This is a genomic window from Pseudonocardia sp. EC080619-01 (assembly GCF_001420995.1).
GTDB lineage: Bacteria > Actinomycetota > Actinomycetes > Mycobacteriales > Pseudonocardiaceae > Pseudonocardia.
In genome coordinates this window covers 56,965-171,880 of record NZ_CP012186.1, presented here as the reverse complement: position 1 = coordinate 171,880, position 114,916 = coordinate 56,965, and the positions used below count along the sequence as shown (strand labels likewise).

Genomic DNA, 114,916 nt, shown 5'->3' with positions numbered 1-114,916 from the left:
CTGTCCGGAACGGAGACACGCCTCCGATGACGCGCACACAGTGTAGGACCGCGACCACCTGGGTGTCGCGCGCCGGACGGCGCGCCACCCCCGCCGCGATACGGACCAGGCGCAGCATGCGGGAGAACGCACGGGCCCGGCGCCCGGTGGCACGGACGAGCAGCACTGCCGCGAGCGCGCACGCCGCGATCGGTGCCCACGCCGGCGACAGTGGCCCGCGCACCGGGAGTGCGCCCGGCGCTTCCTGGGTGCCCCAGCTGGCCTCGGTTGCCGGGATGTCGACGATCGGCGCGGGCTCCTGGCCCGGCTGGGCCGGGTGCAGGAACCCCGCGCTCGACAGGCTCGCGGCCAGCGCCTCCGTCTCGGTGCCGGGTGCCCAGGTGCCGGTGGCATCCAGGGTGAGGAAGGCCTCGCGCTGGGCGCCGAGCAGGGCGCGCACCGTGCCGGTGCGTGCGTGCAGCAGCACGACGGTGTGCCCGAGATCCGCGGCGCGGACCTCGCCCGGACGGACGAGCGGCGTGGTCATCAGAAGACCTCCCATCGGGAGTGGGTCGAACCCGCCGGCGGCGGGTCCTCGTCGGTGGTGGTCCAGCGGGCGGCCGCGGGCCGCTGGTCGAGGGCGCGTAGCCACACCTCGGTCGCCAGGACGGGGTTGAGCTGGTGGAACCCGATACTCGGGGCGCCGGCGGCGGCGCGGGTGAGCAGCGCCCGGTAGCGGGCGGGGTCGATCAGGCCGCGGGCGGCCAGCTCGCCGTCGACGAGCCCGGTGAGGGCGTGGAGGTGGGTGCGCAGTCCCCGGTACTGGTCGGGGGTGAAGTCGCCCTTCGTCCGCCGCGCCGTCACCGTCTCGGGCAGCAGCCCGGCCATGGCCTGGCGCAGCACCGGTTTGTAGCCACCCGGCGCGGCGCGCAGCGGCCCGGGGACCGCGAGTGCGGCGTCGACCACGGTCGCGTCGGTGAACGGGTTGTGCAGGGTGATGCCGTGGAGCTGCTCGGTGATCTGTGCGTCGGCGCGGGCGGTGCGGGCCACGACCCGCATCGCGGTGCGGGTCCGTGCCGCCTCGCCCGGCTCGCCGCGGGCCGCGGCCGCGCGGGCCCCGGCGAGCAGCGGCCAGACCGCCGTGCGCCGCAGCCGGGCCCAGCCCAACGCATGACGCAGCAGCTGCGCCTGCGAGTGCAGGGTTCCCGGGGCGGCGAGGTCGGGCAGGTACCCGGGCTGCGGGCCGAGCAGGGTGTCCCCACCGTCGCCGGTCACCAGGTCCCCGACCCCACGACCGGCCAGCAGCGCGAGTTCGGCGTCGAACCGGGCGATCGCGACCGTGGACGGCGCCGGCTCATCGGTCGCCGGAACCAGCTCACCCATCCGCCCGTAGGGGACGTGACGGTCATCCAGCGGGCAGAGCAGGTGCTCCAGCGACCGGGCCCGCCCGGCCAACCCGGTGCGGGCGTAGGCGACCGCAGCGCGGGCGTAGTCGAGATCCCCACCCGCGGTGATCCCGGCCGGGTGCACCGTCACCGCCACAGCAGCGCGGCCCAGGTCCTCGGCGCGAGCGGTGCGGCACTGGGCGAGCAGCATCGCCAGCGACGTCGAGTCCATCCCGCCTGAGCAGTCCGCCGCCACTGCGTGGCCGGTCGAGCTGGCACCCGCGGCGATCTCGGCGACCGTTCCCTGCATCGCCGCCCGTAGCCGGTCAGTCGGCCGATCGGGCCCGCTGCTCGGGGCGCCGTCGGTGGCGAGCTGGCGGATCGTGGTCCCCGACGCGGAGACGGTCAGGCGGGCACCGGGCGGTACTGCGGTGACCCCGGCGAACGCCGACCGGTCGCCGGTCCCGCTGCCGGGCTCGGTGCTGTGTGCCGGGTGCAGGTGGGCGTGTAGCCATGTGTCGTCGACGTCGGCGCCGATCAGGGCGGCGAGCGCCACTGCGCTCGATCCCCACAGCGGGGCGCCGTCGGCGGTGGTCGCGGTGTAGATGGGCTGGACCCAGCCAGGATCGGTGAGCACCACCGTGGCCTCATCGGTGATCTCCACAACGGTGTAGGCCCCGGCCAACGCGGTGACCGCCGAGTCGGGAACACCGTGTCGGACCCAGTGCTCCAGCACCTCGACCTCGCAGCGGGCGCGCCCCAGGACCGCCACCGACCGGCCGGGGCCCTGCACGGTCGCGGCCTGCGAGCTGGGCCAGTCTCCGCACACCCACGCCGTCCTGACGTCCCGGCCGAGCGCGCAGGCCCCGGCCGGGTACCCGGCCCCGGTGCAGCCGGTGCCGGTGCGGGCAGGGCCAGGGGCGGTGCCGCGGCCACCGAACCATCGAACGCTCATCGTCTCGACCTCCCAGGTCGGGTTCTCCGGCGCACCCCAAGAAGTGGGGTGCTGTAACGACGAGGGCCCGGTGAACGACAGTGCGTTCACCGGGCCCTCGCGCCTACGGCCCTGGATCAGGCGTAGACGTAGCGCTTGTCCTCCGACGTGCCGGAACCACCGCCCTCGGTCAGGACCGCGGCGTCACCCAGCTCGACCATCTCGGTCTCGTTGTGCTGCGACATGCAAGATCACCTCCTCTCGGGTGTGCTCGTAGGCGCATCGACCAGGTACTGGCCGCGCGCTGCCTTCCCCAGCCGCTACCGGCCGGATCCGGGCCCACCGCCGGTCGCGGTGGGACGTGACTCGCCCGCACCGCGCGGGCCGCCGCGCCGGGGACGCGCGCTCGCCCGACCGGTGTGACACCACCCCGCCCGCACTCGGCGGGCCGAGGAACCAAGTCGGTGGTGTCACCCGCGTCGGGTGCGGCCGGCGCGGCATCGGTGGGAAAGGCGGACCGTGGGGTGCAGAGTCACCACGTCCCCACATCGACGGCGGAGGATGCTCCGCCCCGGCGCCACGGTGGTCCCGGCCGCGGTCGTGCTACCGGCACCAGGCCTCACTCACCCCGGCTCCGGGCGGCGGCGCAGCGCGTGGGCGTCGGTAGTGGTCTGACGACTATCGTTCGACGCAGCTGGAGCCGTTGTCGATCGTCACCCCCGCCGGGACCGATCGGTCCCGGCGGGCCTGGCTCTGGGCCGGTCCGGTCATGCGCTGGTGCGGGCGTCGGCCCGCCATCGATCGATGGTGCGGCGGCTGACACCGGTCTGGGCGGCGACGTCGTCGATCCGATCGCCCTGCTCGACCCGAGCGATGGCCTCAGCTCGTCGTCGGGCCCGTTCACTGCGTGGAGTCCGGTGGTCGGTGCGGCGGGGGCGGCCGGCGTCGCGGCCTCGCCGTAGGGCGCGGCGCTCGTCCTCGCTCAGCCCGCCCCATACCCCGATCTGCCCGGTGGACAGGGCCCACTCCCGGCAGGCGGCCATGGCTGGGCACCGGCGGCAAACGGCCTTGGCGGCGTCGAGCTGGTGCTCGGCGGCTGGCCCGGACCCGACGACGAAGAACAGCTCCGGGTCCTCGTCGCGACACGGCAGGGCGTTGTCCAGGAAGTTCATCGCTGCTCACCTCTTTCGGCGGTCGGGTGGGTGGAGACCGGGCGGGGCACCGCCTGAGGGGTGGCTGGGTGCCCCGCCCGGTGGCCGACCGGGGGTCAGTCGGCCGTCTGGGGAGCGGTGGTCGAACCGGTCCGCTCACGCCCGGGCTGGCGGGTCACGCTGGCCCGCGCGCGGCGCAGGTCCGCGCCGATGGTCTGGGCCCGCAGCTCGGTGCGCCGGACCGGGTAGTCGGCCCCGGCGGGGGTGAAGGAGTTGTCGGCGAGCTTGCCGATCACGATCACGGCGTCACCGGCGTGCAGCGACTCCGCGGTGTTCTCGGCCAGCTCGCGGAAGGCGACCACCTCGGTCCAGACCGGGGGGTTCTCGCGCCACTCGCCGCTGCGGCGGTCGAAGTAGCGGTCGTTCTGGGCGATCGAGAACCGCAGGACCGCGTCCCCGGTGTGCTCGCTGTAGAGCAGCTCGGGCGCCTTGCCGATGTTGCCGGCGAGGGTGATCTCGTTCATGGGGTGCCTCCAGGGGGTGTCGGGCTGGTTGGTGACGCGGCCCTGCCTCAGCGCGGCGGCGCGAGGCCCGTCAGGGGCGGCGGGGGTTCGGTGCTGGCCCGAACGGGTGGGAACCCGCGAAGCGGGTCCGAACGCAGTGAGGCGCCGTCCCACCCGCTCGGCGTCCGGGCGCCGGTTCATCGCCGCGTACCTCGCGCCGGGGTGCTGACCTTCGGGCGTCTCCATACCTGGGCACCGACATCCCCAGGAGGCATCCCGACCAGTACGGGCACTCGTTTCCCGGCCGACGCGTCGCAGCGTGGCGGGCACGGCCGCCGTCAGCAGAAAGCCACAGCGCTCAGACCTATGCTCAGACCCAGACGACGTCGCGCTGGTGGGCTAGCGCGTAGAGCGTGACCTCGCGCAGCACCGAGAGCCGGTCCTGTAGCCACCCGGCCGGGCGCCCGAAGTCGAGCACCGCGCCGTCGCGGTGCTCGGTGACGGGGACGCCGGCGTCGGCGGGCGCCGCCGCCAAGGCCAGCTCGACCCGGCCGAGCATCAGCTCCGCGGGCAGAGATCCCACCAGGGCATCCTCGGCGTCCTGCGGAGTGGACGGCGCGATCCCGGCCATGGACGCCGGGTGCAGGTCGCCGGCGCCGATCTCCGGGCACAGGCCCAGGGCACGCAGCAGCGTGCGCGCGTGGACGCTGGCCACGTCCAGGCGTGGTTCGTCGTCGGTGCTGCGGTGCTCGACGACGTAGCCCGCGCGGCCCCCGCACCACGGGTCCGTGCAGAACCGGTGGTGTTCGGCCAGGCCCGCGGCCGCGGCGGTGTAGTCGCGGAACCGGCGCCGGTCCTGGCGCGGGTCTGCGGCGCAGTGGATGGACGCGCCGAGCACGGTCGCGCCGGCGGCGGGCTTGGCGGGGAAGAAGGTGACGGTCACGGTCGGCTCCCTGCTGCTGGTGTTCGGGCGGGCAGGCCGCCGTGGTGGATGACGTAGAGGTCGGTGAGGTGCTCGCAGACGTCGCGGGACTGACCGGCGGTGATCATCGGGAGGAACTGGCGGGTGTAGATGCCGCTGCTGCCCTCGACGAAGCACATCCCGCCGGGCAGCAGGTCACACGGCTCCGGGCCCTCGCCGGGCACCTGCTCGCGCACGTCGTGGAACTCCACCCCGCCCATGTCCGGCGCATCGAGGTGAGCCCAGAGCTCGACGGCTCCGGCGGGGCCGGAGCAGATCAGCGAGTGCTTGGTGTGGAGTCCGCGGACCTGGCGCCGACCCCAGAGGGTCAGGCCGGGAACGTGGAGGATCTCGCCGTTGATGTGGGCCAGGGTGTTCATCGCGTGTGCCTCTCGTTCGGGACCGGCTCGGAGCCAGAGCCTGTGGTGATCGGTGGCCAGGGGAACGGGAGTGCCCGTCCTCGTGGCCGGAGGTGGTCAGGGGTTCGCGCGGTTCATCACGCGCCCGGCGATCAGGACGTTGTGGTAGGCGGCGAGGGCGTCGCCGCTGGTGCGGCCGTCGTCCTGGACGTTCTGCGCCGCGCGGGTGGCGTCGGAGACGAGGCCGGGCAGGACTGGTTCGATCACGAGATCGAGGACGGCGTCGGCGAGGGCGCCTTCGTGGTCGGCGAGCACGTGCAGGGGGACCCCGGCTTGGTGCAGCGCGGCGCCGATCAGACACATCGGGCGGTGGCCGTCGGCGCTGACGTAGCGGCACGAGGGCAGCCCGTGCTCGCCGCTGTTCTCGGCGAACAGCGGGTGGTGATCGTCGGGCTCGACGTAGGCCTCGGGGTCGGTGTCGATGTCGGGGTAGGTCCAGTTCAGGCCGCGGTCGGCGACCACGGCGTGCAGCGCAGCAGTGAGCTGGTCCTCGGTGATGGCGAAGGTGGGCATGATGAATGACCCCTCTGGAGAAGGTGGAATGGGAAACGACGCGGCGGGGCCCGGTCCCGGTGGGCCGGTCCCACCGGGGCTCAGCGGTTGAGCAGGTCGCGGTGGTAGCCGGCCCGGGCCACGATCACGGGTCCGAGATCGGCGGCGTCGAAGATCGGCCGGATGTCGCGGGCCAGGGCATCGTCGGCGAGCGTGTCGGGGTAGCAGATCCCGACGGTGACCTCGTCGCCGGTGAGATCGCAGTCCTCACCCAGCTCCTCGGCCCACCGCCCCGGACACAGCGGGTGGACCGAGTGCAGCGTGACCGAGAGCCCGGCCGTCCCCGCGCAGCTGGCCCACTGTGCTGCGAGCCAGCGCATCCACCGCGCCGTCGTGGTCGGAGACGACCAGCCGGATCCAGTGCGTATCCGGCGCGATGTAGACGCCCAAGCCGTCGAACCGGGTCGAGCGCTCCCGGAGCCGGTCGAGGCTCAACGCCTCGCCGACGTGGGCGCCGCTGCTGCTGCTCGTGTTGGTGATCGTCATGGTGGCCCTCCACGGGGTCGGTGAGCCTCGGTGGCTGGAACGCGGCTCTGCCTCAGCACGGCGGTGGTGGGGCCCCGCAGGGGGCGGCGGGGGTTCGGTCTGGCCCGGCCGGTGTGAGACCGCGACCGGGACCAGGACCCGGCCGGGAACAGGTGCAACCGGCCCGCTGTCGGCGACGGGCCCGGCAGGTGACCGGCGCCCTGCCCGAGCGGCACCCCGGGTTCTCGCCGCCGGCACCGGGCTGACCGGCTCCGCTACGGCCCGTCTGATCGTGGCGGTCTCACCCGGCCGGGTCGGACGGGTTCATCGCCGCGCACCCCACCGCCGGTGTGCTGACCTGCGGGCGATCCAGCCGCCGAGCCTCACCCGACGCCAGAATCTGGCCTACCATCGACATGTCGCGCCGGGCGCACAACGGGGCGGGGCACGCTGCGGCGCCCCGCCCCGAAGAGGCGGCGATCAGCCAAGGGCCGCAGCCTCGCTGTCCTCCTCACCCTCGGGTGCACCCTGCTCATTGACATCAACGGCGTCGCCGGCGCCCTGGGGGGCGTCGGTGGTGTCCTTGGTGGCGTCGTCGGTGAGGACGAGCTGCTCGACGTCGGCCAGGGCGTAGCCCCAATCGCGCAGCTGGGCGAAGTAGCGGCGCGTCGCCGGGGTCGGGTTGCGCCAGCTGTCGCGGCTGGTGCCGTCCTCGTAGGCGGCGAGCACCAGGGCGAGCGCGAGCATGGTGGCCCGGGCTGCGGAGCTGGAGCGTGCGGCCTCGGCGATGGGGCTGGGTCTGCCGCTGTAGTAGCCGTAGCCGCCGCCTGCGTCGCTGAGCCCGAGCAGTGTCGAGGCGAGGGCGTTGCCGGACTCCATCGCCCGGCGCAGGTCGTGGTCACCCTGGGCGACCTCGGCGGCGACGAAGATCGCCGCACCCTTCGGGGCAGCCTTACGGGCGAACAGCTCGCGCAGCCAGTCGCGGCGCACGACCTGCGCGGACTCCCACGCCTTGTTGTTCGCGATCACCGTGCGGCGCGCCTCGCGCGGCCTCACGCTCGCGGTCCTCCCGGGCCTGACGCTGCTCGTCGGTCTCCCCGACCGGCACCGCCGGCTTCTGGCTGCTGCTCGGGCGGTCGTAGCGTTCAGCGTGGCCGTGGGTGGCGGGGTCGGTGCACACCCACAGCGTGTGGGCGGTCTTTCCCTGGTCGAAGTCGAAGCGCACCGTGACCGTCGCGGCATGGCCCGGGCAGTCGCGGTGGGCATCCTCGGTGAGCTCGGTACCTGACGGGTCGTCCAGGCTGGGCCGCAGCCGGGCCAGGGTCATCGCGGTGTCGTGACGGGCGTCGTCACGGCCCAGGACGGTGACACCGTCCTGGCGCAGCTGGTCTTCGAGCTCGGCGCACAGGGCCCGCTCGGCGCGGGTGTCACGCAGCCGCTGCGCGGCGTGGGCGAGCTGGTGAGGCCGCTGTAGCGCGGTTTCGGTGAGCCGGGCGACGGCGTCGTCGTCGTCGCTGAACTCGGCGATCACCGACATCTGCACCAGATCGAGGTCGTAGCGGGCGCCGACCTCGATCGCGCGGGCGCTGCCGGCGACCGCGGTGGTCTGGCGGACCCGCTTGGCCGGGGTCCGCGTGGTGCGCGCGATCTGCGCCGCGGACATCCCGAGCCCGAGCAGCTGCTGGTGGGCGGTGACCTGTTCGGCATCGGAGATGTCGGCTCGGTGCTGGTTCTCCGTGAGCTGGTCGATGATCCGTTCGGCGTCGTGAGTGCGGCGAGCCCGCTCCGGTTCAGTGTCGATGTCAGCGGTGGTCGGCTGGGGTTCGATGAGGACCCTCACGCGTGCCAGGCCGGCCTTGAGCGCGGCCAGGGTGCGACGCTGGCCCTTGCGCACGACCAGCACGCCGACCCCGTCGCCGGCGCCGTCGCGGTCACCGTCTTTGCGTCGGTAGACGCTGATCGGCTCACGCACACCGCGGTCGCGGACCGAGGCGCAGAAGTGCGGGTCGAGCTGAACCTCGGTGCGGGTGTTGACCTCCAACACCAGCTCGGCGGGGTCGGCCCAGGCCAGCTCACCGAGCTGGTCGAGCGTGCTGAGGGCCGCGCTGGTGTCGAACCCCGGGCGGGTGGTGGCGAACTCGGTGTCGGGCTGGTCGTCGGTGCCGACCGTCGCTTCTGTGGTCGCTTCGGTGGTCGGTTCTGTGGTCATGGGCAGCAGGCCTTTCACTCACCGGTGATGTCCACCCGGCGTCGCTGGCCGGGTGGTGCGTCCCCGATGGCCGGGGGCGCGCTGCGCGTCTCCGGCGGCCCGACGGGTGGTTCGGTGGGGGTTCTGCCGTGGTCGCGGCGGCGTGGACCCGCCGGGCGGTGGTGGTGCGCATGCGGGTAGCTGCGGGGCGGGTTCACCCGCGGGGACCCCCGCAGCAGGTTCATCACCGAGCCACCCGTCGGGATGCCAGCGTGGGTCCGCCCCCTGCTGCGGGGCGGACCCACACTCCGACGACTCCGTCTACTGCTGTTCGACGGCGGTGTCGTGGTCGTGGCTGTGCTGGCAGCGTGGCTCGCGAGGGGGCAGGCACTGCGCTGCGAGCTCGAGCAGACTGGTGTCGTCGTCCAGCCCGATCGCGGTGAACATCTCATCGAGGTGGCCGACCAGATCAGCACCGCTAATCGACCCGCCGCCGTCGTCCTGGAGGTCCCGCCAGGCCACGAACAGCCCGAGAATCCACTGCTCGGCAGGGTCGTCGGTGCGCAGCGGGAACGGTCGGTGCGCGTCCTGCGGGGCGAGGTGAGCGAGCACTGCGGGGATCACGCGGCACGCCGGTTGGTGTGGCGGTGCAGGACCGGTAGGACGCTCTCCGCGATGGTGGAATCGGTACGGCCGTGTTCGACCAGCGCACCGTGGGCGGTGACAAGGTAGTGCCAGCCGATCCGCCAGCCGGCCCGCTCGAGCGGGGCGAACCACACCCGTGTCCCGTCCGGTGTGGTGAGCACGAACGCGGGGGTGCCGTGACTGTCGGGTGGGGTCTGGGTGAGCTGGTCGGGATCGATACCGCGCACGGAGAAGATCCGCCGGATGTCGGGAATCGTGGTCATCGCTGGAGCTCCTGTTCGCAAGGGATGGTGGTCAGACACGCCCCCGGGCCCGCCGACCGGCACCCCGCTGAGTACGAGCGGGGGTGCCGGTCGGATGGGCTGCCGAGGTGGGGAGCGGTCAGCGCGCGGCCGCGGCGAAGGTGGCCGAGAGCTGCATGGCCTCGATGCCGCGGGACTCGACCTCGTAGGCCTCGTCGACGTCGGGGATGGTCTGAGCGGCCGCGGTGACCGCGTGCAGCACTCCACCCGAGGTCGGGGCCCCGCCCCGGATGAAGTGGGTCAGGATCGAGTCCTGGGCGGCGGTGGAGAAGCGCAGCTTCTTGCTGACGTGCTCGATGGTCTGCTGCGGCTGGGTGACCTCGACCCCGGCGTCGGCCTCGATCTCGGCGATGCGGGCGGCGACCCAGACCGGGTCGAGGAACTTCCCGACCGCGTCGCGGGTCATCTTGCGCGCCAGGGCCAGGCTGGCGGCCTGGGTGTCGGAGGACCAGTCGATCTGGCCGTGCTCGAGGCGCCCGCCGGCGTGGACCTCGTCGATGGCCTGTTTGGTGAGGGTCATGCCGTTGTTGCAGATCTGGACGGTGAGCTGGGGGATGAGGCGGAACTTGCCCTGCCCGGTCTCGGAGTTGGTCAGTACGAACCCGGCGAACACCGTCGGGTTGTCGGCACCGCGCTCCCCGGAGAACGGGGATGTGTAGCCGGTGAGTAGGGCCGGGGCCATGGTCGCGACCGCGGTGGAGCGGATCTTGACGTACATGCGGGACTCGGACAGGTCCGCCGAGACAATGTCGACGGGGTGGCCGGCTTCCCGGATGCCGTTCAGGCAGGTCATCAGCACGTCGAGGTTCTCGATGGGGCGGTAGCGGTCCGAGAGCAGTGCCCGCATCACCCCGTGCCGGCCGTCGCCGTTGGCCAGGCCGCGTACCAGGAACCGGCGATCGGGCTGGTGGCTGAGCCAGCCGTTGACGTTGTCGTCGTAGAGGTCGATGTTCTGCTCACGGGTCCGCCGCAGGTAGGCGGCCGGGATGCCGAGCTTGTCGGCGATGCCGTTGTCGGCGGTCCGGGTCGGGGCGAGGGTCAGGTCACTGGTGGTGACCCCGTCGGGCGACAGCTCGATCCCGGCGCCGTGTACCAGCATCTGCCCGCCCAGAGCGGCCAGGGCGGACGCGGCGACGACGTGGTCGGTCTTGGCGGCCTGCTGGGTGCGCAGCAGCTCGACCATGTCGTTCAGGTCGGCGTTGCGGGTGGTCAGCGAGACGGCGTTTTGGTCGGTGGTCTGCTCCATGGCGGGGCTCCGTTCCTGTGGGGCGTACGCACCGGCCCCTGGGGAAGCGGGGCCGGTGCGGTCCCGACCGCTGCGGTGGGACGTGACTCGCCCGCACCCCGCGGTCCGGCGCGCCGGGGCCGCGCGCTCGCCCGACCGGCGTGACACCACCCCGACCGTCCGACCGGACGCCGACGACGCAGAAGCTGGTGGTGTCACTCGCGTCGGGTGCGGCCACGCGCGGCATCGGCGGGTAAGCCGGACCGCGGGGTGCAGAGTCACCACGGCCCACCCGGCTGCGGTCGCGACCTCACCGGAACCCTGCGCTCACCGAACGACCACGCAGACCCCCATCGTTCGAACTATTGTTCCCATCTGCGTTAGGCTGCGCGGGTCCGTCGGGGTGGGGGAAGCACCCCGACGGACCACAGAGCCGGGGTCGGCGCCGGGAGGGCTGGGATGGGCCAGAACAGTCGTTACGAGCGCTACGCCCACCGGGTCGATACCGAGACCGAGGCCGAGGCCTCTGCGCTGCGCGTCGTGGCTGGCCTGGTCGAGCAGGGTGTGCCGCCGATCCCGGATCGGGTGGTCGCCGGTCGGGTCGCGGGGATCCTGCGGGCCGCGGCCGCCGAGCTCTCGGCAGGCCGGCCAGTGCCGCTGCAGCTGCGGCGCACGGTGCGGTGGACCGCTGATGCGCTCCGCGCCCAGCTGGACCCTCGCACGCGTCGGGAGCGGTGATGCGGGCTTCCGAGGAGCGGGCAGCGGTCCAGCTTCGTGATGACCGCCTCCTGCTCGCCCAGTTCGCCCGCCAGCTGCGTCGATGCGCGGTGCAGGACACCTATGCCGGGTTGCACGGCCAGGACGTCGGGCTCGCGATGGCCGCAGTGTTCGACAGCCTGTCTGTAACCCTGGATCAGGTCCCCGGTCAGGTCCGGCGTGACGCTCTGGCCGCGGCGCGCTGCGAACACACCGGGCCAGACGGCCCCAACGATCCGCGTGGTCGCACCCGCGAGGGGCTCACCAGCGGCTTTGGCCACTAGCCCCATCCTCTGGGTTGCACCGCGGTCTTGCGGTGAGCACGTCTGTGCCGGGTGTCTGGGCATATCGCTCCACGGCTACACCCGGGTCGCTCGAGCTTCCCGGAGCTGGCGCAGATGCTCGCTGAGTGCCTCGCGCGCAGCCTGTCGCGCCCCGCGCCCGGCCGGCCGGTCGAGCAGCGCGCGGTCGAGCCCCACCACCGTTGCGGTCCGGCGATGCGGGACCGGTGTCTGGCGGTCGTCTGGAGCGTGCCCAGTGCGCATGCGTCCGATCTGGACGGCGCGGATCTCGTGCAGCCGCCCCCGCCAGGGCCGCAGCCGTGCCCCCATCACCCGCAGCGGGTCCCGGGCATCAGTGGTCACCGGTCCACGCAGATGGTCGGGCCGGTCGGGGTGATGTTCGAGGGCGTGCCGGAGCCCGGCGACGGTGGCGCCGGCCTCCCACCACGGCTTGAGCAGAGCCCGGGCACGCCAAATCTCGATCTTGCTGCTTTTCCGGCCTCCTAGGCCGAGGAGTGTGATCAACGAGAGGGTTGCTGCGTTTCTTGCACCGGGGGTGTCGGGGACGTCGTAGGGATGCGACTGGTGCTGGGAGGTGAGTTGTGGCCGTCTGCCGCCTGACAAGGGCTTAGTAGTCACGTGAGTAGTGGGGAGGTCGCCACTTTCATCCACAGTGGTCTGACCTGGGGAACCGGTATGGCTGTGGGGTTCGGTCACGAGCTGGGGGAGCGGGCTGTGGGTGACTAGAGCGTAGGTGGGGGTACGGCCGGTGTCGGTACCGAGGAACTCGGCACTCGCACCGGCTTCGACGACCACGAGCAGGCCGCAGTCGCGGGCCCAGGCCAGGACCCGGGACACTGTGCGCGAGGCGCGGCCGCCGGCGTTGGCGAGGTGCTCGAGGGTCAGTCCGGTGACTAGGCCGGTGTCCCAGTCCATGTGGCACACCAGGCGGTGCAGGATCGCCGACCAGCTGGCGCGCTTGTCCGAGCGCCAGTCCTCGTCGTCGACGAGCCGGGCGACGTGGTCGAGCGCTTCACGCTGGGCGGTCAGGACCCGGTACTCGCGGTCGATGAAGTTGCGCCATCCCGGGTGCGGGATGAACCCATCGCGGTGCCGGGCTCGGGCCCGGGCAACACCACGCGCCAGCGCCCGTCTGCTGGGCGGAAGCGCTCGACTCGCGCGGCCGGGGCCGCTGGCTGGCCCGCGGCGGCCGCGGGCGGCCCTACCGCGAGGAGTACGGCGCGGCGCGGCCGCTGTGCGGATGCCGAAGCCGTCGAGAGGTGGCCGCTCAGTGAGCGGGACCTGGTGGAGCAGGCAGAGCTGGGAGGGGCCGGAGGCCAGGGTGAACGCGCCGTGCTCGTAACACAGTGTGCAGAACCCGCTGCCGTCCGCTGACGAACGTGCAGATTCTGGGCACGACGAACTCGCCCCGTGTCTGTAGTGGTCGGCTCCCGGCCCAGGATGTATCCTGGACACGCGAAAGCGCCCCTTCTTCGCAGGTGGGGGATCGGCCCCGGTTCGCCGGGGCTACGGCGTCACCTCGGGTGCATGACCGGCTGACGCGAGAACGAACCGAGGCGGCCTCTGTGGCGGAGGCCGCCTCGTTCTCGTTTACGAGGCCTTGGTCGTCAGCAGTTGCTCCTGGGTCGTCATGTACTGCACGGGGATCTGACCCGGCAGTTCACCGGCGTGCCGAAGCCCGATTTCGATCAGCGCGCCACTGACGATCGCAAGGCTCCGGTCCAGCTGTTTCGCCAAGGCCCGGAGCTTTGCTCCTTCGGCCTCAGGGATCCGGACCGTCATGTCCTCGCTCTCAGCCGGGCTGTACCGCATAGGCAACGGCGCGGGCAGCTCCGAGAGGTTCCGGAGTCCTTCTGCGAAGAGCTCTGCTCCGATCTCGGACAAGGTCAGACCTCGCCGTGCGACCAGGTCTCTGAGCGCTCCCTCGGCTGCGAGCGGCAGTCGGGGGAAGATCACGACGCGGCGGCCCTTCGAAGGGCGTCCCTTCGCGCGGCCAGATGATCTCCTCGGCATGGGAGTCATCATGGCCCAGATTCTGAATGTTGGGTAGGCGACACGCGGGACGGTCTGCCGCGCATTGGATTGCCTCTCCTCGTCCACTGGTCCCAAGGCCTGGCCGACAGGGCAGGAGGAGGAGCTAGTGGAGTCGAGCCAGCGGAGACCATCTCAAGCGGGGGCGCTCTGAGGCTCGTGCGGGAACGCCCGCGGCCAGTTAGTCAAGTTCGAGGCCGTCCTCGAGTTCCTCGCCGTGTGAGATGGGCTCGATGCTCTGCTGGGAATGCTGTGCCACATCGTCGTGGGCGGTGGTCAGGGTCTGGTGCGCGGTCTCGAGGCCGTGGAAGCGCCAAGCGCCGAGAGCGGGGGCGGCTTCCTGCTGAATGACGCGTTCTGCGAGTACGGCCATCTCTACGGGGCCGATCCCGCCGGGCACGGGGGTGACGACGTGTGGCTGGGCGGCGGCGTCGGGGTGGAGGTCGCCGCGGGGGCCGTCGGGGTGCGGGGTGAACCCGGAGTCGACGACCAGGCGGTGCTCGGAGTGGATGTGGTCGGGGGTGAGCAGCCAGGGACTCCCGGGGGTCGAGAGGACGACGTCAGCGTCGCGGAGGCGGCGCAGGTCGTCCCCGTCCTCGAACAGGATCGGGTCGTGGCCACCCTGGCGCAGGAGCGCGACGACGCCGGAGCCGACGAAACCGCTGCTGCCGACCACAGCGATGCGGGCATCGGGCAGGTAGGGCTCGGCGATGCGCACGATGCCGTCGGCGGTCGCACACGCGGTGCGTGGCGCGAAGATGCCGAGGGAGTCGATGTCCTTCGCGGGGTCGATCTCGTTGAGCAGCGCGAGCACGGCTTGGGGCGGTGGAGCCTGGACGATGATCCCGGCGATTTGGGGGTCGTCGTTCGCGCGGTGGATGACTCGGGCGATCTCGCCGAGCTCCACGGCGTCGGGCACGACGATGTGGTCCGAGGTGGCGCCGAGTGCGGTGAAGGTGCGGACCTTCTGCTCGGCCGAGACGCGGGATGCCTCCATCCGCGCGGCCCAGACGGTGTCGTCGGAGGTCGACTCGAACCGCACGACCATCACCCGGCTGCCGCGTTCCTGCAGCGTGTGGGCGTAGGCGTCGCGGTAGGTGTCGCGTACCTCGGCCAGGATCGCGCGGCCAGGGATCTCGCGAGGATGTGGGGCGTCGGTCATCCCTGGTGCGGGCCGGTGTCGCCGCCGTCTTGTCGGGGTCGGGGGATGTCCCAGGGCATCGCGTCGAGGACCTCCTCGACCGGCCGCAGCCGTAGCTCGGCGAGCAGCTGGTAGGAGTCGTCGTAGTCGAGCCGAGCGACGTCGTCCCAGGCCGGGACGCTGTAGCGGTCGAGAGTCCAGCGCAGGTCAACGCGGGTCAGCGATTCCGGCCCGGTCGGGTCGGCGCTGGAGAACGGACCGTGGTGCACCAACCAGGTGATCGCACCCGGGTCGACGCTGCCCGGCACGAGCTGGGCGCGCGCGCTGTTCGCGGCACCGGCGACGTCGGACAGGACGTAGTGCCCGCGAGGCTGGCCACGCAGCTCGCTGAGCACGACGGTCAGCAGCAGGCGATCGGCAGTGGCCGGGTCGCGGGCACCGCGAAGCCGAGCCAGGCACGACGTGGTCGACCCATAGCGATGCGTCCAGCTCAGGATCGCGTCGCTGGCCAGCGTCAGGCCGTGGGTGTGGGCCGTAGTCATAGCGGTCATCATCGTTCACGGCTCCGGGTTCGTCATGGCCTGCTGCGGGGGGTCGCGATCGGGGCCTGCGGTACGTGGTCGTCGAGGAGTTGCAGAAGCCGCTCGTCGCCGCAGGGGCGGGCGATGATCTGCAGGCCTACTGGGCAGCCATCGGCGGTCAAGCCGGCCGGCACGCTCACCGCAGGGTGGCCGGACAGGTTGATGCCCCAGGTGAGCGCGACGCTGAGATGTTCGCCGGGTCCGTCGTGGCCATGCGCTCGTCCTGGGGTCGTGGGCGTCATCAGCAGATCGGCGCTCTGGAAGAGCTCGGTGAGGCGGCGGTTGTTGTCATGTCGCGTTCGCTGCGCGCGGCGCTGCTTCGCTGCGCTCGAGGTGTTGCTGCGCAGAGTCATCCACGCGTTCTCGGGGTCGGTGAGGTTGACCCCCGGCCGGGACAGGGCCAGGCCGGCTCGGGCGCAGAGTGCCTGGGCTGCCCGCTCGGCGATCTCGGCGACCTCGGGGTCGAGGTGCGGACCGGCATAGCCGAGGGTGGCCGACCATGCGGCGGCCGCAAGAGGTGGCTCTGGCAGTCCTGTAGGTGGCGACCAGTCGGGGAGCACGGCTGCGGCCCAGGGCTGCAGGAGAGCGGGGTCGCGGACCAGCACGCCCGGTACGGCGAGACCGGCCGGATCCGGGGTGGGGGCGCGCCCGGTGCTCGGTTTGAAGCCGATCACGTGGCACCACGCTGCTGGGATACGGACGGACCCGGCGCCATCACTGCCGCAGGACAGCGGGACGATCCCGGCCGCGACCGCCGCGGCGGCGCCGGCGGACGACCCGCCGGGGGATAGGTCTGCTCGCCACGGGTTACGCGTTAGGCCTCGATCGGTGTGGCCCCAGGTCTGGTAGCCACGCGGGCCACGGGGGACTGATGTGGTCCCGATGGGCACGGCCCCGGCTCGGAGGAGTGCTTGTACACCAGGGTGTCGGGCGCCTCGTTCGCCCTTGACCGTGATCGGGAGACCGGCCAGCGGGGATCCAGCCGGGGCGCCGGGATGAGGTGACCCGCCGGTGTCCAGACCGAGGGAGAGGAACGCACGCAGCGCCGGGTCGAGGCGCCGGGCGTGCTCGATGGCAGTTGCGGCCGATGCCTGCGTGTTCGCGGTGTGGTGGTGTGTGGTGGCTGTGTCTCCTCAGATGAGTGTCCGGCTGGGGGTGCTGCAGTTACCAGGGCGGCGGCCGCGGTGTCTAGCTTCGTTCCCGGTAATCGTGCATCAGACGTCGCAGTAGCTCGAGTGACTCGTCTTCGGACAGGGCGAGTTCGGAGAGTTCGACGTGCAGCTGCGCGTACATGGCGATGTAGTCGGGGTCCTGGATCAGGGTGCTTCCGGACTCGGTGCCGACGAGTGCCTGTGTGTCGTCATAGAGGTGGAACCCCGATACCGGTGCCGGTCGGGGCGCAACCGTGTCGAGGGCCAGCACCCGGAAACTGACGTTCGGTTGGGCGGCGATGCGTGCGATGCTTTCCAGTTGCTCGGCCTGCTGTGCGTAGCTGCCGACCGGCCACCGCAGGGCCTGCTCGTTCTGAACCATCTGCCAGGAGCGGCTGGGATCGGTGAGCAGCTGGGCCCGCTCCATGCGAGCGTCGACGGACTGAGCCGCGTCCTGCTCGTCGAGCTGCGCGTCGGGGGTGAACACCGCACCTGCGTAGCTCCGTGTCTGCAGCGGGCCGATGATCACGGACGGGTGGTAAGAGCGCACCAGGCGGGCGACTCGCTCGGCCTCGTGAATGCGCCACTGGAACCGATGCGCGCTCCCGCTCTGCAGGACGACACGGGCGTCCACGCGCTCGACCTCCAGGGCTTGTGCCTGCTCCACGAGCTCGTCGATGCGCTCGGGACTCAGCGATCCGACGCCGTGCTGTGCGTAGACCTGCAGCACCGCGCGCACCAGTCGTGGGGTCGGTCGCGATTCGCCGGCCTCGGTACGCGACAGCGAGGACTGCCCAACCCCGGCTGCCTTGCGCGCCTGGTTCTGGCTGAGGCCGGTCTGTTCACGTAGCGCGCGCAGCAACTCACCGGACAGCGGGCTTCTGTCCGGTGAGCTGCTCGACTGCGCATCTGGCAACTGAGTCAGGCTGCCTTCTGGCGCTGGTGCAGCTCGGGGTGTCGGTCCCACCACGGGCGAAACGGTTCCGCCGCCGTGTGGGCGTCGTCGCGTGCCCGCAGGTACGGCGCGATCGTCTCGGGGTCGGTGACGATGTCGGCGCTCAGGAAGCGGCCGTACTCGTCGTACTGCATCGGGATGAGCAGCGCGTCATTGACCAGCCAGAAGTCCTCCCTGATCACTGACGCTGGGGCGTCATGCTCCCCGTCTCGGAGCACGGAGATGTCCTCGCCGGCGGCGGCGTTGTGGACGTAGCACCAGTCGGCTTCATACCGCTCGTACTCGGTCATGGTGTTGGAGAACGCGCGGACGCGGTAGGAGATCAGCCCGCGGGCCTCCTCGGCCCGCAGGATGGCAAGCCACTGCTCCTTGCGTTCCATGTCGGGTCCGTCAGCGCCGGCGAGGTAGCGCTGGAAGTCGCTTTCCTCGCCCTCGCTCGCCATGTAGCGGGGGAGGCACTCCATCCGGAAAAGCTTGTCGCCCGGGCAGTGGAAGTGTTCGTCGATGGCAGCTTCGAGCTGCTGCTCGTCGATCATGCTGCTACTCCTTCCAGAAGCCGTGCCTTGACTGTGCCGAGCAGTTCAGTGACGGGGTCGAACAGCTCGGCGAAGGCGATGAGTTCGACCTCTCCGGTGACCTCGGATGAGATCACGTACACCCGATCCGCATGGACCCCAGGCCCGGTAACTCCATGGGTGCGCGCGACTGCGTCGCACGCGGCCGGGAGCAGGCCTGCGGGCATCCAGCCGAGGATCTCTCCCTCGGCGAGCAGATGCTTGAACGCCGCGTGCTCAGTCGCGGTGGTCCGCTTGGACACGACCCACAGGTGCTCGGGGGTGCCGACGACTTCGTGAACGGATGGGCAGACTCGACTCTCGCCGCACAGATTTGCGGTGGTTACGAGCGTGCGGATCTCGAGCTGGTGCGCGTGCTCGGTCATCGGCGTTCCTCCCGGTCAGGGTGTGACCAGGTCAGTGTCGGTCGAGTCCGACCAGCTAGTCAATCACCCACTGGATAGCGACCCACGCACCTTCGACTGTCAGTCGATCGCTTGTTATCCATCGTAGCACTGGATAAGCTGGGGCTGCGATTCCCCGGCATGTGCCGGTGGGCGGCCCCGGCGGATGCAGCCACATCCGCCGGGGCCTGACAGATCGCGCTCACCCAGCCGTCGAGCACGAGGAGCACGACCGTCATGTCAAGGATCCCAAACCGAGGCCACAGGCCCGAGACCACATCCGCGAGTCCTCAGCAGCGGCACGCGCATCCTGCGATGGCGGCAGTCGAAAGCCGGCCTGTTGCCCGCCTCAGTGCCGATGGCTGGTCGCCTCGTCAGAGCCAGCGCGATGACAACGCGCTGATGACGTCTGCTGGGGATGGGCTCGAGCACGAGGTTGCGGCGGAGGAACTCGCCGGCGGGCGTGTTGTCGGGCGCTACCGGGCGCTGTGTGGCCTGCTGGTCGATCCGGTGTCGTTGACCGTGCCGGCCGGTATGTCGTGCCGTGGGTGCGCCGTCGAGGCGGCGCCTGCCCCGGATCTTGCGGGTCAGGATGCGCAGAGGTCTCGGCGTGAGACGGCGAGCTGACTGCGTGGTCTGCGGGCCCGGGCGGCTCGTCTCGCGCCGTCGCCCTCTAGGCAGTCGGGTGGTTTCGATGTGGCCGCGTAAGTCCGCGCAGTCGCTGCGGGAACGGGCAACGGAGCTGGCCGCGGAGGCCGAGCACTCGGCGCAGGTGCGGGCGTTGTCGACGCACCCGGATGTGGTTGCCCTGCAAGTGGAGCGTGTCCGGAGCCAGGTGAACCGGTTGATGTGGACCGGGATCGTGCTTGGGATGGCGTTCTGCATGACCAACGTGCAGGAGTTCGGGGCCGAGGCGACCGAGGCCGAGGAGTGGTCTCCGGGCTGGTGGGCGGCATGGCTGCTCGACCCGATGGTCTCGCTGGTGTTGATCGCGGTGGTACTGGCGGAGCAGACGACGTCCCGGTGGCAGCTGGCGACGCCGGCCTGGGCTCGCCGGGCCCGATGGGCGACTCTGGGCGCGACGTATGCGATGAACACCTGGAAGGCGTGGGGAGCGCTGGATCTGGGACAGATCTTGCTGCACTCGGTGCCGCCGCTGGTCGTGTTCGTCGCGACCGAGGCCGCACCGGAGATCCGCGACCGTCTCACCGCGGCAGGCATCGCGGCCGAGCCGGCCGTGGTGGAGGCGGCTGAGCCGCGGGCTGCGGCAGCGCTCGAGGACGCCGACGAGCCGCGAGGTCTCCCGGTGGCCAGCGCGGTCGGCGGGGTGCGCTGGGAACGTGAGGAGCTCCTCAGCGCGGACCCGGCCGCCCGGGTCGAGCAGGTGAAGGACCTGATCCGCGGAGGACTCGTACCGTCGGTGGAGCTCACCGGGTCCCAGGTCGCCGCGATCTTCGGCCAGTCGCCACGCACTGGGCGCCGCGATATCGAGGAAGCCCAGCGCCAGCTCGGCATGGGACAGAGTGAGGGCGCCGACGATCAGCACCGGTCCGCAGGCATGTCTACCGACCCGGAGCACGACGGCTCGTCTGGTGGTTCCGGTGCTCTGGTCCTCGTCGGGCCTGATCGTGGCGCGACGCTGGGGGTGGGCGCATGAACCCCACCGAGTTGCACAGCGTGGCCCCCGACCCTGAGGACACAGCAACGGTCGAATCTGAACAAGACCGAGCGGGAACGGCCGAGGACCAGCGCCGCGACTCAGCATCGGGCCACTCCCCGGAGCGTTCGAGCCAGGGCGCTGCTGCGTTGGTCTCGATGCGGCGGGCTGTGAGCCATGTGTGGTGGTGGGGTCTGCTACCGCTGGTCCGGTCGATCGTGGCCTCTGCGGTGTGGGCCGGACTCAGCGAGCGGTCGGCGAGGATCCTGTCCCGAGGGCTGGCCCAGGTGGGCGCTGCCTGTTGGCTGTTGCTGGGCCTGGTGTTGCTGTGTGGTCCGGCGGTCTCGGCGACCGTGGTCGGCGCGGTCATCGCGGGCACGGCGGCGCTGCTGCTGTGGCGCCAGACCGTGCCGGTTGTGGTGTCGGCGATGGCGCTGATTCTGGGAGTGGGCCTGCTGGTTCTTCCCGAGGTGATGGTTGTGGTCACCGGCGCCGTCCTGGCGGTAGTCGGTGTGGCGGTCCTGGCGATCCCGCCCGGCCGGGCGGCGTATGCCCACACCGAGCGGGCCCGGGTGCGGACCGGCTACGGCGTCGAGGGGTGGGCCGGGTGGTGGGACCTGCATCGGCACCTGTCGGCGCACGCGGTGTGAACCGTCCTGGGTCTGCGAGAGGCTGAGGTTCAGGCCACCGCACCCTGTTGGGCGATGGATGTAGCGTACACCATTTCTCGTTCGATCGGCGACATATAGTCAATGGAGGAGTGGAGCCTCACACTGTTGTACCAGTGAACCCACTCCGCGGTCTCTCGCTCCACCTCACGAAGACCGATCCAGTTCCGAGAATGAGCATACGGAACGATGAGCTCTGACTTGTACAGGCCGATCGTGGACTCCATCAGCGCGTTGTCCAGCGCGTCACCGACGGTGCCGATCGAGCCGGCGATACCAGCCTCGGCGAGTTGCTCGGTGAACGCCAGAGACGTATATTGAGACCCGGCATCCGAATGATGAATAAGACCCTCGGAGGTGAACTCGCTGATCGCCCGTTGGCGAGTGGACAACGCCTGCGCCAAGGCCCCGGAGACGAGATCGGTGGTCTTACTCATCGACGCCTTCCATCCGAGGATTCTGCGGGAGTAGACGTCGGTCACGAACGACACGTAGCAGAACCCGGAGGCGGTCCACACATACGTGAAATCCACGACCCACAGCGCATCCGGTCGAGTCGGCGCCGCCCACGCCCGCTTGACCAGGTCAGGATGGCGGGCTGCGCGCTGATCACGGGTCGTCGTGGCCGTGTGGTGGACCCCGCGGCGCACGCCCTGGATCCCGGCGACACGCATCAATCGGCCCATCTGGTCCCGCCCGACCCGGAGCCCTTCCCGCCGCGCCGCACGCCACATCTTCCGCACCCCGTACACACACCTGTTCTTCCGATAGATATCCACAATCCGATTCACCAGATACGCCTCATCCAACTGGCGATCGGTCACCGGCCGGGACCGCCAGCGATAATACGTCTGCGGGGCGACCTGCACACCGTGTTCGGACAAAACGGCACAGATCGGCTCGACCCCGAAACGGCTTCGATGTTCGTGAACGAACAGAAGTCTTACCTGAGTCGACGGTCCAGCTCCGCCTGCGCGAAAAACGCCGAAGCAGTCTTCAGAATCTCATTCGCCCGCCGCAGCTCGGCATTTTCTGCACGAAGCCGTCGCAACTCGGCCGCTGCGTCATCGCCACCCGCCGCCGAGCCAACCCCGGAACCGGAATCGCGCTCTTCGGCCTCGACCCAATTGCGGATCGTCGCCGGGTTCACATCCAACAGCTCACCGACGTGCCGGCGCGCGGCCAGCTTCGACTCCCCGTGATCACGCAGACGGTCAAGATAGAGGCGGACCGCGCGGGCACGGGTCTCCTCATCGAACTTCCGAGGTGCTCCCACAGCTCCAGTCTCCTTGCTGGATCAGGAGCCTCTCCACCACCCAGGACGGTTCAGCCCGCCCTGCTGGGGTTGCCGGCGCGGGCGTTCGAGCTCGCGACCTGGTCGCGCCCGAAGGTCGGCCCGGACATCCACGTCACCGTTGTGGGTAAGACCCTCTACTCGGTGCCCTGGCGGCTGATCGGCCAGCACGTCGACGCCCGCGCTACCGCGCACACGGTGCAGATCTTCCACGACGGCGCGCTGGTCAAGATCCACATCACCAAGCCTCGGGGCAAGCAGACCGACTACGCCGACTACCCGCCGGAGAAGATCGCCTTCCACATGCGCACCCCGACCTGGTGCCGCGAACGCGCCGCTCAGATCGGCGAGTCCGTCACCGCCGTGGTCGGCGAGTTGCTGGAGGTCAACGCCCTGTTCCGGCTGCGCGCCGCACAAGGCGTGCTCGGGCTGGCCGACCGCTACACCCCGGACCGGCTCGAGGCGGCCTGCGCCCGCGCGCTCGAGGTCGGCGACCCGACCTATCGCACCATCAAGGGCATCCTGGTCGCGGGCACCGAGCACCACGCAGTGGCCCGCGCCGCCGGTGACGGCGGCGCCGCCGCGCACCTGCACGGACCAGAAGCACTGTTCGCCGAGCCAGCACCAGCCCGCAGAACCAGCACCCCGAACGTCGTCCCGCCCACGACGCACGTCGTCCCGGCGGCCGACACGCCCACGAACGTCGTCCCCATGCCCACCACGTCCATTACCTCCGGGAAGGGGCGCCGGCGATGAGCGCCGACAACGGCCTGCGCGCGGCCCTGCGCACGCTCAAGCTCTCCGGGATGCTCGACACCCTCGACGCGCGCCTGGCCCAGGCCCGCGCCGGGGAACTCGGGCACCTGGAGTTCCTCCAAGTGCTCTGCCAGGACGTGCTCTGCCAGGACGAGGTCGCCCGCCGTGATCAGGCCGCGTTCGCCCGCCGGCTGCGCCGGGCCCGCTTCGAGCAACAGGTCACCCTCGAAGGCTTCGACTTCCACGCCAACCCGAAGCTGCCCGCCGCCCAGATCCGCGACCTGGCCGCGCTGCGCTGGCTGGCCGCCGGCGAGTCGGTGATCCTCACCGGACCGGTCGGGGTCGGCAAAACCCACATCGCCCAAGCCCTCGGCCACCAGGCCATCCGGCACGGCGCGGACGTCCGCTTCGCCAAGACCAGCCGGATCCTCGCCGAACTCGCCGGCGGACACGCCGACCACAGCTGGGCCCGAAGGCTGCGCGAGCTCGCCCGACCTGCACTGCTGATCCTCGACGACTTCGGGATGCGCGAGCTGACCGCCGCCCAGGCCGACGACCTCTACGAGCTGATCAACGAACGCGCCGGCCGATCGCTGCTGCTGACCTCCAACCGCTCCGCGGTCGACTGGTATCCGCTGTTCCCCAACCCCGTCGTCGCCGAGTCCCTGCTCGACCGACTGATCAACACCAGCCACCACATCCACATGAACGGCGCCAGCTACCGACCCAACAAGCGCCCCGGCCGCGCCCCCTGGCCCCCGAAGAGCAAGCCGGGTAGAACCACCACCACGGACCGGGCCCCAGGGAATAACTTGATCATAACCCCAGGGAATTGCCTGATCGTCCACAATCTATGGCGCTTCGATATCCAAGGAGACGGTCTCACGGATCACCGACTCGGTGATCGCCGAGATGCAGGACTGGGTGTCGCGGCCACTCGATGCGGTGTACGTCGCAGTGTTCGTGGACGCGATTATGGTGAAGGTCCGGGCTCTGGCGCACTCCGTGTGATCCGGGGCCGGCCGGCCGGCACGCGGCCGTTGAAGAAGGACCGCTTCGTCCGCATCAACTCCAGCGGCACCGAGGTCGACTGGAGCCTGGTCGAACACGCCCGCCAACTGGCCGGGTTGAAGGGCTACGTCACCAACCTGCCCGAGTCCACCATGGACGGGCTCGCCGTGGTGGCCGCCTACCACGACCTGTGGCAGGTCGAGCACAGCTTCCGCATGGCCAAGTCCGACCTACGGGCCCGACCGATCTTCCACCGCGAACGCGACGCCATCGAAGCCCACCTCACCGTCGTCTTCGCCGCCCTCGCGGTCTCCCGACACCACCTCCAAGACGCGGCAGGCGTGACCATCAAGAAGCTGGTCAAGGCCCTGCGTCCGCTACGCACCGTCCGTGTCGATGTCGGCGGGCACCCCATCACCGCGGCCCCGCAGATCACCAGCAAGGCCCGCGCCATCCTCGACCAGCTACCCGCCATCACCGCGCCGGGGCACTAAACCTGTGCAACTCAGGCCAGACCCGAGTGGCCGAAGTCGGGTCAAGGACTCGAGCGTATACTCCTTCGCGACAGCGAAGGGAGCAATCGCGGTGACGAAGAAGCCCAGGCGCTCCAAGCAGCTCCGCTTCGAGGAGATTATCGAGGCCGCGGCTAAAGTGTTTGCGGCCAACGGGTTCGCGGAGGCCACCATCTCGCAGATCGCTGCCGAGATGGACATGACCGGAGCAGCCCTCTACTACTACGTCAAAAGTAAGGACGAACTTCTCTATCTGGTCTGGCAGCGGGCTGGTGCCCGACTCCAGAAAATGATTAATGCGGTTATGAGAACCTCACAGTCACCTGAGGAGAAGCTTCGCCAGGCCTTCCGGGAGCATTTGACGGTCATCACCTCTGATAAGGCCATCTACGAAGTACTGATTCTACATCGGAATCGACTACCTGAGTATGGGCGCGACAAGATGCTCGAAGAAGAGCGTCTCTACGTGCACACGTGGGCCGACCTGCTCCAGCAGGTGCCGGACGCTCCTTTGACCATCGAGCACCCCCGGATGGCCGCGATCGCCATCAATAGCACGCTCAATGCAGTGATCCGTTGGTACGACCCTGCTCGGAGCCCCACACTGGACGAGATTGCCGACTTTTATTGCTCGTTGTTCGTTCAGGGGATCAAAGAGACGCGCTATCAGTAGCACGCCTCCCGGCCTTTCCGTCGCGCGCACCGGAGATTCCGATGACCACCACCAAGAGCCTCCCCGGTGCTCAAGTACTTTGACTTCCTCGAGAACACGTGACTGGTCATCCCTGAAGGAACGGGGCCGGTCAACTCTCGGATCGGGGACCCCTTGCGGGTGGCGGGGCGCTTGTTCCCCCGCTGCCCGTAAGGGCGTCCCGGCACGGCCGGCGAGGCTCGCGGTCAAGGGCCGGCCGCAGAACGGTCGCGCAGCGACGCGCAGCGCCCTTGACCGGGAGACCGGCCGTGCTAAGCGCCGAACCGGGCGTCACCACTGGAGCGGTTCGACGGCAGCGGAAGACACCTCGACCAGGCCCGCCGATGGCCCAGCTTCTTCCGGGCATGCCTGCGCCTCCGACACCGTCGAGACGGGCCAGTCATTGACGATGCTCGAGCCCGATCTCCGACGCGGTCAGTGGTGGCCCAGCCGCAGCCGCCCTGCACACCGGTCCTGATCGATAGCCGCGCCGACGGGGAGTCCGAGAGAGCGGGTGTCTACTGAGTACTCGGCGGGCTCGGGTTCCTTGACGTGCGGTCACCCCATCCCAGCGCTCTTGGCGCTCCTGTCGATCACGCAGAAGATGCTGCCGTCCGGGTCGACCAGGACGACGAAGTCGGGGGCCGGCGAGTAGTGGGGACAGTCGACCCGGGCGCCGCCAGTTGCTCCAGGTGGGTGATCTCGGCGTGCGGTTGGTCGGTGTAGAGGTCGAGGTGTACCGGGCCGATCCGGCGCGCCCTCCTCGGTGCTGGTGATCGAGATGTTGAGGCGGTCGCCTTCCGTGGGGGTGAGCACGGCCCAGTCGGGTTCGGGTTCCTCGCGTAGCCGGTAGTCCCGGGATGTGCTCCAGAACCGGACCGCGCGCCCGACATCGTGGGCGCCGAGCACGACCGAAACGATGTTCAAGGGGCATGTCATGCAGGCTGGAGCGCTGCGCCCGGTCTGTCGAATCGGTCCGCGACCGGACGGGCCAGGCGGGTGCGTGCATGTGCGACAGCGCCCGACGGGCCACCGGCACCGCGATGAGTGGCGCCTCGGCGGCGGCGCTCTCCCAGAACACCCGTTCTCGGCAGGAGTCGCAGCTCAGAGCCCCTATCGGTGCTCCGCCGCCATCCGCCTGGTCTCCTCCGGGAGTCCCGGCGAGGACGCTTCCTGGTCGCTTCCGCCCCGTGGATTGAGACCTACGATAATCTCCCGTTATCTGACCTAACGTGCGGCAGTGGGCCGCGCTCACGGCCACGAGAGGGGCTTCGATGGGCACGGACCCGGCTTCAGGGGAGGCCACGATGCGTCTCACTGGACACCCGTGGCAGCCGTGAACGAGCCCAGCGACGTCGCAGACCCGACCTTCGCGGGGGAGCGGAGCATCGCGGCGCAGCGGGCGGCCTCTCTGGAGGCTCTGGCCGCCCGGGCCGACGACCACGCCACGGCGTCGCGGGCGCCACGGACCCGTGCCGCCTACGCCGGTGACTGGTCGCACTTCGACCGGTGGTGCGCCGCCGCCGGCATCCATGCGCTTCCTGCCGGGGTGGACACGGTGCGGCTGTACCTCGCGGACATGGAGGCCACCCGCACCGCTGAAGGCGAACATGTGTTCTCGCCCGCGACGATGGCCCGCCGCCTGGCCGCGATCGCCGCGATCCACCGCGACGCCGGGTACTCCTCGCCGACCCGGGACCCGGCGGTGGGCGCGGTGCTGACCGGGATCAAACGAGCCCGCGCGCACACGACGCGCCAGATGCGCCCGCTGCTGCTCGACGACCTCCGCACGCTCCTGGCTGGCCTTGAGTTCGGGACGTGGCCAGCAGGGCTCACTGCTGCCCGCGACGCGGCGGTTCTGCTCATGGGCTTCGCCGGAGCGCTGCGCCGCGGCGAGCTCGCCGCGCTGACCGTCGAGGATCTGACCTTCCACCCCACCGACGGGCTCCACGTACGGATCCGGCGTTCCAAGACCGACCAGGTCGCCCGTAGTGCGGTCGTCGTACTTCCCTACGGGGCACACGCCGGAACGTGTCCGCCGTGCGCGGTGCTGCGCTGGCTGCACCTCCTCGCCGCCGCCCGCGAGGGCCGGGCCGCGCTGATGCGTGCGGTCCTGACCACCCCACGCTGGGCCGAGCACGAGCACCTCTATCCGCACCCCCAATCGGCCACCGAGCCCCCCGACCCGCCGGCCGGCTTCGGCCGAGGCATCCGGGCACCGGAGCCAGCGCTGCCGGGGGAGACGCCGCTGCTGCGCGCGATCCGCCGCGGCGGGGCCCTGACCGACGCCCCGGTCACCGGGGACGCGCTACACGCCCTGGTCCGCCGACGCGCCCAATCTGGGGGGCTCCCTGGCCCGGTAGGATTCCACTCGCTGCGTGTCGGATTCGTCACCACTGCCCGCCGCGCTGGCGCGGATCACCGCGCGGTGCGCCGTCAGACCCGTCACACCAGCGACGCCATGATCGAAACCTACGACCGCGACCACGCCCCCCTACTGGGCAACGCCGTGACCCGGCTCGGCCTGTGAGCAAAAATCCGCCCACCTCGACGTCGACCAGCGACGCGACCCAGGCGATGACGGTGGAGGTCGCGTCCGCGCCTCGGGACGGCGCCGGGCCCGGCTATGTGGGGGAGTGGGCGCTGTTTTGTGACTACGCCACCGCCACCGACCAACCCGCGTTGCCGACCACCGTGGCCGCCCTGACGGGGTTCCTCACCGCGCTGCCTGCTCGGTCTGACACGCTGGCCCGGCGTGTGCGGGCGATCGCGACCGCCCACCGCCGCGCCGGCTACCTGCTTTCTCGCCCGGATGACGGGTCCGCCGCGCCCACGCCCCCGCGACCAACCCGACACTGGGGCGATGCGGGCGCGATGATCGCCGCGTGCCCCACTCGGGGCTGGCCCCACGGCCTGCACGGCCGCCGCGACGCCTTCCTCATCGTGCTCACCGTCAGCCTCGCCCACCCCTACCCCGTCGCCAGGACTCTGACGCCAACCGAGATCACCACCGACGCACCGCCTGACCCGTCGGCGGGCAGCACCGCCACCGCCGACGGCGGTGCGGTGACCGTCGCCGGGCAGACGGTTCCCACAGATCCGGACCCACAGGTGTGCTCGGCGTGCGCGGTGGCGCGCTGGCTCGACATCCTCGGCACCCTCGATGGCCTCGGCCGCGGCTCGGCCCGCATGGACCTCGTCGCCGCCGACGCCGTCACCCCGGACGACCCCCACCGACACCACCCCCGCGCCCCGCACCGCTGGCCCGGCGCCGCGGTCCTGCTGCCGGCCATCGACCAGCACGGCTGGCACGATGACTACCGTCCCATCACCATCCGCACCATCCGTACCCGTCTAGCCCTCGCCGCCAGCCGAACAGCCCTGACCGCCCCGGCGAACCGGCTACTACCGCACTCGCCCGACGGACCACCGGACTCGGCGGGGCCATGGCCTGCCGGAGCACCGCCTGCGCGCACCTCGCCAAGCCTGAACGACGTGCTGACGCTCCTCGACAATGTCGCCGACCACGCCGACGCCCTCAACGACCGGATCCAGGCCCTACTCGACGGCCGCCACTGACCTCGACATCCGGATCGAAGCGACCGCCGGCGGTGCGCTCGAGGAGTCGGCAACCGGCGCGCTGGGTGTCGGACGCGGTCCTGGTGACCTACGGCCGCCGACGCCCTCAAGACCTCACCGTGCAGCGCGAGGACCCCTGACGGGTCGAACCGGGTCTGGCGCCGATCCAGATAGCGGCTTCACACACGACGGGTCGTCCACCCCGAGCTGGGCGACGGCTTAATCGAGAACGGCGGTCGGTACATCCAGCGTGTCGATCAGGAACGTACCCAACGCCCGAACGGCCACCAGCTTCAGCAGCCGCCCGCCGACCCGCTTCCCTCGACGAGCCTCACGGGTCCCCTTAGCCTGCGGACGCCAGTCCACGCCCGGGCCACCTCGATGAACTGATTCTCCCCCGAGACCTCGACTATGTGCTGAAGGTCCTCGACTCCGGGAGCCGACGACGCGGACATCCCCAACGATGGTATGCCAGAACTTGCTCTCCCGACATCGTTCGCTGTAGTTGTTAAACACAGCGTCGACGTCGTGACCCGAAACACCCGATGAACAGGAGGCACCGGAGGAGCTGTTCATTCCGATCGATACCAGATCCCAATACCGACAGGAACTGATGCGAATCGGAGCGGCATGTTTATGGCTAAGTCCCTCCGGCAACTACTCGAAGCGCCGATATCAACGCCACGGGAGCCCTTCGTACCGTTCTGCTACCGCACCACCAATAACCCGCATAACGGTACTTGATCGACCTCTTATCGCTAGCACTCGAAACGAAACCCCATACGGGGATTGTCCGGCATGCAGACGCAGGAGTCGAAGATGTTTCGAACACTAGGCGCGAGCGAACTCAACTTCGCTAACGCCCCATCGTCACCAATTATCGCTTGCGTGACCATGCGCGGTAGGCTAGACCACCGTAGACTCCTCTCCGCATTCAGAAGATTGTGTGAAGAATGCCCTCTGTTGAAATCGAGGCTCACGCACAACGGCGCGGACTGGCACTTCACGCTGGATGATAAATGCGTCGAACCAGCCATGTCGGTTGCATCCTCCCGAAGCGACGCACTGAATAAATTAGGCCAAGCGCGCTTCGATCGTAATTCCACTCTATCCACCTTGACCGTATTTGAAGCTGACAGCGAGACAACTGTCGCGCTCTCAATCGACCACATCATCGGTGACGGGAAATCGCTTATAGCACTGCTAGAACGATTGGCTGTCTACTACTCCTGCAATAACAACACCGAAAGCCACCCATACGACCGCTATGAGCCTCACCTCCCTGAGTCCGTCGACGTGCTCTTAGAGCACGCGTGGACCAGCGAGCAGGTTCTTCACTACATTAATACAGTAACCGATGAACTCGCAGGAAAACCAGTACTGAGAATCACGTCTTCGAACGAAGTCAGGTCAGCTACACCTGATTTCACGATGTTTTCCTCCACGTTCGACGCGGTTCAGTCTGACCGCCTCAGAACTATCGCGAAAGCCTGGGGGGTCAGGTTCAGTGCACTTGCGCTAAGCGCAATTGCTAAGGCCATAAAAGTCGCTGCAGCGCACGATCGCGATGACGACCGGCCCGTTGTACTGTTTGTACCGGTCGATCTACGGAACAGAGTTCACCCTACTGTCGAGGCTCTGCACATGACGAACTTTGCAGGAGCTATTGGATTCCGTAGCATACCGCGCTTCAGCAGGTCCGACAGCATCCGCCATATTGCAGATCAATACGATTTCCAGCTGCGGCAAAGCTTGATGGATCACGACGCAGAGCGAGGCATCCTCGCAATGGCGCGGCCAGACTGTCCAGATATCGAGAGCCCCACCTGCGTTGTCTCCATTCTCGGCGATCTCGATTATCCGATAGTATTTGACGAGAATCGGATCGAGAGCATCGATGTTTGCGGTCTAGCACCGGGCCGCGCACCAATAATTTTAGTAACGCGTTACGCGCAGGAGCTGACATTCAGGTTTTGCTTGGACGGCACACTCTTCCCCTCGAGCGATATGGAACGAGTAGTCGAGCAGTTCAATTGCCTACTCGAGCAGTTGCTGTCCGAGGAAGTGTCGCTCTGACAAGCGACAGTCGACGACACGGCGAGAGACGTGGGTTGGGTGGCGAATTCGAAGGACGTTGGCCGGGGCAGACAGACGCACCGAAGCTCGAAGTCTCCAAACGTGCAGTTCGTCGGCCCACTTGGTCGGCGAGGAGCTGGTGGTTCGCTCCGGCCGGCCGAACTCGACGTGATTGGGCCGCCGGTACGTTTCGGTGCCGCGGCCTTCTGCCGCCATGCGTGGCCTCGAACCCCCACGACGAGGCCCGCGCCCCAGACTCCACGTACGGATCCAGGAAGGGCATCGCATGCGCAAAGCACGACGCAATGACAGAAGATTCACCCGGCCACGGTGCGCCGATTGTGGGGAGCAAGAATGAGCGTGCTTGCCCTAGATATCGGCGGATCCAAGGTCGCGGTCCGCGCCGACGGCCGTGAGCCGTACGCCGCGGTGGTCCGCTGGGCCGAGGGGGCCGACTTGGCCCAGGATCTCTCATTGCTGCGTACGACGCTACTTGCCGCGGTCTGGGCGACTGGTCGGCCAGAGGCGCTCGGTGTCGCGTTTCCAGCCACAGTGAACCGTCGCGGAACGGTCACCAGCTGGCCGAACCGGCCGCACTGGGTGGGCATGGACTGGCGGGCGTTCCTCGATGAACTGCTTCCGCCGGATGTGCCCGCCCGTTCCGCGGACGACGGAGATCTCGCCGCGCTAGCGGAGGCTGAGCATGCCGGTCTCGCCGACATCGTCTACCTCGGCGTCGGGACGGGAATAGGCGGCGGCATCGTCCTGGACGGGCGTCCTGTCCCCGGTGCGGGAAGAGGCTCCTGCGAGATCGGCCACATGATCGTCGACACCGCGGGCGACAAGTGTGAATGTGGACGGCACGGCTGTCTGCAGGCCACCGCGTCGGGAAGCGCGGTGCTGCGACGAGCGGGCGTCCTGCGCGGCGGCCCCGTCGATTTTGCCTGCCTAGAACGGGGTTGGGTGGACGGGGAGAACTGGGCGGTCACCGCGGTCCGGGCGGGATGCGTCGCCCTCGCAGCCGGCGCGGTCAGCATAGCCGAGATGGTATGTAGCGACGTCACCGTGATCGGCGGTGGCTTCGCCCAGCTCCCCGGCTTCGTCGAGGTGGTCGCCGAGCATGTGGAGTTACTCCAGCGGGACGGTCACGCTCTGCCCGAGGTTCAACGCTCCACACTGAACGGAGCTTCCTCGCTGCAGGGTGCGCTGCTCCTGGCAGGCGAAGCCCGCACCGCAACTACCGCACCGCGGTGGAGCTGACCCGACGATGCTCTTACCTGGCGACGATCAGCCACCCAACAGCACGCTGTCCACGCCCGAGGCCCCCTCAGCCGCCAAGCGGTCGCGCTCCACCCGTCGCATCGTTCGCCGATACATATCGCGGGTTCGGCTCTGCGGACACGTCTTCTGCCACGGCTTATTCCGACCGCTGAAGTGCAGAATAGACGCCACCTCCTCGGCTCGCAGCAGCGATTCGAGGCTGACCACATCCTCCGCGGAATGGACGTAGTCATTTCTGCCGACAATAATCGACATTGCAAACGTGTTCCATTCCGGGGCTAGACGCAGCCACTCATCGTCCGCTGCCCAGTTTAATGCGTCCTGATCGGGAAAGCGAACCTCGTCGCGCCGATCGGCAAGAATCGAGCACGCCCGGTCGAGAACACCGCTGGCACGGCATTCGTCCAAATCTAGCAGAAGAACGCCGGAGTTGAAGTACTCGCGGTCGGCGGCGAATTCGCGCGAGGTCGGGAGCGCCCCGCCGCAGCCCCAGCGTCGGTCGCACCGAGTCTCGGACGGCCCCAATCGCGTGACCCTCCATCGGCAAGATCAGCAGCTCCCGCAAGTCGCCCCTGACGAGCACGTCCGAGTCCAAATACAGCACCCTGCTCTCGTCGGCAAGTACCTCGTGAACGTTCAATCTCAGATAGATCGCGGTTGTGAATCTATTCAACACCGGGTAGCGTCGGTCCACTGGCGGACTCCGGACAAGCTCCACTGTCAACCCCAGCCGCTTGCCGTGCTCGACGATCCGAGTATTCGAGGTACGGCCTAGCTGATCATAGAGTATTATGACGCGGATATCCTCCCGACAATGCCCGTGAGCCCAGGCCAAAGATTCGAGCAGTACCCGGACAGGCAGCTCGAAGTTGTCGTCCACGGCGCATACGATCGGCGGGAGCGAATTCAAACTCTGAACCCTTCTCTTTGAGATGTCATCACTATGCAATGAACCATGCGGCAGAGACGGACTCTACGGCGCTTAACCCATATGCCAATCAATCGTCTGCTTCGGATCGCGCGATGACGAAACTTCGATAGCAGCCAACTGCTACAGCCATCTCACGGTCAATCTGCCAATGACATGAATGGCCGGGGTTACGCAAGACTCCCTGCGTTGTCCGGACTCCTGCTCCGGGGGCTCTCGGCTGTCGCCCCTGACGGGCCGACCGTCTCCGGCGGCAGCTTGAACACGCCGTAGGAGAAGCCGCTGGCGTGCACATGTCCTCTAGATACCTGGACCCCGTGCACAGCCAGGGGGCAGGCGCCGTCGGCGCCGACCGGTGCGCTCGCAGGTTCCCTACGGCCGTTTACGACAACAAGGAGGCGCTCCCGCCCACCTCGGGTGTAGACGAACGGGTAGTCGCCATGCAGTACCTCCACCGGTGAGTCGCCCCTTAAAGCGGACGTGTTCCGGCGCAGGTGAACGAGCCGCCGGACGTGGTGCAGCAGCGACGATTTATCCGCCAGCGCGCCGGCTACGGTCGGCCGCTGCGGGTCAGCATCAACGGGCAGGTAAAGGGCCTGGGCTGGCGCTGTCGAAAACCCGGCGTTCGGGCCGTCGTCCCATTGCATCGGAGTGCGCGAGCCCTGCCGGGCCTGGGTTCCACACTGGCTGCCCTCCTTATCCGGCAGACCATGCACGAATCTCATACCTATCTCGTCGCCGTAGTAGACGACCGGCAGCAACGGCCAGGTTAGCTGGAACGCAAACGCCGGAACCACCATATCGCGAGTTCGCGGGCCGCAAACTAGGCGGGAGAAGTCGTGGCTGGCAGTTGGTAACGCGACCAGCCCGGAACCGCCGGCGGCCGAGTTGGCCGCCTCCCACCAAGCGTCGAGGAATGCCCCCATCGAGCCGCGTCCGGCGGCGTCGAAGTAGCAAGAAGCGTCATCGCTCCACGGGCCGCGCGTGCCGGTGTTGTTGTCCCATAGCGACCGCAGGGCCGGGCCAGCGAAATGCAGAAAGAAGTCGGCGTGGAAGCCAGCCCGAAGGGAAACGGTTGGCTCGCCCCACTCCGCGAGCAGTGCACGATCGGGATACGCGGCGTCGACCCACTCGCGCATCTGTCTCCACAGCCTGGCCGTCTCAACGTGGCCGGGATCGTCCTTGACCAGGGAGGAGGCCATGTCGACACGAAAACCGGAGACGCCGCGATCGAACCAGAAGCTCATGATCTCTCGCAAAGCGGCCCGGTTGGCCAGCGGAGCGGCGGCGTCGACGGGCTGGCGCCAGGGTTCGCTCGGGTCGGGGCGCGCGTAGCCGAAGTTCAGCGCCGGCTGGATGGGATAGAAATTGGCACGATAGAATCCGCCCTTCTTCCCCCGGTTGGCTACCCACTCGTGCGAGGGCGGGACCGCGTTGTCTGACCAGATGTACCTGTGGTCGCCGGGCGTGTCGGCCGACTCCTGGAACCACGGGTGGCAGTGCGAGGTGTGCCCCGCCACCAGGTCGAGGATCACGCGGATCCCCCGGTGGCGGGCCGCGTCGATCAGCGCCGTCGCGTCCTCGTTCGTCCCGTAGCGGGGCGCAATCGTCAGGAAGTCCACAACGTCGTACCCGCCGTCCCCGAACTCCGATGTGAAACACGGGCTCAGCCAGATGGCGCCGACCCCCAGCCACTTGAGGTAGTCCAGATGTTCGCCGATGCCGCGTAGGTCACCAATGCCGTCACCGTCGGAGTCGGCAAACGACGGTGGGTACACGTGGTAGAGCACGGTGTCCGCCAGCCACGACGGAACCGGGCGGGTCTGCGCGGTCACAGAGGATCAACTCCCCTCTCGGAGGCGTTGGCCAGGCTTTGGTCAGGGCAGCTGGACGGACATGGCGTGCCGGAAGAAGTTGAGGGGATCCCACCGCGCCTTGGCCTGCCGGAGATGCGCGTAGTTATCCCTGTAGTACAGGTCGTGCCACGCCGACGTGGACCTGTTGAACGTCGGGTTTGCGATGTCGGTATCAACGTCGTTGACATAGCAGCCACCGGTAACGCCATCCGGGACCGGAACGCCGCCGGTGTCCGCGTGCACGGATCCGTAGAACTCCCGATTCCAGGTGATGTTCTTGACGTCGTCAGCAGGATCCTCCCATTCGACCGACCACAGCAGGTTCAGCGAGCAATCGCGGTGTGCGAACGCTGTGGCGTTCCTGTCGACCGCGTTGATTCGCCCACCGTACCCAGAGATCGACACGCCGATCTTTGGGTTCTCGATATCCGGCCGCGTGAGGAACCGGTAGAACGCCTCGACCTGGCGGTCTGTAAAGTTTGCTCGCATATAGGAGGACTTATAGTCCCCTCGTATTGTCGGGTGGTTCGACGCGCCACCGTTGAACGCCACTGACTGCAGCCACGACAGCCGCTGTGCGGTGGACCGTTGGACCGGGCCGAGACCATCGAGGGCCTCCGCCAAGTAGCGGTCGAGCAGCCGCTGGGCACCGGGCGGGCTGCCGTGTACCTGGGTTCCCAAGGTCAGCTGACCGCCGGAACAGTGCGGCATGATCATCCCACCGGTCACCGCCAGGTAGGGCGACGTCGGGTCCTTGTTCTTCTCATGGAAGGCCCCGACGTTCTTCAGCAGCCTGCTGAACCGCTCCTGGGTCATCTCGCTCCACGGCAACGAGACGGTGCTGTAGAGCACCTCCGCCGGGGGCTGGGGAAGGATCTTGCGAGGGTCGTTCCCCAGCGCCCCCGGGGAACGGAACAGGTAGCGGGTGACGACGCCGAAGTTCCCGCCACCGCCGCCGCTGTGGGCCCACCAAAGGTCACGATTGGGATCGTCGGGATCTCGCGTCGCGACCACGGCACGTACTGTGCGTTCGGCGTCGACTACGACCACCTCCACCGCGTAGAGATGGTCCACGGCCATCCCATGGAGTCGCGCGAGATGCCCGTGCCCTCCGCCCGCGAAATGCCCGCCGGCACCGACTGAGTGGAAGATTCCCGCCGGGATGGTGACGCCCCATGTCTTGTACAGCCGCTCGTACATGTCTGCGACGACGGCGCCTGGCTCTACGGCGATTGCCCCGAGCTGGGCGTCGAAGTAGACGCGGCTCATCTGGGAGAGGTCCAGTACGACCTGGGTCTCCGGGTTGTATACGAAACCCTCGAGGCAGTGGCCACCGCTGCGCACCGTGAGCCGCTTGTCTCCGAGGACAGCCCGCCTGACGACATCGGCGACCTGGTCCGGCGAGTCCACCATGTACACAGCTTCAGGTTGGCCGACGTAGCGGGGATTGACGCCCTGAACCACGTCGTCGTAGCGCCCGTCTGCCGGCGTCACGACGACGGGCGCGGTGCCCGTGCCCGTCGGCGGCGCCGCCTGCGCGGGCGCAAGCACGGACGGGCCTAGCACCGTGGCTGCGGCGCCCGCCGCGGTCGTTCCCATGAGGAAACCCCGCCGCCCAATCCGAGCGTTACCGTTCACGTCCGTTCCTTCCGATCACGATCGTGATGCGCATCGACGGCCGAGAGCGGACCGCGGCACGGTGCCACAGCCCGGGGCACGGCACCGCTGGCTCGGCGCCCGGGGACTGGCGGGGCGCGCAAGACAAGGTGAGCCACGCTAGGCACCGTTTGAGTCCGCGCGAGCGTCTTGGCGTCGCTCGACCTCAACAGCGAAGGTCTGCCACGCATAGGCGCAGTTTCGCGCGAGGTCCGCGAGGACGGGCCTGCAATGCGATGGAAGAAGGTTTACCAAGCTGTCTAGGTTGTCTGATATGAACTGGGTTACGGCGACTATGAACTGGGTTACGGCGACGACATGCAGTAGCTTCCGGCCCGCCAAACTCAGCCGCAACGATGGGTCGCGCTGCAGCATCTGCACGGCACCCGTCGGCTCGAACGTCTTACCCGCCTCCCTCGGAGGGGCGCTTTCCGTAGTCGCAGGGATCGGCCGATCGGCTTCGCTCGAGGCGTTCTTGCGGCGGGACTGGGGAACGGGATCTTCACCCCGCCGTAGCTTCTCTCGCACGTCGCGCACCGTTCCCACAGCGATGCCGGACGACCGGGCGATAGCGCTCAGGGAGGCGTCCGGCTGCGCGGTGATCAGCTTGGCTGCCCGTAGGCGCCCGGCCGAGCTGTCCAGGGGCCGCGCCCGGCCGTCCTTCCCAATCCGCACGGCGTCCACCCGTGTAGCATCGCCCCGGAGGGAGCTGATCTTCTTCGCGGAGAGACCGGTGACCTTCGCGATCGCCCGGTCCGACCACTGCGGAAAGAATTTGATGATCTTTCGCGCGGCCGCCTCACGGTCGGCTTTTGACAGCGGCAGGCCGTGCGTGGTGTTCGCTTCGACCGCCTCGACGAAGGCAGACTCGTAGGCCCCGTCGTAAAACGTAACCTCGATCGACGAGTCACCCCGCATGGCCGCCGCCCGCAAGCGGTGCGCCCCGTCGATGACCTTCCTTGTTTGTCGATGGACCAGGATTGGCGGCAGCTTGTGGTCGAGATCGGCGAGCATGCGGACGTACTCGAGGTCCTCACCGAATCTCCGTGGCGAGTCCCCCAGAACCAGAGATCTAACCTCGAGCAGAGTCGATCCGGATTCGCTCGCATCAGCCTGCGGCAGTTGCGATCCACACATCAAACATGACCCCTTGCTTGATTGTTTCACAGTTTCCCAATTACTTCCGCTGCCCGCCTCTACTATTCGCGGTGGATGGCCGAGAAGTCGTCGAACAAATACGGAATTCGGCAAGGCGGAGGTAGCCGAAGTTCATGTCGAGTTCATCGACGCCAGTATCGAAACGCGGACGGACGAGCACCGAGCCACGGAGGTCCTCCGCCCGGCGGAGGACCGAGGTGGCTAGCCGCGTGGCCACAACGCGGTGTCGCCGAAACAAGTTCCACCCCCCGGGTCGGGACGCAGGTGCGGAGATAGACTCACGCTAATCCCAAAAATTGTCTACACGCAGTCACTGCCCGTGTCCAGCCGGTTCCGGTGGGGAGCCAGGCTGGACACAGGCGGCATTCTCGCTGCCCCTACTCGTCACGATCTTGAGTGGTTGAGCGGGCCCCGAACGCAGAAGCTGCCTCGTGACCAGGTAGGACAGAGCTTGCTAAGGTCTATCTGCGCCGGGTCGAGGGGTGCGTCCAGGCGCAGTCTCCATCCAACGTCTGAAGATCGGCATCTCCGTTGAACGGGATGGTGGCGAGATGTCGGGTCGCGGCTGCCGGCGCGAATCCGACTGAGCGCCGAGTTCTCCAAAGGGCTGGCGGTCTTTGGCCGTCACGCTGCGGCGCGGCAACGTCGGCGCTGATACCACCGCCGAACACATCAGCGTCCTTGACCAGGCACTCGTCCAGGTCCCCGACGGCGCCCGCCACGGGCGCCGGATTCTCGTCCGTGCCGACACCGCGGGCTGCACTCGCGCGTTCCTCGCGCAGCTGGGTGACCGGGCGCAAGCCGGCGCTAGACCTGCAGTTCTCGTTCGGCTGAGCGATCACCGACCGCGACCGCTGCGCCATTACCGCGCTCGGCGACCGGATCTGTAACCGTGGTCCACGCTCAAGATTGACCTGCTCTACTGGCCGGCACCACGTTCGCCACCCGCACCGAGGCCGAGCACGCCCCGATCCACTACCTCGACGGCTGGTACAACCCGCGCCGGATCCAGGCGAAGCTCGGCGGGCTCTCGCCCGACGAGTACGAGGACACCTACCATCGCGCGCAGCGCGACACCGACAGATACCCCGTACTCCGGCGAACCGGGGAAGCTCATTCCACCAACCGGCAACTGCAGACAGGCCGCAGTTGCTGGGCAGAACCCATGCGCCGTCCGACCGACGGGAACTCCGCTTGGCGGTTGCGACCTGTCCTCCCCGGCGACCGTCCAGCTGGCCTCGTAGCGAGCGAATGGACGCGGGGGGTCATCTGTGACGATCATCGCCGTCGATGCCAGCCCCCGAGGAACTAACCACAGCATTAACGTGCACCAGCGAACGGAGTTGCCACTCGTCGGTCCTGCGAATAGACAGCGCAGGATCGGGTCGCCAAGAGCAACCCGACTCGGCCTTCGCCGGACAGGCTCGCCCTACCGAGGCCACGAGTGCTATGAGGTGATAGTGGAGCTGCTTCTTCTAAACGGGCCCAACCTGGGCATCCTGGGCCGACGACAACCAGAGATCTATGGCACCGATACGCTGGCCGATATCAACGCCGCGGTCGGACAGGAGGTAGCCGAGCGCGGCTGGACTGTGACCGAAGTCCAGCGCGAAGGCGAGGGCGAGCTAGTCACGGCCGTACAGGACGCCTACGACACGGTGGGCGCCATCGTGAACCCTGGTGCGCTGATGATCGCGGGATGGAGCCTTCGAGACGCGCTGGCCAACTACCCGCGGCCATGGATCGAAGTGCACCTGTCGAATGTGTGGGCCCGAGAGCAGTTCCGGCACGAGTCGGTGCTAGCCCCAATTGCCACCGGGGTAATCGCCGGCCTCGGCGCTCTCGGTTACCGGCTGGCGGCCCGCGCCCTCATGGAGGCCATTCCCGCGGAGTGAGAGTGCACAGCACTCACAGACAAGTTCGCGCCCACCGACCAGGTGTGCGACCGTACGATTCGAGAACGGCCCACGACGACTTCAGCGGTCGCCGGAACCGCCACAGTCCGAGTGAAGCCGTCGCAGGAGAATTAGTTTGATCCGATCAGGGATTGTATGATCCACAGATGCTAGATCAGCTGCAGCCGCCCAAGACCCGTCGCAGAAGAGGCTCCAATGCTCGATGTAGTGGTGTCTACGGATGCCCCCTCGAATATCCGTAGGGAAATACTTGGAGTCGTCGAGTTCAGCAGCGAGGCCCGACCGCCCACTATCGAGGGGGGCCACCCGGTAGTCGGGGTCGCCACGTACCGGAATCCACGACAAGCGGTCCGCGAAGTGTGGACTACCAGTTGCGAGGTCACGACGGGCCGCCGAGGCGATATCGTCTACAGCCAAGACGGCAGGCACCTGTTTGGAGTACTCGCACTACCTGATTCCAGTCGGTACCGCGATGCGGCTAGGACAGCTTATCGACAGCTCGTCGACTTGATCCGCGAGCTCGACTACCCGCACTTGGTCCGCATGTGGAACTACATTTCCGGCATCAACCAGCCGAACGCGGACGGCTTGGAGGTCTACCAAGACTTCTGCCAGGGACGAGCCGAGGGCTTCGAGGCCGCCTACACGGATGTGACCGGCAGCCTGCCAGCCGCCACTGGAATCGGAGCGCACAGCGGTGGCGTGGTGGTGTACTTCGTCGCCGAGAGGTCGGGCAGCTGCGTTCATTTCGAGAATCCCCGACAGGTGCCTGCGCACCAGTATCCACGGACCTACGGACCCCGTTCACCGAGCTTTGCCAGGGCCACGCTATTGCGCGACTCCAATAGGCTCTTCCTGTCCGGTACGGCTAGCATCATCGGTCACCGTTCTGTCGAGCTGGGGCGTCTCGAAGGACAGTACAATACGACGCTCGACAACATTCGCCTTCTTCTCGCAGATATCGAGCGGAAATGTGGCGGCACGATCAGTCTCGGGTCCTTCAGTCTGTTAAAGGTTTACGTCCGACACGCGGCCGACGCACCGTACGTCCGGCAGAGGTTGCGTGAGGTAATCGGCCCCCGCGTTCCTATTGAGGTCTTCACCGTCGACATCTGTCGAAGCGAGCTACTGCTCGAGATCGAGGGGGTGCTCCATGTCGAGCTCGCCGATGCCGCCGATCCGCATGATCATCTCGGCGCTGGAAAGTGGATCGGAGCGGGTGGGCAGAGAGCGCATCCGTAGGGGCCGCGCCACAAAAGAGCTTGTCGAAGAAGAGGAGCACAATGATTGCACCGCATGACACCACGGGTAGTCGCGTACGAGTTGCTATCGCCGGCGTCGGCAACTGCGCCTCATCACTGGTCCAGGGCGTCCACTACTATCGGGACGCTGACTCCCTCGCCCGGGTGCCCGGTCTGATGCATGTCGACTTCGGCGGTTACCACATCCGCGACCTCTAGTTCGTCGCCGCGTTCGACGTTGACGCTAAGAAGGTCGACCGCGATCTATCCGAGGCGATTCTCGCTTCGGCGAATAACGCGGTCCAGATCGCTGAGGTACCGCCGCTAGGAGTCACAGTCCAGCGCGGTCCTACCCACGACGGACTCGGCCGCTTCTACCAAGAGACTATTGAGGAGTCCGATCAGAGTCCGGTCGATGTCGTCGCCGTCCTGCGTGAGGTGCAAGCCGACGTGCTGGTGTCGTACCTGCCGGTGGGGTCAGAGGTAGGCGCCAAATTCTACGCGCAGTGCGCGATCGACGCCGGCGTGGCCTTCGTCAATGCACTGCCGGTGTTTATCGCCTCCGAGCCGGAGTGGGCCGAGCGTTTTCGGGCGGCCGGTGTGCCGATCGTGGGCGACGATATCAAGTCGCAGGTCGGCGCCACAATCACGCACCGGATACTGGCCCGGCTGTTCGAGGACCGTGGGGTGGAGCTCGACCGCACAATGCAGCTCAACGTAGGCGGCAATATGGACTTTCTGAACATGAAAGAGCCGGAGCGTCTAGAGTCTAAGCGGATTTCCAAGACTCAGTCCGTCACGTCCCAAGTGGGCCGGGAGTTTTGCAAGGGTGACGTTCACATCGGCCCATCAGACTACGTTTCCTGGCTCGACGACCGCAAGTGGGCCTACGTCCGATTAGAGGGCCGGGCATTCGGCGACGCCCCGCTGAACCTGGAATACAAGCTAGAGGTATGGGACTCCCCAAATTCGGCCGGCATCGTCATCGATGCCATCCGCGCTGCCAAGATCGCCAAGGACCGCGGCACCGGCGGGCCGATCGTGTCCGCGTCGAGCTACTTCATGAAGTCGCCGCCCGAGCAGTGCGACGACACCACCGCCCGCGACCGCGTCGAGAGATTCATCCGCGACGAGGATCACTGACGGCCGCTCTCACCGGTACCTACCACAGCGGCCACCGGGACGAGACGGAGCCGGAGGATGACCATGACCGCCACACCAGATCTCATGGGCGCGCACCAACCCGCCTGGCCGGATGCTGGCGCTCTGCGAGCAACAACCGGCACACTACGGTGGCTCCCACCGCTGGTCGAGCCGGAGGAGTGCGCCCAACTGCTAGACGACCTCGCGGCGGTCACACGCGGAGAGCGAGTTGTGCTGCAGGCTGGCGAATGCGCTGAGCTGTTTACAGATTCCTCACCGGTCCGGATCCGAGCGAAGGCCGACCAGCTGTATGAGCTCGGGACGCGGTTGCGCCGCACCGGACGCGCACCGATCCTTGTAGGTCGGCTGGCTGGGCAGTACGCCAAGCCGCGCTCCCGGCCGGTAGAGACCCGCGACGACGGCGTCGAGATCCCCGTCTACCTTGGCGACGCGGTCAATGGCCGGACGCCAACGGTGCAGGCCCGGCGACCCGACCCACAGCGGCTGCTGAACGCCTATGCACACGCTGCGCGGGGCCTGCGCACGCTGGCGACCGGACCGGCCACGTACACCAGCCACGAGGCGCTCCTGCTGGACTACGAGCGTGCGCTGCTGCGTCCGGACCCGTTCCGGGGCGGACGGTTCGCGTCCTCGGCTCACACGATCTGGATCGGTGAGCGCACCCGCGCTGTCGACGGCCCCCACATCGAGTTCGCCGCCGGCGTCACGAACCCGGTGGGAGTGAAAATCGGGCCGGGCGCTGCCCCGTCCGAAGTGTCGACACTCGTCGCCCGGTTGTCGCGGGGGCACCCACCGGGCCGGCTTAGCCTGATCGTGCGGATGGGCCCCCGGCATGTCGATGAGCAACTGCCGTCGATCGTCCGGGCGCTGGGGGAGGACGCGCCACGCGTCGTCTGGTTGTCCGACGCGATGCACGGCAACACTATCCGCTCGGCGACAGGGCTAAAGACCCAAGTGCTGAGTAAGATGATCGACGAGGTCGAACAGTTCTGTGCGGTGTTGCGGGCCCACGGGCTGCACCCCGGCGGCCTGCATCTGGAAATCACGCCGGACGACGTATGCGAATGCGTGAACGGCGACGCAGACTTAGCGACGGGACCAACAAGATATCGCTCAGCCTGCGATCCGCGATTAAACCCGAAGCAAGCGGATATACTTGTAGATCGATTTTCAGAGCTACTTTCTGACTGAGCCAGACTCTCGATCGACTGTGGTTAATGGCCCTCTGTCGGAACCCTAACAGTCGCAAGAGGTCGCCGCACAAGGAGGAAGATCCGCCATGAGTGCCCCGTCCGCCAAATCCGAGGTTGTGCGATTCGTCGGCGAGACCGTAGCTATTGCGCCGATGACATGGTCGCAGTTCGGAATGTGGGACGCGATCAAGAAATTCCGCCCCTACGACACATATTTGAACGTCAGTTTCCGGGTCAAGGTGCCGGATGGGCGCACGCTGGACGAAGTCATGACAGCCGTCCGCGACATGGTGGTGCGGCATGAAGGGTTACGGACACTCTACTACGACTCGCCGAATGGGACCGCAACGCAGGAGGTTGTCGGCGCGGGAGAGGTCGAGGTGCGGTTCGAGTACCCCACCGAGACGACGGCCGGATCGTTGGACGAGATGGTCATGCACCTGGCCGACCGCTCGTTTGATGTCGCTTCCGAACTGCCGTGCCGGTTCGCTGTCGTCCACGTCGAAGGGCGTCCATGCTGGTTGCTGGCCGTAGTTTCACACCTATCGATCGACGGGCTGGCTCGCAACCGGCTGGTTGAAGAGTTCACGGCACAATTGGCTGGTGACGACCACCGCGATGGCGAGCGGGAGGTCCTGACACCGGTGGAGCGGGCGCTGAGCGAGACGAGCCCGGACGGCGTCCGCAAGAACGATAGAGCAATCGCGCGGTGGCGGCGATTCGTCGAAACGAATGAGGTTACGAACTTCTCGAGGCAGTTGCATGGCGAGCGTGAACCGAGATGGCTACGTGCGGTAATGTTCTCTCCTGCCCTCGGCTTCGCCTTCGACAGGGTCGCCGCACGCAATAATGTTACGTCTCCGGCAGTCTACGTAGCATTATCGGCAGTCATGGTTTCGACATTGTCCGAGCGTTCCACGACTGTGCTTCGATGCATGGTTTCCAATCGATACACGGACGCCGAGAAGCGTTACATCGGCAATCTCTCGCAGGCCTGCGCGTTCGATGTGGAAGTAGCTGGCTCTGACTTCGACACGATCGTCCAACGCGCCATGTCGGCGAGCATCCGCGGATATTCGATGGGCTGCTACCGAGTCGACGAAATGGAACAGCTCGTCGACCCGTCCCTGTTCGACGCAATGCACAACGACTTCCGCGACGCCGCTGCCGCGTCGCGACCTGAGGAACTGCTGTCCGAGCCGGAGATCTACGCACTCACCTCGCGGACGGTCGTCGATCCACCACAGAGCCTGCGGTACTACGACGATAAATTCCACGTCGAGGTGCGCGGCGGTTTGGGCGGGCCGGCCCCAGCCGTCATGATCGATCGCTGCTTCCTTCCCTTCTCCGAGCCACGCAAGATCCTCCTCGCTATGGAGGCGTTCGCGCTGTCCGTGATCTCGGACAGCGGGCACCGCTCAGCCGTCGACCTGTTTCGTGCGGCCCTGGCCGACCCGGCTGGCCCCACCGACCGCAAGGAATCCGAATGACCGTGTCAAGCCGCGATAGCGGGTTGTGGTGCGGTGATGGTGAACATCCTCCGGTCACGCAGCAGGGCCCACAGGACGTCGACCAGGCGTCTGGCCAAGGCGAGCAGAGCCTGGGTATGAAGCATTCTTTCGCTGCGTTTGCGCTGGTAGAAGGCCCGGGACGGGCCATTGACCTTGAGGCTGGACAGTGCGGCCATGTAGAACACTCGCCGCAGGCGGCGGTTGTAGCGTCGTGGGCGACGCAGGTTCCCGCTGATCCGGCCGGAGTCCTGGGGCACCGGGACGAGTCCGGCGTAGGAGGCCAGCCGCCCTGGAGAGGTGAATCCGCCCAGTTCAGGGCCGACACCGCCGTGGGTGGCGGTGAGGAACTCCGCGCCCAGGATGGGTCCGAGACCGGGCAGCGACTCGATGATCGCCGCGTCCGGGTGGGAGCGGAACACGGTGGTGATCAGCTTGTCGGTGTCCTTGATCTCCCGGTCGAGTTCCAGCAGTCGTCGGGCCAGGCCGGCAACAAGGATCGCGGTCCGCGTCTCGCTGGGCAGTGCCACGGTCTGGGCGTGGGCGACCTCGACCGCGGTGGCGGCCATCGCAGCAATACCCGGTGCCCACGCCCGATGGGCACGCAGGTACTCGATCACCCCTGCCTCGCCGGCGTCCCGGAGGGCCTGGGGTGTCTGGAACCCGGTGACCAGCACCAGAGCGCTGCGGGTGGAATAGTCGAATGCCGCCTCGAGACCGGGAAAGATCGACCCGAGCAGGTCACGCAGCCGGTTGACCCCGCGCACCCAGTCGGCCATCAGGTCCTCGCGATGGGCCACGAGCCGGGCCAGTTCGGCAGTGGTCTCATCAGTGGCGGTGACCGTGGTGAGGTCGGCGCCGCGCATGCGGGCGGTCTCGGCGATGACCTTCGCGTCACGGGCGTCGGTCTTGGCCTCGCCCCGGAACACGCCGCTCATCCGGTCGACGACCCGACCGGGGACATAGACCACCTGCTGGTCGGCCGCGGTGAGGACCACCTGCAGCAGCGCCGCATAGCTGCAGGTCAGGTCGATGGCCCACCGCACGTCCTGGGCCGCTTCCGCAGCGCGGGCCAGCAACGCCTCGATCGCGGCCTGGTCGTTGCTGACCTTGCGGGAGAACACCACCTTGCCGTCGGTATCGATCGCGCACGCATGGTGCGTCCTCTTCCCGACGTCGATCCCGATCCAGATCACTGGCCGTTGCGCCACGCGCAGGCTCCTGTCGTTGCAGGTCACGCCCGTGGACAACCCGCCATCAGGTCCCTAATCAGCGACGGTCCGCACAGATCCGAATCAGTGGCCAGGCCTGTCCAGCACGACGGGGCGGCCATTCCTTCCGAGCCACCGAAGCGACAACACCTCATCAGCCACACCCCGTCGTCCCGGGCATCCGGGGCACCAACCCCGAACACCTACGACCTTAGGGACCTCTCATGACGAAAGACGCCGCGGCCGACCGGTCGGTGATTGCACTCAGGCTGACCGACTGACGAACCGTTTGCGCCACTTGCCCACCGTGGGCAGCGAGACCTTCAACTCGCGCGACACCTCACTGTTGGACAGACCCTGCTCGCACGCCAGCACGATCCGCGCTCGAGTCGCCAACGCCTGCGCGGTCTTGCCGCGTCGCGCCCATCCCTGCAACGCGTCCCGCTCAGGCTGTGTCAGCTCCAGCGCCGCCAATTTCGGTCCGCGGCCATCACCCATGCCGCACCCTAACAAACTGACAAACAATCAACGACTCAGGACAGCAGCTTCAGTGTTGCCACATGCAGGGTCTCCCGGTTGTGGGGCCGCCGGAAAGCAACTGCGGAACTGACGCAGTTGCTGATCCCCCTCGAGGTTCCGAACCCTGAGGTCCTTTCTCAGATCAAGTTCTATAAGGTGCGAGGATGGACCAACAGCCGGTAGCACAGTCGATCATGGCGCTAGCCGACCTCGCCACGCCTATGTCGGTACGCGTGGCTGCGACACTCGGCCTAGTGGAACACGCGGGAGACGAGGGAGCGACGGCCGAGCAACTCGCCGCCGAGACCGGCTCCTTCACCCCAGCCATTCGCTGCCTGCTCGACCACCTCGTGAGCGTCGGGGTGTTCGACCATGATCCAGAGACGGGCCTCTATTGGCCAACCAGCCTCGGCGCGCAAATGGGCGAAGATTCCTCAGCCGGGTTCAAGATCCTCCTGGATATCAACACCGCCGGTGGGCGTGGCGAGCTCGCCTTCGTCGATCTCCTGAAAACAGTTACCACGGGCGAGTCCGCCTACGTCAGCCGGTACGGACGCGAGTTCTGGGACGACTTGGCTGCCCACCCGCACCTGCGGCGCACCTTCGACGCCCAGATGAACTGGCGATTCCGGAAACAGGCGCCGCAGATTGCCGAACGCTTCGACTGGAGCCGCTTCTCCAAAATTCTAGACGTGGGAGGAGGAGATGGCATCGTGCTCGACGCAATCCTGCGCGCCCACCCCGGAGTGCGCGGCCAGGTCCTGGATCTCAAGCCGACCGCCGACGCAGCGGCCCGAAGGTTCGCGGCGGCTGGCCTTGAGGGCCGGGCGAGCGCCGTTCCGGGCAGCTTCTTCAATCCGCTACCCACGGGCGCAGACGTTTACCTGCTATCCGACATTGTGCACGACTGGGACGACGACCACGCCCGGCAAATCCTCGTCCGCTGCCGAGACGCCGCCGCGGACGACGCAGCGATCGTGCTGATCGAGCCGGTGCGAGGGCACGGTGCCAGCACCGGGATCGACCTGTTCATGTTGCTGTGCTTCGGTGGCCGGGAGAGAACTGTGGACGAGTTGACCCGACTCGCCGCCGAGGCCGGGCTGGAGACGCTCAACGTCGCACCAGTCGCGGACGGTCGGATGGCGCTGGAGTTCGCCATTGCGCCCGACGGCCATCGTTTCAGCTGACTCCCTGTCTGAGTAGCCGACTGGGTGATGATCGACCTACCACCCGACGAGGGGTTACCGTTCGCTCATGCACTACCGCCGGTTGGGACGCACCGGAATGCACGTCAGCCCTCTGTGTCTTGGGGCAATGATGTTTGGGTCTTGGGGTGAGCCTGATCATAAGACGTCGGTCAGGATTATCCATCGTGCGCTCGACGCGGGGATCAACTTCATCGATACGGCCGATTCCTACTCGCTGGGCGAGTCGGAAGCCATCGTTGGCAAGGCGCTGATCGCTGGTCGCCGCGACGACGTTGTGCTGGCGACGAAGTTCCATAACCCGATGGACGTGCCGATGGGTTGGCCCGGCGGCGACCCGAATAAGCGTGGCAACTCCCGCCGCTGGATCATTACCGCGGTCGAGAACAGCCTGCGCCGGCTGCGGACCGACTGGATCGACCTGTACCAGGTGCATAGACCCGACCACACAACCGAAATCGAGGAAACACTGTCCGCGCTGAGCGACCTGCAGCGCGCGGGCAAGATCCGCTCGTTCGGCTCCTCGACGTTCCCCGCTCACCAGACCGTCGAGGCCCAGTGGGTCGCGGAGCGGCGACAGCTGGGCCGGTTCGTCACCGAACAGCCACCGTATTCGATGCTCGCCCGCGAGGCCGAGGCCGACCTGCTTCCCACCGCGCAGCGTTACGATCTCGGTGTTCTGTCCTGGAGCCCGCTGGCCGGCGGCTGGCTCACTGGCGCGTACCGCAAGAACCAGGAGCGACCAGCCTCCCGCCAGCAGCAGTTGCTCCCCCGCCGCTACGATATGAACGATCCCGCCAACCAGCGCAAACTCGAGGCCGCCCACGCACTCGGCGAGCTGGCGGATGAGGCCGGGATCTCGCTGATTCACATGGCGCTGGCGTTCGTGCTCGCCCACCCGGCCATTACTGCACCAATCATTGGGCCGCGCACGATGTCGCACCTGGAGTCGCAGCTGGGGGCCGAGCACGTTACGTTGACCTCGGACATGCTCGACGCCATCGACAAGATCGTGCCCCCGGGCGTCACGTTCAACGGTTTCGACTCTGGATACGTGGCCCCCGAACTCACCGATGCGAGCCTCCGGCGTCGCTGACGATCTCGGCCGGACAGCGCGATATAGAACGGGCGACGGAACAGCCGAATCGGACTCTCGCCCCCCCCGGGGGGGCAGGAGAAATTCGATCTGTATTTTGCGTCAGCTGTCTGGAATCGCGTTCGTAGCAGCAGAATGGTACTCGACTTCAAGCTAAGGGAAGCACGGGCCGGTTTGACCGAGAGTGTGAGGTGAATCGTGGAACAGCCCCTGTCGTGCGTGAGTCCCGACGACACGAGATACGAGCAGCTAGCACGCCGGGGCTTTTCCCGGCGGGTAGGCGCGCCAGAGCACTTCTATCTTCCGGACACCGCGGAGCAGGTGTCGGAGGTGGTCGGCCGATCGTTTCGAGGTCAGAGACGACTGGCCATCCGAGGGGGCGGCCACTGTGCTGAGGGATTCGTTGACGTCCCCGAGATCGGGGTCGTTGTCGACCTCGCCAGAATGAGATCGGTTGCGTTCGACAGCGAACTGAGTGCGTTCTCGGTCGATGGTGGAGCGACCCTCGAGGACGTGAATCGCGAACTCTTCTTGGGGTGGGGAGTCACGCTCCCGGCCGGCTGGTGCCCGACCGTGGGCGTCGGCGGGCACGTCACCGCGGGCGGGTACGGCGTTCTCTCCAGGAGCCTGGGGCTCGTCGTCGATTACCTGTACGCGGTCGAGGTCGTCACGGTCAACGCAGACGGTCATCCCGAGATCATCTTGGCCACATCCGAACTGTTCGACCCAAACCGCGATCTGTGGTGGGCGCTCACCGGCGGCGGCAGCTCGTTCGGCGTCGTCACCCGCTACCTGTTCCGGGACAGGAATGCCACGGGCACGAGCCCAGAGCAGCTCCTGCCGCAAGCCCCGAGCCGAATGCTGCAATTCTCCTGCGAGTGGCCATGGGACGGGATCGACGAACCCCGCTTTATCCGGCTCGTCCGCAATCACGCCGAGTGGTGCTCCCGAAACGCGATCTCTACTCACTCGAACAGTCGGGTCTATTCCGATCTCATACTGAACACTCGCAACTTAGGATGCCACCGGATGATCGGGCAGATTCACGGCCCGGATGCCGGATCGTTACTAGAATCACTAATTGCCGAGATGAGTAACGGCATAGGAGCGCCCGCGCATGTCCACCGAAACTGGCTACCGTTCCTGACATCAACTCGCGGCGGCCAGGACAGTGGAGGGAACCACAGCCGCTTCAAGCTGAAGTCCGGGTACCGGAGTGAGGCTCTGGACGACCACCAGGTGCGAATCATATATCGCTATCTCGCGCGGTCTCCATACTCAGGATTCCACGGCTCGGTGAGCCAGAAGTCATATGGGGGGCGGATCAACGACACGCCCCCGCACGCCACGGCGACCGCGACACGGGACGCCACAATGCTAATTACGTACGTTGCGGAGTGGGACGAGGCGTCCGATGATGAGGCGAACGACGGGTGGGTCCGTCGGCTCTACGGTGACGTATACCGCCATAGCGGAGGCGTGCCGAGGGCGTCCGATGGAGCGTACATCGGATATGCCGACAAGGATCTCGCAGATCCGTCGCTCAACCACGGGGCGCCGTGGCATCAGCTCTACTTCAAGCACAACTTTCCCCGGCTGCAGGACGTCAAACGACGATACGATCTTCACGACTTCTTCAGGCACGGCCTGTCAGTCCCGCGGCTCGCCTAGTGAGCCGCTCCCGGCCGAGCGACGGACCGCGGGCCGCGAAGCACCGAGCCTGGACGAGGTCCTCCTCGATGGCGTCGCCGACGATGCCGACGCGCTCAACGACCGGATCACCGCGCTGCTCGGTGGGAGCATGTGACCACCGAGGGCCAGCTCCGTATCCAGCCCCCGCACCGCAGCAACCAGACCGGGCTTGCCGTTCTGCGGGGTCGACCTCGCCGCAGCCGACGACACCCTGCTGCTGTTGGCCCGCCTGCACACCGCCGACACTGCCGACCTGGTCCTCGACACTGAGCTCTTGCCAACCTGGTGTTCGGGCAGGTCAGCGGGCGGGTTGTCGATGGGAAACCCCTGTAGGTCGTTGGGCTGTGCAGAGCACCTCGGGAATCTGTGCAGACAACTTCAGAGAGTGACATCTCCGAACGTCTTTCCGGGTCGTGCTGTTCAAGAAATCGTCCAGTAAGTCGGTCTGCCCACTTATGCGGGTGGGAGCCGATTGCTGTACAGCCGGGGGATGAGCTACCGCTCGAAGAGCTCTCCCGCGAGGTACAGGTCCCAGTCGGTCTCCTCGAGGCCGTGGCTGCCCGAGCGAAGGTGGTAGCTCATCCCCGGGCCTCGAAATCCCTTGTTCTCGGTCGGCGGCCAGCTCCTAGACGTCAGCCCGGTGTCGCCAAGGCCATACAGCTCGTAGACCGGTTCTGCGCCGAGGTAGGACAGGAACTCGCCCTCGGGGTCGGCGTTGCCGTCGTCGGAGGCGCTACCGACCACGACCCGGCCGGGTGCGATGAGGGCCAGGAGCTGGTTCTGCTCGACCGGGAGTGAGGCGGCGTTGCCTGCGTAGCGGCGGTAGGTTTCGGGGAACCAGTGAGGGAACTGCTCGGTGATCGCGGAGATGGACTCGCCGCTGTCGTCGCGTCGGGCCAGTTTGGCGCCGGTGGAGCCGGAGTTGTTGGAGATGACCACGGGGAAGCGGGTGTCCTGGGCACCGGCCCAGAGGGCGGCCTTGCCGCCGCGTGAGTGCCCGATGACTGCGACCTTGCTGGGGTCGATGTCGGGGTCGGTCTCGAGGTAGTCCATGGCTCGCCTGGCGCCCCAGGCCCAGGCGCTGATCGTGCGCCCGGCGTCGGAGGGCAGGTCCTGACCGGCGGGGTAGAAGGCATTGATCACGCCCTCGCGGTAGCTTCCGGCGTCGTCGGGGGCGACCTCCTCGGCGTTGAGGGCAGCGAAGGCGTAGCCGGCCTCGAGGATCTTCGCGGTCGGTGCGTAGCCGGACGATGATCCGGGGTCGTCGCCGACTGAACCTCGATGATCGATCAGTAGGAAGGTGCCCTTCGGGGTGCCGCTGTCGGGCACGAACAGCCTCAGGGTGAAGCTCGCCGATCCCGTGGGACCGGTGACGGTGATGGTGACCGTCTTCGCGGATGCCCCGCTGTCACCACCATCGAAAGTGACCGTCTCCGGGGCGGGCAGGCTCTGGCCGTAGACGTGTTCCCGGAATGCCTCCAACAGCTCGGGACGTCGTTGCTGCTCCCAGCTCTGCACGTCGTCGACCTGGTCGCCGCCGTCGAGGACTAGCGGGTTCGGGGCTTGTGTGTCGCTGGCCGGGGAATCGTCGTCCTGTGAGTCGTTGTCTTGGCTCGGTGCGGTGGGGACCTTCCAGCCCGCGGCGCGCTCGAGTGCCACAGGGGACCCGGTAGCGAGGGTGATGGAGGGAGTGCAGAGCACTGCCGCGGCCAGTAGCGCCGCACTGCACGCCCGCCCCACGACCACGCTGCGACGGCCCAGGGCTGCCGCGGGTTGCTGCTGTGGGCTGGCCATGGCTTTAGGTCCTTCGCTCGCTGTGCGGGGATCCGGTGCGGTAGCCGCGGTCGTCGATCGGGATCGCGGTGCCGTCGCGCAGCGTGGCGACGTCGGCATCGATCTGGGTGCTGTCGGGCCGCTGGGTGACGTCGACGGCGTGGGCGACGAAGCAGCGGACGCCTCGGTGGATTGCCAGTACCTGCCCGGAGGGCAGCTCGCGGATCTGTCCGGGGCGCATCACCGGGACGGTTTCGGTGCTGTAGCTGTGGCGTTCCCGGCTAAACAGCCCGTCGGCGTGGCTCTGGCGGCGGGTGCGTTCGTAGGTTCCGCAGATGTCGGACAGCCACTGCAGGGTGCGGTCGTCTTTGATCCCGCCCCAGGCGGTGAGGGTGGTGGTGTTGTCGCGCACCTCGCGCTCGCCGACGGAGCCGAAGAGCCGTTCGAGCTGGGCGAGGGACTGCGCGGCCCAGGTGGATCACGACTCCTCGTCCCGCGGCGTCGGAGATGACCTCAGCCAACCGTGGGACCGGGGTGCCGTTGGCCAGCTCGTCGAACACCACGGTGACTGGCGGGTCGACCCGCCGCGCCGGTAGTCATTGGCCATGTCCTGCGCGGTGCGCAGGAAGTGTTCGGCCAGCGCGGTCAAGACCGGCACGGCCTCCGCGGCTTGCTGTTGGTCGGCGATGAGGAACAGCGAGCCGCCCTGGCCGATGAACCTGCGTACATCGAGACCACGTCCGCGGGCCGGGCTCAGCAGCTCCCGCACTCGCGGGTCGGTCCAGGCTCCGACGACGCGGCGCACCGACATCCACACCGCCGACGCGGTGTTGCGCGACGTTCGTCGTGTCCATGTCGGTGACGTCCGCGATGTTCACCGTGCGACATGAGTAGCCCCGCCGGGCTGGGTGCCGGGCGGGGCTGGTGGTCAGGTTGTCGCGGTGGTGGTCATTCTGTCGTCACCTCCGTCACGGCGGTGCGTGCGCTGGACTCGTCGACGATGGTCTTGTCGGCGGCGTAGGCGGCCAGCAGCGACTGCAGCGCGAGGTTGTTGACCGCCCTTGGCGCGCCGCGGCTGGTGGTGTGGATCAGTGAGACGGCGTCGTCGGAGAACAGTGTGTCCGAGCGGCCGACCAGTGTGAGGTGGTGGCGAAGGTAGCTGACCGTTTCGTCGCCGGTCATGCCGCCGAGGTGGTAGCGCACTGCGATGCGCTGGTCGAGCGCGGCGAGCATCCCGAGCTTGATCTTGCGGCGGAGGGTGGGTTGGCCGACGAGCAGGCAGGCCAGCGGGCTGCTGGAGTCCATGTCGTGGTTCGTGAGCATCCGCACCCCCTCGAGTTGCTCGTGGGAGAGCTGGTGGGCTTCGTCGAGGACCACGACGGGGACACGGCCCCGCTCGGCGTACTCGGTGGCCAGCGCGTCGAGGGCTTGCGGGATCAGGGTGGCCCGGTGCGGGCGGGGAACCCCGCCGAGGGCGGTGACGATGGCGTGCTGGATCCCGCGGGTGCCGACGTCGGGGTTGCCGAGGTAGATGACGATGTGGCGGGCGGGGTCGATGCCGGCCAGCGCGGCGCGGACCGCGACGGTCTTGCCGACCCCGACCTCGCCGGTGATCACTCCGAGGGCGTGTTCGCCGATGCACCACTGGATGCGGGCGACCGCTTCGCCGTGGGCGTGGTGACGATGCAGCATTCCCGGCGCGAGGTCACGGCCGAATGGGGTGCGGGAAAATCCGAAGTAGCCGCTGAGCTGGTCAATCATCCTGAGTCTCCTGCGCCTGAAGTTCCGGGATGGTGAGTTCGACTGATTCTGGTTCGACCGGCGTATTGGAGTGGTGGCGCTCGAGCAGAGCGCTGTAGTTGATACGACCTTCGAGCCGTTCGGTGTGGGTGGTGTCGATCAGCCGTAGGTAGTCGATCCCGGTCGGTTCCAGGGTGGTGTCGGGGATTTCGGGGCGGGCCTTGGGGTGGGCGTGGCGCCCGATGTGGTGGGCGACCGCGGTCCCGAACTCGCGCCCGGAATAGCGCACCACCAGTTCGGTGAGATCGAACGGGTCGAACACCAGCTCGACCTTGCGCCCGACCAACAGTTCGTCGACCTGGTAGGTGTTGCCGTGCAGCGAGACCGTGGCCGTCTTGGCCACGGTGCGGTGCTCGGACCACAGGAACGCCTCGCGCAGCTGCGCGGGGGTGGGCCGCGGCAACGGGGAAGCCAGCCCGTCGAGCCAGCGCGCCATCGGCGCGACCCCGCGGTCTCGGAGTGGGTGCGGGGGTGGTACTCAGTCTCGACCCAGGCGGTGAACAAGCGGTTGAGCTCGGCCAGATCGGCGATCTCGGCGGCCCGATCGGGAGTGATCTCGACGAGGAACTGCTCCCGGACGGTGCGGAAGAAGCGCTCGATTTTTCCCCTGCCTTGGGGTCGGCCCGGGGTGGAATGGACCAGCTTGATGCCGAGGCTGGCACAGCCGCGCAGCAGCCACGAGTCGACAAACGCTGAACCATTATCGACATAAATGCTTTCGGGGACTCCGCGCGAGGCCAGCGCCGGGCGTAGCGCCGCCGCGAGCCGCACGGTGTCCTCGGAGAACCCGAACCGGGCGGCCATCACCGCCCGGCTCCGGTCGTCCAGGAACGCGAACAGGTAGACCTTGTGCCCGGCGATCTGCGGGCCGTGCAGTGCGTCGCCGACCCAGAGCTCGTCGGGACGGTCAGCCTCGAAGCGCCCGAAGGCCGCCGGGGCCGCGGTGAGCCGCTGCTCGTGGCCGGCCTCGTCGACGATCAGTCCCAGCTCGAGGCGTTCGAAGTGGCGCTGCAGGGTGCGTTCGTTGGGGGCCCAACCGGACTGGGCGCGCAGGATCCGGGTGATCTGTGCGGCGGTGCGGCCCGGGTTCTCCCGCTTGAGCGCCGCCGCCGTCGCGAGCACCTCGGGCGGGGTCCGGGCAGTGACCTTGGCCGGCTGGGGCACCAGCGCTTCGAACCCGCCGACCCGCCAGGCCCGGACCCACCGGTCGATGGTGTGCCGGGTGACCTGCACCGGCTCGGCGAACGGGCCCGGATGCGCCCGTTCGGCCAGCTCGCGCACCAGCTTCCCGCGCTGGCGCGCGGTCAGCGTCGGGTCGATCACCTCCTGGATCAACTCGTAGCGAAACAGCGCCACCCGCCGGGCCCGCTCGGCTCGGCGGCGTGCGTCGTTGTCGGTTTGGCTCACCGATCACTCCTCTGTCGCGGTCGAAGATCGTCCGCGCGGAGCGTCGTGGCCGGAGTGATCACCTCACCAGGGGCATCTGGTGTTGATCGACTCCGTCGAGCTCGGCGGGGCCAGCAGCCGCCCGGACGTCACCGCGCCGGCCAGCTCCCACGGCGACAACCCGTCCACCGTCGCGGCCCAGCGCCGGGTCACCGCTGCCGCCGCGGCCAGCAGCGCCGCGACCGCATCCCCCGTCCCGGACGAGGCCGGATCGGGCATCGCGGCCAACGGATCCAGCGCCGCCGCCAGCGCGGTGAACTCCACGCGCAGCCCCTCGGCCCGGGCCCGCCACCGGCGCAGCCAGCCGCGCACCGTTCCCGCCGCCCGACCTACCCGCTCGGCGACCCGTCGGTGCCCCCACCCGGTCGCGGCCAGCGCCAACGCCGCGCCGATCACCGCCACCAGATCCGCGCGCCGGGCCAGCACCCCCACCGGCAACAGCACGTGCGTGGTGCCGCAGCCCGAACACCGCGCCCGACGCGGCCGCAGCCGCCACCCGAGCGCACCCGTCCCGCGCAGCACCCGCGCCCGGGCATGCCCCCACGGCCGCAGCCGACCCCCACACCGGCACTCCAGCCGACCGGCCACCAGCCGGGCTTCAACCTCTACGACGTTCTTGCCTACCGTGACCACGGGCGCCTCCCGCGCGCCTGAGGTGGCCCTCCCGGGACTGGCTGGTACCCCGACCGGGAGGGCCCACCGCCTCCACCGACGGCCCGACATGATCACGCTGTCGTCGCACACCAACGCCATCGGGCCCCGCACCCGCCCCCACCGCGTCGTCACCGCGAACGACGGACCCCGCTCAACTCGTGGTCACGAGGAGCGTCGGCGAACAACCCGGTTGCGCATCACTGCCACCCTTCTCGCGGCAGGCGAGGTCGAGTTCGGCTTCGTCCGCGATCGGGTGGGACTGACCGACTCGGCCCTATCCAAACAGCTCAAGGCGCTCGCCACCGCTGGCCTGACCACCTCGCGGCGGGAACCGAGCGGCGCGGTCCGCCGAACGTGGGTCCGCCTCACCACCGAAGGCCGCCAGCAAACCAGCGCCCGCATACGGTGAGGTGTCCATGTGCGGGACCAGTTCCTTGATCTTGTCCGGACTGATCACATCGGAGTCGACGCCCTGCATCTTGTTGACCTCGGCCCGCCACCGCATCGTCCGCAACGAAGAGTCGTTGTGCGCCAACGTCATATGCCCGCGCTGGGAGAACATCACGTTGAAGTTCAGCTCCGCGGCCAGATGCTCGTAGAGCTTCACCGACCGGTCGTAGAACCGCACACCCTCCGGGGTCAGGTAGTTCGACCGCAAGATCGCGGTGTTCCGCCCCGACCCGCCGCTGCCGATATAGGACTTCTCCAGCACGGCGACGTTGGTGATGCCGTGGTTGACCGCCAGGTAGTACGCGGTCGCCAAGCCGTGCACACCACCACCGACGATCACCACGTCGTAGCTGTCGGCCAGCTCGTGCTCACGCCAGACCCGCGGCCACTCCCCACCCAAGAGCCCCTTCTGGAACAGGCTCCACGCGGAGTAGCCGCGCAGCTTGCCAGCTCCATCGGCGTGGGACGAGACGTGGCCGTTGCTGGAGATGGCCATGGAACTTCCTCCTGAGGAAACGGCCGGTCGGATGAGGTCGCCGTAGTCGTACCGAGTTGCAGCCGGGCCCGCGTGGGGCCTCCCGTGCAACTCGGGCAACAGCCACCCGCTCATCAAGGTGCGATCTTAGAACCATTAACGAGGCAACACCCAAAGCAGCTCGATGTCAACCCCGTCACACCCGCCGGTCCCGTGGTGCTCGAACACCGTAAGAGCTCGCGCGGAATGATCACGGGTTGGTAGCTGAGGTGTGTCCGGTGACATGGACGGGCACGGGGCCTCCGATCATGAAGGTGCTTACGCTTCGTGATCATCTGGAGGCTCCGTGCCCGCCCTGCCATCATGGCTGACCGAGCCCTTGTGGGACCAGTTCGCCGCACTGCTGCCTAGCCGGGAGGAATTCGTGCCCACTCATCCGTGGGGGTGTCACCGCCGCCGGATCGCCGATCGGATCGTGTTCGACAAGCTCCTGCAGGTGCTGCGGTTCGGCTGCTCGTATCAGGGCGTCGCCGACAGAACCTGCTCAGCGAGCACCCTGCGGGCGCGGCGCGACGAGTGGATCCGGCTCGGGGTCTTCGCCCAGCTGCGCCGGATCGCCCTGGACGCCTACGACCGCATCGTCGGTCTGCTGCTTCACGACGTTGCCGTCGACGGCGCCATCACCAAGGCCCCCGGCGGTGGTGAGGTCGCCGGTCCGTCGCCGGTTGACCGGCGCAAACTGGGCATGAAGCGCTCAGTGCTCGTCGAGGGCCATGGCATCCCGCTGGGCCGAGTTCTGGCCGGGGCCAACCGGCACGACTCCCCACTGCTGGGCCCCACCCTCGACCACCTCGGTGCTCTCGGACCGCTGCCCGACGAGATCACCGTGCATCTCGACGCCGGCTACGATTCGGGCAAGACCCGCGACAAGCTGGCCGAACGAGGTCTGCGCGGCGAGATCGCGCACAAGGGTAAGAAGGCGCCGGTCCAGGCCACCCGCCGCTGGCACATCGAGCGCACGAACGCCTGGCACAACGGCTTCAACCGGCTGCAGCGCTGCTACGAACGCCGCGAAACCGTCCTCGACGCATTCTTCGACCTCGCCGACACGATCATCACACTCCGTAGCCTGATCCGGCAGAGGCCTGGATCACCCACCGCTGGGACACCCGACCTACCCGACGCCCGTGACCACCAACCAATCCGCGCGAGCTCTAAACTCGGCGGCCATCGCCTCGGCGATGGTGCCGTCTGCGAGCCCCTCCGCCCGGTCACCCACGATCTCCCCCGTGGGTCCAGTGGCGAGTCGGGTCTGTAGGTAGGCGGCGAGGTGGGGCTGTGCCCTCGCCGTGTCGAAGACGACGAGGGCGGCCCGAAGTGCTCGACGAACTGCTGATGGGCCCTGGTCGCCAGCTCGACCGCGCGTTCACGCAGCACCGAGTTACGGTAGACCCTCTCGGGACACTGCGCGACCCGGTCGGCCGCGACGGCCAGGGCCTGGTCGCGTTCGTCCGGGCGATACACCATCATGCTTGCGTTAGCGGGCCGATCATGTCCGGGATCCCGGCTAGCGTGGGTTCGAGCAGCGGCGAGTCGATGACAGGGCCGAGGTCGGGCACGGTCATGTACCAGGGCGGCGATCACATGATCGAATACGACCCGGTCCGGGACCCTTGCGACGGTGGCACCCCCAGGGATGGGTCGGGGAGAACTCGGGCCGCTCGGGGACTTGTCCCGGTTCCGGCACGAGTTCTACACGTCGTTCACGGCGCGGGCCGATGCGCTGGTGGAGCTGACCGAGGCGGTGCTCTGCGCTGATGGGCCGGTCACGACGCTGGTCGAGCTGACGCTGGTGGCCGAGCACCGGCGCGGGCACGGGGCGGTGTACGACGCGCTCAACCGTGGCCGGGTCGAACCCGAGCGGATCTGTAGGCCGCTGGCGTCGTTGCCGCTGCCGTGGGCCACCGAGGGGTGGATCGTGCTCGCCGTGGATGTCAGGATTATTTGTCACGATGTCGGGCGGCTGTCACTGTTCGTTCCGCCGCTTGACGCATCGGCCCTCTGAGGTGACCTGGTCTCCCCATCACTCGAAAGAGGGGCCATGTCTGCACAGCAGGAACCGGGCACGTTGTCCCGCCGCTCGATGCTGCGCGCGACCGCGCTAGCCGGACTCGGCATCGGTGTTGTCGGAACCGTCGGCACGGTCGCCACTTCAGCCGCGTTCGCCCAGTCGCTGCGCCCCGGCGTCGGCTACGGCTCGGTCCTCGCCGACCCGCGCAAGGTGCTCGCGCTACCGCGCGGGTTCCGCTACACTGTGGTTGCCGAGGCGGGTATTACGAGACTGACCGACGGCGGCGAGCCCACTCCCAGCGACACCGACGGCACCGCCGCTTTTCCCCGGGGTAGCGGCTACACCCTGATCAACAACCACGAGATCAGCGGCAAGGAGCCTCACCGGGTCCCGAACCGGGACGGTCTTACCTACGACGCGGCGGCTGGCGGCGGCACCACGAATATCGAGGTCAGCCAGAACGGCGAGCGCGTCGGCGAGTACGTGTCCGTCGCTGGCACCCACAACAACTGCGCCGGCGGTGTCACGCCCTGGGGCACCTGGCTGACCTGTGAGGAGACCGAGGTCAAAGCCGGTACGAACGGCTTGACCAAGGACCACGGCTTCTGCTTCGAGGTCAGTCCGGTCGGCCCGGAGAACAAGGGCAACAGCCCCAGCCCGCTCAGGTTCCTGGGTCGATTCGCGCACGAGGCCGTCGCTGTGGATCCGCGCACCCGGATGATCTACCTGACCGAGGACGCAGCGCGGCCGAACGGCCTGCTCTACCGCTGGGTCCCGCCGGATGGGTTCCGCGGCACGAAGTGGGAGCTGCAGGGGCTAAGCGACACCGCCGGACGGTTCCAGGCCATGCGCGCGCTGGACGGCGACAGGCACGTCGGCGACCTGTCCGAGGCCACACGGCCCGGCACCACCTACAAGGTCGAGTGGACCGACGTCCCGGACCGGCTCGCCGCCTCGGTATCCACCCGCAACCAGCTGTCGGCCGACTGGATCACCCGCAGCCGCAAGTTCGAGGGCGCGTGGTGGGGTGTGACCGGCGTCTACATCGTCGCTAGCTATGCCCGCCACGCAGACAGTAGCGTCAACGAGCACGACGGCCAGATCTGGTTCCACGACCCAGTCTGCCAGACGCTCACCCTCAAAGCGCTGTTTCCGGTCAACAGCACACCGGCCGAGGACGGCACGAACTATGATGGCCCGGACAACATCACCGTGTCGCCGCACGGCGGGGTGATTATTGCCGAGGACGGCATGGGTGTCCAGCATCTGGTCGGTGTGGATGCGTTCGGCGCGGCGTACACGCTGGCCCGCAACGACCTCAACAACAGCGAGTTCGCTGGGCCGACGTTCAGCCCAGACCGGCGGTGGCTGTTCGCCGGCATCCAGACTCCCGGCCTGGTGCTGGCGATCACCGGGCCGTGGCACCCGACTGGCCCACCCGGGATCATCCGGCCGTAGGCTCGATGCCGGACAAGCCCATGGGAACCAAGACTCGTCCCCGATCAACCCTGCTCGACAGCGCCCGCGTCTTCCCGCCCGACCTCGTCGCGATGCGCCGCCTGGGACTGTTCCAAGGTTGGTGTTTTCGGCCCGACACGCCGGGCTGAGGTCCGGCGAGATGGGCACGGACAGTGATGACATCGGACCTTGTGGATCCAAGCGAGGGTGACCCGAAGCTTGCTCGGCAGGCGTCGGCGGAGTGTGCCGCTGCGGCGGCGATGGTGGCCGAGGCGAAGGCGCGCGGGCTGGCGTTGACCGGCCCGGACGGCCTGTTGAAGCTGTTCGCCAAGAATGTTTGGGAAACGGCGCTGAACGAGGAGATGACCGAGCACCTCGGGCACGACAAGAACCGGGCCGCCCCCGGCCGGGAATCTACCAACGTGCGGAACGGGTCCCGCTCGAAGACGGTTCTCTCGGATGCCGCGGGTGACGTGGAGATCGACGTTCCGAGAGACAGGGCCAGCACTTTCGAGCCGCAGATCGTGAAGAAGCGTCAGCGGCGCCTCACGGATGTCGACGAGGTCGTGTTGTCGCTGTATGCGAAAGGAATGACGACCGGGGAGATTTCCGCACATTTCGCTGACTTCTATGGGGCGGCGGTGTCGAAGGAGACGGTCTCGCGGATCACCGACAAGGTCGTCGCCGAGATGAATGACTGGGTCGGCCGGCCGTTGGATTCGGTGTACGCCGCGGTGTTCATCGACGCTGTCCACGTCAAGGTCCGGGACGGTCAGGTGGCCAACCGGCCGGTCTACGCCGCTATCGGCGTCACCGTGGACGGCTGCAAGGATGTGCTGGGGCTGTGGACGGGCGTCGGCGGTGAGGGCGCGAAGTTCTGGATGAGCGTGCTGGTCGACCTGAAGAACCGCGGCGTGCGTGACGTGCTCTTCCTGGTCTGCGACGGCCTCAAAGGGCCCGGCAGGCGGTGCGAACACGCTGCAGCCCGCCCGGTGATCGCCCCGGAAACCATCGTCGACTCGTCGGCGCAACCGGGCCACGGTCCCGGTCGAGCGGTCGGTCTCCTCGTCGATGGCCTGGCGGGTGGCCTCCACGACCCGCCTGTCGAGCCGGGCCCCGGGCGCCGCCGACGCTCGGGCCACACGCTGATCCACCAGGCCCCACAGCCCGTCACGCTCGTAGCGGTGCCGCATCGAGCAATCGTCAAGATCTGTGGGTGAAGATCTTTAGGCGGCTTCCGGTTGGTGGTGGTCGTCGGGTCGTTCGACGAGCTGGCCGCCGGTGAACGTGGCGCCGGCGCGGACGAGTGCCACCAGGTACGGGCCGTTCACCGCGCGCCAGCGGTCCTGGGCGGCCTCGATCAGCTTGAACGCCATCGCCAGCCTGGCCGCCCGGGATCCCGGCCCCTTCGGGATCTTCGTGCGGTGCCGGACGGTGGCGAAGGTGGACTCGATCGGGTTGGTGGTGCGTAGGTGCTGCTAGTGCTCGGCCGGGTAGTCGTAGAATTCCAGCAGCTGGTCGAGGTCATCGGTGATCTTGGAGACCGCCTTGGCGAACTTCGCCCCGTAGGCGGCCTCGAAGGACTTCACGGCGTCGAGGGCGTAACGGCGGTCCTCGGCGTTCCAGATCTCGGCCAGCGCCTTCTTCGCCCCAGGGTGGGCGGAGCGCGGCATGGCGCCGAGCACGTTGGCGATCTTGTGAAACCAACACCTCTGCTCCCGCGTGGCCGGGAAGACCTCGCGCAGCGCGCCCCAGAACCCGAGCGCCCCGTCGCCGATCGCGAGTACCGGGGCCCGCATGCCGCGCCGTGCGCAGTCGCGCAGCAGGTCTGCCCACGACTCGGTCGACTCGCGGTAGCCGTCAGCGAGAGCGACGAGTTCCTTGCGACCGTCGGCGCGGACCCCGATCAGCACGAGCAGACACAGTTTGTGTTCTTCGAGGCGGATGTTGACGTGGATCCCGTCGGCCCACTGGTAGACGTAGTCCACTCCGGACAGGTCGCGGGCGGCGAAAGCGCGTTGCTCGGCCTTCCAGGTCTCGGTCAGCTTGGTGACTGTGGCCGCGGAGAGCCCGGCCGTGGAGCCGAGGAACTGCCCCAGCGCGGGTACGACGTCCCCCGAAGACAGGCCGTGCAGGTAGAGCAGCGGAAGCACCTCGGTGATCTTCGGGGTGCGCCGGCACCACGGCGGCAGGATCGCCGAGGAGAACCGGCGTCGCTGCCCGGTGTCGGGATCGATGCGCCGATCGTTCACCCGGGGTGCGCTCACCTCGACCGCTCCGGCCGAGGTGAGCACGTCGCGGGGCTGGTGGGAACCGTTGCGTACCACCAGCCGGCGACCGTGCTCGTCGCGCTCCCCGGCGTGGCGGGCGATGTAGCCGTCGACCTCAGCCTGCAACGCCTCGGCCAACATCCGGCGGGCGCCCTCGCGGACCAGTTCGTCGATCACGGCCGGGCGGTGCTCACGGCGGGACTCGTCGCCGCCATCGGGTTCGGGAACTACTGTGAGCACGGGTCGTACCCTTCCGGCCGGCGTTTGCGCGCCGGCCTTGCTTAAGGACCGTCAAGATCACCGGGAGGGTACGACCCCTCCCCGGCCATCCACAGGTCTCAAGCATTGCTCGCCGGTGAACCGCGATACGAAGTCGCCGAGTCGTTGTTCTGGCGGCGCCGTCGGTCCGTCGAGTTGACCAGCGTCGTCTTCGTCCGCGATGGTGCGCTGGCTTGACGGGTGGGGCGACTCGGGCCGCTGCCGCCGCTACGCGACAGCAGCTCTGGTCCAGTGCATCCTACTTCGGCTGCTCGGCGTCTACAGACGACGCCTCAGCCGTCGCTTCAGTGGTCGGAGTGGGGGCCTTGGTGAATTTCAGACCGACGATGCAGCTGATCAGGATGGTCAGCACGACGGCCTTGGCCGCGGTGAACTGCTCGCCGCCAGTCACCATGGCGTAGGCGACGGTGAGCACGGCGCCGATCCCGATCCAGACCGAGTACGCGACGCTGACCGGGATACGACTCATCGCAAGCGCCAATCCGATCATGCTCAGGGCCAGGAAGACCACGAAGACCACCGTCGGGGCCGGCCTGCTGAACCCATCGGACTGTCCGAGTGCGGTCGCCCAGACTGCCTCGAACACTGCGCTGACGACCAGGATGATCCAGCTCATCACGACACGACCTTGAGCGCGACGACGCTGCCGACCAGCCCGGCGAGCAGGATCGCCTTCATTGGTGTGGCCGTCTCCTTGCCGCGGAAGATCGCCCATCCGGCGGTCAACACGGCGCCGACGCCGACCCAGACCGCGTACGACGTACCGGTGGGCAGGCTCTGCATTGCCACGGCAAGACCGATCATGCTGAACACGAGCGCGACAGCGAAGACGATCGTCGGTTTGCGACGCTTGAATCCGTCCGAGGCCGACAGTGCTGTCGCCCATACCGCCTCGAGGACGCCGGACGCGATTAAGATGCCCCAAGCCATCATGAACTCCCTGAACCAGTCTTGTCGCTGCGCGGGTACTGGTTCACCTCGTCCGCAAGACTTCTCCAGCCTTCGCGGTAAAACGTAGCAAGTCAGAGTCGAGTAAGCGCTCCGTGGTGACCGAAGCCTCCAGCGTGTTCATGCGGCTGTGGCTGCGGCGGCGCTCGAGTTCGCCCGCGTCTGGCCCATGCGAGGCGCTGGATTCCGGCCGGAGCCGTAAGCGGACCGCTGCGAGGGTCGCCGTAACCGCAGTCACACCCGGGCGGTCCCGCGCGACGGGTTCCGGCCGACCGGCTAGTACTCCAGCCGTAGATCGTTGTGGATGTTCGGAGTCGTTCTGACGCTGGTAGTGGCTGGATCGGGAGTGCTGTTGGTGTCGTCGCCGCCATCGCGACCAGGCCCACGGGCAGGTCAGCTGGCGGGCTGGTTCGATGACGAGCCGGACGAGCAGGTGCCGGATCTCGTTGCAGGTCAACGTGATCAGACCTGGAGGACGTGGGTTGTAGCCGGTGTCAGCGGCGATGACGGCGAGCAGGGCATGAGCGAGCATGACCAGCAGCGTCCAGCGCTGCCAGGAGGTCCAGCGGCGCACCTGGTGCTCGTCGAGGCCGGTAAGTCCCTTGCCGGTCTGGAAGGCTTCCTCGATGACCCAGCGGCGTCCGGCGACGCGGACCAGTTCGCGCAGCGGCACCATCTCCGGGCTGTAGCAGCGGTAGAACGCCAGCTCCCCGGTGCGCCGGTGGCGGCGGATCAGCAGCGACCAACGCCGAGAGTCGAGGGGGTCGTCGCGCAGTGCGGGGTCGGTGTGGTCGATCCATGCCCACTCGTAGTGGCGCTCACCCTTGGCCCCCGCGCCGGCGGAGAGACGTTGCCAGGCTTGCCGGGGCTGCTCGGCGGCCAACCGGTCGGCGCGGATCGGGCCGGCCGCGGTCGGGATCCGGCGGTCACAACCGATGGCCAGCACGTAGCCGATCCCAGCGAGTTCGCACTCGGCGCGTAGGTCGGGGTCAGCGCCGTAGACCTCGTCCCCGGCGACCCAGCGGGCCGCGACACCGGCGCGCAGAGCCCGGGTCAGCATCCCGGCCGCGAGTGCGGGCTTGGTCGCGAACTCGATCTCGTCCGGCACCCCGGCCTGCTCGAGCCGCTCGGGATCCTCGGTCCAGCAGCGTGGCAGGTAGAGTTCGCGGTCGATCATGGCGTGGCCACGGGTGGCGGCGTAGACGAGGTAGACCGCGACCTGGGCGTTCTCGATCCGTCCGGCCGTGCCGGTGTACTGGCGCTGGACCCCGACCGTGGCTTTGCCCTTCTTCAGGTCGCCGGTCTCGTCGACCACCAGCACCGCGTCGGTGTCGGCGAGCCGTCCGGTGACGTAGTCGCGCAGGTCATCGCGGACGCCGTCGGTGTCCCACTTCGCTCGGCCCAGGAAGTACTGCATGCCGTGTGGATCGGTGTCGCCGGCGTGTTCGGCGATGCTCCAGCAGTTCTTGCGCGGCAGCTCCGCGAGCAGCCCGAACAAGAACCCGCGGGCCCGGCGGCGGGTCTCTACCCGAGGAAACCGCCCCGCGACCCGATCGAGGAGCCGGTCGGCCTCCGCAGACCACCAGTCGGGCTCTACCCTGTGGCTCACGGCCACCGCTTGATCTTCAGATGTCGACACAACGGACGAGGATCACGCGGTGGCCGTCCCACGTCTGGGACCGCCACGCCGCAAGATCACGACTTACGGCTGGAGTACTAGCCACCTGCCTGCTTGGCGTAACGATCGAGGATGGGCCGGGATTCTCAACTGAGGTTCCCCCGCTTTGGCGGAGTGTCTGAAGACTGGTTCGATCTTGAGGGCCAGGAAGGAAGGCACTGGTGGCTGCACCGAAGAAGTACCCCGATGAGCTGCGGGAACGCGCGGTTCGGCTGTATCGGGAGTCCGACCCTCGCCCGACGTTCCGTGGGCTCGCCGAGCAGCTCGGGGTGCATCACGAGGCCCTGTGCAACTGGGTGCGGCAGGCCGAGGCCGACGACGGCGAACGTGACGACCGGCCGAGCACCGACATGGTCGGTGAGAACCGCCGGCTCGCGCGCGAGAACGCCGAGCTGCGGCGGGTCAACGAGGTCCTGCGCGCGGCGAGCGCCTATTTCGCCAGCGAGATCGGCCTGACCCGGAGGTGGTCATGAGCTTCGTCGACGCCCATGACTTCCCCGCCGGTCTCGTACTGCGGGTCCTCGGCGTGCCGGTCTCGACCTACTACGACTGGCGCGCCCGCCGCGCCGCCCCGCCGCAGCGTGAGCTCGACGACGCCGTGCTGCTCGAGCAGATCGTGAAGATCCGCTCGGTCAACGAGTTCGCCACCACCTACGGCTCCCCGCGGGTGTGGCTGGAGCTACGCCGCCAGGGCGTGCACGTGGGCCGCAAGCGGGTCGAGCGGATCATGCGCACCCACGGGCTGCAGGGCGCGCACCTGCGCCGCGGCTGGAGACACGGCTCCACCCGCCAGAACCCGTCACATCGCCCGGCGCCGGACCTGCTCGAACGCGACTTCACCGCGACCGCGCCGAACCGCGTCTGGGTCGCCGATCTGACCCGGATCGTCACCGGTGAGGGAGTGCTGTGGCTGGCCAGCGTGCGGGATGCCTTCTCCAACCGGGTCGTGGGCTGGGCCACCGACCCGCGAGCCACCACCGCGCTGGTGCTCACCGCGCTCAACCACGCCCTGCGCTCACGGGACCTACGACCCGGGCAGTTGATCTTCCACAGCGACAAGGGAGCCCAGTACACGGCGCTGCGGTTCACCCAACGCCTGGTCGACGCCGGGGTCGCACCCTCAACCGGATCCACAGGGGACAGCTACGACTGTGAGACTGGTGTTCGTCGCCTGGTCGGTCTGATCCGTGCTTACGACTGGCCCTCTCGGTGCCCTGGCGTTGATCTGTCGGCCGACTGGGCGACACCGCCACTGGTGGCGCACCGAGCGGGCAGTGACCTCATAGGAGCCTGATCTCAGCAGGTCCCATCACAGTCCTGTCCCGCCCGCCCGGCGCGCTGTCGACCACGCCCCCGGGAAGAGGACACGCAGTCACCGATGAGGATCCCGCACGACACCCGCCCGCGCATCGTCGTCGGCGTCGACACTCACAAACACCTCCACGTCGCCGTCGCCCTCGACCAGCTCGGGGCCCTGCTGGGCTCGACCACGATCACCGTCAACCGCGGGGGCTACACCGAGTTACGCGACTGGGCCCACGGGCTCGCCGGCGACAAGGACGACGTGCCGGTGGTGTTCGGCATCGAGGGCACCGGCTCCTACGGCGCCGGGCTCGCCTCGTTCCTGCGCCGAACGGGCCACCAGGTCATCGAGGTCAACCGGGGTGACCGCAGCGTGCGGCGCCAGGCCAACGCCGCCCTGCACCGGATCCTCGTCGTCCGCATGCGCTTCCACGAGCCCACGATCGCCTACGTCGAGCGCCGCACCCGCGAAGGCCGGACGACGAAGGAGATCCTGCGCTGTCTCAAGCGCCACCTCGTCCGAGAGATATACCGGACCCTCGTGGCACCCCACAAAGAGACGAAACAATTGTCTCTCGTCGCTTGACAACTATAGGAGCATCAACGCCGCGGCGGAGGCGTTCTTCTCCAGCCTGGAGTGGGAAGTGCTCTCGCGCAACGACTTCGACACCACCAGCAGGGCGCGGGCTGTGGTCATCGACTGGTGCTACGGCTTCTACAACCACCGGCGACGACACAGCGCCGCGGGTGGGCTCTCACCAATCAACTACGAGAACGCCGCGCCCTCACCCGAGACGCGGCATAGGGAACCCCTCCACGACCTCGGGGAACCGCAGCCCACGTAGCGACGACCATGGTGCGTCAAACACGTGACACCGCACGAGCCGAGACCGCCGCAGCACGCCGCGACATCGAACGTCTCCAGACCGACCGGGACCAGGCCGTCGGTCGCGCGGTCACCCGAGGAACACCGCGGCGGAGGGCGGGCCGGCGACCGAGATCGCCAGCGGCAGACCGCCGTCGACGAGCGGGAAGTCGAGCAGCGAGCCCACCGGCAGCGGTTAGAGCATCGGGTCGACGATCACCGAACGTTCCCGTCGGGTGTCGCGGTCGGCGACGGTCCGCTCGTCCTGCGGCGCGGCCGGGGTGGTCCCGGCGAGCGCGGCCAGGTCGGCGCGCAACGTCGCGAACGGGAGTACCCCCCGTTCGAACGCGGCGCTCACTGGGCCCGGGCCCAGGACCCGGTCCACGAACCCGGCGTCAGTGCGCCCGGAGGCGCCCTCCGCCACGTCACGACCCTCGACGACGATCCGCCAGGCGTCGGCCGACCCGGTGGACCGCGCGCGTGGCCGGGCGAGCGGCACGGCCGTCACCGGCAGCCCGTCCTCGACCACCGCGGTCCGCCCCGGCACGGGGTCCGCCGGCAGGTCCGCGAGGACTGTGTCGAGGATCCCGCGGGCCGTGGTCGCGTCCGCCGGAGCCACGCGCAGATGCAGGACCGGGCCCGACGCGGATCGCTCCAGGTGGTAGACCCGTTCCGGGGCGCCGTCGAATCCCGGACCCAGGGCACCCGGGAGGGCCGGGTGGGTCGGGGGCACGGCGACCTCGGAGAACCCGGCGGTGAGCAGCGCACCCTCCGCCGCGTCGGCGAGCGGATCGGCCTGAACCGGCCGGGCCGGTGCGGCCAGCACCTGCCAGTCGCCGAGCAACACCGACAGCTCCCCGGACCGCGAGGTGACGACCTCACCACTGACCAGCACCAGGTCGTCTGGCTCGACGCCGTCCTTCCACCGGGCGAGCGCCTCGGGGCCGACGGTGGCGGCCTCGACTATCACCTGGATCCGGGCGGGGCCGGAGCGCAGGGTGGCGAAGGCGAGTGCGCCGAACGTCCGCTGCGCGCGGACCCGGCCCACGACGGTCGCCGGCTCGCCAGTCCGCACGTCGCGGTCCAGCCCGGCGTGGCGGCGCTGCAGTGCGGCGACGTCGTCGACCGGTCGGGCCGGCCGGGCCAGGGGGGTCAGGGCGAGGGAGCGGGCGCGCTCCGCGGACCGCCCGGCGGCGTTACCCGGTGCTCCGATGCCGTCCACCCGGGCGCGGAACCGGTCGTCGCGCGGGCGGGCGGCGGCACGCCTGCCGACGCCGCTCGGGCGCAGGAAGCCCTCCGCGACACCGGCGGCGACCACGGCCCGGACGATACCGCCGGACCAGCAAAGCAGACGCGGAACCCAATCAGGCTCGAAGGTGCGGCTGAAGCGGTGCAGCGACTCGATCTGTACGAACGACGACACGCCGCGCAGCACCGTGCGCCGGGCCCGCTGGCCCGGTCCGGCACCCAGCCGCGCGCCGGACTCGAGCGTCTCCCGGAACACGACGAAGTTCAGTGACGCCCGGCGCACACCCAACGCGGGGGCGACCGCGGCCAGCCTGCCGATCATGAACTCGGTCAGCCCTGCCGGGGCGTGCGACCCCCGGCGCATGACGTCGAGCGAGAGCCCGTCGGAGCCCCACGGCACGAAAGTCAGCAGCCCGCAGGCGACGTCGTCCGGACCGAACGCCTCGACCAGCAGGACGTCGAGATCCGACGGGTCGGCCACCCGTCCCGAGGCCATCGAGAAGCCGCGTTCGATCGCGCTATCGCGCCACCGCTCGGCGCGACGGTCGATCGCGTCGAGGTCGGCCGCGGGCACGTCGCGGACCCGCCGGACCGTCACCCGGAAGCCTTCCCCGTCCAGCCGCCGGACCGCGCGCCGGACCCGGCCCTCGCGGCCGCCGGAGCGGACCAGCTGGGCGAGGTCCACGACGGCCTCGTCACCGATCCGGCGCACCCGCAGACCGTGCCGGCCGTACACCGCGGCGCCCCGCTCGCCCGCGCCGAGGACGACCGGCTGCCACCCGAACCGGTGGGCCTCGGCCAGCCAGGCGGACACCGCCGCGGGCCAGTCGTCGACCGGACCTACCGGGTCGCCCGCCGCGACCGACGCGCCCGCGACGACCCGGTACGCGACGGCCGCGCGCCCGCCCGGCGCGAACACCACGCGCTTGTCCCGCCGGGTGGCGAACCAGGCCAGCGAGTCCGGCCCGCCATGGGCAGCGACGAGCGCACGCACCCGCAGCTCGTCGTCCGCCGTCGCGGTGCCGTGCGCCCGAACGTCGCGCAGGAAGACCGCGAGCGCACCCACTAGCACCATACCGCCGACGACGTCCAACGCGGGGGTCAGCCAGCCACCGGCCGGGCTGCCCGCGACCAGCTCGAAGGTGCCCCCGGTCAACCGGTCGAGCACCCACACCAGGCGGGGCCCGGCGGCCGTGGGAGCCCCTACGACCGACGGGGCCACCAGCCAGCCCAGCCCGACCGCCCCGCCGAGGCCCGAGGTCAGGACGGCGGCCGCCCGACGGTGCGCCCCGGGGGCGACGTGCGCGGCGAACTCGCCCCGTCGCGCCACGAGGACGGCCGCCCACGCGGCCGGGACGATCAGCTCGACCGGCTCGGCCTCCCCGGCGAGGACCAGGACCAGCTCCCCGGCCGCGGCGAGGGCGAGGAACGAGACCAGGGCCAGCCACGCCGCCCGTTTGCCGGCGCGCAGGGCCGCGGCCAGCAGGGCCAGTGCGAGGCCGACCACGACGCTCGGTCCGGTGGGGATGCCCACGAACCAGAACCACCGGTCCACGACGGTCCCGGCGTCGGCGAACGCCGCGCTGAACTCCACCAGGCACGCCACCGCGGCCAGCGCGACCACGAGGGCGGACAGGGTCCGGACGGGCGTGTGGCGGGGACGCTCGCCACCGGCTGCATAGTCGGACGCCGGCGTCGTGGCCTCACCGTCGTCCTCGTATACTGGGTCTACTGGTCCGCCAGCCACCTGCAGTGCGAGCTTCGTCCGCATCCCGCCCTCGCGTCCTCGTCACCTCAAGCTGCTCCCGCCCCGATGCTGGCCGGGTCCCGAGAGCGGTGCCAGGGAGAGCCGGGTGCCAGGGAGGGCCGTTAGTATAGCGACGACCGCCGGTCGGCCGGGAACACGAGTCTCCACCACGGCACATCGTCGCGGCCGGGTCCGCCGCAGTCGGCGCCGTCGCGGTCGGCGATCACCCCTCTCCCCGACCTAGCCGAAGACACTGCTCCCGGAGGATCTGGCCGCCGTCCTCATCCTGCGCCCGACACCTTAGACCCGAGTCTAGCGATGCTATTGTCCCCGGGGGAGGAACAATGGTCAAGACTTGTGGATGAAGATCTTTTAGGCGGCTGTCGGCTGCTGGTTGGTGTGGTTGTCGGGTCGTTCGATGAGTTCGCAGGCCTCGAACACCGCGCCGCCGGGGACGAGTGCGACCAGGTGTGGGGCGTTGACCGCGCGCCAGCGGTCCTGGACCGCCTCGATGAGCTTGAACACCATCGTCAGTCCAGCGACGCGTGAACCAGGGCCGCGGGTGACGCGGGTTAGAGCGTGTCCCGCGGATCTTGATCAGTGGATGCGGTAGACCGGGTGGGTGCTTGATCGTCATGACCTGACCGACGCTGAGTGGGCTCGGTTGGAGCCGTTGCTGCCCGCCTAGGCCGGGCGCCGGGGCGGGCGGTGGGCCGATCACCGCAGCGCGGTCAACGGTGTGCTCTGGCGGACCCGGTGCGGCCTGCCCTGGCGTGACCTGCCACCGGTCTACGGGAACTGGAAGACTGTCTACAACCGGCATCGCCGCTGGTCAGGGGATGGAATGTGGGTGCGGATCCTCGGCGAGCTGCGCCGTGACGCCGATCTGGCCGAGGGCCCGGAGTGGACGGTCGGGATCGACGCTGGGGTGGTCCGCGCCCATCAACACGCTGCCGGGGCCCGTCACGCACCGCCCGTCGACATCGCTGCGGAGGTCGCCGCGACCACCGAGCTGGACACAGGGGCACGGTCGAATGACAAGAAGTCGGCGGCGGAGAAGAAGCCGGCGGCCAAGCCCAGCCGTGAGTCGCTCGGGCGCTCACGTGGCGGACTGACCTGCAAGATCCACCTCACGGCCGACACCCGCTGCCGCCCGATCTCCCGGGTCACCAGCGCCGGGCACCGCCACGACTCGTTGGCGTTCGAGCCGGTGATGGCCGGGATCCGGATCCGTCGCCGCGGCCCGGGCCGGCCACGGACCCGCCCGGGCCAGGTGCTGAGCGACAAGGCCTACTCGAGCCGGGTGATCCGTTCTCACCTGCGGCGACGCCGGATCATGGCGACCATCCCCGAACCCGCCGACCAGCAGAAGAACAGGTTCAAACGCGGCAGCAGAGGTGGGCGACCGCCTGGGTTCGACGCCGAGAGCTACAAGCAGCGCAACGTCGTTGAGCGCGCCATCAACAAGCTCAAGAGCCACCGGGCGGTCGCCACCCGCTACGACAGACCCGACTTCGTCTTCCGCGGAACCGTCGACGTCGCCTCGATCAGGATCTGGCTACGCGACCCCGTCCCATGATCCACGGGACAGGCTCTAGACGCCGCGCCACGGTGGGCTATGGCGCTACCGGCTCACCTCAGGAGTCGCTGCGGGTGCCCGGTCCTCGGCCTCGCGCAGGACGACCGGCAGGGGCCTGTGTGGCGGTTTCCCCTTCGGGGGTGCCGGTCGAGTCGCCTCCGTCGCCGAAGACGATGTGCCGAAGCTGCGCTCGGGTGCGGTTCAAGTGCGCGCGCATGATGCAGGCTGCGCTGTCGCCGTCCCGTTCCGCCACCGCGTCGAGGATCTGCTGGTGGTCACGCAGTGTCTCCTCGATCGGTTCCACGAAGGGCAGCAGATCGTGCGGGCTGAAGAGTTCGCCGCGCGAGGTCTCGATCGCCTCCGCGAGCCGGTCACTGCGGGCCGCGCGGGCCAGCGCCAGGTGGAACTGGGAGTCGGCCTGGCGGAATGCTGCGCGCCCGTCGATGGCGTGCAGCGCGTCGACCGCCTTCTGGAGGACGACGAGGTCCTCGGTGTCGTGCCGGCGAGCGGCGAGGGCGGCGGTGTCGGTCTCGAGAGCGATCCGAAAATCCAGGATGTCGTCGATCTCGCCGTCCTGAGTGCGCATCCGGGCGCGCCATGCGGCCGCCGGCTGACTGAGCTCGGTGACGTAGGTCCCGCCCGTCGCCCCGCGCCGGACCTCGACGTAGCCCTCGTCGCGAAGCTGCTTGATCGCTTCCCGGAGGCTGATGCGTGCCACGCCCAGTTGCTCGGCCAGCTCACGCTCGGGCGGCAGCCGTTCGGCGGGGCCGACCTCGCCCCGGTGGATCAACGTGCGCAGGTGATCAGCCACGGCCTCCGTCAGCTTCGTGGATGTCACCTGCCGTCGTGCCATGGTCCGACTCTACCCCGCGCCTGCACTGCGACTTAGAGGTCGCACGGATTGGCCGGTGTTCATGGCCTCCGTACGGGTCGTGTGTCCCAGCGGTGGCTGGTCCATGCGCGACGGATCAAGCTACGGACGGTGATGATCGTGTCGGCGAGGTCGAAGAACGCGTCGACGACGACTTCTCCCCGTTCATAGCAGCGCTGTAAGCGGTTGAAGCTGTTGTGCCAGGCGTTGGTCCGCTCGACGTGCCAGCGCTGCGTGGCCTGGATCGGTGCCTTCTCCCCTTTGTGTGCGATCTCGCCGTGCAGGCCTCGTTCGGCCAGCTTGTCGCGGGTCTTGCCGGAGTCGTAGCCGGCGTCGAGGTGCACGGTGATGTCGTCGGGCAACGGGCCGAGAGCATCGAGTCAGTCCAGGGTAGGGCCCAGCAGTGGGGAGTCGTGGCGGTGAGCTCCGGCCAGTACCCGGCCGAGTGGGATGCCGTATCCCTCGACGAGCACCGAGCGTTTCATGCCCTGCTTACGCCGGTCGACCGGCGACGGGCCGGCGACCTCGCCGCCACCGGGTGCCTTGGTGATGACGCCGTCGACGGCGATGTCGTCGAGCAACAGGCCGACGATGCGGTCGTAGGCGTCCAGAGTGATCTGTCGCAGCTGGGCGAAGACACCGAGCCTGATCCACTCGTCGCGGCGCACGCGGATGGTGGTGGCCGAGCAGGTGCTGTCGGCGATGCCCTGGTAGGAGCAGCCAAACCGCAGCACCTGCAGCAGCTTGTCGAACACGATCCGATCCGCGATCCGGCGGCGATGGCAGCCCAGCGGATGGGTGGGATCGAACTCGTCTCGATGAGGCAGTAGTGCGGCGAACTGATCCCACAGCGGGTTGGTCAGCCATGATGGCAGGGCGGGCACGGGTCTCCCAGTGATCACGAAGCGTCAGGAACTTCATGATCGCCAGACCCGTGCCCGCGTCCCTGTCGCGACACTCATCTCGCTACGGCATCGTGACCAACCCGCGCGACCTCTTAGAGCTCGCGCGGATTGGTTGGTGGTCACGGGCGTCGGGTAGGTCGGGTGTCCCAGCGGTGGGTGATCCAGGCCTCTGCCGGATCAGGCTACGGAGTGTGATGATCGTGTCGGCGAGGTCGAAGAATGCGTCGAGGACGGTTTCGCGGCGTTCGTAGCAGCGCTGCAGCCGGTTGAAGCCGTTGTGCCAGGCGTTCGTGCGCTCGATGTGCCAGCGGCGGGTGGCCTGGACCGGCGCCTTCTTACCCTTGTGCGCGATCTCGCCGCGCAGACCTCGTTCGGCCAGCTTGTCGCGGGTCTTGCCCGAATCGTAGCCGGCGTCGAGATGCACGGTGATCTCGTCGGGCAGCGGTCCGAGAGCACCGAGGTGGTCGAGGGTGGGGCCCAGCAGTGGGGAGTCGTGCCGGTTGGCCCCGGCCAGAACTCGGCCCAGCGGGATGCCATGGCCCTCGACGAGCACTGAGCGCTTCATGCCCAGTTTGCGCCGGTCAACCGGCGACGGACCGGCGACCTCACCACCGCCGGGGGCCTTGGTGATGGCGCCGTCGACGGCAACGTCGTGAAGCAGCAGACCGACGATGCGGTCGTAGGCGTCCAGGGCGATCCGGCGCAGCTGGGCGAAGACCCCGAGCCGGATCCACTCGTCGCGCCGCGCCCGCAGGGTGCTCGCTGAGCAGGTTCTGTCGGCGACGCCCTGATACGAGCAGCCGAACCGCAGCACCTGCAGGAGCTTGTCGAACACGATCCGATCGGCGATCCGGCGGCGGTGACACCCCCACGGATGAGTGGGCACGAATTCCTCCCGGCTAGTGTCATGAGTCGCGAGTTCGCGACATATTTGTAAGGTGGTCTGGTGGCACGGACCGGACGACCCAAGGCCGAGCTGATCCTGTCCGACGATGAGCGGTCAGCGTTGGAGGAATGGATTCGCCGCGGGTCGACTCCGCAGGCGTGGGCGCTGCGGTGTCGGATCATCCTGGCGTGCGCTTCGGGCGCGACGAACAAGGAAGTCGCGGCGCAGACGGGGTCGGCTGCGCACACGGTGGGCCGGTGGCGTGCCCGGTTCGTTGCTCACCGGATCGCCGGGCTGGGGGACCTGCCCCGTCCGGGCGGTCCGCGCACGGTCACCGACGCTCAGGTCGCCGAGGTGATCACCACGACGTTGGAGTCCAAACCGGCTGATGCGACGCACTGGTCGACCCGCGGGATGGCCGAGCATTCGGGGTTGTCCCAATCGACGATCTCGCGGATCTGGCGCACCTTCGGGTTGGCCCCGCACCGAGCCGAGACGTTCAAGCTGTCCACCGATCCGTACTTCATCGAGAAACTCCACGACGTCGTCGGTCTCTACCTTGACCCGCCCGAGCGGGCGCTGGTGTTCTGCGTGGACGAGAAATCCCAGATCCAGGCCTTGAACCGGTCCCAACCAGTGCTGCCGATGATGCCCGGCATCCCGCAGCGACTGACCCACGACTACGTGCGGGCAGGAACCACGACGTTGTTCGCCGCGCTCGAGGTCACGACCGGGAAGGTGATCGGGTCGCTGCATCGCCGCCATCGCGCGAGCGAGTTCCGCACGTTCTTGACCAGGCTCGACCGCGAGGTCCCCGCCGAGCTGGACGTGCACCTGGTGCTGGACAACTACGCCACCCACAAGACCCCGGCTATCAAGACCTGGCTGGTGGCTCACCCGAGGTTCCACCTGCATTTCACCCCGACCGGATCGTCGTGGCTCAACCTGGTCGAGCGTTGGTTCGCCGAGCTGACCACCAAGAAGATCCGCCGCGGCGTGCACACCTCGGTCCCCGCCCTCGAAGCCGACATCCGCGACTGGATCGCCGGCTGGAACAACAACCCCAAGCCCTTCGCGTGGACCAAGACCGCGGACGAGATTCTCGAACGACTCACCCGATATCTGAAGCGAATCCCTGACTCAGGACACTAGTACTCCAGCCGTAAGTCGTGATCTTGCGGCGTGGCGGTCCCAGACGTGGGACGGCCACCGCGTGATCCTCGTCCGTTGTGTCGACATCTGAAGATCAAGCGGTGGCCGTGAGCCACAGGGTAGAGCCCGACTGGTGGTCTGCGGAGGCCGACCGGCTCCTCGATCGGGTCGCGGGGCGGTTTCCTCGGGTAGAGACCCGCCGCCGGGCCCGCGGGTTCTTGTTCGGGCTGCTCGCGGAGCTGCCGCGCAAGAACTGCTGGAGCATCGCCGAACACGCCGGCGACACCGATCCACACGGCATGCAGTACTTCCTGGGCCGAGCGAAGTGGGACACCGACGGCGTCCGCGATGACCTGCGCGACTACGTCACCGGACGGCTCGCCGACACCGACGCGGTGCTGGTGGTCGACGAGACCGGCGACCTGAAGAAGGGCAAAGCCACGGTCGGGGTCCAGCGCCAGTACACCGGCACGGCCGGACGGATCGAGAACGCCCAGGTCGCGGTCTACCTCGTCTACGCCGCCACCCGTGGCCACGCCATGATCGACCGCGAACTCTACCTGCCACGCTGCTGGACCGAGGATCCCGAGCGGCTCGAGCAGGCCGGGGTGCCGGACGAGATCGAGTTCGCGACCAAGCCCGCACTCGCGGCCGGGATGCTGACCCGGGCTCTGCGCGCCGGTGTCGCGGCCCGCTGGGTCGCCGGGGACGAGGTCTACGGCGCTGACCCCGACCTACGCGCCGAGTGCGAACTCGCTGGGATCGGCTACGTGCTGGCCATCGGTCTCGACGAGCACCAGGTGCGCCGCTGGACCTCCTGGCAGCGCTGGACGCTGCTGGTCATGCTCGCTCATGCCCTGCTCGCCGTCATCGCCGCTGACACCGGCTACAACCCACGTCCTCCAGGTCTGATCACGTTGACCTGCAACGAGATCCGGCACCTGCTCGTCCGGCTCGTCATCGAACCAGCCCGCCAGCTGACCTGCCCGTGGGCCTGGTCGCGATGGCGGCGACGACACCAACAGCACTCCCGATCCAGCCACTACCAGCGTCAGAACGACTCCGAACATCCACAACGATCTACGGCTGGAGTACTAGGTGGGCTGCCATCGAGCGGGTCGACCAGTGAGTCGCATCCGCCGGTGTCGTCTCCAAGGTCTGCACGACCAGGCGCTCGACCTGCTCGTCGGTGACCGTGCGCGGACGCCCCGACCGCGGCTCGTCGACCAACCCGTCGAGACGGCGCTCAGCAAAACGGGACCGCCACGTCGTCACCGTCGGGCGCGACACCCCCAACCAGGCCGCGACCTCGGTGTTCGACCCACCCTCGGCAGCAGCCAGCACGATCTTGCTCCGCGTGGCCAACCCGGCCGCGCTGGTTCGTCGCCGCGCCCACGACTCAAGCTGGGACCGCTCGTCGTCGGTCAGAATGATCTGCGCCGGCTTCGGTCCCCGAGTCGCCATACCGCAGCCTAACAACCGACAGCGATTTAACGACTCAGGACACTAGCCGAGCCCTTTCTACTACGCACGTACCCGCGCGGCCGAGGCAGCCTTGCGCGTCGAGCAGAGGCCCATGGAGTCGCCGGTCCGAGTATGGCCGGCGGCGTGCTGCGCGCCGGGTTGCTGCGGGCCGGTTCGCGGTGCACCCCGGATGGCGCGGCCGTGTGCCGGCGGGTCAGGTGGTCGTCGTCGATCAGGTCTGTGCTCGTGAACTCATCGACCGGGCGGTGGACGCCGAGCTGTGGCGCGCCGATCGTCGCCGTATCGCTACAGCGGTTCTGCGAACGCTGGTCGAGGCGATGGACTGGCGCAGTGGACTGATCACCGGGACGACCCGTGCGACAGCGGCTGAGCGGGCCGGGGCGAGCCTGCGGACAGTCAGTCGGGTGATCGCGTGGGCGACCCGAGTCGGGGTCCTGGTCTGTGTCGAGCGCGGCGCTACGGCGCAGTTCCTCGGTACTCGCGTCAACAGGGCTCCGGCGTACGTCGTGACGACCGTGGTCGGGATGCCGCTGCCGCGTGTCACATCGACACCAGCATCGTCGCCCGGATTGGCCCCACCGTGACGTCCGTCGAGGCGCAGGATGGGATCTCAGCGAGCGAGTGCGGTGCACTGTCCAGGGCCATCGCAGCAGTGTGGTCGAACATCGAGACGGGATCGTCGCCGAGCAGGTCGCTGTCGAAGCGGTCACCGACGCTGTCGATGGTGGCGCCAGCGAACAGCTCGGGTGTCCAGCGCTGCTCGTTGACCAGGTGATTCACCACAGCGCGCACATCCCACCCTGGCAACCCCGAGGGCGCCGTCCACCGGGTACCGACAAGGTGGACCTGGACAGCGAAAGCAGCGGTGCACCAGGCATAGATTTCAGGAACATCCACAGCAACAGCATCCGCCACGACCCGCGGATAGTCTGCAGATCAGCGTGGTGGGTTTTCTGGGTTGTCATCGCCCCGCTGGCCGATGAGTGTAGTCAACAGTCCGGTGATGCCCTCCAGGCTGGCGGCCGTGCCGTCCAGCTGGCCTCGTATCTGAGCGAACCCCCCGTCAACCTTGTTCTCCAGCTGATCGAACCGCTCGCGGGTCTGCTCGCCGAGCGCGTTGATCGCCGAGCGGTTCGCGTCAATCTTCACCATCAAGTCCGCGATGTCGCGGTCCCGCGCCGCTGCGAGGTGTCGGGCCGCAGTAGCGTCCTCGCGTGCGGCCTGTGCGTCGGCGGCCAGCTCACTGATGCGCGTCTCCAAGGCGGCCACACGGGCTTCGAGATTGGGCGGCTGGATCATGCACAAGAGCTTACCCTGGATCCACCGCTGATCCTTTTGAGCGTCGGCTCGCCGGAAAGATCAAATGCCTCCTGAACAGGGACGCTGAACCGCCCCGGCGTGTCCGGAGACTTTAGGGCGCCCCGGGTGAACCGTCCCCGGGTTCGGTGGAGGCTGGGTTCTCACGGCCGGGGGTTTCGGCCGATCAGGTTGTGATGGTGGTAGGCGGTTTCGTACTCGATCGGTGGGACGTGGCCGATGGACGAGTGCAGTCGGTGGTGGTTGAACCAGGCGACCCAGGATGCGGTGGCGAGCTCGAGGTCGTCGACCCCGCGCCACGGGCCCTCCGGGCGGACGCACTCGGTCTTGTAGAGCCCGATCACGCTCTCGGCCTGGCTGTTGTCATAGCTGTCGTCCACGGTGCCGATCGAGGCCAACGCGCCGGCCTGGGCGAGCCGGGCGGCGTAGCGCACAGCCGTATATTGCGCCCCCGCATCGCTATGATGGACGAGGCCGTCGAGGCGGCCCTGGTCGGTCTGACCAGCGGTTTCGCGGGTCCACAGCGCCATCTCCAGCGCGTCGAGGGGCAGCTCGGTGGGCATCGACGCCGCGGTGCGCCAGCCGAACACGTCGGAGACGAACGCGGTGAACGCCATCCCGGCCCAGGTGGGCACGTAGGTGAAGTCCACGATCCACAGCGCGTTCGGGCGCTCGGCGGTGAAGTCCCGGTTGACCAGGTCCGGTGGCCGCGCCGCGGCCGGGTCGGCCGTTGTGGTGGTCATGTACTGATGCCCGCGTCGGGCGCCTTCGAGCCCGTCAGCGGCCATGAGCCGTTCCACAGTGCAACGGGCCACCGGCGCCCCGTCGACGCCGCCCTCGCGGCGCAGCTGGTGATACACCTTCCGTGCCCCGTACAGGCCGCGGCCCAGCTCGGGGTGGGCATGCACCCGCCGGATCTCGCCCAGCACCCGCTCGTCTCGCTCCGCCCGAGCCGAGCGCGGCCGAGTGCGGGCCGCGTAGTAGCTGCTCGGGGCGATCGACACGCCCTGCACGCGCAGGACGCGACAGATCGGCTCGACCCCGAACTGCTGCCGGTGGCCGTCGATGTAGTCCACGATCACCGCAGTCGGCGGTCGAGTTCCGCCGAGGCGAAAAACGCCGATGCCGTCTGCAGGATCCCATGAGCCCGGCGCAGCTCCCGCACCTCGCGCTCGAGCTCCTTGATCCGCGCGGCCTCCACCGACGTGGCCCCGGGCGCCCGGCCGGCATCGACGTCAGCCTGCTTGCACCAGTTACGCAGGGTGTCGGACTTGATCCCCAACTGCGGACCGATCCGCTTGGTCGCCGCGTTGATCGACAACCGCGGGTCCTGCTCGCGGGCCTCGGCGACCATGCGCTTGGCCCGCTCCCGGATCTCCTCAGGGTACTTCCTCGGTGCTGGCACTGATCCACTCTCCCGCGGGTTCAGAGCCTCCACCCAACCCGGGGCGGACTCCCGATACAGCCGAACCGCGCGTTCCCGCAGCTCATCGGGGTACTTCTTCGGTGCAGCCACCAGTGCCTTCCTTCCTGGCCCTCAAGATCGAACCAGTCTTCAGACACTCCGCCAAAGCGGGGGAACCTCAGCCGTGTCCCCACACCTACCTCGACCGCGTGTCACCGCAGCTCAACACCCACCCACCGCGACTTTGCCGACCCCCTGACCCGAAATCCCACACAGGGCATCGACAGACCTCTGCCACCACCAAAAGTACGCCAGAGCCGTTCCTGTTACAGGCCCGGTAGCTGCCTAGTGAGCACGTCGGCCCGGTACACACCGGTGGTTTGCTGACAGCAGCCACCGGTTGTCGACGACTCGACGGTGCGCCGATATCATGATATCATGGATGCGGAGGTGGTGGCTATGACGAACGTGCTCATCAGAGGGCTCAGCGACGCGGCGGTGGAGCGCATCGACGCGGCGGCGTCCGAGCTTGGCTTGTCCCGCAACGAGTTCCTGCGCCGCAAGCTCGAAGCCGGTACGCCTCCGAGTGCCGAGAGCGAGCTCACGGCCGAGGACTGGGCCCGCTCGGCAGAGGTGTTCGGAGACCTGTCCGATCCCGAGGTGATGGACGCCGCGTGGCGGTGACGAGCTGGCTCGTTGACAAGTCCGCCTACGAGCGGATGCAGTCGGACCGGGCCGCTGGCATGGACGAGTGGAGCGCGCGCGTCGAGCGTGGCCTACTGCGGCTGTCGACGATCACGCGGCTTGAGCTGGGCTTCTCCGCGCGGTCGGGTAGGTCGGGACGCGAGGCGTTCCTCAGGACGCCCCTGTCGCTTATGCCCATCGAACGCCTCACTCCGGCGATGGAGGACCGGGCATTTGAGGTCCAGATGCTGCTCGCCGACCGAGGTCAGCATCGCGCCCCGTCGATCCCGGACCTGCTTATCGCGGCGACAGCCGAGAAAGCAGGGCTCACGGTGCTCGCCATTGATAAGGACTTCGACCTCATTGCAAAGGTCACGGGGCAACCGGTGGAGACACTCGCTGCAGTGTAAGGACACATGACGAGAGTTCCCGGCGGCCCCCTCCCCACTCGCCACGGATCCACGCCGTTTCACGCTCCTCACGGCATTCCTCGTCATTGTCGGCGTTCTCGGTCTCGCCCCTCTCGCGCTCCTCGAGGGTCTCGGTGATCAGCCGTTCCACATCGGCGTCGGACACCGTGCGGGGCCGGCCCGGTCGGGGCTCGTCGACCAACCTGTCCCGGGCGGTTCTCGGCGAACCGGTGGCGCCACAATCGCACTGTCAACCGCGGCACCTCCAGGCGCCGGGGCGAGAGCGACGTTCGAGCCGCCCTCGGCAGCGGCGAGCACGATCCGACTGCGCAATGCCAACCCCGCCGCGGTCGTCCGCCGCCGCGCCCAGGCCTCCAACTGGGCCCGCTCCTCGTCGGACAACTCGATGGCCTGCGGACTCGGCGTCGGCATGTCCGCACCCTAACCACTGGCCAGCAACTTCCGACTCAGGACACTAGTGTCATGAGTCGCGAGTTCGCGACATATTTGTAAGGTGGTCTGGTGGCACGGACCGGACGACCCAAGGCCGAGCTGATCCTGTCCGACGATGAGCGGTCAGCGTTGGAGGAATGGATTCGCCGCGGGTCGACTCCGCAGGCGTGGGCGCTGCGGTGTCGGATCATCCTGGCGTGCGCTTCGGGCGCGACGAACAAGGAAGTCGCGGCGCAGACGGGGTCGGCTGCGCACACGGTGGGCCGGTGGCGTGCCCGGTTCGTTGCTCACCGGATCGCCGGGCTGGGGGACCTGCCCCGTCCGGGCGGTCCGCGCACGGTCACCGACGCTCAGGTCGCCGAGGTGATCACCACGACGTTGGAGTCCAAACCGGCTGATGCGACGCACTGGTCGACCCGCGGGATGGCCGAGCATTCGGGGTTGTCCCAATCGACGATCTCGCGGATCTGGCGCACCTTCGGGTTGGCCCCGCACCGAGCCGAGACGTTCAAGCTGTCCACCGATCCGTACTTCATCGAGAAACTCCACGACGTCGTCGGTCTCTACCTTGACCCGCCCGAGCGGGCGCTGGTGTTCTGCGTGGACGAGAAATCCCAGATCCAGGCCTTGAACCGGTCCCAACCAGTGCTGCCGATGATGCCCGGCATCCCGCAGCGACTGACCCACGACTACGTGCGGGCAGGAACCACGACGTTGTTCGCCGCGCTCGAGGTCACGACCGGGAAGGTGATCGGGTCGCTGCATCGCCGCCATCGCGCGAGCGAGTTCCGCACGTTCTTGACCAGGCTCGACCGCGAGGTCCCCGCCGAGCTGGACGTGCACCTGGTGCTGGACAACTACGCCACCCACAAGACCCCGGCTATCAAGACCTGGCTGGTGGCTCACCCGAGGTTCCACCTGCATTTCACCCCGACCGGATCGTCGTGGCTCAACCTGGTCGAGCGTTGGTTCGCCGAGCTGACCACCAAGAAGATCCGCCGCGGCGTGCACACCTCGGTCCCCGCCCTCGAAGCCGACATCCGCGACTGGATCGCCGGCTGGAACAACAACCCCAAGCCCTTCGCGTGGACCAAGACCGCGGACGAGATTCTCGAACGACTCACCCGATATCTGAAGCGAATCCCTGACTCAGGACACTAGAAGACGATAGTCGTGTTGTTGTCGAGCAGCACCCGGTCATCGCAGTGCGCCTCCACCGCGCGCGCCAGCACCACCCGCTCGATGTCGGCACCCCGGCGGGCGATTTCACGCACCGACTGGCGGTGCGAGATCCGGGCGACATCCTGCTCGATGATCGGCCCCTCGTCCAGATCCTCGGTCACGTAGTGCGCCGTCGCCCCCACCAGCTTCACCCCCCCCCGCCTCTTGGCCTGGTCGTACGGACCCGCCCCGACGAACGCCGGCAGGAACGAGTGATGAATGTTGATCGCCGGCACCCTGAACCGTCCTGGGTCTGCGAGAGGCTGAGGTTCAGGCCACCGCACCCTGTTGGGCGATGGATGTAGCGTACACCATTTCTCGTTCGATCGGCGACATATAGTCAATGGAGGAGTGGAGCCTCACACTGTTGTACCAGTGAACCCACTCCGCGGTCTCTCGCTCCACCTCACGAAGACCGATCCAGTTCCGAGAATGAGCATACGGAACGATGAGCTCTGACTTGTACAGGCCGATCGTGGACTCCATCAGCGCGTTGTCCAGCGCGTCACCGACGGTGCCGATCGAGCCGGCGATACCAGCCTCGGCGAGTTGCTCGGTGAACGCCAGAGACGTATATTGAGACCCGGCATCCGAATGATGAATAAGACCCTCGGAGGTGAACTCGCTGATCGCCCGTTGGCGAGTGGACAACGCCTGCGCCAAGGCCCCGGAGACGAGATCGGTGGTCTTACTCATCGACGCCTTCCATCCGAGGATTCTGCGGGAGTAGACGTCGGTCACGAACGACACGTAGCAGAACCCGGAGGCGGTCCACACATACGTGAAATCCACGACCCACAGCGCATCCGGTCGAGTCGGCGCCGCCCACGCCCGCTTGACCAGGTCAGGATGGCGGGCTGCGCGCTGATCACGGGTCGTCGTGGCCGTGTGGTGGACCCCGCGGCGCACGCCCTGGATCCCGGCGACACGCATCAATCGGCCCATCTGGTCCCGCCCGACCCGGAGCCCTTCCCGCCGCGCCGCACGCCACATCTTCCGCACCCCGTACACACACCTGTTCTTCCGATAGATATCCACAATCCGATTCACCAGATACGCCTCATCCAACTGGCGATCGGTCACCGGCCGGGACCGCCAGCGATAATACGTCTGCGGGGCGACCTGCACACCGTGTTCGGACAAAACGGCACAGATCGGCTCGACCCCGAAACGGCTTCGATGTTCGTGAACGAACAGAAGTCTTACCTGAGTCGACGGTCCAGCTCCGCCTGCGCGAAAAACGCCGAAGCAGTCTTCAGAATCTCATTCGCCCGCCGCAGCTCGGCATTTTCTGCACGAAGCCGTCGCAACTCGGCCGCTGCGTCATCGCCACCCGCCGCCGAGCCAACCCCGGAACCGGAATCGCGCTCTTCGGCCTCGACCCAATTGCGGATCGTCGCCGGGTTCACATCCAACAGCTCACCGACGTGCCGGCGCGCGGCCAGCTTCGACTCCCCGTGATCACGCAGACGGTCAAGATAGAGGCGGACCGCGCGGGCACGGGTCTCCTCATCGAACTTCCGAGGTGCTCCCACAGCTCCAGTCTCCTTGCTGGATCAGGAGCCTCTCCACCACCCAGGACGGTTCACTTGTGGAGTCGACGGAGGATTTCCAGGCGTGGGTCGTTGGCCTGGATGGGTTGTTCGGGCTGGTGGCGGGCCGGTTCTTCCGTGCGGAGCCGCGGCGGCGGGCGCGGGCGTATGTGTGTGGGCTGTTGGCGCCGTTGGCCGGGAAAAACGGGTGGACGCTGGCTGAGGTCGCCGGTGACTCGACCCCGGACGGGATGCAGCGACTGCTCAATGCCGCCCACTGGGATGCCGATGGTGTCCGTGACGACGTCCGCGACTACGTGGTCTCCCACCTCGGAGAGGCGGGTGGGGTACTGATCGTCGACGAGACCGGGTTCTTGAAGAAGGGCACCAAGTCAGCCGGCGTCCAACGCCAGTACTCCGGCACGGCAGGGCGGGTGGAGAACTGTCAGCTCGGGGTGTTCCTGGCCTACGCTACCGGCAAGGGTCGGACCCTGATCGACCGCGAGCTTTACCTGCCCAAGTCCTGGACCGGCGATCGGGGACGCTGCCGGGAGGCGGCGGTGCCCGACGAGGTCGAGTTCGCCACCAAGACTGCCCTGGCCAAGGACATGCTCGGCCGCGCTCTCGATGCCGGAGTTCCCGCCTCGTTCGTGACCGCCGATGAGGCCTACGGGCAGGACTACAAGTTCCGCTCCTGGTGTGAGCAGCGCCGGATCGGCTACGTCGTTGCCGTGCCCCGCAGTCAGACCATTCCGTTGTCGATCGAGGGCGACCTCGCCCAGATGACCGGCTCACGCCGAGCCGACGACCTCGTCGCCCGAGCCCCAGAACAGGCGTGGAAGCGGCGTTCGGCCGGTCCCGGGGTGAAGGGTGAGCGGTTCTACGACTGGGCCGTGGCCTCGCTGTATCCATCGGAGAACGCTCCGGCCGGATGGGGCCGCTGGCTGCTGGTACGCCGCCAGATCCTCACCGACACCCAACTCGAGGCCGGTGTCGAACCCGAGCTGGCCTACTACCTTTGCGCCGGCCCACCCGGCACCACCGACGACGACCTCATCCGCGTCGCCGGGACCCGCTGGACGATCGAGGAGTGTTTCCAGACCGCGAAGAACGAGGTCGGCCTCGACCACTACCAGGTCCGCCGCTACGACGCCTGGTACCGCCACATCACCCTGGCCATGCTCGCCCACGCCTACCTCTCGGTCACCGCGGCGATCGCCCCAAAAGACCTGGCAGCGGGCTCATCCCGCTCACCCTCGCCGAGATCCGACGTCTCCTGGCACCTCTGATCCACATCCCGTCCCGGACCCTGCGATGGGCCTGGTCCACCTGGCGACGACGACACCAACACCGAGCCCGCGAGAGCCACTACCGACGACGAAGACGACTCAGCTAACGAACTGCGGCTGGAGTACTAGCTCGGGGCGCCGCGGTCGAGCGTCACCGGCAGGACCGCAGCCGCGACCTGCCCGCGGCTGCGGGCGTAGGCCAGATGGTCGGCGAGATCGCGCCGGGTCAGGTCCACATCGGTAGCCACGCACACCGTGAGCTCGTCACCTTGGGCGTGAATCGCCGAGAGCCAGCCCGACGGGACGGCCGGCCCCAGGTCGCCGGCGTAGAGCACCTCGCCGGCGGTGCCAATAGCGATCTGCCCATCGGGATGCGGCACTTCGACCGACCAGCCGGCCGGGCGGGGGAGGCCGCGGACCGTGCTCGGATCGGTCTCGGTCAGTAGCGCCCAGCCGCGCCCGAGCATCGCCGACACCAGCACACTGACCGGCTCTGCGCCCGGATGCGGGTCAACCGCCCAGATATCGCGGCTCAGGGCGAGCGTCAGGGTCGCAGCAACCTCGCCGGTGCGCTCGTCGCGGACCACGCCCGGCGACGCCAGCAACGTCCCCATCCGGTCGCTGTCGCTCACCGACCGCCCCCCTCGCCTCACGCTCGCCACCGTTCCCTCATGTCCTGCCGCACTCGTCCGCTCGATACACAACAGCCGCGCCGCTCGCCATCGCCCTCACCCATGCTGCCAGCTCGCCAGCCTCCCGCCAGGGACTGTTTCAAGATCGGTGACGTCACGGACCCAGTGCAGACCGTTCTCGATGCCCCAGTGCCCGCGCATCGCCTCCGCAATGACCTGCGGGCGGGCATCACGCCAGGTCAGGTCCGTGACCGCGTAAACGATCTCGGACTCCCACTCCCGCGAACCGTGCTTGCGGCGGCGCCGTCGCAGGCAGATCGCCAGCTCTGCGTGCGGGAAGTCGATCGCCGAGGTGCCTTCGGTGCGGACCGCGGTCAGTCTCGGTGTGCACCACATCGACCTGGCGCCAGGGCAGTGCGCGGAGCTGGTCGTGCAGACGCGGCTGGTTCGCCTTGACGGTCAACAGATAGTGCCCACCTCGGGAGCGCAGGAACTCCGCGTGCCCACGCTGGGTGTGCAACGCATCCGCGGTCACCAGCACCCTGTCCAGACCGCCTGGCAGGCCGGTGTCGGGGGCGGTGAGCCGGTCGAGCAGCGGGGTGAACGCGGTGATCTCGTTGGTCTTCGACTCGACGCGGCTCTGCGCGAGCACGACCCCGCTGGCCTGGTCGAACGCCGCCAACAGGTGTACCTGCCTGCCGTCGGGAAGCCGGGCGCCGCGCGCGGTCTTGCCGTCCACGGCGACCATCCGCAGCCTTCCGTTCTCCGGGACGGGTGACCGGGCGGCCAGCCACCCTGACAGCACCGTGTCGAGGGCGTCGGCGTCGACCGCGTGTAGCACCCGACGGATCGTGGTCTCACTCGGCGCGCTCCGCCCGACCCCCAACCGCAGCCGAGCGCTCGCCGGTAGTTCCTGAGCCCACTCGCCGATCGCGACCAGCGTCCGCGCCCCGGACAACACCGCCGCCACCGCGACCGCCAGCACCGTGACCAGCCCAAACCTGCGACCACGGACCATGCGAGGGTCGGGCACGTCCGCCAGGACCGCCAACAGATCGGCGTCCGGGCAGGCCACCACCGGCCCGGTGTCCGGACACAACAGCGCGGTCAGGGACGATGGCGTAGCGGGCACGTCGCAGCTCCAGTGGCGATTCTGGGTTGGTGTAGGAACCCCCATGATCACCCGGGCGTGACGTGCCCGTCCCACTACCTCACACCACTCACGCTACCCGGATGCCACGCCGTAGCCACCGACAACGCCGGCGCCCTGGCTGCGGAACCCGGGACTGCACGCCAACACCTACCAGGTCGACGAGCTGCTGGTCGGTCCACCCAGAGCCAGAGATCGGACCCAATCCCGTTCACAAGCCCATTTGTTGGGCGATGAGGGCCTGTCTCGTGATCGGTGTTTCGGCGTCGTTGCTTAGTAGGTCTCGGCTCCCGGCCAGCGGTCACCGAACGTGATGGCGAACGCGTTGATCACAGGTTTCCAACGCGTCGTCCACCTCGTGCGACCCGTCCCGGTCGGGTCCAGGCTGCGAGTCACAAGATACAAGCACTTCATCACAGCCTGCTCAGTGGGGAAATGACCACGCGCCCGGACCGCGCGCCGGTAGCGGGCGTTAAGCGATTCGATCGCGTTCGTAGAGCAGATCACCCTTCGAATCTCGACGTCGTAGTCCAAGAACGGCACGAACTCTTCCCACGTGTTGCGCCATAGCCGGATCATCGCCGTGTACTTACGGCCCCATTTCTCGTCGAGCTCATCCATAGCGATAAGCGCTGCATTCGGGTTGGGCGTGGCATAGATTGGTTTGGTGTCGCGCTTCACCTCGTCCCAGTCCTGTCGACCCACCAGCCGGAAAGTGTTTCGGATCAGGTGCACGACGCAGGTTTGGACAATGGTTTGCGGCCACACGTTGGCCACGACCTCCGGGAGCCCTTTGAGGCCGTCGCAGACCAGGAAGAGCACGTCACGCACGCCGCGGTTCTTCAGGTCGACCAGCACGCTCATCCAGAACTTCGCGCCCTCACCGCCGACGCCCGTCCACAGCCCCAGCACATCCTTGCAGCCGTCCACGGTGACGCCGATAGCGGCGTAGACCGGCCGGTTGGCCACCTGACCGTCCCGGACCTTGACGTGGACAGCGTCGATGAACACCGCGGCGTACACCGAATCCAACGGCCGGCCGACCCAGTCATTCATCTCGGCGACGACCTTGTCGGTGATCCGCGAGACCGTCTCCTTCGACACCGCCGCCCCATAGAAGTCAGCGAAATGTGCGGAAATCTCCCCGGTCGTCATTCCTTTCGCATACAGCGACAACACGACCTCGTCGACATCCGTGAGGCGCCGCTGACGCTTCTTCACGATCTGCGGCTCGAAAGTGCTGGCCCTGTCTCTCGGAACGTCGATCTCCACGTCACCCGCGGCATCCGAGAGAACCGTCTTCGAGCGGGACCCGTTCCGCACGTTGGTAGATTCCCGGCCGGGGGCGGCCCGGTTCTTGTCGTGCCCGAGGTGCTCGGTCATCTCCTCGTTCAGCGCCGTTTCCCAAACATTCTTGGCGAACAGCTTCAACAGGCCGTCCGGGCCGGTCAACGCCAGCCCGCGCGCCTTCGCCTCGGCCACCATCGCCGCCGCAGCGGCACACTCCGCCGACGCCTGCCGAGCAAGCTTCGGGTCACCCTCGCTTGGATCCACAAGGTCCGATGTCATCACTGTCCGTGCCCATCTCGCCGGACCTCAGCCCGGCGTGTCGGGCCGAAAACACCGATCTTGAAACAGTCCCAACACGCTCTGAGAGATGGTTTCAGAGTGAGTTCGTGAGTTCGCGGTGGCAGATCAGGGCGCAGGCGAGTCGGAGGAAGCCGAGGTGGATGTCGGCGCGGCGTTCGTAGCGGGTCCGCAGTCGCTTGAACGCGTGCAACCAGGCGAATCCTCGTTCGATGACCCAGCGGACCTTCCCGAGTCCGGAGCCGTGCCCGACACCGGGTCGGGCGATGCGCGGGCGGATCCCGCGTTTGCGTAGGCGGTGCCGGTGGGGGGTTGGAGTCGTAGCCACGGTCGCCGTAGAGCGTGCTGGGTCGGCGGCGGGGGCGGCCTCGGCGGCCGCGGATCGGCGGGACTGCATCCAGCAGCGGCAACAGCTGGGTGATGTCGTGCCGGTTGGCGCCGGTGAACCGCCCCGGGTTCGGTGGAGGCTCTGAACCCACGGGAGAGTGGATCAGCGTCGAGCCCGTCTGGGACCCGGCAGCGCATCCGGGGTCGTGGCGGGCGGTCTGGGCCTACTCGGCCAAGCGGTTCGCCCGCGACAACCGCACCCTCAACGCCCAGGAGGCCCGAGCCCGAGCCGTCATCGAGGGCGAGTCGTCGGCACGGACACCGAGGTTCGTCAAGAACAGCGGCGACGGCCAGACCCTCGACGAGAAGGCTCTGACCTGTGGTTCCCCCCGAGACCGCATGGGGCGGATCAGCGTGGGGAACTGCCGTGTCAGCCCGAGCAGGACCGCGACCTCTTCGGGCAGGTCAGCGACCCATTCGGCGATCGCGACGTAGGACTGGGCGCCGGCCGCTACCGCAAAGACCGCCGCGGCCAGGACTACGACCAAACGATGACGTACCCCGCGGCGAGCGCGGGGATCGACAACTCCGGCTAGGAGTTCCTGCAGGCCAGGCAGCACATCAGGCAGGTCGTGAACGTTCAGACTGACCGCTTGATCGAGCGCAGCATGAATCGGGGAGGATGCAGACGCGGACACGGCTCTCGCTTCGGGTGATCACGATCGGCGGAGGAACCGTCATGATCAACCAGCGGGCCGTGCCCGCACTCATCAGCCCACGTTACCGCCCCGGCTCAACGACTTTGCCGACCCCCTGGGTTCCGACTCGTCAGCGCCGACGAGTCCGGTGACACGGTCGACCAGCCCGTCAAACTCGGGCGGCGTAGCGGGGTCAGCTGATTCGGCCACGTTGTATCCCGCGGCCCGTTTAGCCGCTGAACTGGACGGTGCTCGGCGTGGAGCGGGTCGAGCCCGCGCGGGCGGTGTCGTACGCGGAGAGAACTTCGTCCGGAATCCGGGGTCAAGGCCCCCGATCAGGGCAGCGAACTCGACCCACAGCGGTTCGATCAGGGATGCTGGCAGCAGAGGCACGGGCCCTCCAGGCGATCATCAGGACTTCAGCAATCCCATGATCACCTGCAGGTCCGTGCCTCTACCTACAACGGCACGCGCCCACATCAATTGCCGGACGCTCTAAACTCCAGGAGCTGGTCAGCGCCCCTGGGTGGGGGTGACCGGGGTGGCCTCCTGGGCCCCGGCGGCGACCTCGGCCGGGGTCATCTGGGTAATCTCCAGCCCCTTCGGGGTATCCTTGATCACGAGGCCGTCACCGAGACCCTTGTCGTCGGCGCTAGTAGCTGGCGCGGGCTGGACAACCGCGGGCGGAACGGGACGGGGCCCAGGGGTCTCGGCGTTGGCGGTGGTCGCGGCGGCGACACTGCCGCTGGCGATGAACAGGACACCGAGTGCGGTACCGGCGAGCTTTCCTCGGCTCATCATGATGATGTAGTTCCGTTTCCTTTAGGGCACCACCACCGAATCGGTGGCGGTCCCGCTGTTTGCGGGACACCCAGAGTGCACCAGATCGGGCCTATGCGGAGCGTCTTGGTCTGCTCATATGTCGAACAGATGAGCTCCTGCGTGATGCGTCGGGGCAGTTGAGACAGGACAGCGCGGCCACGGATTCGATGCCGGTGTCCACGCCACCGAAGCCGCCGGCCACGACGAGCGACAACGCGGCCACCGTCAACCCTGAGTTGCACAGGTAGTCGGGGGTCGTGAGCCGTCGCTGCTGGTCAGCGTCTTGCGGGGTCGGGATCTGGGGTCTAATCGGTAGTCTCGGGTGGTGGCGTTCGTCCGGAAGGTGAAGACGGCCTCCGGAGCCGACTGCGGTGCAGATCGTGGAGAAGCGCCACGGGGTCCGCCGCTGCGGTGGCGGCCTGTTCGGTCATGCCTGCGCGTCGTCGGCGGGGTCCGGTCATGACACTTCTCCAGCCTGCGGGCAAGGGACGGGGATGGCGGTGTCGGGATCGCGTCGACGGGCCAGGAGCTCGTCATAGACGGTCACGGTCGGCAGCGGACGCTGGTCGGTGGGCAGCGCGGCCATCGTGGTGTCGAGGTGGGTGAGCCGACGTTCGGTCAAGCTGACCACCCGGGAGCCGTATCGTGTGACGACGACCTCGGCGCAGGTGCCAGCGCTGGCGTCGGTGTCGGGGTGGTGTTCGTGGTGGCGACGGGCCTCGACGGCGACGACGTCGGCGCGGACCGCCCGAGTTCGGTCAAAGTTGTTAGTGCGTGACGGTCCCGTCTCGTAGGGCGGTGATGACGGGCTCGAGGTCGGTGGGGATCTGGGGCGGGAAGGTCTGCTCAGCGCCGTTGAGTGCGATGGTGGCCGAGCGCAGCGGGCGTAGCGCGCGGACGAGTCGGCGGATGGAGAGGCCGGTGCGGTTCTGGGCGGCGCGGGCGACGGCGAGCGCGGTGAACACGATGGTCAGGTGGGCTTCGATGCTGTCGCGGGTGCGGTGGAACATGGGGCGGGCGGCGAGGTCGGTCTTGCTCATCCGGAATGAGGCCTCGACGTTCCAGAGGTCGTGGTAGGCCGCGATCACCTCCCCGGCGACCATCCCGGAGGCGGGCAGGTTGGTGACGTAGCCCTTGAGCCCGGCCAGGCGCCGAGCGCGAGCAAGGGCCTTCTCGTCGAGGGTCTGGCCGTCGCCGCTGTTCTTGACGAACCTCGGTGTCCGTGCCGACGACTCGCCCTCGATGACGGCTCGGGCTCGGGCCTCCTGGGCGTTGAGGGTGCGGTTGTCGCGGGCGAACCGCTTGGCCGAGTAGGCCCAGACCGCCCGCCACGACCCCGGATGCGCTGCCGGGTCCCAGACCGGCTCGGCGCGCAGCTTGGTGTCGTTGGTGGTGTTCGCGCCCCGCTTGGGGGTGATGGTGTCGACGAGCTGGCCGTCTGTGAAGGCCTCGCCGTGCCAGACGCAGTGTGACTCCAGGTCGATCGGGGCCTTCGACTGCCCAGTGTTGCGCGACGTTCGTCGTGTCCATGTCGGTGACGTCCGCGATGTTCACCGTGCGACATGAGTAGCCCCGCCGGGCTGGGTGCCGGGCGGGGCTGGTGGTCAGGTTGTCGCGGTGGTGGTCATTCTGTCGTCACCTCCGTCACGGCGGTGCGTGCGCTGGACTCGTCGACGATGGTCTTGTCGGCGGCGTAGGCGGCCAGCAGCGACTGCAGCGCGAGGTTGTTGACCGCCCTTGGCGCGCCGCGGCTGGTGGTGTGGATCAGTGAGACGGCGTCGTCGGAGAACAGTGTGTCCGAGCGGCCGACCAGTGTGAGGTGGTGGCGAAGGTAGCTGACCGTTTCGTCGCCGGTCATGCCGCCGAGGTGGTAGCGCACTGCGATGCGCTGGTCGAGCGCGGCGAGCATCCCGAGCTTGATCTTGCGGCGGAGGGTGGGTTGGCCGACGAGCAGGCAGGCCAGCGGGCTGCTGGAGTCCATGTCGTGGTTCGTGAGCATCCGCACCCCCTCGAGTTGCTCGTGGGAGAGCTGGTGGGCTTCGTCGAGGACCACGACGGGGACACGGCCCCGCTCGGCGTACTCGGTGGCCAGCGCGTCGAGGGCTTGCGGGATCAGGGTGGCCCGGTGCGGGCGGGGAACCCCGCCGAGGGCGGTGACGATGGCGTGCTGGATCCCGCGGGTGCCGACGTCGGGGTTGCCGAGGTAGATGACGATGTGGCGGGCGGGGTCGATGCCGGCCAGCGCGGCGCGGACCGCGACGGTCTTGCCGACCCCGACCTCGCCGGTGATCACTCCGAGGGCGTGTTCGCCGATGCACCACTGGATGCGGGCGACCGCTTCGCCGTGGGCGTGGTGACGATGCAGCATTCCCGGCGCGAGGTCACGGCCGAATGGGGTGCGGGAAAATCCGAAGTAGCCGCTGAGCTGGTCAATCATCCTGAGTCTCCTGCGCCTGAAGTTCCGGGATGGTGAGTTCGACTGATTCTGGTTCGACCGGCGTATTGGAGTGGTGGCGCTCGAGCAGAGCGCTGTAGTTGATACGACCTTCGAGCCGTTCGGTGTGGGTGGTGTCGATCAGCCGTAGGTAGTCGATCCCGGTCGGTTCCAGGGTGGTGTCGGGGATTTCGGGGCGGGCCTTGGGGTGGGCGTGGCGCCCGATGTGGTGGGCGACCGCGGTCCCGAACTCGCGCCCGGAATAGCGCACCACCAGTTCGGTGAGATCGAACGGGTCGAACACCAGCTCGACCTTGCGCCCGACCAACAGTTCGTCGACCTGGTAGGTGTTGCCGTGCAGCGAGACCGTGGCCGTCTTGGCCACGGTGCGGTGCTCGGACCACAGGAACGCCTCGCGCAGCTGCGCGGGGGTGGGCCGCGGCAACGGGGAAGCCAGCCCGTCGAGCCAGCGCGCCATCGGCGCGACCCCGCGGTCTCGGAGTGGGTGCGGGGGTGGTACTCAGTCTCGACCCAGGCGGTGAACAAGCGGTTGAGCTCGGCCAGATCGGCGATCTCGGCGGCCCGATCGGGAGTGATCTCGACGAGGAACTGCTCCCGGACGGTGCGGAAGAAGCGCTCGATTTTTCCCCTGCCTTGGGGTCGGCCCGGGGTGGAATGGACCAGCTTGATGCCGAGGCTGGCACAGCCGCGCAGCAGCCACGAGTCGACAAACGCTGAACCATTATCGACATAAATGCTTTCGGGGACTCCGCGCGAGGCCAGCGCCGGGCGTAGCGCCGCCGCGAGCCGCACGGTGTCCTCGGAGAACCCGAACCGGGCGGCCATCACCGCCCGGCTCCGGTCGTCCAGGAACGCGAACAGGTAGACCTTGTGCCCGGCGATCTGCGGGCCGTGCAGTGCGTCGCCGACCCAGAGCTCGTCGGGACGGTCAGCCTCGAAGCGCCCGAAGGCCGCCGGGGCCGCGGTGAGCCGCTGCTCGTGGCCGGCCTCGTCGACGATCAGTCCCAGCTCGAGGCGTTCGAAGTGGCGCTGCAGGGTGCGTTCGTTGGGGGCCCAACCGGACTGGGCGCGCAGGATCCGGGTGATCTGTGCGGCGGTGCGGCCCGGGTTCTCCCGCTTGAGCGCCGCCGCCGTCGCGAGCACCTCGGGCGGGGTCCGGGCAGTGACCTTGGCCGGCTGGGGCACCAGCGCTTCGAACCCGCCGACCCGCCAGGCCCGGACCCACCGGTCGATGGTGTGCCGGGTGACCTGCACCGGCTCGGCGAACGGGCCCGGATGCGCCCGTTCGGCCAGCTCGCGCACCAGCTTCCCGCGCTGGCGCGCGGTCAGCGTCGGGTCGATCACCTCCTGGATCAACTCGTAGCGAAACAGCGCCACCCGCCGGGCCCGCTCGGCTCGGCGGCGTGCGTCGTTGTCGGTTTGGCTCACCGATCACTCCTCTGTCGCGGTCGAAGATCGTCCGCGCGGAGCGTCGTGGCCGGAGTGATCACCTCACCAGGGGCATCTGGTGTTGATCGACTCCGTCGAGCTCGGCGGGGCCAGCAGCCGCCCGGACGTCACCGCGCCGGCCAGCTCCCACGGCGACAACCCGTCCACCGTCGCGGCCCAGCGCCGGGTCACCGCTGCCGCCGCGGCCAGCAGCGCCGCGACCGCATCCCCCGTCCCGGACGAGGCCGGATCGGGCATCGCGGCCAACGGATCCAGCGCCGCCGCCAGCGCGGTGAACTCCACGCGCAGCCCCTCGGCCCGGGCCCGCCACCGGCGCAGCCAGCCGCGCACCGTTCCCGCCGCCCGACCTACCCGCTCGGCGACCCGTCGGTGCCCCCACCCGGTCGCGGCCAGCGCCAACGCCGCGCCGATCACCGCCACCAGATCCGCGCGCCGGGCCAGCACCCCCACCGGCAACAGCACGTGCGTGGTGCCGCAGCCCGAACACCGCGCCCGACGCGGCCGCAGCCGCCACCCGAGCGCACCCGTCCCGCGCAGCACCCGCGCCCGGGCATGCCCCCACGGCCGCAGCCGACCCCCACACCGGCACTCCAGCCGACCGGCCACCAGCCGGGCTTCAACCTCTACGACGTTCTTGCCTACCGTGACCACGGGCGCCTCCCGCGCGCCTGAGGTGGCCCTCCCGGGACTGGCTGGTACCCCGACCGGGAGGGCCCACCGCCTCCACCGACGGCCCGACATGATCACGCTGTCGTCGCACACCAACGCCATCGGGCCCCGCACCCGCCCCCACCGCGTCGTCACCGCGAACGACGGACCCCGCTCAACTCGTGGTCACGAGGAGCGTCGGCGAACAATCGGGCGCCTCCAGCGCGGGGTGCGACCAGCGCGCCGGCGGCGTCTCGCCGGCTGCGCGTCGCCCGTTGGAGGCCATGCTGCGGCAGAGGTGGCTGCAGTAGCGCCGGTCGCGCCGACTGCCCGCCGGCAGCGGGGCGCCGCACCAAGCGCAGCTCACCGTGCTCACCGTGCTCACCGTGCTCATCGTGCTCACCGCGGCGGCAGCGACCGGCTCCGGCGCGGCCGTGGCACCGGGCCGGAGCGGGCGGCGGCCGCAGCCTGCCCATCAGCCTGCTCGTCGGCTCGGACCGGCGCCGAAACCTGACCGGGCTCGGGGACCAGCAGCTCCTCGACCGGACAATCGAGGACCGCGCAGATGACGTCGAGCTCGTCGAGCTTGATCGTGTTCGGGCGCCCGGACCACAGCCCGGACATCTTCCCGGTGCTGATCACCAGCCCGCGCTCGGCGAGCATGCGCTGCAGCTCGCTGGCCTTCCAGATCCCGCGGTTGGCCGCGGCCAGGCGCAGGTTCCACTTCATCAGACCAGTCCCTTCCAGCGCTCACCGGCGCGCTGCTGGCCGGTGACCCAGGCGTCTTCGACGTGGCTGGCGTCGACGTGCACGTAGCGGGCAGTGGTGCCGGTCCAGGCGTGTCCGAGCAGCTCCTGGATCGCGAACAGCGTCATCCCGGAGCGGTAGAGCTGGGAGGCGCAGTAGTGACGCAGCACGTGCGGGGTCAGCTTCCCGACCCAGCCCGGCAGGTGCGTGACGGCCGCGTCGGCCAGCGACCGACGGAACACCTCCGCGGTCGTGCGCAGGCCGGAGCCGTCGCGGCCCTTGCGCTCGGAGGGGAACAGCGGCGCACCGGGACGGGTGTGGTCGGCGCGCGGCCGAAGACCTCGGCCAGTTCCTCGGCGAGATCGTCGATCTCCCAGCCCAAGCGGGCGCCCGGCCCCAACTCGTAGAGCAGGTCGATGTCACTCGCCGTCGACGAGTCGCCCCTGGCCACCGAGCCGAAAACCTGAAGAGACACGACCCCGTAGCGACGGCAGATCCTCTCGAGCTGCTCGGTATCCAACTCCTCGAGCACGTCCGGGCGTTCGCAGCCGCCGGGATCGTCGAGCGTGCTCACCGCCGGACCTCCGATCGGATCCCCCGCAGCCAGCACACCCGAGTGGCGTCCCGGCCACCACCCTGAGCGGGCGCGGTGAACGATGTCTGCCCATGGCCGCTCGCAACGGCTCGCGCTCGACACTTGCCCACCATGTCACGATCGTCGCACGGTCAGTCCTGGCCCTGCAGCGACTGCCGTGCGCCACCCGGCGACGGGCTGCCTCCACCGACGGGACTGGCCGCTGCCGCGCCGGCGGGCCACCTCATGCACGGGCGATGGCGCGCCGGAAGACAACCCTCGCGAACGAGCCACAGAAAGTCGATCCCCGGACTCTCCTCCGCCCCTATTGCACGCGGGGCGCAGGTACACACCGGGACTATCCCGAGTCGCCGTCAACCGGGACGAGGTCGCCGAGCCGCTCGGACGAGCCCCTGATCGGCGGGCCAGCAGAACTGTTCCCCGGCGACCTTGCAGGGCTGGGCTCGACGTCGTTCTCCGAGCTGCGCGGCCGACACCCGCCGGGGTCGCCGAGTGGATCAACCGCTGAACTGCACCGAACTCGGCGTACCGGACTGCGCCGCGCTCGAAGGTTCGTTCCTCAAGCCCGACTTCCGCGGCCTTGAACGGGCAGCAGTCGCCTTCGTCTCCGGTTCGGCCGCGCGCGCCTCGTAGGCCGCCACGATCTCGGCCGAGAGCCGGCCGCGCGCGGACACCTTGAAACCGCTGTCCCGCGCCCACGCACGCACCGCACGGTTGTGCTCCCGGATCTCCACCCCGCCGGCGGAAGCGCGTGCACGCGAGCCACCCGACTGCGCACGACGACCCGTCCGCCGGGCGCCGGCCCTGCGAGCTGCGACGACGAACGGTGCGAGAGCCTCGCGCAATGCCCTTGCGTTACCGGAACTGAGTTCGATTTCAAGTACTGCGCCGTCGAGGCCGAAGACGACGGTTTCATCGGCTTCACCGCCGGTCATGTCGTCGACGAGCCGCACCGTCCGGATTTGTGCCACAGGAGCCCTCTCATTCACTATTGTGGGGAACAGGTCCTGACTCTACCGGAAACTGCCCGGGCGCAACTTTCCCCACTCGACAATCGCTGAATATGGGTAACATGGGAGCGGCAGGTCGATGAAGCAACCGACCACACAACCGGGCGGGCGTCCGACCCGTCGACAGCCTCATCGGGGTCGCGTCACGACGCGCACGCGACATCACACGGTCGGCGCATCGTCGACCGACGCCGTCATCGCGTCCGCGCACGCTGCGAGACGATGCACCGGGAGCCTGCGACGACACGACTCGTCCTCACCATGTCGAGAACCGGGCTACCCGCCCGGGCCGAGCTCACGGGCGCCCTCGACACCAGCACACCGCCAAATAGTCGACGACAGCAACACCGCTCCCCAGCTGGAACCCCGAGCGAACGGTCACCCGGGTCCAGGAACCCGAGCTCGCCCCCGCGGCGAATTCAGGACCGTCGTCGAGGCGAGGACCCATAACGCGACAGAACGGTGCAGTAGCGGCGTCTCGGAAGCGACGAGCCAGACACCCCCAGCGGGCGACGCCTTGCCGGGCGTCCGGGACCACGTGCGGGAACCTTGCCGCAGGGATCGTGCGCGCGACCGCGAAGATCCTGTCCCCCGCGGGTCTCGAGCCAAGCTCGCTGGCGCACGTGCCACCATCGCCGAGCCACCGGTGCGTCAACCAGATCTGGCACGCCCGACGCAAGTGTCTACTCATCACTCACGCGGGCACGTTGTATTCGGTGTTCGTACCCGCCGTCCGAGCATCGCAGATTCGTTCCCTCGGCCCGCTCCTCGTCTCCACCATCCGAGCATCGCTACGTGCCGAAGCGCTCGCGACCGACACACTCGGCGAGCTCGACCCCGACGCCGTCACGATCACCACGACAGCGGACCGACGCGTACTCGGCGCAATGAACGACCACGCGCTACTGGTCCGACACGTGCTCGCCGACCGAGGCATCCGCGCCGAGACCATGGACAGCGACGACGTCGGCGCCGTCCATCACGCCCTGCACCGCACCATCAACAGCGCCACCAAGTACACGCCACCGATCGAGATGCTCGCCAATCCCCGTAGCTGGCTGAGCACCACGAGGACCGACGGGCCAGGCCGGTAGGGGAGCGCGACTACCCGAGCCGAGCAACGGTAGGTGGTGAGCCGCCCGAGACCGCCGTGCTCGTCCTCCGGTCGGACCTAACTGCGGCGGCAACGACGTCGAGTTCGGACGACGACCACCTGCTCCACCTACCGGAACCCGGTTGCCCACCGCTCCGGGGTCCTGCAGGCAGGCAGCGGAGCGAGAGCACCTGCTCTGGACGCCCCTGTTCCTGACTCCTACGCTGACGCCCGCCCGTTCTGGGAGCGGCGGCTGCCGCTCCCAGGTGGGTCCAACGAACGGTTGCCCAGCCACCGGCTGCGACGGTCACGTCTGTGACGTACCTGGTGGGCAGGTCCGCGGTGCTCGAGGTGACTCGTCCAGCTGAAGGGCATCGCGAATCTTTCGCGTAGGTCGAGCTCGACGTTGACCTTCGACTGCTGTTGAATCGGAAAACGCCGACTCATGAGTCCCCTCTGACGTGCGGGCCGGCGATCAGTTGCGATTGGCCGTCGTCGTGCGTAGCGGCCTCTCGATGGCGAGCGATGGCGCATTTAGCTCGGCCGGAACGCCAGCTAGCCCACCGTGCACAGGTGTACCGCGGACACCGTCGATCGCCTTGGGCCACGTCGAGCGAGGACCGCGAAGAAATCCGATCAACCGCCGATTCCCGGGGCGGCCGGGGCAGGGGGTTACCGGGTCGCCCCGACCGCCGTGCAGCCCGGGGGGGACAAGGCTGCCCTGTCAGTATCCTCCCTTCGGGCTCATATCGCACGACGGGACACGGTCTCTGGCGCCACACGAAGCACGCATCTCACGTCGATGACGCGCAGCTGGTGATCGATGAGGGATCGATACAGCCGGCCCGCTCAGACGTCGATGACCCGTTGCGCGCTGCCATCGCCTACCGGCGGGAAGTCAATCGACGCGCGTCAGTGTTCCGGCGTTTCTTCGGCGGTGAGATCCCCGGGCATCACCGTGGCAACCAGCCCTGCGATGAACTGGGGTACCTCTGCAGGGGCGAGTACCAGCGCCGGGCTCTCCGTTGGGTTGCTTGGTAGATCTCCACTTCGAGGACGGTCTGGGGGTCGTCGGGGCCGGCAACTCCGATGATCTTCCAGTTGGTGTGTCGAGTGTTGTCGAAGTGGCTGAAGGGCGAGGTCGGCACGAGGTTGAGCATGCCCCGCTCCCACAACCGGACACATCAGGGATCTCCCTGATCCATTCCATCGACCAGGCGTCGGGCGGGTTGACCCGCACTTGAGACGCCCGACCGCCAACTCCTTCTCCCGGCGAGCCCCAAGTGACTCGGCCTACCAGGAAGGACCGTCCGGGTATCACCCGCAGACCGGTGGCGACGTGGCCTACACCGGGCGGTCGCGAACGGGCCTAAACGAAACCCGCTGAACACCCGCTGAACATCGGCTGCTGCCGACCCGCGCAGCGTTCGAGCTGGAGGGAGATGCGGGGTCCGTACGGACGGACGGACCCCGCATCTCGCGACTGTCGCTTACTTACTGATCCAGAAGTTCGGGGGCTGTTCTGATAGATCACCCTCCCGTTCGTCTCGATCCGATCGCCGTCCCTGTGGCGTGCCTCGACCGTCATCTCATCGGCAGATTTACTACTAGCTAACCACGCGATCCCGTGTCAAGATCTGCCTGCACCGGCCGGCCGGGCGGTGCTACCGGGACGGTTCGACCTCGGCCGGGGCGGTTCGACCTCGGGCCGCGGAGACGCGATGCTGGGGCGATGACTGAAAACCCGGAAGCGCTGGACCTCGATGAGGCGGGACTGGCTCGCGGGCTGCCCCGCCCCGGCGATCATCGCGATGGGGTCGGGGAGATCCCTTTCCGCCCGGTCCAGTTCAGCGACAACGACCTGGCGACTGCCTTGGAACGGGCTGCGCGCTGGCTGCGTGAGACTCAGGAGTAGCTCGGTGAACCGGTGAACGTGCTTGCGGTCCATCTCGACTATGACGACGCACCGCAGGCGGTGTACTACGAGCTGAAGTTGCTGTGTAACGAAGAAGATCTGGCCGGAGCCCCCCTTGCCGTGCGGGCCAGAGCTGCCAGCCACGATACTCGGCCGTAAGCCCCATCCACGTGATGCAGCGTCAGCGTCGGCGCGGGACCGCACACGACCAGACCCCCGCACACGGCGTGTCCACGAGTGAACGACAAATGCAGTGGGTACATCCTTATCTGGAGTAGCGCGGTGGGTGCGACCGCCCCAGCGCGAGTAGGTCGATTTAGCTGTCCGATGGGGGTGAAACTGCGGCCGCGACTCGGGCGTGTGGTGATCATCGAACTGTCTCCTTCGAGGGCGTCGATCGGCCGGGTGCTGGCTCCGAGGCCGAGGTCGGTGTGGGCATTCCGAGATCGGTGACCGCCGCTCGGTGAGTGCGGGCGGAGCGATCGAGGGCGGCGAGTTTTGCCTGTCCGGCGCGCAGGGTGTGTTCGAGGCCCTCGAGTTCGCCGAGCCAGCCGTGGACGCGGGCTTCGTCGATGCGGTCGGTGAGATTGGCAAGGATCGTGACCAGTCGCTGGCGGGCGCGGGGGTCGACGCGCTGCATCGGACAGCGCAGGCAGGCGTGCTCGTGCGAGCACGGGGTTCCGTAGGGCCGCGCGCAGCTGCCCAGTTCAAGAGCCCGGCGCTCGAAGTGCTGCTCGAACTCGGCCCACTCAGCCGGGGTGGGTTCGCGATACTCGGCGCTGGGGCGCACCGCGCGCCGCCGGTCGAGGTAGGTGCGGTAGGTGCGAATCAACTCCTCGTCGAACACCGCTAGGTAGGACTGGGTGGTGTTGAGGCTGTGATGGCCGAGCAGCCGGGCAGCGATGTGGACGGGCAGCCCCGTTGTGACGGCCTCGGTGGCGAACATGCGCCGAAAGTCGTGTGGGGTGAACCGCAGCGGCTCTCCGTCGCGACCGCGCAGTCCAGCCGCGTCGACGGTGCCTTGCAGCAGACGGTGCACCATGTCGCGGGTCAGCGCCCGCTGTCGAGTGGGGCCCGCGCGCCGCTGGAATAGGTGCGGCAGGACCGGCCCGTAGACCCGCTCGTGATGGTCCCAGCGCGACACGACCGGTATGCGGCCATCGTTGTCGGCGCGCAGCCTGCTCACGATGCTGGCCAGCACGCTGGCCAGTTCCGGGCTGACCAGCAATAGCCGTTCTTCGTCGATTTTGGACGGCAGGACCTGCAGGAGCGGCACCACCTCGCCGGTAGGGGGGAGCCGATAGGACGACAACGCCAGTTCGGTCAGCTCGAGTAGTTCCTCGACCCGTAGCCCGGTGTGGCGCAATGTTTCGATCACCGCCCAGGCCCAGAACGTCTTATCCTCACGCCGGACTACGTCGATCCGCTCGCCAGGCTCGTCCCGGTCCTCGTCTCGGCCTTCTGTTGCAGGACCGGGCAGGGGTTGGACAGTCACGGAAGACTGCTCGCAGGATCGGCCGCCGCGCTCGGTATGACTGCGCCGCGCGACCCGGCGATAGCGGGGCGCTGTCCCCGGTATGGCACTCGCGCCGTCCTGCTCGGTGGAATCGCTGGCTGGCTCGGGGGTGGACACGCTGAACTCGGCGCCGATCTCCGTGCATTGGGCCGCGGTGAGGACCGCGGCCCAGTGTGCGTGGGAGTTCTGCGCGGTCTCGGCCAGTGTCAGTAGGTGCGGGAGCCGATCGCGGACGCGCTGGTGCATCCGCGCGGTCAGTGCAGCTCGTTGTTTTTGCGGCCGAATGTTGGCGGTGTCGCGACGCGGAATCGGACAAGGCACTACCCATGGCGCCCAGCTGGGGTCTTCGATCGCCCACTCGGCCAGGTCGAGGTAGAACGCACGGACGGTGATCAAGACCTGTTGCACTCCGAGAGCAGCGCGTTTGCCACCCCGCTTGTGCTCACCGAGCCGTCGCTTCCAGGCCGACACCATGTCCGGTGACAGGCGAAGTGAGTCCAGTCCCGGGTGGTGGGCCTCCAGATCGACCCAGAACAGCGAAACCAGCTGGTTCGACCGGTTCAGCATCGTGCTGTGGTCGCTGCGCTGTTCCAATTCGCTCAAGTAGCGCACCAGCAGATCCCGGATCGAGCGGTTCTGGATCCGGTAGCGGTCCACCAGTTCAGCCGGGCTGCGTTGGCCGAGCCGGGCGCGTTCCCACGGCTCCGGGCGGGGCCCGGACAGCTCGGTGACGGTAGCGAGCAGGTCCCAGGCCACGAACGTGCCGCGCAGATCGCGGCCGCGGTGGGTGTAGGACCAGATGCGGAACTCGGCGAAGTCTTCCGCAGTGATCTGCTCCAGTTCCCGGCCGGTGTGCAGAACCAGCTTGGTCAAGATCACCACGGCCTCGGCAGGTATCCGGCCCTCGAGCCTGCGGGCCTGCACGGTCTCCTCGAGCTGGGTGAAAGCTGTCGGGCTCAGACACCGCCGGGCGTCGATGAACAAGTTCATGGCGCGGTAGGCGGCGAGGAAGTCATAGCTGGGCAGCACCACGCGCGCCGACAGCAGACAGCCCAGGCCGCTGGTGAGGTCCGAGCGGTCTCTGACGCCTGGTTTGCGGCGAAGATCCTCGAGCCACCCCACCCCGGTGTCGGCTCCCGAGAGAACCCACCGCTGCTGCCAGCCATCGCCCGGGAATGACTCCAACCACTCCAGGATCCGGCGGGCCCCCCGCAGTCGATGCTGGCGTTCCCCGCCCCCGGCCGGTGGCCAGATCGGCAACCCCGGCAGTAGTGCCAGCACCTGGTCCAGATCAACGTCGTTGACCGGGCCCGAGCGTGACGGGACCTGCATCGCCGCCGATTCCGCTGCGTCGATGCCGCGCGGTGCTCCCGACTGCGGCCCCGCCGGGGAAGCGTTTGGCACCGACGCCGGCATCGACCGGGCCGTCTTCGCCGGGCTCATCGCTGCCCTCCGGCTTGACCCGAGAACGGCCCCAGCAAGATCGCCATATCCTCGGCGGCGTAGTCGGCGGCCCTGGCCGGCGCGACCGGCGCTGGTTCGCCGAGCCTGGCCAAGTGCTCGTGCACCCGGCCTAGGACCACGGATTCGTCGTCACACAAGTACTGCTGCGTCGTGGTCAAGTGGGCGTGCCCGAGCACAGTCTGCACGTCCCGCAACGACAGCCGGTCGTCCCGGATCATCCGGAGGGCACACGTGTGCCGTAGGTCGTGCATCGACCAGTTCGTGCCGAGCACCGCGTTCGCCCGCCGCATGACCGCCCGCCACGCGTCATAGCTCAATGGCTTTCGTCCCCGAACCTCCGAGCCCCCGCTGATCGTTACCGCCGTGATGGGTCCGCTCGGCGGCGTCCCATCGACCGTGGCCCCGTCTACCCCCCTCAAGACTGGGCCACGGTGCCGCCGGCGCAGCGTCTGCCACAGCGGCTCGCCCGGTCCCACCTCGCCGCCGAGTTGCTCGATGTAGAGACGCAACCACACGAATGTCTCGCCCGAGACCGGCAGCCACTGCTGTGCGTTGCTGCCCTTGCGATGGACCCGGACCAGCTGCTCGCCCCAGTCCAGGTCCGCGCCCCGGACCCCAAGCAGCTCTCCGATCCGGGCGCCACTGCTGACCGCCATGGCCACCATTGCCCGGTCCCGGTCCGAGCGCAGCGCCTCGAAAAGCGACTCCCACTGCTCATCGGGCATCGCCCGCGGCCGCGACCGCGGCAGCCGCGGGTTGTAGCGCAGCCGCGGCCGCGGTGTGAACGGGCCCAGCGGATTGTGGTGCGCGCCCGCACGCTGACCGGACCGGTCCCGCTCCCGCGGCACGGGATTCACCAGCGGCCCCCCGCCGCGTTCGTCGATCCAGAACTCGTAGAACGCCCGCAACACCGCATTGCTGTGGCGCACCGTCCGGGCCGCATAGCCATCTCCGGGATATGCCTTGCGCGTCACCGGGTTCACCGTCCCCGCCGTGACCGCGGACTCCCGCCGCCGCGACGCGCCCGGCTTGGTGGCGCGCCGCAGCCACAGCACCAGATCCCGGACCTCCGCCGACGACGCCCGATCCCAACGAACCTCGACTACAGCCAAGAACCGCCACCAGCGCAGCAGGTCATAGGCGTAACTGCGCACCGTGTGCGCCGACATCCCGCGGGCAGCGAGCTCGACCAGGAACTCGTTCACCGGCTCAATCGCGCACCCGTCCGGGCCGCGTACCTCCCAGCCCGGCAGGTGATCAGTCGCAGTCACGCGACCCCACCGGCCCAGCTCCAGGTCCTGCAGCTCCCGTTCCCTCGACATCAGCAGCCTCCGCGCTTTCGTGATCAGAAGCGCTAACGGCTACACCGAGCAACGCCGCCATCTGTGACGACACGCGGGCCCACAACCCGCTAGTCCGGTCAACAGAGCAGTCAGGGAGTTGGCTGAAGGTGTCGGCGACTCAGACGGAGGACCATGGTGACCGATCTGGACTTCACTGCCGAATCGTTGTGCCTCGGCCGCTGCGACCAGACCGCTCTGCGGCGGCTCCGCCACTGGTTGCGTCAGCGCGTGCGGAACCCGGATCTGGCCATTGATGCTGCGCTGGTCGTCACCGAGCTCGTGACCAATGCGATCGAGCATGCAGGGGGTGTACGTGCGGTACGGATGAGTGTTGCTCCGACCAGCCGGGTCCGAGTCGAGGTCGACGACTGGGCCCCGGGGACGGCCCCGACCATCGACCGTTCTCGCTTCTCAGGTTCGCACGGCTACGGGATGGTCGTAGTCGACCACGTGGCGTCGTGGGGAGTTCGGTACTCGGACCTGAGTTCGGTCACCGGTCCGGCGTCCGCGATCCGGCAGGTCTGTGACCTGCGGTGATGGTGGGGCTTGGTGCGGGCTTCACGCACTATTTGGTGGGTAGGCTGTGGGGTTGTGGCGTTCATCAGGCGGGTTCGGACGGGCTCGGGCGCGACGGCGGTGCAGATCGCGGAGTACGTGTCCGGGCGTCGGCAGCGGATCGTCGCTCACCTGGGTTCTGCGCACAGCGAGGTCGAGCTCGGGCTGTTGATGGCCCGTGCCCAGGGCATGCTCGATGATGCTGCCCAGGGCGAGCTCGATCTGGGCCTGGCCGAGGTGAAACGCCGCCATCGCCTCGCCCCGGCACCGCCGGAACCCGCGCTATTCCCGCCGGTCACCGCGCCGCAGAAGGCGCCGAGGCCAACGCGTCGGGTGGGGGAGACTGTCGCGGCGGGCAGTGTGGTCGGGACCGCGTCGGGGTTGTTGTTCGACCTGCTCGCCGGGGTCTACTCCTCGCTCGGGTTCGACGAGCTGGACGATGAGGTCTTCCGTGACCTGGTGATCACTCGGGTCGTCGAGCCCACCTCGATGCTCGACGTCGGCCGAGTACTCGCCGACATGGGCCGGACAGCGGCGTCGTATTCCACGATGCAGCGCACTCTGCGTCGCGCCGCCCGGGCCACCGACTCCGATGACGCGGTTCCCGACGGCGAAGTGCCTGCGGAGTCCAAGGTGGATGAATCCGGGCCGGCGGGGAGCGACGGCGGCTCCGCACCGCCCTGCTATCGGGACCGGGTCGCCGATCTGTGCTTCGCACATGCCCTGAGCAGCGGGGATGTGAGCCTGGTGCTCTACGACGTGACAACGCTCTACTTCGAGGCGGAGAAGGAGGACGGGTTGCGGAAGGTCGGGTTCTCCAAGGAACGCCGGGTCGACCCGCAGATCGTCGTCGGCCTGTTGGTCGACTGCAACGGGTTCCCGTTGGAGATCGGCTGCTTCGAGGGCAACAAGGCTGAGAAGCTGACCATCGTCCCGATCATCGAGGCGTTCCACTCGCGGCACCGCATCGAGAACATGATCGTTGTCGCGGACGCGGGCATGCTGTCCGCGGGGAACCTGAACACCCTGGACGAGGCCGGGTTCCGGTTCATCGTCGGCGCTGGGTGTTCGCCGACGCTCCTCGTGACCACGAGTTGAGCGGGGTCCGTCGTTCGCGGTGACGACGCGGTGGGGGCGGGTGCGGGGCCCGATGGCGTTGGTGTGCGACGACAGCGTGATCATGTCGGGCCGTCGGTGGAGGCGGTGGGCCCTCCCGGTCGGGGTACCAGCCAGTCCCGGGAGGGCCACCTCAGGCGCGCGGGAGGCGCCCGTGGTCACGGTAGGCAAGAACGTCGTAGAGGTTGAAGCCCGGCTGGTGGCCGGTCGGCTGGAGTGCCGGTGTGGGGGTCGGCTGCGGCCGTGGGGGCATGCCCGGGCGCGGGTGCTGCGCGGGACGGGTGCGCTCGGGTGGCGGCTGCGGCCGCGTCGGGCGCGGTGTTCGGGCTGCGGCACCACGCACGTGCTGTTGCCGGTGGGGGTGCTGGCCCGGCGCGCGGATCTGGTGGCGGTGATCGGCGCGGCGTTGGCGCTGGCCGCGACCGGGTGGGGGCACCGACGGGTCGCCGAGCGGGTAGGTCGGGCGGCGGGAACGGTGCGCGGCTGGCTGCGCCGGTGGCGGGCCCGGGCCGAGGGGCTGCGCGTGGAGTTCACCGCGCTGGCGGCGGCGCTGGATCCGTTGGCCGCGATGCCCGATCCGGCCTCGTCCGGGACGGGGGATGCGGTCGCGGCGCTGCTGGCCGCGGCGGCAGCGGTGACCCGGCGCTGGGCCGCGACGGTGGACGGGTTGTCGCCGTGGGAGCTGGCCGGCGCGGTGACGTCCGGGCGGCTGCTGGCCCCGCCGAGCTCGACGGAGTCGATCAACACCAGATGCCCCTGGTGAGGTGATCACTCCGGCCACGACGCTCCGCGCGGACGATCTTCGACCGCGACAGAGGAGTGATCGGTGAGCCAAACCGACAACGACGCACGCCGCCGAGCCGAGCGGGCCCGGCGGGTGGCGCTGTTTCGCTACGAGTTGATCCAGGAGGTGATCGACCCGACGCTGACCGCGCGCCAGCGCGGGAAGCTGGTGCGCGAGCTGGCCGAACGGGCGCATCCGGGCCCGTTCGCCGAGCCGGTGCAGGTCACCCGGCACACCATCGACCGGTGGGTCCGGGCCTGGCGGGTCGGCGGGTTCGAAGCGCTGGTGCCCCAGCCGGCCAAGGTCACTGCCCGGACCCCGCCCGAGGTGCTCGCGACGGCGGCGGCGCTCAAGCGGGAGAACCCGGGCCGCACCGCCGCACAGATCACCCGGATCCTGCGCGCCCAGTCCGGTTGGGCCCCCAACGAACGCACCCTGCAGCGCCACTTCGAACGCCTCGAGCTGGGACTGATCGTCGACGAGGCCGGCCACGAGCAGCGGCTCACCGCGGCCCCGGCGGCCTTCGGGCGCTTCGAGGCTGACCGTCCCGACGAGCTCTGGGTCGGCGACGCACTGCACGGCCCGCAGATCGCCGGGCACAAGGTCTACCTGTTCGCGTTCCTGGACGACCGGAGCCGGGCGGTGATGGCCGCCCGGTTCGGGTTCTCCGAGGACACCGTGCGGCTCGCGGCGGCGCTACGCCCGGCGCTGGCCTCGCGCGGAGTCCCCGAAAGCATTTATGTCGATAATGGTTCAGCGTTTGTCGACTCGTGGCTGCTGCGCGGCTGTGCCAGCCTCGGCATCAAGCTGGTCCATTCCACCCCGGGCCGACCCCAAGGCAGGGGAAAAATCGAGCGCTTCTTCCGCACCGTCCGGGAGCAGTTCCTCGTCGAGATCACTCCCGATCGGGCCGCCGAGATCGCCGATCTGGCCGAGCTCAACCGCTTGTTCACCGCCTGGGTCGAGACTGAGTACCACCCCCGCACCCACTCCGAGACCGCGGGGTCGCGCCGATGGCGCGCTGGCTCGACGGGCTGGCTTCCCCGTTGCCGCGGCCCACCCCCGCGCAGCTGCGCGAGGCGTTCCTGTGGTCCGAGCACCGCACCGTGGCCAAGACGGCCACGGTCTCGCTGCACGGCAACACCTACCAGGTCGACGAACTGTTGGTCGGGCGCAAGGTCGAGCTGGTGTTCGACCCGTTCGATCTCACCGAACTGGTGGTGCGCTATTCCGGGCGCGAGTTCGGGACCGCGGTCGCCCACCACATCGGGCGCCACGCCCACCCCAAGGCCCGCCCCGAAATCCCCGACACCACCCTGGAACCGACCGGGATCGACTACCTACGGCTGATCGACACCACCCACACCGAACGGCTCGAAGGTCGTATCAACTACAGCGCTCTGCTCGAGCGCCACCACTCCAATACGCCGGTCGAACCAGAATCAGTCGAACTCACCATCCCGGAACTTCAGGCGCAGGAGACTCAGGATGATTGACCAGCTCAGCGGCTACTTCGGATTTTCCCGCACCCCATTCGGCCGTGACCTCGCGCCGGGAATGCTGCATCGTCACCACGCCCACGGCGAAGCGGTCGCCCGCATCCAGTGGTGCATCGGCGAACACGCCCTCGGAGTGATCACCGGCGAGGTCGGGGTCGGCAAGACCGTCGCGGTCCGCGCCGCGCTGGCCGGCATCGACCCCGCCCGCCACATCGTCATCTACCTCGGCAACCCCGACGTCGGCACCCGCGGGATCCAGCACGCCATCGTCACCGCCCTCGGCGGGGTTCCCCGCCCGCACCGGGCCACCCTGATCCCGCAAGCCCTCGACGCGCTGGCCACCGAGTACGCCGAGCGGGGCCGTGTCCCCGTCGTGGTCCTCGACGAAGCCCACCAGCTCTCCCACGAGCAACTCGAGGGGGTGCGGATGCTCACGAACCACGACATGGACTCCAGCAGCCCGCTGGCCTGCCTGCTCGTCGGCCAACCCACCCTCCGCCGCAAGATCAAGCTCGGGATGCTCGCCGCGCTCGACCAGCGCATCGCAGTGCGCTACCACCTCGGCGGCATGACCGGCGACGAAACGGTCAGCTACCTTCGCCACCACCTCACACTGGTCGGCCGCTCGGACACACTGTTCTCCGACGACGCCGTCTCACTGATCCACACCACCAGCCGCGGCGCGCCAAGGGCGGTCAACAACCTCGCGCTGCAGTCGCTGCTGGCCGCCTACGCCGCCGACAAGACCATCGTCGACGAGTCCAGCGCACGCACCGCCGTGACGGAGGTGACGACAGAATGACCACCACCGCGACAACCTGACCACCAGCCCCGCCCGGCACCCAGCCCGGCGGGGCTACTCATGTCGCACGGTGAACATCGCGGACGTCACCGACATGGACACGACGAACGTCGCGCAACAGTAGTGACCAGTGAACCCGTACTCGGCGACCAGACGCTCGTGGATCACCGAGGCCCGCAACCGCGGATCCCCGGCCAACCAGGCGTCGATCACGTCGGTGAACGGATCGACCAGCCGCGGCACCGTCCCGGCCCGCGACCGCGCCCGAGGCGGCGACGCCGGCGCCCCAGCGGAGAGGTACTTACGGGCGGTGCGCCAGTCGCACCCAGCTTGAGCTGCGATTTCCTTCCACGTCGCCCCGGCCGCGCGCAGCGGGGCGAACCTCCTGATGTCCATCCATGCCTCCACAGGCAGGATCACGGGCGACCACCCTCCGGGCTCGTCTGCTTGGCGGCTGACAGAGCCCGGAGGGTGGTCCCTCCCTGAGCTGATCTTCGGTCCGACGCGCCGGACCAACGACAAATCAGCTCGTACCTACAGCGACATCAGAGCCCGTACGCGGACACCTGTGCTGCGACCAGTGCGGGCACACCCCAGCCGACCCGATGCAGCAGATCCTGATGAGCGCCGTATGGCTCGTCGCTGGCCCCGGCGGGCCCACCACCGCCTGCTACTGCCGGTCCTGCCCACCCGCCGGGCCGATCACCGACCTGACCTGCCTGCGCTGCGGCGACGGCCCACTACTGGTCGGAGACCTGGCCGCCGACCCCGACGACGCGGTTCCCGAGCCCGCCCGGGCGTGGCTGACCGCCGCGGGCTGGCGCCTCGACGAGCCGGTGTGCCCGCGCTGCCGCCCGATCCCCCGGCCCGACGCGCCACGGACGAACCACTGACGGCGCACATCGCCTCCGGCACCACCGCGAACTTTCCACCACTTCGTAGCCCGGCATCGAGACGGCGCCTGTCGCTGCACTCGAAGGCCCCGGCGGACACGCCCGCCCGACTCCGAGCAGCCGACGCCCACACCGGACGGCCGCGACCGAGGGCGAGCCGTCCACGACGCAGCGTGTAGGAGTCGCGACCTCGACACCGCTGGCCAGCTGACCTGCGGAGGAGTGTGGGAACTCCGCGGAGGAACACCATGTCCAGCAGCAACCACGGCAACCGGGCCCGCAGCCGGGCGATCAGAGCCCAAATGTCGGCCACCGGCGACAGCTACACCCGGGCCGCGCGCGGACGAACGGCGGGCGGCTCGGGCTGCGGCCGAGGGCCGCGCCCGCCAGCTCGACATGGGGGTCTACACCGGCGCCGACCTCGTGGACCGTCCCCGCACAGTGCGCTGGCAGGTGCACTGCGACGCCTGCAACCCGCACACCGGCATAGCCTGCGAGGGCTGCTACTGGTTCGCAGTCGAGCGGTGCACCACCTGGGTCCAGCTCGTGGAATGGACCGCGCGCCTGCTGGAGAAGAGCTGGGTACTGGAAGCGACCAACTGGACGACGTTCATCCGCAACGCCGCCCACAGAAACGTCGAGGTCGGCCTGATCTGCCACCCGGACGACCGCTACCGGGACGCCTGACCAGGACCTCGACCAGGTTCCTCCGGTCATCCGGCCTGACCAGGTTGCGCCCACCGGCCCCGGCCTCCCCCGACGGCGGGCCGGTGGGCGGGCTCCGGGGATGGCGGTGCGCGCGCCCGCCACGCTGAACGAGCTGTGCAGACCGCCTGGTGCCCGACGCAGTGCACGCGATCGTCCCGGTAGCCTCCCGGGCATGTCTTCTCCCGAGGTCGAGCGCAGGCTGCGCCAGCAGGGCGCCGACGTCGAGTCCCTCTACGAGATCAGCACGCGCGTGGAGGACAAGATCGACGCCGTCGACGGCAAGGTCGACCGGCTCACCGTCGCTGTCGAGCAGCGACTGACCGGCGTCGAGCACCGCATCGACACGGTCTCCGAAAGCCTCACCGCGTTGAACCAACGCCTCGACGCCAGCCAGACCATGCTGGAACAGATCCTCGCTCGCCTCGACCGCACCTGACCGGTTCCCCTGGCCAGGCGCAGCCAGGCGCCGAGTTCGGGGTGGGCGGGGAGGCTGTCCGGTGTGTTGATGCCCGGTGGCGGTGGTCGGTGATGGCGCGGAGGTGGTGGTCGATCCGGGTGGACCTGGTCGAGGGCGGCGGGGACACGATCTGGCCGCGCCCGGGCCGGGTCTTCGCCGCGGCCCGTATGCACAGCTTCGCCGCGCTGGCGACCGCGATCGATGACGCGTTCGCCCGCTGGGACCGGGCGCACCTGCACGAGTTCGAGCTGGCCGACGGCACCCGGATCGGACAACCAGACCCCACCGACCCCGAGCTGGCCCCTGAGTTGCTCGACACAGCCGCGGTGAGGTTGTCCCGGCTGCAACCCGGCCAGCAGTTCGTCTACGTGTTCGACCTCGGCGACCGCTGGACACACCTGTGCACCGTCGGCCCGGCCCGGATCGACCCGCTCGACGAGCTCGGCATCCACCCGGCGACGCCGCTGCCCTACGCAGGATGGGGCACGATCCCCGACCAGTACGGCCGCCACTTCGACCACGACGACGACCAGACCGAACCCCCACCGGATCCCGATCTGACTGACCTCCCCCCGCTCCGACCGCGGTGGGGCCGCCGTTAAGGACGGTCCCAGAAACGGGTAGGTCCGTACCGTGTGCCGAGTATCGGGCGGAACCCGCTGACATGCGCGCGATCGACATGCCCACCGCCACCGTGCACCAACACCTCCGGCGCCACCCACCGACCTGACGACGGACCCCGCCGAGACGATGCGGAGCAAGTCATCGGCGCACACTCAAGTTCGGCTGGCTCGCCACCGCGGGCGGTGGGAGGGTGTGGCATGAGCCCCGGGCGGCGAACGAGCAAGTTCTCCAGGCTGGTCGATGACTTCCTCACCACCTGCGAGCAACGGGGCGTCGAGATGTCGCGGCCGCTGATCGAGCAGCACCTGCGCGACGCCATCGCCGGGACCGCCCAGCACATGGGCGTCACCACCCAGACCGCGCTGCGTAGCTACTTTGACGACAACTGGGGCCACCAAGCCGCGCACCTGCTCTGCGACCAGCACGACCTCGAACACGCCAAGCTCGACGCCACCCCCGACGCGGTGCTCCCCCTCGCCTTCACCGGGCGGCTGGTCGCCGCCCTGGGCCAGGCCCACTTCTTCGCCGCGCTCAACACCGACCCCCACCTCATCGACATCGCCGCCCGCACCCGCGCCGCCCACACCCCACCCGCCCAGGTCGAACCGCCACCCGAACCCACCGACACGGTGGGGACCGACGCAGTGGACCCCGCCATCTTGGAAGCGTTGCTGCAGGAGGCGGCGGGAGCCCGGCGGCCGCGGTTCGACGCCCGCACCGCCGGGGAGGCCAGCACCGGACTCGGCATGGCCCTAGCCCACGCCACCGCCGACCGCGACGGTCACGCCGTGGCTGAGGTCGCGGTGGACGGGCAGGTGCTGGGCAAGACCCGCGAGGTCCTGCTCGATCTCCTCGATCGCCTCGCCCCCGGGCCCGGGGCGATGGCGCGCCTGTCAGTGCCCAGGTCCGTGCGACGAGGCCGACACCACCGCCCTCATCCACGCCGCCATGGCCGAGGACCTCGAGACGCTGCAGCGCCTCCTCGACCAGAACCCTGCACCGCCCGACGATGCGCAGCGGCCCGGCGACCCTGCGACGGCCCACGGTGGACAGCTCCTACGCTTCCCCGACCACCGCACCACCGCACAGACCTAACTCACCACTGTCCCCGCCGGATGGGCGTCTTGTGCCCGGTGTCGTGGTCAGGTCAGGTGCCCACCGCTGCCCGCAGCGCCGGCAGGTCCGCGGCCCGGACGTAGAACGCCTCCGCCGAGACCCCCGTGCCGTAGTCGACGTGGAGCGGGCCCGGGGTCACCACCGGGAAGTCACCGGCGGCAGCCAAAGCAGTCACAGCGCGGTCGATCGGCTTGCGGAACCCGTTGAGCCGACCATCTGCCGGGCGCCCGAGGAACTCGAACACCTTCTCCCGGCTCACCCGGCCGTCCTGCGCGGCCGCCGCCCTCAGGGCCTTGGCCTGAGCGCAGTCACCGAGCCGGGCCAGCAGACGCTCGAACTGGTCGGGTCGCAACGAGCTCTCACCGAGCTCGTCACGACCCTGCAGCTCAGCGGTCAGGGCATCACGCAGCCGGTGCAGCTCCTCGGTGGACAACCGGCGCGGGTCGAACATCGCGGTGATCGGCAGAGACACGACAACCTCCTAGATTCAGTGGACCAACTGAACAAAGAGTGCCTCGCGCAGGTTCAGTGATCAAGGTAAAGGTTCAAATTGGCCCCCGGGTTGGGATCGTTTCGTCAGAACTAACGATCGACGCAGGCATACAGCCACTCCACGTCGGAGCCCAGCCGGGAGCGTGCACCCGACCCGCTGGCAACGTCCCGGTCCCGTCGACGCCGCCACGCCGGGACCGTCGGCCGAGACCGTCGGCGCTGGCGATGCCGCGGCGCCGTGGCGGGCGCGGCTGCAGCGACCGGATCTGGAGCCGTGCCAGTTCCCCGGTGGTTGTGCGAACTCGATGGAGTAC

Annotated in this window: 93 protein-coding genes, 35 pseudogenes, 1 riboswitch and 3 other annotated features (2 of these 132 running past the window's edge); of the genes and pseudogenes, 52 read left to right on the top strand and 76 right to left on the bottom strand. The window is 68.5% G+C overall.

From position 1 onward, the window contains the following. From AD017_RS32960 to AD017_RS32900, 15 genes and pseudogenes are all read right to left on the bottom strand, one after another. Positions 1 to 526 carry the 5' portion of a lasso peptide biosynthesis B2 protein gene (locus AD017_RS32960; protein ID WP_060577598.1) on the bottom strand. It extends 239 nt beyond the left edge of the window, so the window shows 526 of its 765 coding nt (coding positions 1-526); its start codon is at positions 524 to 526; its stop codon lies off the left edge, out of view. After that, positions 526 to 2,319, bottom strand: a complete 1,794-nt coding sequence (locus tag AD017_RS32955) for an albusnodin/ikarugamycin family macrolactam cyclase (RefSeq protein WP_060577597.1) — start codon at positions 2,317 to 2,319, stop codon at positions 526 to 528. Before AD017_RS32955 ends, AD017_RS32960 begins: the two co-directional genes overlap by 1 nt. A gap of 116 nt (positions 2,320 to 2,435) precedes the next feature. Then, on the bottom strand, positions 2,436 to 2,543 hold the full coding sequence (locus AD017_RS35070) for an albusnodin family lasso peptide (protein WP_139319120.1): 108 nt from the start codon (positions 2,541 to 2,543) through the stop codon (positions 2,436 to 2,438). A gap of 522 nt (positions 2,544 to 3,065) precedes the next feature. Next, positions 3,066 to 3,188, bottom strand: a pseudogene (locus tag AD017_RS36955) (helix-turn-helix domain-containing protein); the annotation flags it as partial. A 39-nt stretch (positions 3,189 to 3,227) separates the two neighbouring features. After that, positions 3,228 to 3,470, bottom strand: a pseudogene (locus tag AD017_RS36950) (WhiB family transcriptional regulator); the annotation flags it as partial. Positions 3,471 to 3,565: 95 nt separating this feature from the next. Next, positions 3,566 to 3,973 carry a single-stranded DNA-binding protein gene (locus tag AD017_RS32945; protein ID WP_060577596.1) on the bottom strand — a complete coding sequence of 136 codons (408 nt, stop codon included), beginning with the start codon at positions 3,971 to 3,973 and terminating at the stop codon, positions 3,566 to 3,568. Between the two features lie 349 nt (positions 3,974 to 4,322). After that, positions 4,323 to 4,895 carry a hypothetical protein gene (locus AD017_RS32940; protein ID WP_060577595.1) on the bottom strand — a complete coding sequence of 191 codons (573 nt, stop codon included), beginning with the start codon at positions 4,893 to 4,895 and terminating at the stop codon, positions 4,323 to 4,325. Beyond that, the gene (locus AD017_RS32935; protein ID WP_060577594.1) at positions 4,892 to 5,293 is read right to left on the bottom strand and encodes a hypothetical protein; all 402 of its coding nucleotides are present in this window, start codon (positions 5,291 to 5,293) and stop codon (positions 4,892 to 4,894) included. Before AD017_RS32935 ends, AD017_RS32940 begins: the two co-directional genes overlap by 4 nt. A 96-nt stretch (positions 5,294 to 5,389) precedes the next feature. After that, positions 5,390 to 5,845: a hypothetical protein gene (locus AD017_RS32930; protein WP_060577593.1), complete on the bottom strand. Its 456-nt coding sequence runs from the start codon at positions 5,843 to 5,845 to the stop codon at positions 5,390 to 5,392. 80 nt (positions 5,846 to 5,925) lie between these two features. Further along, a complete protein-coding gene (locus AD017_RS32925; protein ID WP_060577592.1) occupies positions 5,926 to 6,204 on the bottom strand; it encodes a hypothetical protein in 279 nt (92 codons plus the stop codon). 625 nt (positions 6,205 to 6,829) lie between these two features. After that, positions 6,830 to 7,378 carry a hypothetical protein gene (locus AD017_RS32920; protein ID WP_060577591.1) on the bottom strand — a complete coding sequence of 183 codons (549 nt, stop codon included), beginning with the start codon at positions 7,376 to 7,378 and terminating at the stop codon, positions 6,830 to 6,832. Beyond that, positions 7,302 to 8,390: a hypothetical protein gene (locus AD017_RS32915; protein WP_145986128.1), complete on the bottom strand. Its 1,089-nt coding sequence runs from the start codon at positions 8,388 to 8,390 to the stop codon at positions 7,302 to 7,304. The genes AD017_RS32920 and AD017_RS32915 overlap by 77 nt, the downstream gene beginning before the upstream one ends. Before the next feature lie 468 nt (positions 8,391 to 8,858). Further along, positions 8,859 to 9,149: a hypothetical protein gene (locus tag AD017_RS32910; protein WP_145982890.1), complete on the bottom strand. Its 291-nt coding sequence runs from the start codon at positions 9,147 to 9,149 to the stop codon at positions 8,859 to 8,861. Between the two features lie 8 nt (positions 9,150 to 9,157). Further along, entirely contained in the window at positions 9,158 to 9,445 is a 288-nt protein-coding gene (locus AD017_RS32905) for a hypothetical protein (protein ID WP_060577588.1), read from the bottom strand. A 118-nt stretch (positions 9,446 to 9,563) separates the two neighbouring features. Beyond that, on the bottom strand, positions 9,564 to 10,730 hold the full coding sequence (locus AD017_RS32900; RefSeq protein WP_060577587.1) for a hypothetical protein: 1,167 nt from the start codon (positions 10,728 to 10,730) through the stop codon (positions 9,564 to 9,566). Between the two features lie 438 nt (positions 10,731 to 11,168). Here AD017_RS32900 and AD017_RS32895 point away from each other — a divergent pair, with 438 nt between their 5' ends. Both AD017_RS32895 and AD017_RS32890 read left to right on the top strand, forming a co-directional pair. Beyond that, positions 11,169 to 11,447 carry a hypothetical protein gene (locus tag AD017_RS32895; protein ID WP_060577586.1) on the top strand — a complete coding sequence of 93 codons (279 nt, stop codon included), beginning with the start codon at positions 11,169 to 11,171 and terminating at the stop codon, positions 11,445 to 11,447. Continuing rightward, complete coding sequence (locus tag AD017_RS32890) at positions 11,447 to 11,749, top strand: hypothetical protein (RefSeq protein ID WP_082399765.1); 303 nt, start codon at positions 11,447 to 11,449, stop codon at positions 11,747 to 11,749. The genes AD017_RS32895 and AD017_RS32890 overlap by 1 nt, the downstream gene beginning before the upstream one ends. Before the next feature lie 75 nt (positions 11,750 to 11,824). On the opposite strand, the gene AD017_RS32885 is transcribed toward AD017_RS32890, so the two are convergent. From AD017_RS32885 to AD017_RS32850, 8 genes are all read right to left on the bottom strand, one after another. Further along, on the bottom strand, positions 11,825 to 12,682 hold the full coding sequence (locus AD017_RS32885; protein WP_227013417.1) for a hypothetical protein: 858 nt from the start codon (positions 12,680 to 12,682) through the stop codon (positions 11,825 to 11,827). A 675-nt stretch (positions 12,683 to 13,357) separates the two neighbouring features. After that, positions 13,358 to 13,651 carry a hypothetical protein gene (locus AD017_RS32880; RefSeq protein ID WP_060722498.1) on the bottom strand — a complete coding sequence of 98 codons (294 nt, stop codon included), beginning with the start codon at positions 13,649 to 13,651 and terminating at the stop codon, positions 13,358 to 13,360. A gap of 328 nt (positions 13,652 to 13,979) precedes the next feature. Beyond that, positions 13,980 to 14,960, bottom strand: coding sequence for a tetrahydrofolate dehydrogenase/cyclohydrolase catalytic domain-containing protein (locus AD017_RS32875; RefSeq protein WP_060577583.1), 981 nt, complete (start codon positions 14,958 to 14,960; stop codon positions 13,980 to 13,982). After that, positions 14,957 to 15,481 (bottom strand): hypothetical protein, encoded by a 525-nt coding sequence (locus AD017_RS32870; RefSeq protein ID WP_060577582.1) that lies wholly within the window; start codon positions 15,479 to 15,481, stop codon positions 14,957 to 14,959. Before AD017_RS32870 ends, AD017_RS32875 begins: the two co-directional genes overlap by 4 nt. Before the next feature lie 32 nt (positions 15,482 to 15,513). After that, a complete protein-coding gene (locus AD017_RS37290; RefSeq protein ID WP_304440546.1) occupies positions 15,514 to 16,476 on the bottom strand; it encodes an amidase family protein in 963 nt (320 codons plus the stop codon). A gap of 232 nt (positions 16,477 to 16,708) precedes the next feature. Next, positions 16,709 to 17,587 carry a helix-turn-helix transcriptional regulator gene (locus AD017_RS32860; protein WP_168170573.1) on the bottom strand — a complete coding sequence of 293 codons (879 nt, stop codon included), beginning with the start codon at positions 17,585 to 17,587 and terminating at the stop codon, positions 16,709 to 16,711. Positions 17,588 to 17,592: 5 nt separating this feature from the next. Next, complete coding sequence (locus AD017_RS32855) at positions 17,593 to 18,162, bottom strand: DUF6879 family protein (protein ID WP_060577579.1); 570 nt, start codon at positions 18,160 to 18,162, stop codon at positions 17,593 to 17,595. Continuing rightward, positions 18,159 to 18,566 (bottom strand): hypothetical protein, encoded by a 408-nt coding sequence (locus AD017_RS32850; RefSeq protein WP_060577578.1) that lies wholly within the window; start codon positions 18,564 to 18,566, stop codon positions 18,159 to 18,161. The genes AD017_RS32855 and AD017_RS32850 overlap by 4 nt, the downstream gene beginning before the upstream one ends. 333 nt (positions 18,567 to 18,899) lie before the next feature. On the opposite strand from AD017_RS32850, the gene AD017_RS32845 reads away from it, so the two are divergent. The 3 genes from AD017_RS32845 (at position 18,900) to AD017_RS32835 (ending at position 20,891) form a co-directional block, all read left to right on the top strand. Continuing rightward, a complete protein-coding gene (locus AD017_RS32845; RefSeq protein WP_145986126.1) occupies positions 18,900 to 19,211 on the top strand; it encodes a hypothetical protein in 312 nt (103 codons plus the stop codon). A gap of 145 nt (positions 19,212 to 19,356) precedes the next feature. Continuing rightward, a complete protein-coding gene (locus tag AD017_RS32840; RefSeq protein WP_227013416.1) occupies positions 19,357 to 20,241 on the top strand; it encodes a hypothetical protein in 885 nt (294 codons plus the stop codon). Continuing rightward, positions 20,238 to 20,891 carry a hypothetical protein gene (locus AD017_RS32835; protein WP_145986125.1) on the top strand — a complete coding sequence of 218 codons (654 nt, stop codon included), beginning with the start codon at positions 20,238 to 20,240 and terminating at the stop codon, positions 20,889 to 20,891. The genes AD017_RS32840 and AD017_RS32835 overlap by 4 nt, the downstream gene beginning before the upstream one ends. Positions 20,892 to 20,920: 29 nt before the next feature. Here AD017_RS32835 and AD017_RS32830 read toward each other — a convergent pair. Continuing rightward, a protein-coding gene (locus AD017_RS32830; RefSeq protein ID WP_145986114.1) for an IS3 family transposase occupies positions 20,921 to 22,185 on the bottom strand; the annotation gives its coding sequence in 2 pieces (ribosomal slippage) (positions 20,921 to 21,885 and positions 21,885 to 22,185; 1,266 coding nt in all). Further along, positions 21,764 to 21,895, bottom strand: a sequence feature (AL1L pseudoknot). It overlaps the preceding gene by 132 nt. Positions 22,186 to 22,254: 69 nt before the next feature. Between AD017_RS32830 and AD017_RS32820 the strand changes: the two genes are divergently transcribed. The 5 genes and pseudogenes from AD017_RS32820 (at position 22,255) to AD017_RS32810 (ending at position 25,155) form a co-directional block, all read left to right on the top strand. Then, entirely contained in the window at positions 22,255 to 22,959 is a 705-nt protein-coding gene (locus tag AD017_RS32820; protein WP_174521825.1) for a hypothetical protein, read from the top strand. Next, positions 22,956 to 23,708: pseudogene (gene istB, locus AD017_RS35065) on the top strand (IS21-like element helper ATPase IstB); the annotation flags it as partial. The gene AD017_RS32820 and the pseudogene istB, both read left to right, overlap by 4 nt. Before the next feature lie 100 nt (positions 23,709 to 23,808). Then, positions 23,809 to 23,949, top strand: a pseudogene (locus AD017_RS35060) (transposase); the annotation flags it as partial. 17 nt (positions 23,950 to 23,966) lie between these two features. Beyond that, positions 23,967 to 24,464 (top strand): transposase, encoded by a 498-nt coding sequence (locus AD017_RS35055; protein ID WP_227013421.1) that lies wholly within the window; start codon positions 23,967 to 23,969, stop codon positions 24,462 to 24,464. 91 nt (positions 24,465 to 24,555) lie between these two features. Beyond that, positions 24,556 to 25,155 carry a TetR/AcrR family transcriptional regulator gene (locus tag AD017_RS32810; protein WP_060577574.1) on the top strand — a complete coding sequence of 200 codons (600 nt, stop codon included), beginning with the start codon at positions 24,556 to 24,558 and terminating at the stop codon, positions 25,153 to 25,155. A gap of 576 nt (positions 25,156 to 25,731) precedes the next feature. On the opposite strand, the gene AD017_RS37680 is transcribed toward AD017_RS32810, so the two are convergent. After that, the gene (locus AD017_RS37680) at positions 25,732 to 26,112 is read right to left on the bottom strand and encodes a VOC family protein (protein ID WP_227013415.1); all 381 of its coding nucleotides are present in this window, start codon (positions 26,110 to 26,112) and stop codon (positions 25,732 to 25,734) included. 397 nt (positions 26,113 to 26,509) lie between these two features. Between AD017_RS37680 and AD017_RS32805 the strand changes: the two genes are divergently transcribed. From AD017_RS32805 to AD017_RS32795, 4 genes are all read left to right on the top strand, one after another. Continuing rightward, complete coding sequence (locus tag AD017_RS32805; protein ID WP_060577573.1) at positions 26,510 to 27,703, top strand: hypothetical protein; 1,194 nt, start codon at positions 26,510 to 26,512, stop codon at positions 27,701 to 27,703. Continuing rightward, positions 27,700 to 28,752, top strand: a complete 1,053-nt coding sequence (locus AD017_RS35920) for a hypothetical protein (protein ID WP_060577572.1) — start codon at positions 27,700 to 27,702, stop codon at positions 28,750 to 28,752. The genes AD017_RS32805 and AD017_RS35920 overlap by 4 nt, the downstream gene beginning before the upstream one ends. A 798-nt stretch (positions 28,753 to 29,550) precedes the next feature. Further along, entirely contained in the window at positions 29,551 to 30,828 is a 1,278-nt protein-coding gene (locus AD017_RS34200) for a condensation domain-containing protein (protein ID WP_082539134.1), read from the top strand. 354 nt (positions 30,829 to 31,182) lie between these two features. Then, positions 31,183 to 32,088, top strand: coding sequence for an ROK family protein (locus AD017_RS32795; RefSeq protein WP_060577571.1), 906 nt, complete (start codon positions 31,183 to 31,185; stop codon positions 32,086 to 32,088). A gap of 27 nt (positions 32,089 to 32,115) precedes the next feature. On the opposite strand, the gene AD017_RS36940 is transcribed toward AD017_RS32795, so the two are convergent. From AD017_RS36940 to AD017_RS32775, 5 genes and pseudogenes are all read right to left on the bottom strand, one after another. Next, complete coding sequence (locus tag AD017_RS36940) at positions 32,116 to 32,634, bottom strand: glycosyltransferase (protein WP_082399730.1); 519 nt, start codon at positions 32,632 to 32,634, stop codon at positions 32,116 to 32,118. Positions 32,635 to 32,677: 43 nt separating this feature from the next. Next, positions 32,678 to 32,989: pseudogene (locus AD017_RS37675) on the bottom strand (hypothetical protein); the annotation flags it as partial. 218 nt (positions 32,990 to 33,207) lie between these two features. Next, complete coding sequence (locus AD017_RS32785) at positions 33,208 to 34,872, bottom strand: alpha-amylase family glycosyl hydrolase (RefSeq protein ID WP_227013414.1); 1,665 nt, start codon at positions 34,870 to 34,872, stop codon at positions 33,208 to 33,210. A 42-nt stretch (positions 34,873 to 34,914) separates the two neighbouring features. Beyond that, entirely contained in the window at positions 34,915 to 36,531 is a 1,617-nt protein-coding gene (locus tag AD017_RS32780) for an FAD-binding oxidoreductase (protein ID WP_227013413.1), read from the bottom strand. 138 nt (positions 36,532 to 36,669) lie between these two features. Next, positions 36,670 to 37,563: a hypothetical protein gene (locus AD017_RS32775; RefSeq protein WP_082539133.1), complete on the bottom strand. Its 894-nt coding sequence runs from the start codon at positions 37,561 to 37,563 to the stop codon at positions 36,670 to 36,672. Between the two features lie 1,066 nt (positions 37,564 to 38,629). Between AD017_RS32775 and AD017_RS37670 the strand changes: the two genes are divergently transcribed. The 6 genes and pseudogenes from AD017_RS37670 (at position 38,630) to AD017_RS32750 (ending at position 44,711) form a co-directional block, all read left to right on the top strand. Next, entirely contained in the window at positions 38,630 to 39,019 is a 390-nt protein-coding gene (locus AD017_RS37670) for an IS3 family transposase (protein ID WP_349675499.1), read from the top strand. A 145-nt stretch (positions 39,020 to 39,164) separates the two neighbouring features. Next, positions 39,165 to 39,602, top strand: coding sequence for a type II 3-dehydroquinate dehydratase (locus tag AD017_RS32770; RefSeq protein ID WP_060577635.1), 438 nt, complete (start codon positions 39,165 to 39,167; stop codon positions 39,600 to 39,602). A 216-nt stretch (positions 39,603 to 39,818) separates the two neighbouring features. After that, positions 39,819 to 40,865 carry an FkbO/Hyg5 family chorismatase gene (locus AD017_RS32765; RefSeq protein WP_082399726.1) on the top strand — a complete coding sequence of 349 codons (1,047 nt, stop codon included), beginning with the start codon at positions 39,819 to 39,821 and terminating at the stop codon, positions 40,863 to 40,865. A gap of 41 nt (positions 40,866 to 40,906) precedes the next feature. Further along, positions 40,907 to 42,007 (top strand): annotated as a pseudogene (locus tag AD017_RS32760) (inositol-3-phosphate synthase). Between the two features lie 57 nt (positions 42,008 to 42,064). Then, positions 42,065 to 43,219, top strand: a complete 1,155-nt coding sequence (locus AD017_RS32755; RefSeq protein WP_227013412.1) for a 3-deoxy-7-phosphoheptulonate synthase — start codon at positions 42,065 to 42,067, stop codon at positions 43,217 to 43,219. 88 nt (positions 43,220 to 43,307) lie between these two features. Further along, positions 43,308 to 44,711 carry a condensation domain-containing protein gene (locus AD017_RS32750; protein WP_060577567.1) on the top strand — a complete coding sequence of 468 codons (1,404 nt, stop codon included), beginning with the start codon at positions 43,308 to 43,310 and terminating at the stop codon, positions 44,709 to 44,711. Positions 44,712 to 44,716: 5 nt separating this feature from the next. On the opposite strand, the gene AD017_RS32745 is transcribed toward AD017_RS32750, so the two are convergent. Both AD017_RS32745 and AD017_RS34185 read right to left on the bottom strand, forming a co-directional pair. Continuing rightward, positions 44,717 to 45,940, bottom strand: coding sequence for an IS110 family transposase (locus AD017_RS32745; RefSeq protein WP_060572134.1), 1,224 nt, complete (start codon positions 45,938 to 45,940; stop codon positions 44,717 to 44,719). A 276-nt stretch (positions 45,941 to 46,216) separates the two neighbouring features. Next, positions 46,217 to 46,438 (bottom strand): annotated as a pseudogene (locus tag AD017_RS34185) (helix-turn-helix domain-containing protein); the annotation flags it as partial. Positions 46,439 to 46,623: 185 nt separating this feature from the next. Here AD017_RS34185 and AD017_RS32740 point away from each other — a divergent pair. From AD017_RS32740 to AD017_RS32730, 3 genes are all read left to right on the top strand, one after another. Further along, positions 46,624 to 47,646 carry a methyltransferase gene (locus tag AD017_RS32740; protein ID WP_060577566.1) on the top strand — a complete coding sequence of 341 codons (1,023 nt, stop codon included), beginning with the start codon at positions 46,624 to 46,626 and terminating at the stop codon, positions 47,644 to 47,646. A gap of 67 nt (positions 47,647 to 47,713) precedes the next feature. Continuing rightward, positions 47,714 to 48,760: an aldo/keto reductase gene (locus tag AD017_RS32735; protein ID WP_060577565.1), complete on the top strand. Its 1,047-nt coding sequence runs from the start codon at positions 47,714 to 47,716 to the stop codon at positions 48,758 to 48,760. Positions 48,761 to 48,958: 198 nt separating this feature from the next. Then, on the top strand, positions 48,959 to 50,431 hold the full coding sequence (locus AD017_RS32730; RefSeq protein ID WP_060577564.1) for an FAD-binding oxidoreductase: 1,473 nt from the start codon (positions 48,959 to 48,961) through the stop codon (positions 50,429 to 50,431). A gap of 516 nt (positions 50,432 to 50,947) precedes the next feature. Here the strand turns inward: AD017_RS32730 and AD017_RS32725 are convergent. The 6 genes and pseudogenes from AD017_RS32725 to AD017_RS32700 form a co-directional block, all read right to left on the bottom strand. Then, the gene (locus tag AD017_RS32725) at positions 50,948 to 52,111 is read right to left on the bottom strand and encodes a S9 family peptidase (RefSeq protein WP_227013410.1); all 1,164 of its coding nucleotides are present in this window, start codon (positions 52,109 to 52,111) and stop codon (positions 50,948 to 50,950) included. 139 nt (positions 52,112 to 52,250) lie between these two features. Then, positions 52,251 to 52,685 (bottom strand): annotated as a pseudogene (locus AD017_RS32720) (TraM recognition domain-containing protein); the annotation flags it as partial. A gap of 18 nt (positions 52,686 to 52,703) precedes the next feature. Then, positions 52,704 to 52,994: a hypothetical protein gene (locus AD017_RS32715; protein ID WP_145982869.1), complete on the bottom strand. Its 291-nt coding sequence runs from the start codon at positions 52,992 to 52,994 to the stop codon at positions 52,704 to 52,706. A gap of 179 nt (positions 52,995 to 53,173) precedes the next feature. Then, the gene (locus AD017_RS32710) at positions 53,174 to 53,986 is read right to left on the bottom strand and encodes an ExeA family protein (protein ID WP_060573909.1); all 813 of its coding nucleotides are present in this window, start codon (positions 53,984 to 53,986) and stop codon (positions 53,174 to 53,176) included. Next, a pseudogene (locus AD017_RS32705) lies at positions 53,979 to 55,432 on the bottom strand (DDE-type integrase/transposase/recombinase). The gene AD017_RS32710 and the pseudogene AD017_RS32705 overlap by 8 nt, the downstream one beginning before the upstream one ends. 63 nt (positions 55,433 to 55,495) lie before the next feature. Beyond that, positions 55,496 to 55,915: a helix-turn-helix domain-containing protein gene (locus AD017_RS32700; RefSeq protein ID WP_202968842.1), complete on the bottom strand. Its 420-nt coding sequence runs from the start codon at positions 55,913 to 55,915 to the stop codon at positions 55,496 to 55,498. A 277-nt stretch (positions 55,916 to 56,192) separates the two neighbouring features. Between AD017_RS32700 and AD017_RS34180 the strand changes: the two genes are divergently transcribed. Further along, positions 56,193 to 56,534, top strand: a complete 342-nt coding sequence (locus tag AD017_RS34180; protein ID WP_082399725.1) for a transcriptional regulator — start codon at positions 56,193 to 56,195, stop codon at positions 56,532 to 56,534. Here the strand turns inward: AD017_RS34180 and AD017_RS32695 are convergent. After that, positions 56,502 to 57,071: pseudogene (locus AD017_RS32695) on the bottom strand (FAD-dependent oxidoreductase); the annotation flags it as partial. The gene AD017_RS34180 and the pseudogene AD017_RS32695 overlap by 33 nt on opposite strands. A 325-nt stretch (positions 57,072 to 57,396) precedes the next feature. Between AD017_RS32695 and AD017_RS32690 the strand changes: the two are divergent. Further along, positions 57,397 to 58,241, top strand: a pseudogene (locus AD017_RS32690) (IS5 family transposase). 428 nt (positions 58,242 to 58,669) lie between these two features. On the opposite strand, the pseudogene AD017_RS37665 reads toward AD017_RS32690, so the two are convergent. Continuing rightward, a pseudogene (locus AD017_RS37665) lies at positions 58,670 to 58,779 on the bottom strand (IS5/IS1182 family transposase); the annotation flags it as partial. Between AD017_RS37665 and AD017_RS32685 the strand changes: the two are divergent. From AD017_RS32685 to AD017_RS32675, 3 genes and pseudogenes are all read left to right on the top strand, one after another. Then, positions 58,747 to 59,073 (top strand): annotated as a pseudogene (locus AD017_RS32685) (transposase); the annotation flags it as partial. The pseudogenes AD017_RS37665 and AD017_RS32685 sit on opposite strands and share 33 nt — an antisense overlap. A 78-nt stretch (positions 59,074 to 59,151) precedes the next feature. After that, a complete protein-coding gene (locus tag AD017_RS32680) occupies positions 59,152 to 60,579 on the top strand; it encodes an alkaline phosphatase PhoX (protein ID WP_060577559.1) in 1,428 nt (475 codons plus the stop codon). 176 nt (positions 60,580 to 60,755) lie between these two features. After that, positions 60,756 to 61,535: pseudogene (locus tag AD017_RS32675) on the top strand (IS256 family transposase); the annotation flags it as partial. Between the two features lie 270 nt (positions 61,536 to 61,805). On the opposite strand, the pseudogene AD017_RS32670 reads toward AD017_RS32675, so the two are convergent. The 4 genes and pseudogenes from AD017_RS32670 to AD017_RS32655 all read right to left on the bottom strand — a co-directional run. Beyond that, positions 61,806 to 63,089 (bottom strand): annotated as a pseudogene (locus AD017_RS32670) (IS256 family transposase). Between the two features lie 277 nt (positions 63,090 to 63,366). Beyond that, on the bottom strand, positions 63,367 to 63,744 hold the full coding sequence (locus tag AD017_RS32665; protein ID WP_060577633.1) for a multidrug efflux SMR transporter: 378 nt from the start codon (positions 63,742 to 63,744) through the stop codon (positions 63,367 to 63,369). Next, positions 63,744 to 64,058 (bottom strand): multidrug efflux SMR transporter, encoded by a 315-nt coding sequence (locus AD017_RS32660; protein WP_060577632.1) that lies wholly within the window; start codon positions 64,056 to 64,058, stop codon positions 63,744 to 63,746. The genes AD017_RS32665 and AD017_RS32660 overlap by 1 nt, the downstream gene beginning before the upstream one ends. A 9-nt stretch (positions 64,059 to 64,067) precedes the next feature. Further along, positions 64,068 to 64,134: riboswitch (guanidine-III (ykkC-III) riboswitch) on the bottom strand. A 261-nt stretch (positions 64,135 to 64,395) separates the two neighbouring features. Continuing rightward, positions 64,396 to 65,685: pseudogene (locus AD017_RS32655) on the bottom strand (IS701 family transposase); the annotation flags it as partial. Between the two features lie 230 nt (positions 65,686 to 65,915). Here AD017_RS32655 and AD017_RS32650 point away from each other — a divergent pair. The 4 genes and pseudogenes from AD017_RS32650 to AD017_RS34175 form a co-directional block, all read left to right on the top strand. Continuing rightward, on the top strand, positions 65,916 to 66,227 hold the full coding sequence (locus AD017_RS32650; RefSeq protein WP_060577558.1) for a transposase: 312 nt from the start codon (positions 65,916 to 65,918) through the stop codon (positions 66,225 to 66,227). Further along, positions 66,224 to 67,048: an IS3 family transposase gene (locus tag AD017_RS32645; protein WP_145982858.1), complete on the top strand. Its 825-nt coding sequence runs from the start codon at positions 66,224 to 66,226 to the stop codon at positions 67,046 to 67,048. Before AD017_RS32650 ends, AD017_RS32645 begins: the two co-directional genes overlap by 4 nt. Positions 67,049 to 67,132: 84 nt before the next feature. Continuing rightward, positions 67,133 to 67,642, top strand: a complete 510-nt coding sequence (locus AD017_RS32640; RefSeq protein WP_060577557.1) for an IS110 family transposase — start codon at positions 67,133 to 67,135, stop codon at positions 67,640 to 67,642. 16 nt (positions 67,643 to 67,658) lie between these two features. Next, positions 67,659 to 67,901: pseudogene (locus tag AD017_RS34175) on the top strand (IS3 family transposase); the annotation flags it as partial. A gap of 216 nt (positions 67,902 to 68,117) precedes the next feature. Here the strand turns inward: AD017_RS34175 and AD017_RS32635 are convergent. Together AD017_RS32635 and AD017_RS34170 are read right to left on the bottom strand one after the other, a co-directional pair. Beyond that, entirely contained in the window at positions 68,118 to 70,940 is a 2,823-nt protein-coding gene (locus AD017_RS32635; RefSeq protein ID WP_082399693.1) for a phosphatidylglycerol lysyltransferase domain-containing protein, read from the bottom strand. 348 nt (positions 70,941 to 71,288) lie between these two features. Further along, a pseudogene (locus tag AD017_RS34170) lies at positions 71,289 to 71,489 on the bottom strand (IS256 family transposase); the annotation flags it as partial. A gap of 49 nt (positions 71,490 to 71,538) precedes the next feature. Here AD017_RS34170 and AD017_RS34165 point away from each other — a divergent pair. Further along, a pseudogene (locus tag AD017_RS34165) lies at positions 71,539 to 72,495 on the top strand (IS5 family transposase). 58 nt (positions 72,496 to 72,553) lie between these two features. Here AD017_RS34165 and AD017_RS32625 read toward each other — a convergent pair. The 3 genes and pseudogenes from AD017_RS32625 to AD017_RS32615 all read right to left on the bottom strand — a co-directional run bounded on the left by AD017_RS32625 (position 72,554) and on the right by AD017_RS32615 (position 75,202). Beyond that, positions 72,554 to 73,348 (bottom strand): FadR/GntR family transcriptional regulator, encoded by a 795-nt coding sequence (locus tag AD017_RS32625; protein ID WP_082399691.1) that lies wholly within the window; start codon positions 73,346 to 73,348, stop codon positions 72,554 to 72,556. 59 nt (positions 73,349 to 73,407) lie between these two features. Then, positions 73,408 to 74,250: pseudogene (locus AD017_RS32620) on the bottom strand (IS5 family transposase). Positions 74,251 to 74,390: 140 nt separating this feature from the next. Further along, positions 74,391 to 75,202: pseudogene (locus AD017_RS32615) on the bottom strand (IS5 family transposase). Positions 75,203 to 75,217: 15 nt separating this feature from the next. Between AD017_RS32615 and AD017_RS32610 the strand changes: the two are divergent. Both AD017_RS32610 and AD017_RS32605 read left to right on the top strand, forming a co-directional pair. Further along, positions 75,218 to 76,309, top strand: a complete 1,092-nt coding sequence (locus AD017_RS32610) for an IS630 family transposase (RefSeq protein WP_060575005.1) — start codon at positions 75,218 to 75,220, stop codon at positions 76,307 to 76,309. Between the two features lie 107 nt (positions 76,310 to 76,416). Beyond that, positions 76,417 to 77,364: pseudogene (locus tag AD017_RS32605) on the top strand (IS701 family transposase); the annotation flags it as partial. A gap of 34 nt (positions 77,365 to 77,398) precedes the next feature. Here the strand turns inward: AD017_RS32605 and AD017_RS34160 are convergent. The 4 genes and pseudogenes from AD017_RS34160 to AD017_RS32590 form a co-directional block, all read right to left on the bottom strand. Next, a pseudogene (locus AD017_RS34160) lies at positions 77,399 to 77,773 on the bottom strand (helix-turn-helix domain-containing protein); the annotation flags it as partial. 561 nt (positions 77,774 to 78,334) lie between these two features. Next, positions 78,335 to 78,691, bottom strand: coding sequence for a maleylpyruvate isomerase N-terminal domain-containing protein (locus tag AD017_RS32600; protein WP_082399689.1), 357 nt, complete (start codon positions 78,689 to 78,691; stop codon positions 78,335 to 78,337). Positions 78,692 to 78,730: 39 nt separating this feature from the next. Continuing rightward, the gene (locus AD017_RS32595; RefSeq protein ID WP_060575009.1) at positions 78,731 to 79,093 is read right to left on the bottom strand and encodes a hypothetical protein; all 363 of its coding nucleotides are present in this window, start codon (positions 79,091 to 79,093) and stop codon (positions 78,731 to 78,733) included. 161 nt (positions 79,094 to 79,254) lie between these two features. Beyond that, a protein-coding gene (locus tag AD017_RS32590) for an IS3 family transposase (protein ID WP_238592121.1) occupies positions 79,255 to 80,465 on the bottom strand; the annotation gives its coding sequence in 2 pieces (ribosomal slippage) (positions 79,255 to 80,222 and positions 80,222 to 80,465; 1,212 coding nt in all). Next, positions 80,101 to 80,232, bottom strand: a sequence feature (AL1L pseudoknot). It overlaps the preceding gene by 132 nt. Before the next feature lie 510 nt (positions 80,466 to 80,975). Between AD017_RS32590 and AD017_RS32580 the strand changes: the two genes are divergently transcribed. Both AD017_RS32580 and AD017_RS32575 read left to right on the top strand, forming a co-directional pair. Further along, on the top strand, positions 80,976 to 81,200 hold the full coding sequence (locus AD017_RS32580) for a hypothetical protein (protein WP_060576479.1): 225 nt from the start codon (positions 80,976 to 80,978) through the stop codon (positions 81,198 to 81,200). Then, positions 81,191 to 81,610, top strand: a complete 420-nt coding sequence (locus AD017_RS32575) for a PIN domain nuclease (protein WP_060575006.1) — start codon at positions 81,191 to 81,193, stop codon at positions 81,608 to 81,610. The genes AD017_RS32580 and AD017_RS32575 overlap by 10 nt, the downstream gene beginning before the upstream one ends. Positions 81,611 to 81,731: 121 nt before the next feature. Here AD017_RS32575 and AD017_RS36930 read toward each other — a convergent pair. Continuing rightward, positions 81,732 to 82,042 (bottom strand): annotated as a pseudogene (locus AD017_RS36930) (helix-turn-helix domain-containing protein); the annotation flags it as partial. Between the two features lie 90 nt (positions 82,043 to 82,132). On the opposite strand from AD017_RS36930, the gene AD017_RS32570 reads away from it, so the two are divergent. Continuing rightward, a complete protein-coding gene (locus AD017_RS32570) occupies positions 82,133 to 83,224 on the top strand; it encodes an IS630 family transposase (protein WP_060575005.1) in 1,092 nt (363 codons plus the stop codon). On the opposite strand, the pseudogene AD017_RS32565 reads toward AD017_RS32570, so the two are convergent. Beyond that, positions 83,221 to 83,520: pseudogene (locus AD017_RS32565) on the bottom strand (formyltransferase family protein); the annotation flags it as partial. The gene AD017_RS32570 and the pseudogene AD017_RS32565 overlap by 4 nt on opposite strands. A gap of 34 nt (positions 83,521 to 83,554) precedes the next feature. After that, a protein-coding gene (locus AD017_RS32560) for an IS3 family transposase (protein WP_145986114.1) occupies positions 83,555 to 84,819 on the bottom strand; the annotation gives its coding sequence in 2 pieces (ribosomal slippage) (positions 83,555 to 84,519 and positions 84,519 to 84,819; 1,266 coding nt in all). Then, positions 84,398 to 84,529: a sequence feature (AL1L pseudoknot), on the bottom strand. (Overlaps the previous gene by 132 nt.) A gap of 56 nt (positions 84,820 to 84,875) precedes the next feature. Between AD017_RS32560 and AD017_RS32550 the strand changes: the two genes are divergently transcribed. Further along, entirely contained in the window at positions 84,876 to 86,105 is a 1,230-nt protein-coding gene (locus AD017_RS32550; protein WP_060577554.1) for an IS701 family transposase, read from the top strand. Between the two features lie 125 nt (positions 86,106 to 86,230). Here AD017_RS32550 and AD017_RS32545 read toward each other — a convergent pair whose 3' ends face one another. The 4 genes and pseudogenes from AD017_RS32545 to AD017_RS34155 all read right to left on the bottom strand — a co-directional run. Beyond that, entirely contained in the window at positions 86,231 to 86,737 is a 507-nt protein-coding gene (locus AD017_RS32545; protein ID WP_145986124.1) for a hypothetical protein, read from the bottom strand. A gap of 229 nt (positions 86,738 to 86,966) precedes the next feature. Further along, positions 86,967 to 87,869, bottom strand: a complete 903-nt coding sequence (locus tag AD017_RS32540; RefSeq protein WP_168172859.1) for an ISAs1 family transposase — start codon at positions 87,867 to 87,869, stop codon at positions 86,967 to 86,969. Positions 87,870 to 88,160: 291 nt separating this feature from the next. Continuing rightward, complete coding sequence (locus AD017_RS32535) at positions 88,161 to 89,456, bottom strand: IS256 family transposase (RefSeq protein ID WP_060577551.1); 1,296 nt, start codon at positions 89,454 to 89,456, stop codon at positions 88,161 to 88,163. Between the two features lie 94 nt (positions 89,457 to 89,550). After that, positions 89,551 to 89,920, bottom strand: a pseudogene (locus AD017_RS34155) (transposase); the annotation flags it as partial. A 49-nt stretch (positions 89,921 to 89,969) separates the two neighbouring features. On the opposite strand from AD017_RS34155, the pseudogene AD017_RS36925 reads away from it, so the two are divergent. After that, positions 89,970 to 90,176: pseudogene (locus AD017_RS36925) on the top strand (IS1634 family transposase); the annotation flags it as partial. A 53-nt stretch (positions 90,177 to 90,229) separates the two neighbouring features. Here the strand turns inward: AD017_RS36925 and AD017_RS37660 are convergent. From AD017_RS37660 to AD017_RS34140, 11 genes and pseudogenes are all read right to left on the bottom strand, one after another. After that, positions 90,230 to 90,421, bottom strand: a pseudogene (locus tag AD017_RS37660) (transposase family protein); the annotation flags it as partial. A 591-nt stretch (positions 90,422 to 91,012) separates the two neighbouring features. Continuing rightward, positions 91,013 to 91,297, bottom strand: coding sequence for a hypothetical protein (locus tag AD017_RS32520; protein ID WP_145986120.1), 285 nt, complete (start codon positions 91,295 to 91,297; stop codon positions 91,013 to 91,015). A 481-nt stretch (positions 91,298 to 91,778) separates the two neighbouring features. Further along, complete coding sequence (locus tag AD017_RS35030; RefSeq protein ID WP_193427379.1) at positions 91,779 to 91,952, bottom strand: hypothetical protein; 174 nt, start codon at positions 91,950 to 91,952, stop codon at positions 91,779 to 91,781. A gap of 136 nt (positions 91,953 to 92,088) precedes the next feature. Next, positions 92,089 to 92,817 (bottom strand): annotated as a pseudogene (locus AD017_RS35025) (IS1634 family transposase); the annotation flags it as partial. 128 nt (positions 92,818 to 92,945) lie between these two features. Continuing rightward, the gene (locus AD017_RS32510; protein WP_060573909.1) at positions 92,946 to 93,758 is read right to left on the bottom strand and encodes an ExeA family protein; all 813 of its coding nucleotides are present in this window, start codon (positions 93,756 to 93,758) and stop codon (positions 92,946 to 92,948) included. After that, positions 93,751 to 95,204 (bottom strand): annotated as a pseudogene (locus AD017_RS32505) (DDE-type integrase/transposase/recombinase). Before AD017_RS32505 ends, AD017_RS32510 begins: the two are co-directional and overlap by 8 nt. A gap of 63 nt (positions 95,205 to 95,267) precedes the next feature. Further along, positions 95,268 to 95,687 (bottom strand): helix-turn-helix domain-containing protein, encoded by a 420-nt coding sequence (locus tag AD017_RS32500; protein WP_202968842.1) that lies wholly within the window; start codon positions 95,685 to 95,687, stop codon positions 95,268 to 95,270. Positions 95,688 to 96,272: 585 nt separating this feature from the next. Beyond that, on the bottom strand, positions 96,273 to 96,602 hold the full coding sequence (locus AD017_RS32495) for a helix-turn-helix transcriptional regulator (protein ID WP_060577548.1): 330 nt from the start codon (positions 96,600 to 96,602) through the stop codon (positions 96,273 to 96,275). Further along, positions 96,602 to 96,943 (bottom strand): annotated as a pseudogene (locus AD017_RS32490) (tyrosine-type recombinase/integrase); the annotation flags it as partial. The pseudogene AD017_RS32490 and the gene AD017_RS32495, both read right to left, overlap by 1 nt. 77 nt (positions 96,944 to 97,020) lie before the next feature. Further along, positions 97,021 to 97,152, bottom strand: a pseudogene (locus AD017_RS36915) (nucleotidyltransferase family protein); the annotation flags it as partial. Positions 97,153 to 97,712: 560 nt separating this feature from the next. After that, positions 97,713 to 98,186, bottom strand: a complete 474-nt coding sequence (locus AD017_RS34140) for an Lsr2 family protein (RefSeq protein ID WP_082539129.1) — start codon at positions 98,184 to 98,186, stop codon at positions 97,713 to 97,715. 755 nt (positions 98,187 to 98,941) lie between these two features. On the opposite strand from AD017_RS34140, the gene AD017_RS32485 reads away from it, so the two are divergent. Then, entirely contained in the window at positions 98,942 to 99,319 is a 378-nt protein-coding gene (locus tag AD017_RS32485; RefSeq protein ID WP_060577546.1) for a hypothetical protein, read from the top strand. Between the two features lie 1,731 nt (positions 99,320 to 101,050). Continuing rightward, positions 101,051 to 101,392, top strand: a pseudogene (locus tag AD017_RS36910) (hypothetical protein). Between the two features lie 208 nt (positions 101,393 to 101,600). Here the strand turns inward: AD017_RS36910 and AD017_RS32475 are convergent. Both AD017_RS32475 and AD017_RS32470 read right to left on the bottom strand, forming a co-directional pair. Beyond that, on the bottom strand, positions 101,601 to 104,192 hold the full coding sequence (locus AD017_RS32475) for a site-specific integrase (protein WP_227012956.1): 2,592 nt from the start codon (positions 104,190 to 104,192) through the stop codon (positions 101,601 to 101,603). Further along, a complete protein-coding gene (locus tag AD017_RS32470; protein ID WP_227013333.1) occupies positions 104,189 to 105,418 on the bottom strand; it encodes a tyrosine-type recombinase/integrase in 1,230 nt (409 codons plus the stop codon). The genes AD017_RS32475 and AD017_RS32470 overlap by 4 nt, the downstream gene beginning before the upstream one ends. A gap of 273 nt (positions 105,419 to 105,691) precedes the next feature. Between AD017_RS32470 and AD017_RS32465 the strand changes: the two genes are divergently transcribed. The 5 genes and pseudogenes from AD017_RS32465 to AD017_RS32445 all read left to right on the top strand — a co-directional run bounded on the left by AD017_RS32465 (position 105,692) and on the right by AD017_RS32445 (position 110,312). Beyond that, positions 105,692 to 106,093 carry an anti-sigma regulatory factor gene (locus tag AD017_RS32465; protein ID WP_168172858.1) on the top strand — a complete coding sequence of 134 codons (402 nt, stop codon included), beginning with the start codon at positions 105,692 to 105,694 and terminating at the stop codon, positions 106,091 to 106,093. A gap of 54 nt (positions 106,094 to 106,147) precedes the next feature. Further along, a pseudogene (locus tag AD017_RS36905) lies at positions 106,148 to 107,173 on the top strand (IS1634 family transposase); the annotation flags it as partial. A gap of 397 nt (positions 107,174 to 107,570) precedes the next feature. Continuing rightward, entirely contained in the window at positions 107,571 to 107,990 is a 420-nt protein-coding gene (locus AD017_RS32455) for a helix-turn-helix domain-containing protein (RefSeq protein ID WP_202968842.1), read from the top strand. A gap of 63 nt (positions 107,991 to 108,053) precedes the next feature. Then, a pseudogene (locus tag AD017_RS32450) lies at positions 108,054 to 109,507 on the top strand (DDE-type integrase/transposase/recombinase). Beyond that, on the top strand, positions 109,500 to 110,312 hold the full coding sequence (locus AD017_RS32445) for an ExeA family protein (protein WP_060573909.1): 813 nt from the start codon (positions 109,500 to 109,502) through the stop codon (positions 110,310 to 110,312). Before AD017_RS32450 ends, AD017_RS32445 begins: the two are co-directional and overlap by 8 nt. Positions 110,313 to 110,366: 54 nt before the next feature. On the opposite strand, the gene AD017_RS32440 is transcribed toward AD017_RS32445, so the two are convergent. Then, positions 110,367 to 110,732, bottom strand: coding sequence for a hypothetical protein (locus AD017_RS32440; RefSeq protein WP_060577542.1), 366 nt, complete (start codon positions 110,730 to 110,732; stop codon positions 110,367 to 110,369). A gap of 200 nt (positions 110,733 to 110,932) precedes the next feature. On the opposite strand from AD017_RS32440, the gene AD017_RS32435 reads away from it, so the two are divergent. From AD017_RS32435 to AD017_RS32420, 4 genes are all read left to right on the top strand, one after another. Beyond that, entirely contained in the window at positions 110,933 to 111,205 is a 273-nt protein-coding gene (locus tag AD017_RS32435) for a hypothetical protein (protein WP_145986119.1), read from the top strand. Positions 111,206 to 111,601: 396 nt separating this feature from the next. Beyond that, the gene (locus AD017_RS32430; RefSeq protein ID WP_060577540.1) at positions 111,602 to 111,892 is read left to right on the top strand and encodes a hypothetical protein; all 291 of its coding nucleotides are present in this window, start codon (positions 111,602 to 111,604) and stop codon (positions 111,890 to 111,892) included. Positions 111,893 to 112,085: 193 nt separating this feature from the next. Next, positions 112,086 to 112,349 carry a hypothetical protein gene (locus AD017_RS32425; RefSeq protein ID WP_060577539.1) on the top strand — a complete coding sequence of 88 codons (264 nt, stop codon included), beginning with the start codon at positions 112,086 to 112,088 and terminating at the stop codon, positions 112,347 to 112,349. A 92-nt stretch (positions 112,350 to 112,441) separates the two neighbouring features. After that, positions 112,442 to 112,972, top strand: a complete 531-nt coding sequence (locus tag AD017_RS32420; RefSeq protein WP_060577538.1) for a hypothetical protein — start codon at positions 112,442 to 112,444, stop codon at positions 112,970 to 112,972. Between the two features lie 174 nt (positions 112,973 to 113,146). Here AD017_RS32420 and AD017_RS35015 read toward each other — a convergent pair whose 3' ends face one another. Next, a complete protein-coding gene (locus AD017_RS35015; RefSeq protein ID WP_145986118.1) occupies positions 113,147 to 113,578 on the bottom strand; it encodes a hypothetical protein in 432 nt (143 codons plus the stop codon). A gap of 563 nt (positions 113,579 to 114,141) precedes the next feature. Further along, complete coding sequence (locus AD017_RS32410) at positions 114,142 to 114,582, bottom strand: hypothetical protein (RefSeq protein WP_060577536.1); 441 nt, start codon at positions 114,580 to 114,582, stop codon at positions 114,142 to 114,144. Between the two features lie 325 nt (positions 114,583 to 114,907). On the opposite strand from AD017_RS32410, the gene AD017_RS37285 reads away from it, so the two are divergent. Further along, a protein-coding gene (locus AD017_RS37285) for a hypothetical protein (protein WP_145986117.1) crosses the window boundary here: on the top strand, positions 114,908 to 114,916 show its 5' portion. It continues 1,197 nt past the right edge of the window; 9 of the gene's 1,206 nt are visible here — the first part of the coding sequence; it begins with the start codon at positions 114,908 to 114,910; its stop codon lies beyond the right edge, outside the window.

Bases quoted from the DNA above. Each gene is read 5' to 3' on its own strand.
- AD017_RS32710 (WP_060573909.1), bottom strand. From the start codon at position 53,986: ATGATTGACCAGCTCAGCGGCTACTTCGGATTTTCCCGCACCCCATTC.
- AD017_RS32640 (WP_060577557.1), top strand. From the start codon at position 67,133: ATGAGGATCCCGCACGACACCCGCCCGCGCATCGTCGTCGGCGTCGAC.
- AD017_RS32945 (WP_060577596.1), bottom strand. From the start codon at position 3,973: ATGAACGAGATCACCCTCGCCGGCAACATCGGCAAGGCGCCCGAGCTG.
- AD017_RS32925 (WP_060577592.1), bottom strand. From the start codon at position 6,204: ATGCGCTGGCTCGCAGCACAGTGGGCCAGCTGCGCGGGGACGGCCGGG.
- AD017_RS32580 (WP_060576479.1), top strand. From the start codon at position 80,976: ATGACGAACGTGCTCATCAGAGGGCTCAGCGACGCGGCGGTGGAGCGC.
- AD017_RS32905 (WP_060577588.1), bottom strand. From the start codon at position 9,445: ATGACCACGATTCCCGACATCCGGCGGATCTTCTCCGTGCGCGGTATC.
- AD017_RS32420 (WP_060577538.1), top strand. From the start codon at position 112,442: ATGGCGCGGAGGTGGTGGTCGATCCGGGTGGACCTGGTCGAGGGCGGC.
- AD017_RS32795 (WP_060577571.1), top strand. From the start codon at position 31,183: ATGAGCGTGCTTGCCCTAGATATCGGCGGATCCAAGGTCGCGGTCCGC.
- AD017_RS32755 (WP_227013412.1), top strand. From the start codon at position 42,065: ATGACCATGACCGCCACACCAGATCTCATGGGCGCGCACCAACCCGCC.
- AD017_RS37680 (WP_227013415.1), bottom strand. From the start codon at position 26,112: ATGACATGCCCCTTGAACATCGTTTCGGTCGTGCTCGGCGCCCACGAT.
- AD017_RS32510 (WP_060573909.1), bottom strand. From the start codon at position 93,758: ATGATTGACCAGCTCAGCGGCTACTTCGGATTTTCCCGCACCCCATTC.
- AD017_RS32850 (WP_060577578.1), bottom strand. From the start codon at position 18,566: ATGACCGAGCACGCGCACCAGCTCGAGATCCGCACGCTCGTAACCACC.
- AD017_RS32885 (WP_227013417.1), bottom strand. From the start codon at position 12,682: ATGGACTGGGACACCGGCCTAGTCACCGGACTGACCCTCGAGCACCTC.
- AD017_RS32645 (WP_145982858.1), top strand. From the start codon at position 66,224: ATGAGCTTCGTCGACGCCCATGACTTCCCCGCCGGTCTCGTACTGCGG.
- AD017_RS32875 (WP_060577583.1), bottom strand. From the start codon at position 14,960: ATGACCGACGCCCCACATCCTCGCGAGATCCCTGGCCGCGCGATCCTG.
- AD017_RS34200 (WP_082539134.1), top strand. From the start codon at position 29,551: ATGCAGACGCAGGAGTCGAAGATGTTTCGAACACTAGGCGCGAGCGAA.
- AD017_RS32845 (WP_145986126.1), top strand. From the start codon at position 18,900: ATGGCGGCAGTCGAAAGCCGGCCTGTTGCCCGCCTCAGTGCCGATGGC.
- AD017_RS32660 (WP_060577632.1), bottom strand. From the start codon at position 64,058: ATGGCTTGGGGCATCTTAATCGCGTCCGGCGTCCTCGAGGCGGTATGG.
- AD017_RS34180 (WP_082399725.1), top strand. From the start codon at position 56,193: ATGATCACGCTGTCGTCGCACACCAACGCCATCGGGCCCCGCACCCGC.
- AD017_RS32930 (WP_060577593.1), bottom strand. From the start codon at position 5,845: ATGCCCACCTTCGCCATCACCGAGGACCAGCTCACTGCTGCGCTGCAC.
- AD017_RS32740 (WP_060577566.1), top strand. From the start codon at position 46,624: ATGGACCAACAGCCGGTAGCACAGTCGATCATGGCGCTAGCCGACCTC.
- AD017_RS35070 (WP_139319120.1), bottom strand. From the start codon at position 2,543: ATGTCGCAGCACAACGAGACCGAGATGGTCGAGCTGGGTGACGCCGCG.
- AD017_RS32895 (WP_060577586.1), top strand. From the start codon at position 11,169: ATGGGCCAGAACAGTCGTTACGAGCGCTACGCCCACCGGGTCGATACC.
- AD017_RS32625 (WP_082399691.1), bottom strand. From the start codon at position 73,348: ATGGCACGACGGCAGGTGACATCCACGAAGCTGACGGAGGCCGTGGCT.
- AD017_RS32445 (WP_060573909.1), top strand. From the start codon at position 109,500: ATGATTGACCAGCTCAGCGGCTACTTCGGATTTTCCCGCACCCCATTC.
- AD017_RS32890 (WP_082399765.1), top strand. From the start codon at position 11,447: ATGCGGGCTTCCGAGGAGCGGGCAGCGGTCCAGCTTCGTGATGACCGC.
- AD017_RS32750 (WP_060577567.1), top strand. From the start codon at position 43,308: ATGAGTGCCCCGTCCGCCAAATCCGAGGTTGTGCGATTCGTCGGCGAG.
- AD017_RS32835 (WP_145986125.1), top strand. From the start codon at position 20,238: ATGAACCCCACCGAGTTGCACAGCGTGGCCCCCGACCCTGAGGACACA.
- AD017_RS32765 (WP_082399726.1), top strand. From the start codon at position 39,819: ATGCTCGATGTAGTGGTGTCTACGGATGCCCCCTCGAATATCCGTAGG.
- AD017_RS32935 (WP_060577594.1), bottom strand. From the start codon at position 5,293: ATGAACACCCTGGCCCACATCAACGGCGAGATCCTCCACGTTCCCGGC.
- AD017_RS32855 (WP_060577579.1), bottom strand. From the start codon at position 18,162: ATGATCGACGAGCAGCAGCTCGAAGCTGCCATCGACGAACACTTCCAC.
- AD017_RS32665 (WP_060577633.1), bottom strand. From the start codon at position 63,744: ATGAGCTGGATCATCCTGGTCGTCAGCGCAGTGTTCGAGGCAGTCTGG.
- AD017_RS32435 (WP_145986119.1), top strand. From the start codon at position 110,933: ATGAGCGCCGTATGGCTCGTCGCTGGCCCCGGCGGGCCCACCACCGCC.
- AD017_RS32535 (WP_060577551.1), bottom strand. From the start codon at position 89,456: ATGACATCGGACCTTGTGGATCCAAGCGAGGGTGACCCGAAGCTTGCT.
- AD017_RS32495 (WP_060577548.1), bottom strand. From the start codon at position 96,602: ATGAAGTGGAACCTGCGCCTGGCCGCGGCCAACCGCGGGATCTGGAAG.
- AD017_RS32425 (WP_060577539.1), top strand. From the start codon at position 112,086: ATGTCTTCTCCCGAGGTCGAGCGCAGGCTGCGCCAGCAGGGCGCCGAC.
- AD017_RS32870 (WP_060577582.1), bottom strand. From the start codon at position 15,481: ATGACTACGGCCCACACCCACGGCCTGACGCTGGCCAGCGACGCGATC.
- AD017_RS32475 (WP_227012956.1), bottom strand. From the start codon at position 104,192: ATGAGCCCGGCGAAGACGGCCCGGTCGATGCCGGCGTCGGTGCCAAAC.
- AD017_RS32900 (WP_060577587.1), bottom strand. From the start codon at position 10,730: ATGGAGCAGACCACCGACCAAAACGCCGTCTCGCTGACCACCCGCAAC.
- AD017_RS32680 (WP_060577559.1), top strand. From the start codon at position 59,152: ATGTCTGCACAGCAGGAACCGGGCACGTTGTCCCGCCGCTCGATGCTG.
- AD017_RS32955 (WP_060577597.1), bottom strand. From the start codon at position 2,319: ATGAGCGTTCGATGGTTCGGTGGCCGCGGCACCGCCCCTGGCCCTGCC.
- AD017_RS32735 (WP_060577565.1), top strand. From the start codon at position 47,714: ATGCACTACCGCCGGTTGGGACGCACCGGAATGCACGTCAGCCCTCTG.
- AD017_RS32595 (WP_060575009.1), bottom strand. From the start codon at position 79,093: ATGATCCAGCCGCCCAATCTCGAAGCCCGTGTGGCCGCCTTGGAGACG.
- AD017_RS32520 (WP_145986120.1), bottom strand. From the start codon at position 91,297: ATGAGCCGAGGAAAGCTCGCCGGTACCGCACTCGGTGTCCTGTTCATC.
- AD017_RS32635 (WP_082399693.1), bottom strand. From the start codon at position 70,940: ATGCGGACGAAGCTCGCACTGCAGGTGGCTGGCGGACCAGTAGACCCA.
- AD017_RS32775 (WP_082539133.1), bottom strand. From the start codon at position 37,563: ATGCTCGCCGATCTCGACCACAAGCTGCCGCCAATCCTGGTCCATCGA.
- AD017_RS32430 (WP_060577540.1), top strand. From the start codon at position 111,602: ATGGGGGTCTACACCGGCGCCGACCTCGTGGACCGTCCCCGCACAGTG.